Consider the following 111,579-nt stretch of genomic DNA (forward strand, 5'->3'; position numbering starts at 1 on the left):
AGTCCGGGTCGGACTCGGCGTACCACTGGATCGCGCCGATCACCCGGCCGTCGTGCTCGATGGCGTACAGCGTCAGGTCGTCGTCATCGAGGTCGGCGTGGACCGCGGCGGTCAGGTCGTCGCCGCCGCGCCACCACCGGCGTACCTCCGGGTGCTCCCGGATGGCCGCGAGGGCCGGCACGTCCGTGACCGTCGCCGGTCGCAGGGTCACCGCACGCCCGCGCAGCACCGGCTCAGCCTCGGCTCTCGCCGTGCTCGACGCAGACCGCCGACCAGCCGACCGGCAACACCTGCACCTTCATCCGGCGACGGCAGGCCGGGCAGTAGCGCGGCGGCTCCAGCGTCCGGGCCGCCGCGCACGACTCGTGCCCGGCGGCCGACGCGTCCTCGCCGCAGCGGTCACACCAGCGTTGCGCTGCCACCAGCTCGGTCACGTCGTCCTCACCGATCAGCTCAGAGGGTCGCGGAGAGGGCCTTGACCGGCATCTTCAGCTCGTCGAGCAGGTCGAGGTCGGCGGTCGCCGGCCGGCCCAGGGTGGTCAGGTAGTTGCCGACGATCACGGCGTTGATGCCGCCGAGCAGACCGTCGCGGGTGCCGAGGTCACCGAGGGTGATCTCCCGGCCGCCCGCGTACCGCAGGATGGTGCGCGGCATGGCCAGCCGGAACGCGGCGATGGCCCGCAGCGCGTCCTTGCCCTCGACCACCGGGCGGTCGCCGAGCGGGGTGCCGGGGCGCGGGTTGAGGAAGTTCAGCGGCACCTCGTGCGGGTCGAGCTCGGCGAGCTGCGCGGCGAACTCCGCCCGCTGCTCGACGGTCTCGCCGAGGCCGAGGATGCCACCGCAGCACACCTCCATGCCGGAGTCGCGGACCATCCGCAGCGTCTCCCACCGCTCCTCCCACGAGTGGGTGGTGACCACGTTCGGGAAGTACGACCGGCAGGTCTCCAGGTTGTGGTTGTAGCGGTGCACGCCCATGTCGACCAGGTCGTCGACCTGCTCCTGGCTGAGCATGCCCAGCGACGCGGCGACCTGGATGTCGACCTCGGCCTTGATGGCGGCGACGCCCTCGCGCATCTGCTTCATCAGCCGCGCGTCCGGGCCGCGCACGGCGGCCACGATGCAGAACTCCGTGGCACCGGTCTTCGCGGTCTGCTTGGCGGCCTCGACCAGCGACGGGATGTCCAGCCAGACCGAGCGCACCGGGGAGGTGAACAGGCCCGACTGGGAGCAGAAGTGGCAGTCCTCCGGGCAGCCGCCGGTCTTCAGCGACACGATGCCCTCGACCTCGACCTCGGGGCCGCACCACCGCATCCGCACCTCGTGGGCGAGTTGCAGGGCGGCGGGGAGGTGCTCGTCGGGCAGGTTCAGCACGGCGAGGACGCCGGCCTGGTCGAGGCCGACGCCGTCACCCAGGACCTGGGTGCGGGCCTGGTCGAGGATCTCTGGCATGGCTCGTACCCTACAAGGCCCCGGGTCCGCCGGGTACGACCCGCCGTCGGCGCGGACCGACGGCGGCCAGGCCACGCCACCCGCGCGGCGACCGCGAGTGACAAACTGTTGACCGTACGTGGCGGTAACTGTCTCTTGGCCGGCGTTCGCCCCGCGTACCGAGTGGATTCGTCTGCGCGACGGAGCCGGGTGGTAATTTCGCCCGGCGGACGTCGGCGTGACCGGCGCGGACGGCGGTGAAGGGGTGACGGTGGCGGACTGGCTGGCGGCGCTCGATCGTCGCGCGCAGTTGCGGGCGAAGGCCGGCTTGACCAGGCGGCTGCACCCGCGTCCCGCCGACGACCGGCTGACCGACCTCGCCGGCAACGACTACCTCGGCCTGGCCACCCACCCCGAGGTCACGGCCGCGGCCACGGCGGCACTGTCGGCGTACGGGCTGGGCGCGACCGGCTCACGGCTGGTGCGCGGCTCGACCGACGCGCACCACGCCCTGGAGGACGAGCTGGCGCAGTGGCTGGGCACCGACCGGGCGCTCGTCTTCTCCTCCGGCTACCTGGCGAACCTGGGCGCGTTGCGGGCGCTCGTGCAGCCCCGGACCCTGCTCGTCTCGGACGCGCACAACCACGCCTCGCTGATCGACGGCTGCCGGATCTCCGGCGCCGAGACGGTGGTCAGCGCGCACGCCGACGTGACGGCGGTGGCCGCGGCCCTGGCCGTGGCGCCGGGACGCCCGGCGGTGGTGGTCACCGAGTCGGTCTTCTCGGTCGACGGCGATCTCGCGCCGCTGGCCGAGCTGCACAGGGTGGCCCGCCGCTACGGCGCGCTGCTGCTGGTCGACGACGCGCACGCGCTCGGCCTGACCGGCCCGTCCGGAGCGGGGGCGGTGGCCGCCGCCGGTCTGGCCGGTGAGCCGGACGTGGTGGTCACCGCCACCCTGTCCAAGGCGCTCGGCGGGGCGGGTGGGGTGGTCGCCGGTCCGGCCGAGTTCGTCCGGCACCTGGTCGAGACGGGCCGTACGTTCATCTTCGACACCGCGCTGCCGCCGGCCGTGGCGGCCGGGGTGCACGCCGCGCTGCGGCTGGCCCGGGCCGGTGACGACCTGCGCGCCGAGGTCGCCGACCGGGTGGCGCTGGCGGTCGGTCGTCTGCGCGCGGCCGGGCTGGCCGTCTCCGCGCCGGACGCGGCGGTGATCTCGGTGACCGCGCCCGGTCCGGAGGCCGCGACGGCGTGGGCGGCCGACTGCCGGGACCGGGGCGTCGCGGTCGGCTGCTTCCGGCCCCCGTCGACCCCGGACACCCGCTCCCGGTTGCGCCTCACGGTCAGCGCGGGGGTGCCCCGGGCGGACTTCGAGCGGGCCCTGGACGTCATCGTGGACTGTGCCCCATGAGTGATACGGCGTGGGCGGGGCCGGTGTTGGTCACCGGCACCGACACCGAGGTGGGCAAGACGGTGGTCACCGCGGCGATCGCGGCGGCCGCGCAGGCCGCCGGTCTGCGCGTGGCGGTGGTCAAACCTGGTCAGACCGGCACGGCCGGTGGTGAGCCGGGTGACGTGGACGCGGTCAACCGGCTGGCGGCCCCGCTGACCGGCCGTACCCTGGCGAGCTTCCCGGACCCCCTCGCGCCGCTGGCCGCGGCCCGGGTCGCGGACCTGCCGCCGTTGGAGCTGTACACGGCGGTGGACGCCGTCCGCGAGGAGGCGGACAAGCACGACCTGGTCCTCGTCGAGGGGGCCGGTGGCCTGCTGGTGCCGATGGGGCTGCGGCCGTCCGGCGAGCCGTGGACGATGGCCGACCTGGCGGTGTCGCTCGGCGCGCCCGCGGTGGTGGTCGCCCGGGCCGGGCTGGGCACGCTCAACCACACGGCGCTGACCCTGGAGGCGCTGGACCGTCGGGCGGTACCGGCCGGAGTCGTGATCGGCGCCTGGCCGGCGTCGCCGGAGCTGGTGCACTGGACGAACCTGACCGACCTCGTGCCGAACCTGCTGGGCGCGGTGCCGGCCGGCGCGGGCGCGATCGACCCGGGGGTGTTCCGGCGGTCAGCGCCGGGCTGGCTCACCCCGGCGCTGCACGGGGTGCTCGACGACTGGCGCGTCTGGGCCGAGGAGAGCAGCTGAACACCTGACTTTCGTCGGTGTCCGCGCAGGTCGGACGTGGGTAGCCTGGCCGCCGTGAGGATCCTGGAGCCGTCGGCGTCCGGGCCGCCCCGGTGGCGGCGTCCCGTGCTGGACGTGTCGCTCTGGGCGGTGGTGGCCGCGCCGGTCGTGGCCGCGCGGGTGACTCCGCCGTACCCACGGTTCGGTGTGGCGCTGCTGCTCGGCGCGCTGGTGCTGCTCGCGGCCGCCGTGGCGTCGGCACGACGGTGGCCGCTGGTGGGTCTGCTGCTGGTGGTGCTCGGTTCGCTGGTGGACGGCAACTTCGTGTTCGCCATCCCGGTGTTCAGCTATCTGACCGGCCGACGCAGCGCGACCGCGACGCCGGCCGCCGTGCTGTTCGGCGTGATCGCCCTGGGCGGCACGGTGCTGAACCTCGGGCTGCTCGGCACCGGGGCGGCGACCTGGTTCCTGCTGGCATCGGTGCTGCTGTTCGGCGGGGTGTTCCCGTGGCTGGTGGGTCGGTACCGGCGGCAGCAGCAGGCACTGGCCGACGCCGGCCGTCGACACGTCGAGGCGGTGGCGCGCGAGCGCCGTGGCGTCGCGGAACGGATCCGGCTTCGCGAGCGGGCGCGGATCGCCGAGGAGATGCACGACTCACTCGGTCACGATCTCAGCCTGATCGCGGTGCGGGCCGCCGCGTTGGAACTCGCCGCCGACCTCGCGCCGGCCCACCGGGCGGCCGTGGGGGAGCTGCGGGCCAGCGTCGCGGCGGCGACCGAACGGCTGCACGACATCATCGGGGTGCTGCGGGAGGAGGGCGGCCCGGCCGGCGTCGGGCCGGTGGGGGAGACCGTCGTGGACCTGGTGACCGGGGCCCGTGAGGCCGGGATGGCGGTACGGCTCGACGCGGCGCCCGACGCCCTGCGACTGCCCGGCATGACCGGCTCCGCCGCCCACCAGGTGGTGCGGGAGGCGCTCACCAACGCGGCCCGGTACGCCCCGGGCGCCCCGGTGACGGTGACCCTGACGACCGAGGCGGACGGGGTGCGGGTGCGGGTGCGCAACGCGCCGCCGCCGGCCGGTCCGCTGCCCCGACCGGCGTCCTCGGGAAGTGGTCTGGTCGCCCTGACCGAGCGGGTACGGCTGGCCGGCGGCGTGCTGGACGCCGGTCCGTGCCCCGACGGCGGATTCGCGCTGTGTGCCCGGCTGCCGCTCGCCGCTGAACCGGGGCTGCCAGCGGTGGCCGCCGCCGGTGGGACGGTTGACGACGTCCCCACGCCCCGGGGCGTCCCGGAACGGCCGGCCGACGCCGAACGGCGGCTGCGTGAGGCCCGCCGCCGGGCGCGCCGGAGCCTGCTGACGGCGCTCGCCGCGCCGGCCGGTTTCGCGTTGGCCCTGTCGCTCGTCTACTACCCGTTCGCCACGGCCGGCACGGTGCTCGACGAGTCGACGTACGACCGGATGCGGCCCGGTACCGCGCGGGCCGACCTGCCCGGGCTGCCCCGCCGGCAGCTCGCCCCGCCGCTCGGGGTGTCGACGCCGGGCTGCGAGTACTACACCGACGGCAACTTCCCCCTCGCCGAGGCGACGTGGCGGCTCTGCTTCACCGACGGCCGACTGGTCAGCAAGGAGCGCATCACATAGTGGACACCGACATGGCCCCGGCCGCGCCCGTCCGGGTGGTCCTGGCCGACGACGAGGCGATGATCCGGGCCGGGGTGCGGGCCATCCTCGCGGCCGATCCGGGTATCGAGGTGGTCGCCGAGGCCGGCGACGGGCGGGCGGCGGTGGAGTTGGTCCGCGCGCACCGACCGCAGGTGGCGTTGCTGGACATCCGGATGCCCCGGCTGGACGGCCTGGCCGCGGCGGCCGAGATCCACCGGTTGGCGCCGGCCACGGCGACGGTCATGTTGACCACCTTCGGAGAGGACGACCACGTGGCCCGGGCGCTCGGGCACGGCGCGAGCGGGTTCCTGCTCAAGGCCGGTGACCCGCGGGAGCTGATCGCCGGGGTGCACGCGGTCGCCGACGGCGGGGCGTACCTGTCGCCACGGGTGGCGCGTCGGGTGATCGAGCTGGGCGCCGGCCGGTTGGCGCGCCGTCCCGCCGCGCGGGATCGGACGGCCGGGCTGACCGAGCGGGAACGCGAGGTGCTGGCGCTGGTCGGCGCGGGTCTGTCCAACGCGGAGATCGCTCGCCGGCTGCACCTGGTGGAGGGCACCGTGAAGAGCTACCTGACGAGCATCTTCACCCGACTGGCGGTGCGCAACCGGGTGCAGGCGGCGATCCTCGCCTACGAGGCGGGTCTGGTCGAGCGGTGAGCGGGGGCCGGCGGGCCCCCGCTCACCGTGTCAGGCGTCCCGGCGGCGCAGCATGGCGCGGCCGAGCAGCAGCGCGGCGCCCGCCCAGCCGGCGAGCAGCAGCAACCCGACCACACTCGGGTACGGGTCGGTGTCCCCGGCGAGGAAGTGCCCGCCGGCCACGCCGGGAAACACGTCGGCGATCCGGTTCAGGACGGTGATGTCCGGCTCCTGGAGCGACAGCGGCACGATCATCAGGGTGGCGAAGAGCACGATGATCGTGAGTACGGCGCTGCGCAGTGCCGCACCGAGGCCGAGCGCGAGGACGCCGACCAGGGCCAGGTAGGTCGCCACCGCCACGATGTCGCCGATCGTGTCGGCGGTCGGCGCGCTGCCCCAGTCGCCGAGCACCGGGCGGGCGACGAGGACGCCGACAACGCCGAGCAGCAGCCCGAGGGCGAAGGTGACGGCGCCGGCCACCACGGCCTTGGCCAGCAGCACCCGACCGCGGGCCGGGGTGCACTGCAGGGTCGTGGAGATGGTGCCGCTGGTGAACTCGGTGGTGATGGCGAGCAGGCCCACCGCCAGCACGGCGTACTGGGTCAGCTCGATCGCGTCGATCAGCACGGTGCCGGCGGTGACGACGCCGAGGTCGTCGGCCGGGTCGTCGTTGGTGTTGGCGTTCGCCGCGTAGATGGCCAACTGTCCGGCGCTCGCGGCCATCACGAGCAGCCCGGCCAGCAGCGTCCACCAGGTGCTGCGGACCGAGAACAGCTTGCTCCACTCGGCGGCCAGCGCACCGCGGAAGGGACGGGTGGGCGTGGCGGCCTGCGTGCTCATGCGGCACCCCCGGCGTACTCGACACTGTCGGCGGTCAACTCCATGAACGCCTGCTCCAGCGAGGCGCCGTGCGGGCTCAGCTCGTGCAACCGCACCCCCAGCTCGTACGCGAGGTCGCCGATCCGGTCCACCGTGGCGCCGGTGACGGTCAGCTCGTCCGGTCCGGCCTCCTCGACGACGCCGCCGGTCGCGGTGAGCCGCGCGGCGAGGGTGGCGAGCCCTTCGCGGTGCGGGCTACGGACCCGTACGGCGACCCCGCTGCCCGCGATGACGTCGCCGACCGGGGCGTCGGCGAGCAGTCGTCCCCGACCGATCACCACGAGTTGGTCGGCGGTGAGCTGCATCTCGCTCATCAGGTGGCTGGACACGAAGACCGTCCGGCCCTGCCCGGCGAGGGAGCGCATGAGCTGCCGTACCCAGCGCACCCCGTCCGGGTCGAGGCCGTTCACCGGCTCGTCGAACATCAGCACCGGCGGGTCGCCGAGCAGCGCTCCGGCGATGCCGAGCCGCTGCGCCATGCCCAGGGAGAGGGCGCGGCCCGGCTTGCCGGCCGCCCGCCCGTCCAGCCCCACGGTGTCGAGCACCTCGTCGACCCGGCGGGCGGGGATGCCGTTGCTGCGAGCCATGGCCAGCAGGTGCGCCCGCCCGGACCGGGTCGGGTGCAGGGCCCGAGCGTCGAGGAGGGCACCCACCTCGTGCAACGGTCGCCGCAGCTCCCGGTACGACCGGCCGGCGACGAGCGCCTGCCCGGCGGTGGGCCGGTCCAGGCCGAGGATCATCCGCATGGTGGTGGACTTGCCGGCGCCGTTGGGGCCGAGGAAGCCGGTGACCCGGCCGGGCGCGACGTCGACGGTCAGGGCGTCGACCGCGACGGTCGCCCCGAACCGTTTCGTCAACCCACGTAATGTGATCATGCGTTGACGCTAGGCGTCGGTCGGCGCGGCCCGCCGCGCCCGAACGGCACCGACCGGCACTGACTTTCGTCAGCCCTTGCGGGTCAGCGGATGTAGTCCTCCAGCAGCGCCGGGGTGAGTCCGGCCCGGTGGATGGCCTTCAACGCGGCCAGCAGGTCGTCCATCAGCGCCGGCCGGAAGTGCATCAGCAGCACGTCGCCGGGTTGGACCACCTTCTCCGGGGTCTGGTAGCGCACCTTGCCCTCGTGGACCGTCTCGGACCAGTGCAGGACCGCCTTCGCGCCGCAGTCCCGGGCGGCCGCCAGCGTGGTGCTGTCGTACTCGCCGAACGGCGGGCGGAACAGGGTCGCCCGCTTGCCGAACAGTGTCTCGAGCTTGTCCGCCGCGCCGCAGATCTCCTGCTTCTGGTAGTCGTACGACCGGCCGGCGAGGGAGTTGTGCCGGATGGTGTGGTTCTCGACGACCCCGCCGGCGACCTGGATCTGGCGGAAGTATTCGTCGTGCTCCTCGGCGGCCGGCGAGTTCAGGAACATCGTGACCGGGATGTGCGCGCGCCAGATGAAGTCGGCCACCGCGGGCGGTCGGGCCAGCCCGCCGTCGTCGATGGTGATGAAGGCGACCTTCTGGTCGGTCGGCAGGCGGTGCCAGAACGGGATCGGGCCGGTCACCGGCAGCGGCACCGGTTGCGGCGGCGGCGCCTCGGGGAAGGTCGGTGCCTGCGACACGTACCAGTCGAGGCTTCCGGGCGTGGGCCGGGCGGTCGGCGACGGTGACGCGGAGGGCGACGGTGACGCGGACGGCGAGGCGGACGGGCTCGGTTGCGCCGCGACCTGCCGGGCGTGGAACGCGGGTCCGGCTGCGCAGGCACTCAGCGCCAGCAGGGCCAGAAGCGTTGTGGCGGCGATGATCCGACGGGTGGGGGTGGCGGACACGCCCGGAAACATACCGGCCGAATGTCAGGATCCGGTCAGCCCGGTTCGCCCGATGGTCGGCGCACCACGAAGGCGTCCGGCATCCGGAAGGTGAGGTTGTCCGGGCACCACGGCGGCCGGACCACCGTCACCCCGTCGAGCAGCGGCGTCGCCTCGGCCACCACCACGGCCGCCTCCATCCGGGCCAGCACGTCGCCGACGCACCGGTGCGCACCCGCCCCGAACGCCAGGTGCCGCCGCGACCCGCGCTGCCCGGGGACGAACTCGTCCGGCGCGCCGACGACCGCCGGATCGCGCCCGGCGCGGGCCAGCCACAGCACGATGCTGGTGCCCGCCGGCACGTCGGTGCCGCCGAGGGTGCCGTCCGCCGCCGCGACGCGCCGCCAGGTGACGATGGGGGGTTCGAGGCGCAGGCCCTCCTCCACGACATCGGCCACCGCGACGTCGCCGGCGCGCAGCGCGGCGCGTACCGCCGGTTCGCCGGCCAGCCGGTGCAGCAGCAGGGTGAGGAACTGCGAGGTGGTCTCCTGGCCGGCGACCAGCAGGAAGAAGAGCGCGCCGACCACCACGTCGGGCGGGTGCCCGGCGGCGCGCAGCTCGGCGGCCAGTCCACCGCCGGTGGCCGCGAACTCCCGCAGCACGCGGTGGAAGCGGCCCACCTCGGCGGCGAGCGCCACCTGCCGGTCGTCGTCCAGCGGCGCCCAGAACAGCTCCAGTGCCGCCCGGGCGAACTCCTTGACCGCGCCGACCGGGGCGTCCGGCAGGTCGACCAGCCGGGCCAGCACCAGCAGGGGCAGGTCGGCGGCGAGGTCCGCGTACAGGTCCACCGACGCGCCGGCGTCGAGGCCGGCGCGGAGCCGGGTGACCCGCTCCCGGACCAGGGCGGTGAGCCAGGGGCGCTGGGCGGCCACCTTCGCGGGGTGCAGCGCGTCCGCCACGATGCCCCGGATCTGCGGATGGCTGTGGCCGGAGTTGTTCGCCAGGGTCGGCGGCAGCCGGAACCGGTGCCCGGCGAGCACCCGCAGCGCGGTCACCGGCATTGGGGTCACCGCGTCCAGGGCGTTGTCCGGCCGGTAGCGCCGCGGGTCGGCGAGGACCTGGCGGACCAGCGCGTGCCGGGTGACGACGAGGTGGCGTACGCCGACGTGGTCGGTCACCTCGGCGACGTCCGGCCAGGGTGCCTCGACCGCGGACGCCCAGCCGGAGAAGAGCACGCCGCCACGCTAGCTGGCGGCCCCCGGCAGGCCGGGACGCAACCGCCAGACGGTGGTGCGCTTCACCCGCACGCTCTCCAGCGCCTCCGGCACCGGTACGTCGTAGCTGGCCAGCTCGTCGAAGCGGTCCCGGGGCAGGAACGCCCGGCCCGGGTCACCGACCAGCGCCGGCGCCCCGGCCCGGGTGGCGCGCAGCAGGAACCGCAGCACCCGTCGGGCCATCGCGTCGCTGTAGAAGACGTCTCCGGCGAGCACCACCTCGGCGTCGCCCGCGTCGCCGTCGAGGATGTCTCCGAGCTCGGCGTCGACGCGTACCCCGTTGGCCTCGGCATTGAGCGCGACGGCCGCGACCGCCAGTTCGTCCACCTCGACGGCCCGCACGGACGCCGCGCCGGCCCGGGCGGCGGCGATGGCCACCAGGCCGGAGCCGGAGGCGAGGTCGAGCACCCGCCGGCCGGCGACCAGCTCCGGATGGTCGGTGACGTAGCGGGCCAGCGCCTGCCCGCCGGCCCAGGCGAACGCCCAGAACGGCGGCGGCCGGTCGCTGGAGAACTGCCCCTCGGTCAGCTCCCAGAGCCCGATCGGCTCGTCCGCCTGGTGCAGGTGCACCTCGGGGACGAAGGCGACCGGGGTCAGCCGGGCGTGCAGCCGGACGAACGTGCTGGAGAGCTCGGACACCTGGTGATTCTCCCAGTGGCCCGACACGCGGCGTGTCGTGGGGGAGTGGTGACCGGTTCACCACTGTCGGTGAAATGACCCCTCGCGCTTGGCGTCCGGTGCGAAGACACCCGTCTGTGTGATCCGTCCGCTTCCTCCTAGCGTTTCCTTACGGGGACGAGAAGGAGTGAGGTGGTGGTGATCGTGTGGCGGTACGCGCTGCGGCTCGGGGCGTTGGTTGCCGGCGTGGCCGGGGTGGTGCTCACCCTGGCGGCACCGGCGCAGGCGGCGTTCGCCACCGAGATGAGCGGCCTGCCGGCCCGGTTCACCGCCGGCGAGGCGGTGCGCACGATCTCCGCGGTGGTCTCGCAGACGGACCGGCGCGGTGGGTGCGTGAAGGTGCGCTGGTCGATGGTGCTGCGGGTGCAGGGCATCCGCCTCGACCAGGTGAAGATGGACCGGGTGGAGGAGAACGGCGACTTCCCGGTGGAGATCCGGACCGAGGGTGATGTGGCCCGGTTGACCGACCGGCAACTCGACCCGGGCACCCTCTGCCCGGGCCGTACGGTGACCGCCCGCTACCGGGTGGCCTTCGCCGAGGACGTCAGCCAGGGGCGGGTCACCCTCGCCGCCGAGGCGTACGACGCCAACCTGCGCCTGCTGGCCCGCCAGACGGCCACCCGGTCGGTGCTGGGAGCGGGTGGCACCGGAACCCGTACGCCGACGCCGACGCCGAGCCCGACTCCGGCGCTGCCGAGCGACCCGCCGAGCGAGCCGGCGTCGGAGGAGAGCGCACCGACCGAGGAGGCGATCGCGGACCAGCCGGTCGACGCGGCGCCACCGCCGGCCGGCCGTCCGGTCGCGCAGACCGGGGGGTTCGGTGTGGTGCAGGCGGCGTTCCTGCTCGGCGGGTTGCTGCTCTCGCTCGGGGTGGGCCTGCTGCTGCGACTGCGCCACCTGACCCGCGCCGCGAAGGACGAGGACGAGGCCGAGGCCGAGGACCCGCCGGTGGACCGGCTCTGGGAGCGGCCCGCGCCGACCGGGCGCTGGCACCCGGCACGCCGCTGATCGGGGGTTGTCGGGGCCGGCGGTCGCCCGCCGGCCCCGACGGATCTACTTCGCGAACGCCTGGAACTCGGCGATCCTGACCTGTGCCCGGGCCGGGCTGGCCGTGGCGCAGTCGGTCGTCGTGGCCGGGTCGTCGTCCTGCTCACCGGCGTACTGCGGGCCGCCGGTGCACTGGCTGGTCAGCACCTCCAGCCGCAGGTGGGTGGCGAGGGTGGTGGGCACCGCGAACGTGCGCAGGTTGATGTCGCGGCTGTACGCCCGGTACGCCCCGCCGGGGAACGCGTCGGCCGCGCTGGTGTAGATGCGCCGCCAGCGCGCCGGGTCGGCGCAGTCGGTGGTGGTCGCGTCGCAGGCGGACACGGCGAACGAGCGCAGCGCGCTGAGCGCGTTCTGACTGCCGGTGTCGGCGTCCCCGACGATCGCGGGTCGCAGCATCGCGCTGACGTTCACCCGCTTGACCACCTGCGGGGCGTCCCCGGCCAGCGCCACGGTGAGCTGCTTGCCGGCCACCCCGTCCAGCGCGGCCCAGTTCGTCGCCTCGGTGTCGTCGGCGACCCGGTCCAGGTTGACCCCGTCGCCGCTGATCGTCGCGCCGGAGGCCGTGGACGCGAGGTTGCGGCTCAGCCGCAGGTCCACGTAGCCGTTCTTGCCGGCGTCGGCGACCACGCTGAGCCGCTGGTGCCCGAAGCCGGGCGCGACGGCCAGCAGGTCGTACGCGCCGGCGACCAGCTCCACCGTGTCCGGGATCGGCGTCGCCGGGTCGGTGTCGGCGATCGGGACCGCCCGCGCCTCGTAGTGCCCGACGTAGACCCGGATCGGGGCGTCGGCGCTGTCCCCGCGCGGGCGCAGGGTCAACGTCGCGTTGCCGCCCCGGGGCGAGGCGAAGCTCGGCGTCGGGTCGGTGTCCGCGGCGCCGTTGGTGGCGGCGTCCCGACCCATCCCGGAGCGGGCGAACTCGGCCCAGATCAGGTCCTGGTTCGCGCCGCCGAAGCGCAGCAGGTCGGCGGTGAGCATGTTGTCCCGCATGTCGAGCATGCTGACCTGGCTGGCCGCCTGGAGCAGGAACGAGTCGAAGACCAGTTGGGACCAGCGCCGGTTGCCCGGGCACCTGTCGGCCGGCACGGCGCCCTGCGCGCACTCCCGCTGTCGCTGCGGGGTGCCCAGGCCGTACCGCTTGACCAGCGCGGCGCGTACCCGGTAGTTGGTGGCCCCCCAGATCTCCCCGTCGGCGTGCACCGCCGGACCGGCGGTGTTGTAGCCGATGTCCGAGTAGTTCAGCGGGCTACGGCTCAGGTCGTAGTTGCGGATGCCGCTGACCAGGTTGCCGGTGACGTAGCCGCCGGTGACGAACGGCGACTCGCCGGGGGCGCGCAGCCCGTTCTGGAAGAGGTACTCGGCGGCCATCAGGTCGCCCCACGACTCGCCCATCGCCCCGCCCTGGTGGCCGCTGATCCCGCTGTCCGGGCCGGCGATCATCCGGTTGGTGATGGCGTGGGTGTACTCGTGGCCGATCACCGTCATGTCGTAGTCGCCGTCGACGCACGGCGGGTACGGGCCACCGGCCTGCGGCTGCCACAGGTACATGTTGGTGGTCGGCGGCAGACCGTCGCGCGGGGTGCCCTGGTTGGCGTTGTTGCGGTTGCCGGTCAGCGCGCCCTGCTGGGCGCGGCCCTGCTCGGCGTCGCCGCCCAGGCCGGACGGGGTGAGGTTGACCGCCTGGAGGTTCCACGCCGACTCGGTGAAGCCGAGCTGGTACGCCCAGTCGTGCATCCGGTTGTGCATGGCGAAGAGGTTGGCGATCGCCGGGTCCGCGTCGTTGCGCTGTGCGGACGTGAACACCTCCGGGTTGCACCTCGCCTGGTGCCACTGGTCGGTGAACGGGTACTCGTAGCGGCGGTCCGCGCTGGGGGTCGCCGGCACCACCGGGGTGTTGTTGCCCCAGGAGAGCACGGTGTTCGCCGAGTTGCCGCGCGAGGTGAAGGTGGGTGTGCCGGTGGCCGCGTCGACGTCCCACGGCTGCCCGGTGGCCGGGTCGCGGAACGCCGCCTGGCAGTCCGGGGCCGGATCGCCGCACCAGCGCACCCGGGGGTCCTGGCCGGCGGCGAGGTCCCGGGGCGGGGTGGCCGGGAAGACCGCCCAGCTCGGGTTGTCCGAGTCGAAGTCGACCAGGTCCTCGCGGATCAGCACCTTCCCGGTGCTGCCGTCCACGTAGCTGGTGAACGCCGCCGGGTGGTCGGTGTCCGCGCCGATCAGGGTCACCTCGTAGGCGGCCCGGGGCCCGTCGAGCGGGGTGGGCACGGCCACGGCCCGCACGGAGTGGCTGGCCACCGCTGCCGGGCTCAGCCCGGCGTCGGCGAGCGCGTCGGCGTACGCCTGCTCGGCGGTGCGGGTCGCCGGCGCGGGCGCGCGGGTGTCCCGGGCCAGCGAGGAGTTGACCGCGAGCACCGAGCCGCCGCTGACCGCGAGCGTGACCAGGCCGTCGTGACCGGCCGGCAGGTCGCCGAAGCGCTGCCGCAGGGTCACCACCGTGCCGCTGCCGATCGGCCGGACCAGCACCCGGTCCAGGCGGGCGACCGTCGCGGCGTCCATGCCGTACAGGTCGCGGTTCGCGGCCAGGTAGGCGCGCGCGGCGGCCTCCGGGTCGGTGGGCAGCCCGGTGGCGAGCGGGGTACGACCGGGGCCGAGCGCCTGCGGCGTGCCGAGCCGGTTCCACCGCGCGTCCGGGTCGGCGGCGCGGGCCAGGCCGCGCTGGCGGGCGTCGGGTGCCGCCGTACCGGTGCGGTTGTCGAGGTCGGCGGGCTGGTGCCCCTCGGCGAACGGCCCGGACGAGCGCTCGGCGGCGGCGGTGGCGGGTGCGGCGTTGCTCGTGCCGGTGGGTAACAGCGCGGCGAGGGTCGCGGTCGTCGCCAGGACGGCGATGAGCCGGCGTCGACGCCGGCTCATCGAGGGTGACCACTCCGGTTGTGGCACGGAACCTCCTCGTGGGAGCGGGATGGTCGGCGGCTGCCGACCGGCGATGCGCGGTGACGCATGCGCATATGTGGATATCAGCCGATCGAGGAAGCGGCAAGGTCCCGATCGAGATCCGTCGACTTTACAAAATGCTTCCTCTTGTAAAAGGCGGTGACGGGTGTCACAGTCGATCCATGGCCGTCGACATCGATCCGACCGTCCAGCCCGTCGCCTGGCGGGATGGGCGCAAACCCCTCTGGCCGCTCGCGCTGCTGGTGCCGGCGCTACCCTTCGCCGGTCTCGCGCTCTGGCGGACCACCGGCGGTGCCTGGGCGTGGTGGCTCACCCCGGTCGTCGTGTTCGGCCTGATCCCGGTGATCGACCTGCTCATCGGTGACGACCGGCGCAACCCGCCCGAGGAGGCGGTGCCCCGGCTCGCCGCGGACGGCTACTACCGCTGGCTGACCTACCTCTACCTGCCGGCGCAGTACGCGGCCCTGGTGGCCTGCTGCGCGGTGTGGACCCAGGGCGGCCTCTCGGTCGTCGGTGCCGCCGGCCTGGTGGCCACCGTCGGAGTGGTCAACGGCATCGCCATCAACACCGCACACGAGCTGGGCCACAAGCGCGAGCGGGTGGAGCGGTGGCTGTCCAAGGTGGCCCTCGCGCCGGCCGGGTACGGACACTTCTACGTCGAGCACAACCGCGGCCACCACGTCCGGGTCGCCACGCCGGAGGATCCGGCCAGCTCGCGGCTGGGGGAGAGCTTCTGGGCGTTCTGGCCGCGTACCGTCCTCGGCAGCCTCCGCTCGGCCTGGCGGCTGGAGACCGCCCGGTTCCGCCTCCGGGGCCGGACCCCCTGGACGTACCGCAACGACGTGCTCAACGCCTGGGCGATGACCGTGGCGCTCTACGCGGCGCTGGCCGTGCTCTTCGGCCCGGCGGTGCTGCCCTTCCTGGTGCTGCAGGCGGTGGTCGGGTTCTCCCTGCTGGAGGTCGTCAACTACCTGGAGCACTACGGGCTGGCCCGGCAGCGCACCGCCACCGGACGCTACGAGAAGGTCGACGCCCGGCACAGTTGGAACAGCGACCGCACGGTCACCAACGTCTTCCTCTTCCAACTCCAGCGGCACAGCGACCATCACGCGAACCCGCTGCGCCGGTACCAGACGCTGCGCAGCTTCGACAGCTCACCGCAGTTGCCCGCCGGGTACGCGACGATGGTGGTGGTGGCGCTGCTCCCACCGCTGTGGCGGCGGGTGATGGACCACCGGGTGCTCGCCCACTACGGCGGCGACCGAGGGTTGGCCAACACCCGACCCCGGCGCTGACGGCTCGGTCGCCGGGCGCAGTTCCCGGCGGTGGCGGCTCGGTCGCCGGATGCTCAGTCCGGGTCGCGGCTCACTCGCCGGGCGCCCAGTCCGGGTCGCGGCCGAAGGCGGCCAGCAGGTGGTCCTGCTCGTCGGCGTCGGCGGGCACCCGCGCCTCGTCCCGGACCAGCTTGTCGCGCCGATAGTCGTCGACCCGGCCGGCGAACCACCGGGCGCACACGTGCACCGCGTCCGGGTCGAACCGTGGGTCGGCGCCGATCGCCACCGCCAGGTCCCAGCCGTGTATCAGGTGTTCGGCGAGGAGCTGGCTGACGTACTCGGCGGCCGGGGTCTCACCGGCCGACAGGTGCACGGTGCGGTCGATCGTGCCGGGGTGGGTGACGGCGATCTCGGCCTGCGCGGCCGCCTCCCGGGTCGTCGTGACCGGGTCGTCGCCGAGCTGGTCACCCTCGAAGCGGTCGCCGACCTCGTCGATGGTGCGGCCGGCGAGCAGCGGAACGCTCCACCGGTCCTCGCCGACCACGTGGTTGACCAGGGTGCGGACGTCCCAGCCGGGACAGGGTGTCTCCGCGGACCACTGGCCGGGCCCGATCTGGTCCACCCGGTCGACGAACTCGGCCAGGCTCCGGCGGTACGCCTCCAGCAGATCCATGCCGTCGATTGTTCACTTCGGCGCGCCTGCCGGAGCCGTTTTGCCCGGCCCGGTGTCCGGCGCGGTCGGTTGCCCGGGGGTGTTCAAAGTCCTGGCCCCCGGCGGCCGGCCAGGGGCTTTTTGACGCCGGCCCTAGTCCAGGTCGGCCGGATCCAGGCCCAGCTCGCGGGCGGTGACCAGGCGTACCCACTCCCCGAACTGTCGCCGGGAGATGACCCGGTCGTGCACCGCGAGCTGCACGGCGAGGCCGTCCATCACGGCGCTGATCCGCCAGGCGGCCCCGTCCGGGTCGGCGCACTGGAAGGTGCCGTCGGCGACCCCGGTGGAGATCACCGCGGCGAGGTCCTGCCGCCACCGCAGGTCGAGCCGGCGGGACACCTTCTCCAGTTCGGGAGTACGCAGCGACTCGGACCAGCCGTCGATCCACATCGACCAGGAGGTGGCCCGACCGGCCGGGGTGTAGAGCTTGAGGATCCGGCGGAGCTTCGTCAGCGGCGGCGCCGAGGAGCGGGTGACCGCGTCCAGGCGGGCCAGATCCTGCTCGACGGCGTACGCGAAGGCCTGCGCGAGCAACCGCTCCTTCGTGGCGAAGTGGTAGAACACCAGTGCCTGGCTCACCCCGGCCGCCTGCGCCACGTCGGCCGTCCGGGTGTTGGCCAGACCGCGCTCCACGATCACGTCGCAGGCGGTGCGCAGCAGGGCATCCAGGCGGATCTCGGCCGCACGTCTCGTCACGACCGTTACCGTAGCCCATCGATCCGAACACGAACAGTTACCGCTACCGTCCGATTCGTGGGGTAAGAGTCGGAAGATGGACACTTTCCGGGGATGCGGTGGCTCGTTCACCTGATGCCGGAGTGTGACCGTCGGACGTCAATTGAGACACCAGGTCAGCTGACTAGGAAGCCCGCCCCGGGTGGTGCCGACCTCCCCGTACCGGGCGGTTCTGCGACCTCTGCCGCGAGCGCTTCCTCGGCACCGGATCGGGCAGGAGGGACGCGCCGACACGGACCCCGATTTGGCAGTCGTTCCCCGGCTCGGCTAAAGTTCTCATCCGTCACCCGGGAAAGCCGGGGGCGTGCGGACGTAGCGCAGCTGGTAGCGCATCACCTTGCCAAGGTGAGGGTCGCGGGTTCGAATCCCGTCGTCCGCTCGGAGCTGCCGCCACGCGTGACGGGGGCAACCTCGGTGGGGTGGCCGAGAGGCGAGGCAACGGCCTGCAAAGCCGTCCACGCGGGTTCAAATCCCGTCCCCACCTCGGCAACAAGCACGGGCGATTGGCGCAGTGGGAGCGCGCTTCCTTGACACGGAAGAGGTCACTGGTTCAAACCCAGTATCGCCCACCAGCTGGACAAGTGTTGAGGCCCGCCACCGGATCCGGTGGCGGGCCTCAACGCTTACCACTACTCACCGGCGCGGAGCACCTCGCTCAACCGGTCGCGTCGTCGCAGCGTCGATTCGACGGGTACGACGGTGGCGGCGGCCGCCAGCAGCGCCACCCCCACCATCGCGAGCAGCCACCACGGCAGGACCGCCCCCGGGTCGCCGGCCTGACCGGTGAGCAGCCGCAGGTCGAGTGGGCCGAGCGTTAGGCGTGCCAGCAGGGCACCGAGGAGTGGACCGCACACCGCGACGACCACCACCGGCGGCAGCAGCTCTCCGGCGGCCACCCAGCGCGCGTCGCGTGGCCGCAGGCCGAGGGTCCGCAGCCGGGTCAGGGTCTGCCACCGTTCCCCCGCCCCCGCTGCGGCGGCGAGCGCGAGGCCGAGCAGCCCCAGCGCCAGCAGCACCGCGGCGGCGGCCCACGCCAGCCGGAGGAGCCCTGCGGTCAGCGGAGCCACCCGCTGCGCCCGCAGCACGTCCGCCCGCACCACGACGTCGGAGGCGACACCGCTGTTGGTGACCGCCCGCGCCGCGCCGGGACCGGTCACCCAGACCGTGTTCGGAACGGCGGGCAGCCCGGCGTCGGCGAGCGCCCCGGCGTCCACGATGACGACGTCACCGGCACCGTCGACCGAGGGCGCGGCACCGACCGCGACGAGGTGGATCGTCGGGGCGTCGTCCCGGGGTAGCTGCAACCTCGTGCCGGTCCGCAGTTCGCCGTCGCCCGACCGGACCAGCGCGGGGACCTCCCCGGGACGGGGACCGGGGGTGGTGAGCCGGGCCAGGGCCGGCGCGTCGGGCAGCGGGGTGCTGGCCAACAGGCGCTGGAACGCGGCGGCGTCCACGATGACCAGGCGGGGCGTGAGCGGCGTCGAGTCGGTGAAGATCCGCGCCGAGTCGGTGACCTGCGCGACCACGACCTGCCGTACCCCGGGCGCGGCGGCGATGTGCGCGGCGACGGTGGGCGTGGCGGTCTCGGCGTCCCCGGCGACGTCGAGGCGGGCGTCGGCGCCGACGGCACCCCACGCGCCGTCGGCCAGGCCCCGGTTGACCGTGGCGCCCAGGATGAGCGCGAACGACGCGAGCGCCGTGGCGCACACCAGCACCAGCAGCGGCAGTGCGCGCCCGGCCGTCGTGGCCGCCCGGGCGGCGCCGAACACGGCCAGCGGGCGGCGCGAGCGCAGGGCCTGCCGGAGCGCGAGCCGTGCCCCGAGGGGCAGCAGTCGGATCAGGACGAGCGCGCCCACCAGCGCGCCCAGCGCGACGGCGCTGACCGGCAGGATCACGTCGCCGGTCGGCTCAGCCATGTCGCCGTCGGAGGTGGTCGGCAGGAGTCCGCGCTGGTGCAGCGTGACGAGGGCGGCGACCGCGGCGATCAGGACAGCGGCCTCCACGACGACCCGGCGCAGCTGGCCGGTGGTCCGGATCCAGCGTCGGGCGGACCGGTTGGCGGGCTGCCGGCGGTCGCGGCTGGCGCGAGCGGCGGCGAGGATGCCGAACGCCGGCCCGGCGGCGGCGCCGGCCAGGACCACCGGGACGGTCCAGGTCCAGGAGACGCCCGGAGCCACCGTCCGGGCGAGCACGAGTCCGACGACAGCGCCGGACAGCGACACCACTGTGGACTCGACGGCCAGTTCCGTACCGAGGTCGCCCAGCGCCGCCCCGCGTTGCCGGGCGGCGCTCAACGCCGGGGTACGGCGGCGGACCAGCAGGTCGGCGGCGAGCAGCAGCACCAGGACCGCGGCGGTCAGCACACCCGTGAGCAGCACGGCCGCCTGCGCGGCGACGGCGTTGACCCGGGTACGGGTCGCGCGCAGGGTGGCGTCGAGCTGCGACTCCCACTTCAGAGAGTCGTCGCGCGCGCCGGACGAGCCGGACGCCGCCTTCAGCGTGACCACCCGGTCGACCAGGGTCGCGCTGCTGCCCCAGGTGAGTGCGTCGGGGTCGGGGGCGAAGTGGACCGCGCGCCGCAGTTGGTCCTCGTCGACGGCGAGCCGGGCGTCCGGCAACGAACCGCGCGACAGCAGGCCGGCGAATCGGGTGATCCCCACGCCGTCGGCGCCGGGCAGGGGGCGCAGCAGCGCCGGGGCGAGTCGCCAGGCGGGATCGGACGCGTCCGTGGGTCGCCAGATCCCGCTGATCCGCAGGTCCTTGCCGCGCCCCCGGCTGTCCTTGGCCGGGATCCGATCGCCGGGACCGAGGCCGAGCGCGGCGGCGTCCGTCTCGGAGATGCCGACCTGCACCGGCCAGGGCGGCCCCTGGTAGGGGGCCTCGACGTACTCGTCCGGGACGGCGGCGGCGGGGGCGTTCCCGGCGATCCAGGTGACCTCCGGGCCGCCGGCGTCGTCGGCCAGGTAGCTGAACTGGAAGGTACGCGGGGCATTGCCCTCGGTGACGGTCAGGACCGGGCCGTCGACGACGGCGATGGGCGCGAGCAGCGCGTCGTCCAGGTCGGGCCCGAGCGCGTACGTCGCCCGGACACGGAAGTCGTCGACGCCCTTGGCGAGGTCGGCCATGCGCACCCGCCCGCCGGTCGGACCGTCGTCGCGTTCCCAGTCGGCGTGGGCGATGACGTTCGCGTCGTGGCCGGCGTGGCGGACGGTGTCCTGGACGGTCTGGTCGGCGGCGGCGCGGAGCAGCACCGGTACGGCCCCGGCGAGCAGCGCGACGGCGGCGATGACGGCCGCGGTGAGCAGCAGGGGTCCGGCGTCGGCCCGGCCGCGGCCCCGGACGCTGGGCCAGTGCGGTGCGGGTAACCGGCGGGTCATCTGCGTCACGGCGCCACCCGCAGGTGCGCGGCGTCGGCCCGGCGGGCCTGGATGCCGACCACGATGGTGACCGCCAGCAGACATCCGGCCAGCAGTACCGCGAGCAGTGCGGCCTCGGCCGGCCACGGCCAGTGGGGCTGGGCGGCGGGGACGGGCGCGGCGCCGGTGTCGGAGCGTACGAGCAGGGGAGCGACGAGAAGGGTGGCGAGCGCGCCGACGGCCGCACCCGCCGCGAGCAGCGGCAGCAGAACGCCGACGTGCTGGCCGAGCAGCACCGCCCGAATGTCGCGCCGGGACATCCCGAGGCCGCGCAGCCGGGCCACCTCGACGGCGCGGAGCTGGAGGTCGCAGGTGACGTGCAGGACGACACCGACGAGCAGCAGCAGGGCCGCGGCCGGTACGACGAGTCGGAGCGCGCCGGGCAGGGCGGCGCGCAGCGGGCCGCCGACGAGGCGGGTGGTCTCCGCCTCGCGGGTCGTGATGCTGCCCAGGTGCAGGTCGGCGGCACGCTCGGCGGCGTCGGGGCCGGCCGGGTGGCCGACCCACCAGGCGTCGACCGGGAACGTCAGGTCCCCGGTGACGACCCGCGCCCGGGACAGCACGTCCAGGTCGGCCAGGACGGCGACGGCCCCGGGTGCGGAGGGTACGGCCGGCACGACCTGGGTGACGACGATCGGGACGGGCGTGGTGCCGACCGTGACGCTGAGCTCGCTGCCGCGGTGCACACCGACCTCGCCGGCGAAGCGCTCGGAGACGGCGACCGGCACCGGACCGGGGTCCGGGAAGGCGCTGACGACCAGGGTCCGGGCGGCGTCGTCGGCGCCGCCGAGTTCGACGTTCGCGGCCATCCGCAGCGCGGTCCCGGTCGGTGTGGCGGACAACCGGACGTCCAGGTCGCTCAGCTTGGTCGGCACCGGCGGCGCGGAGGTGGCGGTCCAGTCCGATCCGTCGGTGGACGGCGCCGCCGGCACGGTGAGCGTCACGGCTACGGCCACCGGCCCGGCTGCGGCCACGGGTTCGTCGTCGGTGTCGGCGGTGACGGGCAGGGCGACTGCGACGAGGCGCAGCCCGTCGGCGGTCGCGCAGGCGGGCAGCCGCACCTCCCGGCCGTCGAGCGGTACGGCGGGACCGGTGCAGGACGTACGCAGGCCGGTGCCGTCCTGCAGCAGCAGCCGGGGCGTCACGGCGAGCGGGACGTCGCCGGCCGCGGTGCCGCTGAGCACGAGCGGGGCATTGGCCGGCACGTCGAGGCCGGTGACCCGGGTGCGTGGGGCCAGTGCGGTGCCCACGTCCGCCCAGCCGCGGTCACCGTCCAGCCGCCCGCGCAGCAGCGCGTCGGCACGGGTGGTGTCGACGGCGACCAGGCGCGGCGCTTCGCCGGACGTCCCGAGCCACTGACCGACGGCGGTGCCACGGTCGAGGACCGGACTCACCGCCCCCGCGGTGGCCGCGCTGACGACCGCGCCCTCGCCGGTGACGGGCGACGTGCCGAGGGTGAGCGCCAGGTCGGTGCCGACGGCGAGCGCTGCCTGGTCGCGTTGCGACTGGTGCCAGGTGGTGTCGAAGGCCAGGCCGAAGGTTCCGGCCGCGCAGGCCAGCCCGACGAGCAGACCGGCGGCGACCGCCTGGGGTCGGCGGGCGCTCTCGGCGACCGCCAGCGAAAGCGCCAGCCCACGGGCGCGGTACGCCAGTCGGTCGGCGGCGCGTAGGGCGGGCAGTACCACCCGGAGCGCCAACGCGGCACCGGCGGTGAGCAGCAGCGCCGGAGCGAGCACCCGGACCGCGTCGGCGCGTGGGCTCGCGGTGGTGGGCTGCGCGTACAACTGCCACCACCCGACGGCGGCGAACGCCGCGAGCAGCAGGTCGACGCCGGATCGGGCCAGTAGCTCGCGGCGGGTGCGCCGCTCGCCGGCCGCCGGGGCCGGACGGATCGCCAGGACGGTGAGAACGGTGGCGAGCACCAGCGCGGCCCCGGCGACCGCGAGGACCTGGGTGCCGGTGATGGTCGCCCGGACGGTCAGGCCGGCGTCGTCCAGCGGCGGCAGGTGGGTCAGCGCGGCGTGCAGGGCCGACGAGGCCGGTATCGCGATGGCGACGGCGACGGCGGCGACGAGCCCGGCCTCGAGTGTCGCGGTGCCGGCGAGTTGTCGACGGCTGGCACCCAGCGCGGACCGCAGGGCGGTCTCGTCGGCGCGGATGCCGGCGGTCAGGCGGCCGGCGAGGACGAGCGCCGTCGCGGCCAGGACACCGCCGAGGACGGCGATCGCGAGCACGACGGCGGCGGTCACGCGCCGTTGCTCGTCGGCCGACCGCAGGGTCAGCGACAGGTCGGTGGCGACCCGGGCCGCCTGGACGCGGTCGCCGAGGGTGCCCGCCAACCGGCGGTCCGCGTCGCGGATGCCCCCGGCCACGGTGTCCAGGTCCCGGCGACTGGCGTGGGTCAGGTCCGGGTGGGCGGTGACCTCCAGACGGTCCACGGTGGCGCCGGTGGTGACCAGGTCGGCGAGGTCGACGAGGAACGGGCCGTACGCGTTGACCGGCTGCATGTAGCGACCGTCCCGGTAGCCGGTGGCGGAACCGGCCGCTGCCAGCGGGTCGCGGTCCCAACCGCGCCCGGCCAGCGGGCGTACGACACCGACGACGGTCACGTCGATGGCCGGGACGGGCGGGTGGGCCAGTTCGGCGCCGAGGCGTACCCGGCTACCGGGGATGAGGCCGAGCAGTTGGGCGGTGGACTCCAGGAGCACCGCGTCTCCGGGGCGCTCCGGCCAGTGTCCGGTGACCAGCTCGGTCCGGGTCGGCAGGTCGTCGAGGCCGGACAGGTACGCCTGGGCGCCGACCGTGGTGCCCGGGGCGAGCGTCGGCGGCAGGGCCCGCAGCACCGTCGACGCCCGCGCGGTGGTGGTCACCGGGAACGGCGCGAGCGCGGAGGTCAGGCCGGCGCGGGTGTCGGTGACGACGGACGACGTGTCGGGGCCCTCGACGGTGCCGGCGTAGACGGTCGCGTCGACGGCGGCGGGTTCGGCGCGGGCCAGCGCCACCTCCAGCGCCCGCTCGGCGCTGCGGGTGACCAGCAGGGTGCAGGTTCCCAGCAGGGTCGCGCCGACCGTGACGACCCCGAGCAGGGCGGCCAGCAACGGCCACTGCGCGCGGGCACGTCGGCGTACGAGCCTCAGCATCGTCGCGTCACCCGACGTCCCGCACCGGCTCGGTCGGCTGTTCGTCGAGGTGTCCGTCGTGGATGCGGATCACCCGGTCGGCCAGGGCCATCATCACCGCGTCGTGTGTCGACACCAGGACGGTGACGCCTTCGGACTCCGCCACCCCGCGCAGGAGTGCCATCACCGACAGGCCCGTCTCGGCGTCCAGTTGGCCGGTGGGTTCGTCGGCGAGCAGCAGCCGGGGCGAGGCGGCCAGCGCGCGGGCGATCGCCACCCGCTGCTGCTGGCCGCCGGACAGTTCGGTCGGCCGCTGCTGGGCGTGGTCGGCCAGGCCGACGAGTTCCAGCAGCAACTCGACCCGCTGCTCGCGCTCGGTCGGGGCGACGCGGGCCAGCCGCAGCGGCGCGGCGACGTTCTCGGCGGCCGACAGCACCGGGATCAGCCCGAAGCTCTGGAAGACGTACGACACCTTCTCGCGCCGCAGCCGGGACAGGCCGTCCTCGTCGAGCGCGGTGACGTCGGTGCCGTCGACGTGCACGGTCCCGCCGTCCGGGCGGTCCAGGCCGCCGATCACGTTGAGCAGGGTGGTCTTGCCCGAGCCGGACCGGCCGACGAGCGCCACCATGGAGCCGGAGGCGACCTCGAACGACACGCCGCGCAGGGCGTGCACGACGGTCGGTCCGGTGCGGAAGCTGCGGTGCACGTCCCGCACGCGCAGCAGTGGCGCGCTCATTCGCCGCTGCGCGAGTCGGAGCGGATCGTGATGTGGTCGGGTTCCAGGGCCAGCCGGACCCGGCGGGTCAGCGCCAGCGCCTCGCGGAACTCGCGGGGCACCTGGACCCGTCCGGCCCGGTCCATCACGGCGTACTCCTCCGCGATCATGTGGGTGTCGCCCTCCGCGTCGGTGGTGGCCCGGCGCAGCACCTCGCTGCTGGTGCGACCGTCCCGGATCGCGACGGTTCGCTCGACCTGGCCGCTGACCTCCGGGTCGTGGGTGACCACGACGATGGTGACGCCGTACCGCCGGTTGACGTCCCGCAGCACCCCGAAGACCTCGGCGGAGGTGGCCGCGTCCAACTCGCCGGTCGGCTCGTCGGCGAGCAGGACCCGGGGCTGGTTGGCCAGCGCCACCGCGATCGCCACCCGCATCTGCTGCCCGCCGGAGAGTTGCCCGGGCCGTCGATCGGCGCAGTCGGCGACGCCGAGGCTGTCCAGTAGTTCGGCCGCGCGCTCCCGCCGCTCCTTCTTCGCGGTCCGGGCCGCCGTCATCGGCAGGTCCACCATCTCCCGTGCGGTCAGGTACGGGATCAGGTTGCTCGCCGTCTGCTGGCGGACGAACCCGACGGTGTGCCGGCGGTAGTCCACCCGGTCCGCGCGGGACATCGACAGCAGGTTCCACCTGTCGACCCGGACCCGCCCGGCGGTCGGGGCGTCGATGCCGGCCAGGATGGAGAGCAGCGTCGACTTTCCCGACCCGGAGGCGCCGACGACGGCGACCAACTCGCCGCTCTCCACCGCCAGGTCCAGCCCTTGAAGTGCCTGCACCTCGATCGAACCGGTCTGGTAGATCCGGACCAGGTTCTCGCAGACGATGAGCGCGTCCCGGCCGAACTCGGGCGCCCGCGCGGATTGCTGCGGCAGGGACAGCGGGGTGGTGGACATTCCCAGCAGTCTCGCAACCGGCGGCCTCGTTGACCATGCCCCCGGGCGGCTTTTCTGGCTCGGACCGACTGAGTGGTCAGAAGGTCAGCAGCCGGAACTCGCCGACCGGCCGGAAGCCGAGCCGGCGGTAGATCGCCTCGGCCATGGGGGAGGAGGTGAGGGCGGCCGTGTGGGCGCCCCGCTCCCGGGCCAGGTCGAGCGCGGCCCGGGTGATGGCCGCGCCGATGCCCTGTCGGCGCTGCTCGGGCTGCGTACCCACGAAGTAGAGCGTGACCAGACCGTGGCTGAGCCAGGCGACGGCGGTGCCGACGATCCGGCCGTCGGCGCGGCGACCGGCCAGCCGGATCACCGTGCCGTCGCCATCGAACGCCTTCTCCCGTTCGACCGTCGCCGGGACACCCGCCGGAGGGATGCCGGACACCCGGGCGTAGGCCGCGACGAAGGCGTCCAGATCGTCGGTCTCGCTGATCCGCACACCGGCGGGCGTCGGGGTCCCGGCCGTCGCGGCGAGCGCCATCGTCATGATCGGCATGCGGGCGACCTCGGTCGCCCCGAGGGCGACCAGGCCGTCGGCGGTGCCGGCGTCGCTGTCCGGTCCGACCCACCAGATTCGGGGTACGCCCCGCAGCCGTCGCCGGGCCTCGGCCAGCGCCTCGGCGGGCGTGGGCCCGGCCACCCGCAGCACGCCGTTGAGGGTGGCGTGCGGCACCTCACTGCGGTAGGTCGGCAGGCTCGGGTCACCGTCCGCGCCGATGTTCCAACCGAACAGGTACGACCGGTGGGCGGCCAGCACCGTGTCGAGCGACTCCATGGGCTGGATCGTAACGCGGGCTCGGGTACGGCCTCACCAGCGCAAACGGGACGGGCCGGCATCCTTCCAGGAGATCGCCGGCCCGTCCATCCGAGCGCGTCACAGCGGCGGGGCGATGTCCCGCCGCTCCTCGACCCGGCGGTACTCCACCGGCTCCTCGACCCGGCGGTACTCCACCGGCTGCTCGGTGGCGACGGGAGCCGCCTGGCGGCGGCGACCCCAGATCAGCGTGGTCATGATCAGACCGAGGACGCCGGCGCCCATCAGGATCCAGCCGACCACGTCGAGGTTGATGCCGCCGACGCTCGCGTCGAGGGCGAAGGTGAGAATCGCGCCGAGCGCGATCAGGAAAATGCTGGTGCCGATACCCACGACAGCCTCCTTAGGGGTGTGGTGCGCTGTCGAGGTTCCTCAGTACCCCGCCGTCGAGCAGCGCAATCGCGGTCGCCCGAGGGTGCCGCGCCGGCCGATCTTGGCATCGGGTAGAGTCTGGTCCGTCGCCGGCGGTAGCCGGGGACGTGCGGACGTAGCGCAGCTGGTAGCGCATCACCTTGCCAAGGTGAGGGTCGCGGGTTCGAATCCCGTCGTCCGCTCGCGATCCGTCTCGACGGGCCTGGTTGCCGGGTCGAGCGGCCACCACGGGCGATTGGCGCAGTGGGAGCGCGCTTCCTTGACACGGAAGAGGTCACTGGTTCAAACCCAGTATCGCCCACCAGTTCGTTGACGGCTCGTCACCGCTCCACCGGTGACGAGCCGTTTCGCGTCGGAGCGCCCGAGCGGGCCCGACGCCGGGAATCCGGTGGCGGGGTGGACCAACCGTTGCGAGACTCGGTCCCGTGCTCGAGCCGGACCGCTTTCGCGCCGCCGTACACCTGTGGGCGGCCGGCGGTCCGGATGCCGCGACGGCCGCCGACACGGCCCGGGAGGCGGCGGCCGGCCTGCGTACCGTCGTCCTCGTCGAAGGGGTCAGCGACCAGCGCGCGGTGGAGGCCCTCGCGGACCGACGGCACCGCGATCTCGCCGGTGAGGGGGTCTGCGTGGTGCCGCTCGGCGGTGCGATGAGCGTCGGCCGGTACCTCCGTCTGTTCGGGGCGCAGGGCCTCGACGTGCCGGTACGGGGGCTGTGCGACGAGGCCGAGGAGGGCTTCTTCCGCCGTGGCCTGGAGCAGGCGGGTTTCGGTGCCGCCCTGGACCGGCCGGCGCTGGAGGCGCTCGGGTTCGGTGTGTGCGTGACCGACCTGGAGGACGAGCTGATCCGTGCGCTGGGCAGCGACGGCGTGCAGCGGGTCATCGCGGAACAGGGGGACCTGACCCGGTGGCGGGTCTTCCAGAACCAGCCGGCCCAACGTGAACGGTCGGTCGAACGGCAACTGCGCCGATTCCTGGGCACGATGAGTGGGCGCAAGGCCCGCTACGCCGAGACGTTGGTGCGGGCGCTCGGCCCGGACCGCGTGCCCCGTCCGCTGGACCGACTGCTCGCCTGCTGATCCGCCGCCGCGGGTCTCAGGCCGGCACGACCGGCAGGTCCAGCACCTCGTCGACCTCCCGGCGCGGGGTGGGTCGGCCCGGCTGGCCGTATCCGATGCGCAGCACGATCTGCGGCGTGCCGAACCGCCCCAGCGACACCCGTAGCTGCTCCCGCGCGGTCGGCACCTCGATCGGCTGGGACAGCAGCGACACCGCCAACCCGACGTCGGTGGCGGTGAGCAGCACGCGTTGCAGGGCCTGACCGGCGACCACCTGGTCGATGGCGGTGTTGCCGACCGAGCCGAGCACTCCGACCAGCGGCTCGGGCTCGAAGTCCCGTCCCGGCGCGCGGTCGCGCCCGCCGAAGCCACGCCCCGGCAGGACGTCCTGCGGCTCGTGCTGCGGGCCGCCGGCCGAGGCGGGTACGCCGTCCGGCGCGGGCTCGTGACGCAGCCACTGCTCCCGCTCGGCGCGGTACGCCGGGTCGCGTTCCAGCACCCGGTGCGCGCTGCGGGCGATCTCGCCGAACGCGTTCACCGCGCTCACCCCGATCAGCAGTTCCAGCCAGCACCCCTCGGCGCGGGCCGCGTCGCCGAGCCGCCAGCGCGCGTCGGACGGCACCGGGTCCGGCCAGAACGGCAGCCGGTTGCTGAACCGACGGGGGATCGCCAGGTGCAGGCTCTGCTCGGTGGGGCTGGGCCGGCGCGGGATGTCCGGCACCAGCCGGGCCAGCAGGTCCGGCTCGGCCGGGTCCGGACGCAGCCGTACCCGGGCGGGGACGCCGGCCACGGCCAACGCGATCCGCAGGTTGAACAGGGCCGCGCCGCAGGCGACCCGTACGCCCCAGCCGCTGGGATCGGTCGCCGGCAGCCGCCGCGACGGGTCGGCCAGCACCTCGATGCCGCCGTCCCGCAGCCGGAACCGCCACGGCTGCGTGTTGTGCAGCGACGGCGCCCGGACCGCGGTGGCGGCGGCGGTCCGCAGGTGGTCCGCGGTGTAGCCGATGTCCATGGCGGTGCTCCTTGCCTGGGTGGGTCGTCGAGCCGGGACGGCTGGCGCACTTCCACCCTGCGCCGGCCGGGCGGCACCCAGCAGGGCCGGACGTCCCGACCCACCGGGCCGACCGCCCGGCCCGGGACCGCTTCGAGGCCGGGGGGCTGCCCGCCGTCCATCGCCGGACGGGCCGAGCCGGAGTCCGGCCGAGGTCGGGACCTTCGGCCCGTGCACCCGCCGGGCGCCGCATGTAGAAACGAGGGATGATCCGCGTCTTCCTCCTCGACGACCACGAGGTCGTCCGCCGTGGCCTGGCCGACCTGCTGCAGAGCAGCGGTGACATCGAGGTGGTCGGCGAGTCCGGCTCCGCGCAGGAGGCGTCGCGTCGTATTCCGGCGCTGCGGCCCGACGTGGCGATCCTCGACGCCCGGCTGCCCGACGGCAACGGCATCGACGTGTGCCGCGACATCCGGGCCGTCGACTCCGCCATCAAGGGTCTGATCCTCACCTCGTACGAGGATGACGAGGCGCTGTTCGCCGCGATCATGGCGGGTGCCGCCGGGTACGTGCTGAAGCAGATCCGCGGCACCGACCTGGTCGACGCGGTGCGCCGGGTGGCGGCCGGACAGTCCCTGCTCGACCCGGCGATCACCACCCGGGTGCTGGAACGCATCCGTAACGGCGTCGAGCAGCCGCGTGAGTTGAAGTCGCTCACCGAGCAGGAGCGGCGGATCCTGGAGTACGTGGCCGAAGGGCTCACCAACCGGGAGATCGCCGGGAAGATGTTCCTGGCCGAGAAGACCGTGAAGAACTACGTTTCCAGCGTGCTGGCCAAGCTGGGCCTGGAGCGCCGTACCCAGGCGGCGGTCCTGGCGACCCGCCTGCTCGGCAAGACCCCCTGAGCACCCCGGTTCCCCCGCGATCTTGCACTTTCTGTGCCGACAAAACCGACCTTGCACCTCATATCGTCAACCGAAACTGCAAGATCGGCGCGCGCAAGGGTGCCGGCGTGGTGTGGTCAGTCGCGCAGGGGGACTGACCAGTGCAGCTCGGTGCCTTGGGGATCGACCGGGTTGATCGTGAAGGCGCCGGTTAGGCGGTCGGCGCGTTCGCGTAGGTTGATCAGGCCGCCTCGGGCCGCACTCGGGTCGCAGCCCACCCCGTTGTCGGTGACCGTCACGCTCACCTGATCGCCCTCGACGCGTACGGCCACGTCGACGCGGGTGGCCTGCGCGTGGCGGACCGTGTTGGACAGCGCCTCGCGCAGCACGGCGGTCAGTTCCGGTCGGATGGTGTCGGGGACGGCGCTGTCCACCGGGCCGGTCAGCTCCAGGTGCGGCTTGAAGCCCAGGGACTCGGCGGCCAGCTCGATCGCCTCACGGATCTCGGTGCGCAGCGCGGCGGTCATCGGTGTCCGCAGCTCGAAGATGGTGCGCCGGATGTCGCGGATGGTGTCGTCGAGGTCGTCAACGGCGGCGTTGATCCGCTTGGCGACCTCGGGGCGGGCCATCATCGGCGCGGCGCTCTGCAACTGCAGGCCGGTGGCGAAGAGCCGCTGGATCACCACGTCGTGCAGGTCCCGGGCGATCCGCTCCCGGTCCTCCAGCACCACCAACAGCTCGCGCTCCTCCTGACCGCGCGCCCGCTCCATGGCCAGCGCCGCCTGGCCGGCGAAGCTGCCCAGCAGCGCCACGTCCTCGTCGCTGGCGCCGCCGCCCCGCTCCGGCCGGTGCGCCACGATCAGTACGCCGTGCAGCGTCTCCGCGGTGGCCAGCGGTGAGACGATCGCGGGCCCGGTGTGCAGCAGCGCCGGCCACGGCGCGGCGTGCGCCAGGTCGTCCACCTGGTCGTGCCGTCCCTGCGCCACGGCCGCCCCGAAGCTGGTGTCGGCGGTCGGCAGGACCGCGCCGACCAGCGCCCGGGCCCGCTCGTCGACGCCGTCGACGACCTCCACGGTGAACTGCGCGGTGTCGGCGTCGTGCAGCAGCACCAGCGCCAACTCCGCCTCGGCGACCTCCCGGGCGCGGCGGGCCACGAGCGCGAGCGCGTCGGTGCGCCGCACCTCGCCGAGCAGCACCGTGGTGATCTCGGCGGTGGCCGCGAGCCAGCGTTCCCGCCGGTGGGCGAGGGCGTACAGGCGGGCGTTCTCGATGGCTACGCCGGCGGCGGCGGCCAGCGCGACGACGATCTCCTCGTCGTCCTCGGTGAACTGGGCCCCGCCCTGCTTCTCGGCCAGGTAGAGGTTGCCGAACACCTGCTCCCGGATGAGCACCGGCACGCCCAGGAAGCTGTGCATGGGCGGGTGGTTGGCCGGGAAGCCGTAGGAACGCGGGTGCTGGGTGATGTCCGGCATGCGCAGCGGCCGGGGATCGTCGATGAGCAGGCCGAGCACGCCCCGCCCGTGCGGCAGGTCGCCGATCAGCGCGTGCTGCTCGGGCGTGACACCGTGCACGATGAAGTCGTGCAGCAGCCGGTCCGGGCCGACCACGCCGAGCGCGCCGTACTGGGCGCCGACCAGCTCGCAGGCCGCCTGCACGATGCGCCGCAGGGTGGTGCGCAGGTCCAGGTTGGTGCCGATGCCGACGACCGCGTCGAGCAGCGCGCGCAGCCGCTCCCGGCTGGTCATCACCTCGCCGACCCGGTCCAGCATCTCCTGGAGCAGTTCGTCGAGGCGGACCCGGGACAGCGGGCTCAGGCCGAGCGACGGCGTGACCGGGGTTTCCGGGCGGGGCTGCGGGACGCTGCTGGTCACCGCGCGATCGTAGCGCCGACGAATGGCGACGATCGACCCGTCAGGGCCGGCCGCCGCGGACGGCGGAGGTGTCGACCACCTGCTCGCCGGCCAGTCGCGGGGTGTGCGGCGGCCCCGCGTGCGCCGGGTCCGCGATCCCCAGGCGCAGCACGAGGTACGGGAAGCCGATGCCGGCGAGCACCTGACGCAGTGTCTGCCGCGTGCCCTCGACCTCGACCACCGCGCTCAGCGGCACCGCCGACACGCCGAGTCGGGTGGCGGTCAGCCAGGCGGCGGAGAGGGCCTCACCGGCGCGTAGCCAGCTGTCCCGCTCGTCCTCGTCGCCGTGCAGCAGCGCGTACACCGCCGCGTGGTCGTGGCCGGGGCCGACGGGCAGGCTGCCGGGGCGGCCGAAGTCCCGGCTCGGAACGGTCGTCTGGGTGGGTTCCGCGGGCAGCACGTTCGCGGGTAGGCCGGTGCCGGTGTCGGCGCGGCTGGTCCAGTACGCCAGCTCGGCGCGCAGCTCCGGGTCCTCGGCCTCGACCGAGCCGGCGTGCCCGGCCGCGGCGGCCAGCTCCAGCACCTGGTCGCGGTCGAGGATCTGTAGCCGGCTGCCCTCGGCGGTGACCGCCCGGGTGATCTCCCCGATCGCGTCGGTGGGCACCGGCTCGTCGCTGACCGGCCGTCGGTCGGTGTGCCGCACCGACATGCACTGCACCAGGCGCATGGCATCGGGGTCGGGCTCGGTCGGGGTCAGGTCGGACAGGCGGGCCAGCAGGCCGGGGTCGCCCGGGTCGGGAAGGCGTCGCACGACCGTGCGCCAGCCCTCGGCGGCGAGCGCCACCCGGGCGTGGTGCAGGGCCGCGCCGCAGCTGATCGCCAGCAGTCGTCCCTCCGGGTCGCCGGCCAGGAGCTGCCGGTCGGTTGCCGTGTGCAGCTCCAGCGCGTCGGGGAGGACCCGCCAACGCCAGGGCTGCGTGTTGTGCACCGAGGGGGCGTGGCCGGCGGTGGTGGCGGCCTCCGCCAGCGCGGTGGTCAGCTGGCTTTCCTGACTCATCGTCACGACCTTTCCGTCTCTGCCCATCGTGCCTCACCGGAGGATGTCCTGCGGGTGCGTTGCCGTTCCATCCTGGGGCACCGGACGGGGTACCACAGGGGCCGTAGGTCCCGGCCGCACCGGGCCGTCCCGCCCGCCGGGCCGGTCCTCGGCCCGGCTTGCCGACCGGCCCGCCGGCCGCCCGAATCGCGCGGTGTGGGGGCGGCACGCGCCGCTGGGCTGCGACGATGCGCAAGTGACAGGGGAGTCGTCCGAGTGCGTCGACGAGCAGCCGGCGCGCAGCCGCATCCGACGCTGGTGGGCGTGGGCGCCGCTGATCGGGCTCGGTGTCGCGGTGCTGGTGGGCGCGGTGCTGTGGATCGCCGGCCGACCCGGCGCGGCCCAGGTGATCTGGGCGGCCGTCACGGTCGCCGCACTGGCACCGGCCCTGTGGTCGATGCTGCGCCAGTTGTGGCGCCGGCAGTTCGGCGTGGACGTGATCGCCGTCCTGGCCCTGGCCGGCGCGCTCGTCGTCGGCGAGTACCTGGCCGGGGCGGTGATCGCGGTGATGGTGGCGACCGGACGGTCGTTGGAAGCGTACGCGCAGCGTCGGGCGACCCGGGACCTGCGGGCCCTGCTGGAGCGCGCCCCGCGCACGGCACGCCGGCGGAGCGCCGACGGCACCATCGAGGTGGTGCCGCTGGACCGGGTGGCGGTGGCGGATCAGCTGCTGGTGGGGCCCGGTGACGTGGTGCCGGTCGACGGGACCGTCGACGAGGCGGCCACCCTGGACGAGTCGGTGGTGACCGGGGAGTCACGGCTGGTGCAGCGGGCCGCCGGGGAGGCGGTGGCCAGCGGCGTGGTCAACGCGGGCGCGGGGTTCGGCATGCGGGCGACCAGGAGCGCGGCGCAGAGCACGTACGCCGGCATCGTCCGGCTGGCCGAGGAGGCCAGCGCGCACAAGGCCCCGATGGTGCGGCTGGCGGACCGGTACGCCACCGCCTTCGTCCCGTTCACGCTGGTGCTGGCGGGGTTGGCGTGGCTGTTCTCCGGCGACGTGGTCCGCGCGGTGGCGGTGCTCGTGGTGGCCACCCCCTGCCCGCTGCTGCTGGCCACCCCGATCGCGATCGTGTCCGGGCTGTCACGGGTGGCCCGACGTGGCGTGCTGGTGCGCGACGGCGGCGCGCTGGAACTGCTCGGCCGGGCCCGTACCCTGCTGGTGGACAAGACCGGCACGCTCACCGCCGGCCGCCCGCGTACGGCCGAGACGGTCGTCGCCCCCGGCGGCGACCGGGACGAGGTGCTGCGGCTGGCGGCGTCGGTGGAGCAGCTCTCCCCGCACGTGTTGGCCGCCGCGCTGGTGCGGCAGGCCCGGGCGCGGGGGCTGGCGTTGACCGAGCCCGCCGACGTGACCGAGGAGCCCGGTCGGGGGGTCACCGGTCGGGTGGACGGGCGGTTGGTCCGGGTCGGGCAGCTCGGCGGTGAGCTGCCCGAGTGGGCGGACCGGGCGCGGGCCCGTACCGAGTTGGCCGGTTGGTCCGCCGTGTGGGTGAGCGACGACGGCGGCCCGCTCGGCGTGATCCTGCTGGAGGATCCGGTACGCCCCGACGCCCGCCGGACCGTGCGCCGGCTGCGCGCCGCGGGACTGCGGCGCATCGTCATGGTCACCGGTGACCGGCCGGCCACCGCCGCCCAGGTCGCCGAGGCGGTCGGCGTGGACGACGTGGTGGCCCGCTGCACGCCACAGGAGAAGGTGGACCGGGTCCGGCAGGAGGCCGAGCGGGCCGTCACCGTGATGGTCGGTGACGGCGTGAACGACGCCCCCGCCCTGGCCCAGGCGCAGGTCGGCGTGGCGATGGGCGCGACCGGCGCGAACGCCTCGGCGGACGTGGCGGACGCGGTGCTCACCGTGGACCGGCTGGACCGCCTGGCCGACGCCGTGGAGATCGCCCGGTACGCCCGTCGTATCGCCGTGCAGAGCGCCACCGTCGGGATGGGACTGGCCGTGCTGGCGATGCTCGCGGCTGCCGTCGGCCGGCTGCCGCCGGTCGCCGGCGCATTCCTCCAGGAGGGCATCGACGTCCTGGTGATCCTCAACGCCTTGCGGGCCCTGCGGGGTGGACTGCGCCACCGCGACGTCCCGCCGCGCACCCGGGAGCTGCTGGCCCGCGCGGCCGAGGAACACGCGGCGGTCCGGGACGTGCTGGCCGGGGTACGCGACGCCGCCGACCTGGCCGCCACCGATCCGGCGTCGCCGAGGTGCCTGCCGGCGGTGCGCGAGGCGCACCGCCGGCTGACCGAGCGGGTGTTGCCGCACGAGGCGGCCGAGGAGCGGCAGCTCTATCCCGCTCTGGCCGACCCGCTGGGCAGCGGCGAGGCGACGGCGACGATGAGCCGCGCCCACGTGGAGATCCGTCGTCAGGTCGACCTGCTCGGCGCGCAGCTGGCCCAGGTCGACGGCCGGCTGCGCCCGGACCAGGTGCCCGACCTGCTGGCCACCCTCTACGGGCTGGACGCCGTCCTGCGCCTGCACCTGGCGCAGGAAGAGGAGGAGTTCTTCACCCTCGACCCGGCTCCCGAGCGGCGGTGAGGCCGGGTCGGCGTCAGCGTTCCCGGACCACGGCGACCGGGCAGCCGGCGTGCTGGATGACCTGCTGGCTGACCGAGCCGAGCAGCATCCCGGCCAGCCCACCCCGGCCTCGGCTGCCGACCACCACCAACTGGGCAGACCGGCTCGCCTCGATCAGCGTCGCCGCCGGGTTTCCGCCGACCAGCTCGACCGTGAGGTCCAGCTCGGGGAACGTCCGCCGCCACGGCTCGACCGCCTCGTCGACGGCCGCCTGCTCGTCGGGCGTCCCGGCCGCCCCACCGGGGCCCGGCGTCCAGGCGTGCAGCACGCGCAGCGGTACCCGGCGCTGGGCCGCCCGTTCGGCCGCGAAGCCGAGCGCCACCAGCGACGGCTGCGAGGTGTCCACACCGACCGTCACCGGGTCGGCCGGGCCGTGGGCGGTGCCGTCGCGGACCACGATGACGGGACAGTGCGCGTGCGCGGCGACCGACACCGCGGTCGACCCGGCCAGCAGCCCGGCGAACCCGCCGTGCCCCCGGCTGCCGAGCACCAGCATCCCCGCCTCGGTGGAGCGTTCCTGCAACACCAGGGCGGGCGGTCCGTCGTACACCTCGCCGCTGACCGTCAGGCCGGGATGCGCGGCGGCGGCGTCCGCGGCGGCCTTGCGGACGAGGTCGTCCACCTGCTGCCGGGCGGCGTCGTCCGGCCAGACGCCGGGCGCGACGCCGGGACCGATCCAACCGGCCACGGTCAACCATTCGAAGACGTACGCCAGCCGCACCGGCTGACCGCTGCGCTCGGCCTCGTCCAGCGCCCAGGTCAGGGCCACCGACGCGTCGGTCGAGCCGTCGTAGCCGACCAGGATCTCCGCGTCCCGCACGTCGTCCTCCTTCTTCAGGGGTTGGTCGGGTCGGTCTCGCGGACCCACCGCCACTCGGCGACCTGCGGGTCGTCCTCGCCGTACCGGCGGGTGTAGTCACGGGCCGCCTGCCGGGCGTCGACCATCTGCTGGCGCAGGTGCGCGGCGCGCGCGCCCAGCCCCGGCACCCGGTCGATCACGTCGATGACCAGGTGAAACCGGTCCAGGTCGTTGAGCATCACCATGTCGAACGGGGTGGTGGTGGTGCCCTCCTCCTTGTAGCCGCGTACGTGCAGGTTCTCGTGGTTGGTGCGGCGGTAGGTGAGCCGGTGGATCAGCCACGGGTAGCCGTGGTACGCGAAGATGACCGGTCGGTCCGGGGTGAAGATGGTGTCAAACTCCTTGTCCGGCAGCCCGTGCGGGTGTTCGGTGTCGGGTTGCAGGCGCATCAGGTCGACGACGTTGACCAACCGCACCTTCAGCTCCGGCAGGTGCCGCCGCAGCAGGTCGGCGGCGGCCAGCGTCTCCAGGGTGGGCACGTCGCCGCAGCAGGCGAGGACGACGTCCGGCTCGCTGTCGCCGTCGGTGCTGGCCCACTCCCAGATGCCGAGGCCGCGTCGGGTGTGCTGGATCGCCTCGTCCATGGTGAGCCAGTTCGGCGCCGGCTGCTTCCCGGCCACCACCACGTTGATGTAGTGCCGGCTGCGCAGGCAGTGGTCCATCGTGGAGAGCAGCGTGTTCGCGTCCGGCGGCAGATAGACCCGTACCACCTCGGCCTTCTTGTTGACCACGTGGTCGATGAAGCCCGGGTCCTGGTGGGAGAAGCCGTTGTGGTCCTGCCGCCAGACGTGGCTGGACAGCAGGTAGTTCAGCGAGGCGAGCGGCTGCCGCCACGGGATGGCCCGGGTCACCTTCAGCCACTTGGCGTGCTGGTTGAGCATCGAGTCGACGATGTGGATGAACGCCTCGTAGCTGGTGAACACGCCGTGCCGGCCGGTCAGCAGGTAGCCCTCCAACCAGCCCTGGCACAGGTGCTCGGAGAGCACCTCCATCACCCGGCCGTCCGGCGAGAGGTGGTCGTCGCCGGGGACGGTGGCGGCCATCCAGGCCCGGTCGGTCACCTCGAACGCGGCACCCAACCGGTTCGACGCGACCTCGTCCGGGCCGAACAGCCGGAACGCCTGCGGGTTGGCGGCGATCACGTCGCGGATCCACGGCCCGAGCACCCCGGTCGCCCCGGCCATCGGCTGACCCGGCTCGGGGACGTCCACGCCGTAGTCGCGGAAGTCGGGCAGGACCAGGTCGCGCAGGACCACTCCGCCGTTGGTGACCGGGTTGGCGCTCATCCGCCGGTCGCCGGTCGGCGGCAGCGTCCGTAGCTCGTCCACGGGTGCGCCGGTGGCGTCGAACAGCTCCTCGGGTCGGTAGCTGCGCAGCCAGCGCTCCAGCTCGGCCAGGTGCGCCGGGTTGTCGCGCACGCCGGCCAGCGGCACCTGGTGTGCGCGGTAGGTGCCCTCCACCTCCGTGCCGTCGACCTCGCGCGGTCCGGTCCAGCCCTTCGGCGTCCGCAGGACGATCATCGGCCAGCGGGGACGCTCGACGACGCCGCCGGAGCGGGCCCGGCGCTGGATCGCGGCGATCTCGTCCAGCGCCCGGTCCATGGTGGCCGCCAGGGTGCGGTGCACCACGTTCGGGTCGTCGCCGGCCACCACGTACGGTTCGTAACCCGAGCCCCGCATCAGGTCCAGCAGGTCCGTCTCGGGGATCCGGGACAGCACGGTGGGATTGGCGATCTTGTAGCCGTTGAGGTGCAGGATGGGCAGCACCGCGCCGTCCCGCGCGGGGTTGAGGAAGACATTGGAGAGCCAACTGCCGGCCAGCGGGCCGGTCTCGGCCTCTCCGTCGCCCACCACGCAGGCGACCACGAGATCCGGGTGGTCGAAGGCGGCGCCGTAGGCGTGGCTCAGGGCGTACCCCAGCTCGCCGCCCTCGTGGATCGAACCCGGCACGTCCGCCGCGACGTGGCTGGGGATGCCGCCGGGGAAGGAGAACTGCCGGAACAACCGGGCCATCCCGGCCTCGTCGCGGGCGAGGTCGTGGTAGCGCTCGGACCAGGTGCCCTCGAGCCAGGTGTTGGCCACGATGGCCGGGCCGCCGTGCCCGGGGCCGGTGACCAGCATGGCGTTCAGGTCGCGGGCGACGATCACCCGGTTGAGGTGGGCGTAGATCAGGTTGAGTCCGGGGCTGGTGCCCCAGTGCCCGAGCAGCCGCGGCTTGATGTCCTCGGGGGTCAGCGGCTCGCGCAGCAGGGGGTTGCCCAGCAGGTAGATCTGCCCGACGGTGAGGTAGTTCGCGGCGCGCCAGTAGGCGTCCAGCCGGCGCAGCTCGTCGTCGGTGAGTGCGCGCTGTACGTCTTCAGCGGTGTCCATGATGCTGCCTCTCGCGGGTAGGGGGTGGGTCCGGCGTCCAGCCTCGCCGCTGCGGACGCGCTCGGTCAGGGTCGTTGGTCCCTCCTCGGGTGGGCGTCGGACCCGGCGAGCGGCATCTCGGCGAGGCCGCGGACGACGACCACCGGGGCGGGGGAGTGGTAGAGCAGGGACTGCGCGACCGCGCCGAGCATGGCCCGTCCGGGTTCGTCGCCGCGGGCCGCGACCAGCGCCACCTGGGCCGACCGGGACGTGTCCACGAGCACCTGCGCGGGGTCGCCGCGCACGACCCGGCACTCGGTGGGTACCCCGGTGTGCCGGTCGGCGTGCCGGGCCAGCGCCTCGCCGAGCTGCTCGGTGACCGCGTCGGTGTCCTCGTCGCTCTCCACCACCCGCAGGGCCACCAGGCGCGCGTCGCGGCGGGCGGCGCACTCGACGGCCCACCGCAGCGCGAGGTGCGAGCTGGGTGAGCCGTCCACCCCGACCAGGACCGGGCCCTGCGGCGGTGGTTCGCGGCGGACCGTCAGCAGCGGACAGTTGGCCCGCGCCGCCAACTGCACGGCGGGCGTGTCGGCCGGGACGCACTGACCGCTGCCGGCCATCCCGCTGTCGCCGACCGCCAGCAGGAAGGCGGTCTCGGACCGGCGGATGAGGGTGGGCAGCATGGCGCTCTCGACGATCTCGCCGCGTACGGTCAGGCCGGGTTCGACCTGGTGGGCGAGCTGGGCGGCCCGGGTGATCAGAGCCTCGGCCTGGTCGCGGGGCGCGGCCACGGTGTCCGCCGCGAAGGCGGCGTGCCAGTCGAAGGTGTGCACCAGGTGCAGCGGCCGGTCATGTCCGGCGGCCTCCTGGGCGGCCTGCTCCACCACCGGGAGGTCACCGTCCGAACCGAGGCCGACCAGCACCGCCGCGTCGGCCGATGCCGCCATCCGATACCACCTCCCGGGCGTCGCGCCCGGCACGACCGCGTGTCCCTGCACCGAGGGTAGTCGGGCGGTTGCGGTGTGCGGGTGGGATCGGACCATGGGGTACGCGATCCCGAGCGCGCCGTGTCAACGAAAGTTGACGACGGGCATGCTGTCAACGTATGTTGACAGCATGAGTCAGGCGACGGAACTCGCGGCGGAAGCCGGCAGCACCGACCCCCGGGTCGGGCTCCGCGCCGTCCGCGCGCTGCGCCGGCTGCTCGAGCGACTCGAGGTCGTCCAGGTGGACAACGCCCGCCGACAGGGCTGGTCCTGGCAGGAGATCGCCGACGCGCTCGAGGTCAGCCGGCAGGCGGTGCACAAGAAGCACGCCGGGCGACCGGCGGTCAACACATCCTGGGAGGCGTGATGTTCGAACGGTTCACCGACCGGGCACGGGACGTGGTCCGGCGGGCCCTGGAGGAGGCGCGCGCCGAGGGCCGACGGCCGATCGGCACCGAGCACCTGCTGCTCGCCCTGCTCGCCGACGAGGACGGCCTGGCCGGGCGCGTACTGGCCGAGGCCGGGGTGCGCGCCGACGATCTGCGCGAGCGGGTCCGGCGGCACACCACCAGCGGGGGCGCCGGGCTCGGCGACGCGGACGCGGCGGCGCTGCGCGAGATCGGCATCGACCTGGCCGCGATCGTGGCCCGCATCGAGCAGTCCTTCGGCCCGGACGCGCTGCGCGAGGCGGTGCCGGCGCCTCGTCGCCGCTGGGGGCGTCGCCGCTACCTGGGCGGCCCGTTCTCGCCCCGGTCGAAGAAGGCCCTGGAGCTGTCGCTGCGCGAGGCGCTGCGGCTGCGACACAAGCACATCGGCACCGAACACATCCTGCTCGGGGTGCTGCGTGAGGGCCAGGGACTGGGCGCGCTGGTGCTCACCGAGGCCGGGGTCGACCTCGACGATCTTCGTCGTCGGGTGGAGGCGGCGCTGCGTACGGCGGCATGACGGTCCTTCGCGCGTTGAAACCTGTCTGTGGCACTTCCGACGCCGGCGGTTCGCCGGGTCGCTGACGGCGGCCCGGTGCTGCACACTGGCGCCGTGGATGCTGGACAGGACAGGCGCCCCTCAGGTGGCGACGGCGGGCTGCGCTCCGCCGTGGTGGTCAATCCGGCGAAGGTCGCCGACCTCGACGAGCTGCGCCGCACCGTGAACGACGCGCTGGCCGCCGCCGGCTGGCCCGAGCCGCAGTGGTTCGAGACGACCGTCGACGACCCGGGCCGGGGCCAGACCGAGCAGGCCGTCAAGGCCGGGGTCGACCTGGTGTTCGCCTGCGGCGGCGACGGCACCGTGATGTCCTGCGTCAGCGGGCTGGTCGGCACCGACGTGGCGCTCGCCGTGCTGCCGCAGGGCACCGGCAACCTGCTCGCCGCGAACCTCGGCCTCTCCACCGACCTCGCGGCGGGGCTCCAGGTCGCCGTCGAACGCGGTCGGCGGCTGCTCGACGTCGGCGCGGTGGAGGACCAGTACTTCACCGTGATGGCCGGCATGGGTTTCGACGCCCAGATGCTCGACGCCACCAACGAGACCACCAAGGCCCGTATCGGCTGGCCGGCGTACGTGATGGGTGCCGTGAAGCACCTGCGGGACCGGCCGATGCGGGTGCAGATCCGCATCGACGACCGCCCGCCGGTGCGCCGCCGGGCCCGCTCTGTGCTGATCGCCAACGTCGGCCGGCTCCAGGGCGGCGTGACCCTGCTGACCGAGGCCGAGCCGGACGACGGCTGGCTCGACGTCGCCGTCCTCACCCCGCGCAACCTGCGGCACTGGCTGGCGCTCGGCTGGGCCGTGGTCCGCCGCAGCGGTCAGGTGCCGCAGCTGGAGGTCTTCCGGGGCCGCAAGGTGGTGGTCAGCAGCAACCGCCCGCAGCCACGGGAGCTCGACGGCGACCTCATCGCCCCCGGTCGGCGGCTGCACGCCGAGATCCGACCGCAGGCGCTGTGGCTCTGCGTCCCGCAGCCCGAGGACGCCCCCGACCTGTCCGTCGACGCGCAGGCCGCCGGGGAGCGGGGCGAGCAGCTGATCGAGGAAGCGCGCCGTGAGTAGCACCCGGATCGTGCCGGAGACCCGGCTGATGGCCGACGAGGAGCTGTCGGCCGACGACGCCTGGCACACACTGCGCCGCAAGGGCGGCTGGCACCTGCTGCGCGACGCGTTCATCCGGTTCCGCTACGGCGACGGGTTCAGCCACTCGCGCGCCTTCGCGCTGCAACTCTGCCTGGCCGTGGTGCCGTTCCTCATCGCGCTCACCGGTCTGATCAGCGAGCTGGGCGTGGAGGAGGGCGGCCGGGTGGTCGCCGACACCGTGCTGGCGCTCACCCCCGGTCAGAGCGCCGAGGTCGTCGGTGAACTGCTCGGCGAGGGCGAACGCATCGAGGACGCGGGGGAGTTGGCGCTCACCCTCGGTCTGCTCACCGGCCTGGTCGCGCTGACCACCACGATGGCCCAGATCGAGCGGGGGGCCAACCGCATCTACGGCGTCGAACGGGACCGCCCGGCGCTCTGGAAGTACCTGCGGGCGGCCGTGCTGGCCGTCACCGCCGGCCTGCCCGCGCTGGCCGGCTTCCTGATCCTCGTCGGCGGCGGGGCGATGGGCGACTCGGTACGCGAGCACTACGAGTGGGGCGAGACCGCCAACATCATCTGGAACGTGATCCGGTTCCCGTTGAGCCTCGGCCTGACCGTGGTCGCCGTGGCGGTGCTGTTCCGGCACGCGCCGCGCCGCAACCAGCCGGGCCTGTCCTGGCTGTTCTTCGGCGCCGGCATCGCCACGGCCCTGTGGTGGCTGGCCAGCCTGCTGCTCGCCGCGTACGTCAAGTTCAGCGACGGCTTCGGGCAGACCTACGGCGCGCTCACCGGCATGATGGCGCTGCTGCTCTGGGCCAACCTGACCGGCATGGCGCTCTTCGGCGGGCTGGCCTTCGCCGCCCAGTTGGAGGCGCTGCGGATCGGTGTGCAGGAGCCCGCGCAGCCCGACCTGTGGGAACCAGAGGCCGACCGCGCCGAGTTGTTCGACACCGGGGACATGACCGCGCTCTGAGCGCGCCGGGTGTACGCCGGACGCGGATCGGGTACCTCGCCTCGCCAGGTACGACAAGGGAGGTGCGGGGTGACCGCGGTCAAAGAGGTGGCTCGGCGTCCGATCGGTCATTTCGCCGAACGGAGCATCGCCGGTCTGGTCGCCGTCATCGGCGCGGGCGCGGCGTTCGGGCTGCTGCTGTTGCTCGTCCGCTTCAGGTGGAGCCCGTTGCAGGACGCCGACCACTCCCTCGCCGAGTGGTTCAACTCGCTCGTCGCGCCACACCACCCGCTGGTCACCGTGCTCCAGGCGGTGACCGACCTGGGTGGCCGACCGATCCTCATCTGGCTGGTCGCGATCCCGGCGATCGGCCTGCTGATCCGGCGGCAGCCCCGGCTGGCCGTCTACCTGATCGTCACGGGGGTCGGCGGGCTGATCCTCGACCCGTCGCTCAAGAACCTCGTCGGTCGACTCCGCCCGGTGGTGGACGTCCCGGTCGCCAGCGCTCCCGGCAACAGTTTCCCGAGTGGGCACGCGCTCGGCTCGATCGTCGCGTACGGGGCGCTGCTGCTGGTGTTCCTGCCGGCGATGGCGCCCCGCTGGCGCAAGCCCGCGATCGTCGGCGTCGGCGTGCTGGTGGCGCTGATCGGGCTGACCCGGATCGCACTGGGCGTGCACTTCGTCTCCGACGTGCTGGGCGCCTGGCTGCTCGGGGCCGCCTGGCTGGGCGTCACCGCGTACGCCTTCCGGCTGTGGCGGCGCGAGCGCGGCAAGCCGGTACCGCCGCTGACCGAGGGACTGGAGCCGGAGGCGGGGCACGACATCGCCATCGCCCCGGCCGAGGAGCGGGTGCTGGCGCATCCCCGCTCGGCGGTGGCCGAGCTGCTGGTCGGCTGGGTGCTCGTGTTCGGCGCGTTGTACGGCTTCGGCACGTACGTCAGCTACCACGCCAAGGGCACCTTCTTCGCCACCCTGGACACCGAGGTCCCGCGCTGGTTCGCCGACCGGCACACCGACCTGCTCACCGACGTGAGCTGGTGGTGGAGCAAGTTCGGGGACACCCACGCGATCCTGCTCATCTCGCTGGTGTTCTGCCCGCTGGTGCTCGCCGTGTGGCGGCGGTGGCGGCCCGTGCTGTTCGTGGTGCTGGCGATGGTCGGCGAGCTGACCCTCTTCCTCGCCTCCGCGCGCGTGGTCGACCGGCCGCGACCGCCGGTGGAGAACCTGGACGGGCAGATGCCCACCTCCTCGTTCCCGTCCGGGCACATCGCGGCCACGATCTGCGTCTGGCTGGCGATCACGCTGATCGTGTTCCCGCGTACCGATCGCTGGTGGCGGTGGATCTTCGTGGCGTTGGCCGTGATCATGCCGGCCGGGGTGGCGACCTCCCGGATGTACCGGGGGATGCACCACCCGACCGACTTCATGGGCGCGATCCTGCTCTCCGCGCTCTGGATCGGCCTGCTCTACCTCGTGATCCGCCCCAACGCCGACCTGGCGGAGGGCAACCAGCCGGCCATCGAGTCGGAGGACGTGGACACCCTCGACGACGAGCTGGCGCGCGCCGGCCGGGCCGACTGAGCACCACGATGCTGCGGGTGATGACCTGGAACATCCGCACCGGCGGTCGGGACGGTGACAGCATCGACCGGCTCGATCGGGTGGTCCAGGTCGTCGACCGACAGTCGCCGGACGTGTTGGCGTTGCAGGAGCTGCGCGGCTTCGACCAGGCCAGGCTGACGGCCGCCGTGGCGGACCGGGTCGGAATGACGGCCCACCTGGCCCGGTCCTGCTTCGGGCAGCCGGTCGCGGTGCTGGTCCGACCGCCGTACCGGGTGCTCGCCGCGGGGCCGCTGCGTCGGCCGTTCCACCACGCCGCCGCCCGCGTCGTGGTGTCCACCCCGGCCGGGCCGCTCACCGTGCTCGGCACCCACCTCTGGCCGTACTCGGGGGGCCGTCGACGGATGGAGGTCGACTGGCTGGTCGCTGCCCTGCGCCGCGCCCCCGGGCCGCTGACCCTGCTCGCCGGTGACCTCAACTCGCTCGACCCGACGGTCGACCACACCGCCCGCCTCGCCGGTCTGCCCGCCCTCTACCGGCGGCGGCACCTGCGCCGGCGCGGAGGCGCGGTGGACACCCGAGCGATCGCCCGACTGCTCGACGCCGGTCTGGTCGACCTGTGGCCGTCCGCCAACGTGGGGGCCCCGGAGGCCGCCGGCCTGACCGTCCCCACCCGATTCGGGGGCGCGGAGTTCGCCGGGATGCGGCTGGACTACCTGCTGGGCAGCCACGCGGTGGCCGAGCGGGTGCGCGACTGCCGGGTGATCCGTGACGCGACGACGGACACCGCCTCCGACCACTATCCACTGCTGGCCACCATCGATCTGTGACCCGCACGGGGCCGCGCCGGATGGCGTCGCCGGGCTACCGTGCCCACCGTGACCGACCGCCCCACCCTCCGCCCGCCGCTGCCCGGTCCGCCGACCGCTCATCCGGCCGCGCCGACGGTGACGCTCGCGGGCCGAGCGCCGTCGACCGTCCACACGGTCGAGCCGGCCACCGACGCGCTTCCGCTCGTCGCGGCCGTCGCGCGCGGTGTCGCGCTGGTCTTCGTGCTGCCGGTACGCCTGCTCTGGGAGCTGATCGCGGCTGCCGGCCGGCTGCTGCGCCGGTACCTGCTCACCCCGGTCGGACGGTTCCTGCGCGACTGGCTGGTGGCGCCGCTGGTCTGGGCCCTGGACCGGCTGCTGTGGCGTCCGCTGCTCTGGTGCGCCGACCATCTGGTCTGGCGTCCGCTGCGCTGGGTGGCCCGCAACCTCGTGTGGGTGCCGCTGGTGTGGCTGGGGCGTGGCCTGGCGTGGGCCGCGCGGACTCTCGTGTGGGTGCCGTTGGTGTGGCTGGGGCGTGGCCTGGCCTGGGCGGCTCGCACACTCGTGTGGCTGCCGTTGGTGTGGCTGGGATGCGGCCTGGCCTGGGTGGCTCGCACGCTCGTGTGGGTGCCGTTGGTGTGGCTGGGGCGTGGCCTGGCGTGGGTGGCCCGCACGCTCGTGTGGCTGCCGCTGGTGTGGCTGGCCCGCCACGGGCTGCGCCCGCCGCTGGTGGCTCTCGGTCGCGTGCTGGCCTGGCTCGCCGAGCACCTCGTCGTGCGGCCGCTGCGCTGGCTGGGCGCGACGCTCGCCCCCGCCGGACGGCTGCTGTGGCGCGGCGTCGCCCTGCTCGCCGGGGCGGTGGCCGCCGCGCTCGTCGCGCTGGCGCAGGGAGTCCGGTGGGTCGTGGTCGGCCTGGCGCGCGGCATCTGGTGGCTCGTCGTCGGGTTCGGCCGGCTGGTCGTCGCCGCGCTGGTCGGAGCGTGGCGGATCGCCGGCTGGCTGCTGCGGTGGGGCTACCGACTGCTGCTGCGCCCGATCGGGCTGGGGCTGCGCTGGCTGTGGCGGCACACCGTACGTCCGCTGCTGTCGGGCGTCCGCTGGGTCTGGTCGGTGACGGTCGTGCCGGTGGCGCGCGGCCTGCGCGCGGTGTGGCGGGCCACCGTCCCGCCGGCGGCCCGGTGGACCCGACGCGCGGTGCTCGACCCCGCCCGGGTGGCGTCCCGCGAGGTGCTCAGCGCACTGGGCCTGCGCCGCTGACCGTGCGGCGCAGACCCGTCACAGCACCAGGTTGAGCAGTACGGTCAGCACCACCGAGGCCAGGATCGAGAAGAGGATCATCAGGAGGCAGCCGAGGCCACCACCGAGCGGGCGGATCTCCGTGTTACCGAAACGCACGACGGTCCCCTGACGGTGGGTGGTGGCTCACAGCTCGCGGAGCCGGGGCAGTAGCTGCTCCTGCGCCCAGTCCAGGAACATCGGCTGGGTCTCCCCGCCGACCTGGATGATCGCGACGTGGGTGAACCCGGCGTCGACGAACTTGCGGAACGCCTCGACGTGGGCCTCCACGTCCGGACCGCAGGAGATGCCCTCGGCGACGTCCTCCTCCCGGACGAACTGGGTGGCGGCCGCGAAGGACTCCGGCCCCGGCAGGTCGGCGTTGACCTTCCAGCCCATGCCGAACCAGCGGAACTGGTCGTGCACGATCTTGCGGCACTCGGCCTCGTCGGGGCCGTAGCAGATCGCCACCTGCCCGTAGCGGGGCTGGCCGGCGCCGCCCGCGTCGTCGTACATCTCGATGATGTGCCGGTCGGGCTCGGTGGAGACCAGGCCGTTGCCGTACTCGGCGGCGAGGGTGGCCGACTGCCGGCCGGAGGCGGCGATCGCCATCGGCACCGGCCGCTCGGGTCGGTCCCAGACGTACGCGTCGGGTACGTCGAAGTGGTTCCCGGAGAAGGTCAACGTCTCGCCGTTGAGCAGCGGACGGATGATCTGCAACGCCTCCTCGAACATCTCGTGGCGTTGCTGTACGTGCGGCCAGCCGCCGACCACATGTTCGTTCAGGTTCTCCCCGGCGCCCAGGCCGAGGGTGAACCGCCCGTCCGACAGCGCGCCGATGGTGCTGGCCTTCTGGGCCACCACGGCCGGGTGGTAGCGGCGGATCGGGCAGGTCACGAACGACATCAGCTCCGCGCGGGAGGTGGCGTGCGCGACCGCGCCGAGCACCGACCAGGCGTACGGGGAGTGTCCCTGGGAGTCCAGCCACGGGTAGTAGTGGTCGGACATCACCAGTTGGTCGAAGCCGGCCGCCTCGGCCCGCACCGCGTGGTCCACCAGTTGCTTCGGACCGGCCTGCTCGCACATCAGGGTGTATCCAACGCTCACCATCCCGGTATCTCCTTCTCGCCGACGGTTCGTCCCGGGATACCCAGGTCAGCCATGGTCAACCCTCCCGTCCGGTTCGGTCGCACGACGCTTGACGGATGCTGCGGACCCGCCTACGGTTTTCTTAACCGGTTAAGACCCTCGGTGTGGCGTACATCCTGTGGTGGGGATGACCGCCCCGTGACGGCCCGCGTCCGCGCGGGCCGTCACGGCTGCCCGCCCCCGAGAGCGTGCTACTGAACCGGTTGCGAGGTCTGATCCATCGCCCTAGGCTGATGCGCGCCGCCGGGAGCCGGGCGGCGGCTGTCGGGCTGCAGCCGCCTTCCCCTGTCGCACCCCACCCCTGTCGGGCATCGGGGGTCCTCCCTGAGGAAGGCCATGAAGAGTCGACTCTCCGCCGCCGGCGCCGCCCTGCTGGCGCTGCTGCTCGCCGTGCTGGCGTTCGGTCAACCGGCGCACGCCGCGGCCGGCTTCTCCGTCGCGGGCGGCAAGCTGTACGACGCCAACGGCGCCGAATTCGTCATGCGTGGCGTCAACCACGCGCACACCTGGTATCCGCAGCAGACCAGCTCGTTCGCGAACGTCAAGGCGCTCGGCGCGAACACCGTGCGGGTGGTGCTCTCCAGCGGTGACCGCTGGACCCGGAACACCAACGCCGACGTCGCCAACGTCATCTCGCTGTGCAAGGCCAACCGGCTGATCTGTGTGCTGGAGGTGCACGACACCACCGGCTACGGCGAGCAGAGCGGTGCGATCACCCTGGACCGTGCCGTGGACTACTGGCTCAGCCTGAAGGACGTGCTGGTCGGCCAGGAGCGGTACGTCATCGTCAACATCGGCAACGAGCCGTACGGCAACTACAACTACGGCTCGTGGGCCACCGACAGCGCCAACGCGATCAAGCGGCTGCGGGCCGGCGGCCTGACCCACACCATCATGGTGGACGCGCCGAACTGGGGCCAGGACTGGGGGTTCCTCATGCGCGACAACGCCGCGTCGGTCTTCTCCGCCGACCCGGCCCGCAACACGCTCTTCTCCATCCACATGTACGGCGTCTTCGACACCGCCGCCGAGATCAGCGACTACCTGGGCCGGTTCCGTTCGGCGGGCCTGCCCATCGTGGTCGGTGAGTTCGGCTTCAACCACTCCGACGGCGACCCGGACGAGGACTCCATCCTCGCGTACAGCCAGGCCAACGGGATCGGCTGGCTCGGCTGGTCGTGGAGCGGCAACGGGGGTGGCGTCGAGTATCTCGACATGGCCACCGCCTTCAACCCGGCCAGCCTGACCACCTGGGGGCAGCGGGTCTTCAACGGCGTCAACGGCATCCGGCAGACCGCCCGTGAGGCCACCGTCTTCGGCGGCACCCCGCCGCCGACGACCCCGCCGCCCACCACGCCACCTCCCACCACCCCGCCGCCGACGACCACCCCACCTCCCACGACGGCGCCGCCGACCACGCCGCCGCCCGCCGGTGGCTGCACGGCCAGCTACACCGTCACCAACCAGTGGCAGGGCGGCTTCCAGGCTGAGGTACGCGTGACAGCCGGCGTGTCGGCGATCACCGGGTGGACCACCCGGTGGACCCTCGCCAACGGCCAGAGCGTCATGCAGTCCTGGAACGCGACGGTCACCAGCAGCGGCTCCACGGTGACCGCGCGGAACGCGGACTACAACGGCCGGCTGGCCGCCGGGGCCAGCGCCACCTTCGGCTTCCTCGGCGGTTGGAGCGGCACCAACCCGACACCACAGGTGAGCTGCATCGCCGGCTGAGTGACGTACGGCGACCAACGCCAGGTGGCCGGGCCCGCAGCGGGTCCGGCCATCGCGTCCTCCGGGAGCCCGCGCGCGGTCAGTGCTGCTCGCCGGTCAGGTTCACGATGACCACGCCCGCGATGATCAGTGCGATGCCGGTGAGCTTGACCGGCCCGACCGACTCGCCCAGGAACACCGCGCCGATCGCCACGATGGCCGCGGTGCCCAGACCCGACCACAGGGCGTACGCGACACCGACCGGTATCTCCTTGACGGCCTGCGCCAGCAGCAGGAAGGCCAGCGCGTAGCCGACCAGGCAGCCCAGTGTCGGCAGGAGCCGGCTGAACCCGGCAGTGCTCTTGATCAGGCTGGTCGCTACCACCTCGGCGAGGATCGCGATCCCCAACAGCACGTACGCCATACGCCCTCGGCCCCTCAGTCTTCAGCCCACGGTCCTGGTCGGCCGTCCGGTCAGGCCGTCACGGCTGAGCCCAGCATCCGTCATGCGGGTCCTTTGGAGCTGATGCCACGAACGAATCGGATTGACCTGCGGCCCGGTCCAGCCACCCGAGCCGATGCCCGAGCCGGCGGCCGATGCCCGAGCCGGCCGGCCGATTCGTTTACGGCATCAGCTCCAAAGGCAGCACGCATCGCACCCGGTCCCGGGTCAGCCGGCCGGGGCCGGACGGCTCACCCGGTCCCGGCCGGCCGGGGCCGGACGGGCTTGGGCCGGGCCAGCCCCGGCCGGTCGACGGATCTCTCCCGTGCGTCGTGGACGGGGCTGGGCGGACCGGCTAGCCGACCTCGTCGACCTCCAGGATCAGGCTCTGCTCCGGGTGCAGCGCCGGTAGCTGCACGCCCACCCGGGCCAGCGCCGCGCCGCTGAGCGTCACACCGGACGCCAGCCAGGTCGGCGCGGACAGGTCGATCGTCGCCGGTGGCGGCACGTCCGCTACCGGCCGTACCCGGTAACGCCGCGCCGGGTCGAGACCGGGCAGCCGTACCGCGCCGGGCGTCTGCGCCACCGAGGTGGCCAGCCGGGCAATGGCGTACACCGCTCGGGTGCGGTCCTGCGCGACCACGCCGTGCGCCCAGACGGCCGGGTCCGGGTGGTCGACCCGGACCACCCGCCCGGCGTGCAGCAGCGGGCGCAGCCGCTTGTGCAGCGCCACCCAGGCGGTCAGCTCGGCCTGCTCGCCGGCGCTGATCGAGGTGACGTCCCACTCGATGCCGTGGTGACCGAAGAGCGCGGTGGCCGCCCGGAAACCCAGGTCGTGTACGCGGTGGGTGGTGTGCGAGCGCTGCGGACCGATGTGCGTGCCGACGAGCTCCGGTGGCAGCAGCAGTCCGGTCCAACGCTGGATGCCGAGCCGTTCCAGGGCGTCGTTGCAGTCGCTTGCCCAGACCCGGTCGGTGCGGGCCAGGATGGCCAGGTCGACCCGGGCGCCACCGGACGAGCAGCTCTCGATCTCCACGCCGGGGTGGCGTCGGCGCAGCTCGTCGAGGAGGCGGTAGACCGCGAGGGTCTGCCCGTGCACCCCGGGCCGGCCGTGGTGCCCCGCCTCGGTGAGGTCCCGGTTGTGGTCCCACTTCAGGTAGCTGATGCCGGGATGCTCGGTGAGCAGCGCGTCGAGGCGTTCCAGCACATGGTCGTACGCCTCGGGGCGGCCCAGGTCGAGCACCTGTTGGCGGCGCCAGGCGGGTGGAAGCCGCCCCGGCACGGCCAGCAGCCAGTCGGCGTGCGCGCGGAACAGGTCCGAGTCGGGGTTGACCATCTCCGGCTCCACCCACAGGCCGAACTGAAGGCCCTGGCCGGTCACGTGGTCGATGAGCGGGTGCAGGCCCTGCGGGTACACCCTCTCGTCGACGTACCAGTCGCCCAGCCCGGCCGTGTCGTCACGGCGGCCCCGGAACCAGCCGTCGTCGAGCACGAACCGCTCCACGCCGAGCTGTGCGGCGCGGTCGGCGAGGGCCCGCAGCCGGTCCAGGTCGTGGTCGAAGTAGACCGCCTCCCAGACGTTGAGGGTCACCGGGCGCGGCGAGCGCGGATGTCCGGGCCGCGCCCGCACATGCGAATGGAGTACGTCGCTGAGCCCGTCCAATCCTTCGTCGGACCAGACGGCGTACAGCAACGGACTCTCGTACGTCTCGCCGGCCGCGAGCCGGACCTCGCCGGGGGCCAGCAGTTCGCCGCCGCCGAGGGTGGACTCGCCGGTGGGCCGGCGTTCGGCGACGGTGACGTGGTCGCCGCTCCACGCGGTGTGCACCGCCCAGACCTCACCGTGGCCGAAGCCGAACCCGGCGGTGCCGGCCACCAGCAGCAGCGTCGCGTCGTGCCCGGTGCGGCCGTGCCGCCCCTCGCGGACCCACGCGCCGTGCTGCCACGGGTGCCGCTGCGGCGAGCGTTCGCGGCACCAGCGGCCGGTCAGGTCGAGCAGTTCGGTGGCGACCGCCGGCACCGGCAGCACCGGGGTCAGCTCCCGTACCTCGTACCCGCCGGCACCGTCGTTGCGCAGCCGGTGGCGGATGGTCACCAGGCCGTACGGGTCGAGGGTGACCTCGATGGTCAGAGACAGCCCGGCGGCCTGGTCCGAGGCCCGTACGGTGACGAGCGCCGGGCCGTCGGTGCGGTCGTCGACGTCGAGGCCGTCGAGCCGGAACGCGGTGGACCAGTCCCGACCGTCGCGGTGTCCGGCGAGCCCCGGTCGGCCGCTCCAACCGGCGCTCGCCTCGGGCAGCAGCGACAGCACGGGCGGCTCGTCGAAGCTGCTCGGCACCACCGGTGGCACGGTGGCGTCCACCAGGTGACGCAGGCCGTCGTCGTCCAGGTCGCCGATGTCGCCACCCCAGTGCGCCACCCGGGGCAGCCCCGGGCCGCGCGCGTCGAGCACCAGGTGGGTCCGTGCGCGGCGCAGGTGCAGGATCGTCATCCTTTGGAGGCTCCCAAGGTCAGGCCCCGGACGAAGTGCCGCTGGAGCATAAAGAAGATCACCAGGGTGGGGATCGCGACGAGCACGCTGCCCGCCGAGACCAGGTTGTTGTCGGTGAAGAACTCGCCGCGCAGGTTGTTGAGCGAACTGGTCACCGGGAACTTGTCGCCGGTCCGCATCAGGACGGTGGCCCAGAAGAACTCGTTGTAGATCCAGGTCACCTCCAGGGTGGCCAGCGCGGCCAGGGCCGGGCGGCACAGCGGCATGGTGATCTGCCAGTACTGCCGCCAGACGCTGGCACCGTCGACCATCGCCGCCTCGTACAGGTCGTGCGGGAGCGCCTTCATGTAGTTGCTGAGCACGAAGACGCAGAACCCGCACTGGAAGGCCACGTTGATCAGGATCAGGCCCCAGTAGCTGTCGTAGAGCAGCTCCGAATCGCTCATGAACTCCGGCAGCGGCACCTCGGTGAACAGCCGGAACAGCGGGATGAGCAGCGCCTGCTGCGGTAGCAGGTTGGCGGCGGTGAAGATCCCGAGCAGCACGAGGTTGATCTTCCAGCTGAACCGGGCGATGACGAACGCCACGCAGGAGGCGAGGAAGAGCGTCAGCAGCACCGCCGGCACCGTGATGTAGACGGAGTTGAGGAAGTGCTTGCCGAACTCGGCCGTACGCCAGGCGGTGACGTAGTTGTCGATGGTCCAGCCGCCGAACGAGACGTAGCCGTTGGTGGCGGTGTACTCGTACGAGCGGAAGGACGTCAGCACCGCCCAGCCGATCGGAAAGAGCCAGGCCAGCGAGACGACGATGAGGAAGCCGTGCAGCAGCGCCCGCAGCGGGGTCAACCTGCGCCGGCGGATCGGGCTGTCGACGCTCATTCCCGGTTCTCCCTCATCACGGTCGCCAGGTAGATGGTGATGAAGACCAGCGAGACGATCAGCATGATCGTCGCCAGTGCCGAGCCGAAGCCGATCCGGCTCGCCTCGCCCACCACGTTCTGGGTGACCAGCGCGGAGATCAGCTCGAGGCCGTTGCGTCCCTTGTTGACGACCCAGACGAGGTCGAACGCGCGCAGCGACTCGATCACGGTCACCACCAGCACGATGATGTTGATCGGCCGCAGCACCGGGAACACCACCCGGAAGAACGTGCGGCTCTCCGACGCGCCGTCGACCGCCGCGGCCTCGCGCAGCGACGGGTCGACGCCCTTCAGGCCGGCCAGGTAGAGCAGCATGATGTAGCCGAGGTGGCGCCAACCGGAGGCGACCATGACCGCCCAGATGTTGACGTTCGAGTCGCCGTACCAGTCGACGCTGGTGCCGAAGACGGCATTGATCAGGCCCTGGTCGCGGGAGTAGAGCAGTTGCCAGACGAAGCCGATCAGCGCCAACGAGAGCACCACCGGCAGGTACAGCGCCGTCTGGTAGAAGCGGCTGCCGCGCAGTTCCTTGTCGAGCAGGACGGCCAGGAACATGCCGAACGGTGTGGCGACCACGAACAGCACGGCCAGCCAGAGCAGGTTGTGCTGGATCGCCGGCACGAACGGCGGGTAGATGTTCACCACGTCGCTGTAGTTGCGCGCGCCCACGAAGTCGATCTCGTTGAGGGGACCGATGCCGTCCCAGTCGGTGCCGGAGAGCACCACGGTCGCCAGCGCGGGCAGCCAGACGAACGCGGTGACGATCAGCAGCGGGACGAGCACCATCAGCGTGATGACCACGCGGTCGGTGGGGGACAGGAGCCGTAGCCGCCGGCGACGGCCACCCGTGGAGGTGGTCGTCGCCGACGGCGGCACGGCGCGATCCGCTTGGATCAGGGGCAGGTCGGACACGATGTCCTCCCCCTTCCGCCGTCAGTCAGTGAAGATTGACTTCTTCTGGTTCTCGATGGACGACGTCAGCCCGTCGATGTCCTTCGGGTTCTTGATGAACTGCTGGATCGCCGGGATCATCACGGTCGAGGCGAAGTCCGGCCGGGTGTCCCGGTCGAGGAACTGGGCGATCTCGGTGGCCGAGCCGACCAGTTCGGCGGCCTTCTTCTGCAACGCGGTGTAGCCGCCGACGTCCGCGCCACTGTTGGCGACGAGGACGGCCGGGTCGTTCTTGAGGTTGATGTCCGCGGCGGCCTTGCCACCGAAGTACTCCAGCAGCTTGCGCGCGTTGTCCTCGTTCTTCGGCTTGCGGGCCATCATGTAGCCGTCGATCGGGGCGTCCAGGGCCTTCGCGCCGATGGCGGGGTCGATCTCGGGGAAGGTGAAGAAGTCGAGGTCGTCCTGCTCGTCGTTGCTGAACTGCTGGCCGACGAAGAGGCCCAGCAGGTACATGCCGCTCTTCTTCTGCTGCAACGACTGCGCGGCCTCCTGCCAGGTGCGCCCGAGGCTGTCCGGCTGGTGCAGGGGGAGCAGACCGGCCCAGGTGTCGAAGACCTTCTTGACCTTGTCAGAGGTCCAGGCCTCCTTGCCGGCCATCAGGTCGATGTGGAACTGGTAGCCGTTGATCCGCAGGTTGAGGATGTCGAACGTCCCCATCGCCGGCCAGCCGTCCTTGTCGGCGAAGGCGATCGGGGTGAGCCCGTCCTTCTTCATCTGCGCGCCGAGCGTGGTGAACTGGTCCAGGGTGGTGGGAATCTGGTAGCCGTACTGCTTCCAGACCGACTTGCGGTAGAAGACCGCCCACGGGTAGTACGTCGCCGGGACGAAGTACTGCTTGCCGTCGTCGCCGGTGGACGCCTTCTTGAACGCGTCGGAGAAGCCGGAGAGCTTGCCCCACACGTCGCTGATGTCGCTGGCCAGGCCCTTCTGGGCGAAGAAGCGCATCCGGTAGCCGGCGAACCAGGTGAAGACGTCGTCCGGCTTGCCCTGCAGGTAGTTGTTGATGTTCTCCTGGAACGTGTTGTGGTCGACCGTGTTGGTCGCGACCTGCACGCCGGACGAGGTCTTGAACGCGTCGGTGATCTTGGCGAGGACATCCTTGGGCTTCGGGTCGGACTGGTTCGATCCGAGCGTGACGTCCTTACTGGATTCGCCGGAGCCGGAGTCGTCGCCGCAGCCGGCGAGCAGACCGGTGCTGAGCAGCGCGCCCGTGCCGGCCGCGCCGGCCAGCAGCGACCGTCGGTTGATACCGGCGACGGAGGGCGGTACGAGCCGAGCCAGGTATTCGGCTTGCGATCGGGGACGGGACATCTGTGCCTCCTGCGGATGAAGAGGTGCTACGCCCAAGGGTCAACTGTGGTGAGGAGCGGTCCGGCCTGACGCATACGCATCGTGATCCACCGAGAATCCACATTGGCGAACACGATCGGCCAGTTGGGGCCTCAAGCTACCCGTCCATAGGCCGCTGTCAAGAGGGCTGTTCGCCTCTGATAACCCAGTCGTGATATGGATGTTACGAGGTAAACGTTGGAAAGATAGTCGATGTTGGAACCTGTTGACTTCGGTCGGCGGCGGGTGCACCCTCACCTGTCATGCGGCGATGGCAGGGCGACGGCATCTACTTCGGCGGCGACTACAACCCTGAGCAGTGGCCCGAACAGACCTGGTCGGAGGATGTCGAGCTGATGCGCCGGGCCGGGGTCAACCTGGTCTCCGTCGGCATCTTCTCCTGGGCTCTCCTGGAACCCCACCCCGGTCGGTTCGAGTTCGACTGGCTGGACCGGGTGCTCGACCTCCTGCACGACGGAGGCATCCAGGTCGACCTGGCCGCCGCCACCGCCAGTCCACCGCCCTGGCTGGCCCGGGCACACCCGGAGACGCTGCCCCGCCGGGCCGACGGCGCGATCCTCTGGCCGGGCGGGCGGCAGGCGTACTGCCCCAGCTCGCCGGTCTTCCGCGAGCGGTCCCTGGAGCTGGTGCGCGCGGTCGCCGGCCGGTACGCCGAGCATCCCGCCGTCGTCATGTGGCATATCTCCAACGAGCTGGGCTGCCACAACGTGCACTGCTACTGCGACGTCAGCGCCGAGGCGTTCCGCGGGTGGCTGCGCGAGCGATACGGCGACCTGGACCGGCTCAACGACGCATGGGGCACCGCCTTCTGGAGCCAACGTTACGGCGACTGGGCGGAAATCAACCCGCCGCGCACCGCGCCGACGTTCGCCAACCCCACCCAGCAGCTCGACTTCCTGCGCTTCTCCTCGGACGAGCAGCGCGCCCAGCTCCGCGCCGAACGCGAGGTGCTGACAACGCTGGTCCGCCAGCCGGTCACCACCAACTTCATGGTCGGCATGGCCAAGCACATGGACTACCACTCCTGGGCCGGCGACGTGGACCTCGTCTCCAACGACCACTACCTGACCGCCGCCGACCCGCAGGCCCACCTCGGGCTGGCGCTCGCCGCCGACCACACCCGGGGCGTCGCCGGTGGCGAGCCCTGGTTGCTGATGGAGCACTCCACCAGCGCGGTCAACTGGCAGCCGCGCAACGTGGCGAAGCTCCCCGGCCAGCTCCGCCGCAACAGCCTGGCCCACGTCGCCCGGGGCGCCGACGGCGTGCTGTTCTTCCAGTGGCGGGCCTCCCGGGCCGGCGCCGAGAAGTTCCACTCCGCGCTGGTGCCGCACGCCGGCCCGGACACGAAGGTGTTCCGCGAGGTCTGCCAGCTCGGCGCGGACCTGAAGGCCCTCGCCGAGGTACGCGGCAGCCGGGTCGACGCCGACGTGGCGATCCTGTTCGACTACGAGGCGTGGTGGGCGGTCGAGCTGGACTCCCACCCGAGCGCCGACGTCACGTACGCCGACCGCCTCAACGCCCTGTACGGCGCGCTGTGGCGGGCCGGCGTGACCGCCGACATCGTCCACCCGTCGACCGACCTCAGCGGTTACCGACTGGTCCTCGCGCCCACCCTCTACCTCGTCCGCGATCCCGACGTCGAGGCGCTGCGCCGATTCGTCGAGGCCGGCGGCACGGCGGCGATCAGCTACTTCAGCGGCATCGTCGACGAGAACGACCACATCCGCCTCGGCGGCTACCCCGGCGCGTTCCGGGACCTGCTCGGCGTCCGCACGGAGGAGTTCTTCCCCCTGCGCGAGGGCGAGCGGGTGGGGCTCGACGACGGCAGCACCGCCGACGTGTGGACCGAGTGGCTGCACGCCGACGACGCCGAGGTGCTGGCGTCGTACACCGATGGGCCCTTGCCGGGCGTGCCGGCGCTGACCCGGCGGCCGGTCGGCGCGGGCGCCGCCTGGTACGTCGGCGCCCGGCTCGACGAGCCGGGCACCGACCGGCTGGTCGCCCGGCTGCTCGACGAGGCCGGCGTCCGTCCGGCGGCGCAGGCGCCGAGCGGGGTGGAGGTGGTCCGCCGCCGCGACGGCGAGCGGACCTGGCTGTTCGCGATCAACCACACCGACACCGAGGTACGCGTCACCGCGAGCGGCACCGAGCTGTTGACCGGAACGCGGTGTACCGGTGAGCTGACAGTGCCGGCCGGCGAGGTGGCCGTGGTCCGCGAGGATCGCTCTTGACGTGCGCGACGGCCACGGTGCGAAGGAGGTCCCCCAGATGCTGGCCCAGCAGCGGCAGAGCGCCATCCTCGACCTGATCCGCCAGCGCGGCGGGGTACGGGTGAGCCACCTGGTCAGCCGGTTCGGCGTGTCCGACATGACGATCCGGCGCGACCTGGAGGTGCTGGCCGAGCGTGGCCTGGTCGACAAGGTCCACGGCGGCGCGACGCTGGCCGGGCCCGGTTCGGCCGATGAGCCCGGCTTCGCCGCGAAGTCGATCCGCCAGCAGGCCGAGAAGCGGGCCATCGCCGAGCGGGCCGCCACGATGGTGGAGCCGGGGATGGCCATCGCGCTCTCCGCCGGTACGACCACCGCCGCGCTGGCCACCCTGCTGTCCGACGTGCACGGGCTGACCGTGGTGACCAACTCGATCCCGGTGGCCGACGCGCTCTACCAGAACCCGCGCGCCGACCAGACCGTCGTGTTGACCGGTGGCATCCGTACCCCGTCGGACGCGCTGACCGGCCCGGTGGCCGAGGCGGCGATCAGCGCGCTCAACGTCGACCTGCTCTTCCTGGGCGTGCACGGGCTGAGCCCCCGTACCGGCTTCACCACGCCGAACCTGCTGGAGGCGGGCGTCAACCGCTGCCTCATCGGGGCGGCCCGCCGGCTGGTGGTGCTCGCCGACCACACCAAGTGGGAGACGATCGGCATCGCCACCATCGCCCCGATGGAGGCGGCCGACGTCCTCATCACCGACATCGGAATGCCCGCCGAGGCGCGCACCACGATCGGCGAACAGGTCGGCGAACTGGTCGTCGTGGAGCCCGGCTAGGAGCGGCGCCGACAGGTCGGTGATCGACTCGACATCGCCGATATCGGGGTGTCCCGGTCGGGTTGATAGCCCGACTTCGGCGAAGTCGAGTTGATCAGTATTCGGTGGCGGCATCCACCGGCCGGCGGACACCATCGTGGCCGTGGAAGCGCACGAGGTGGCGGACCTGTTCGACCGCGCGGTACAGCGGTTGCGCCGGACCATCGAGCATGGCGACACCGACGACGGATCGGAGCTGCTCCGGCAGGCGGTCGTCGATCATGGACTTGTGGTGCCCGGGTCGGTCACGGACGGGCGTTTGGTCCCCCACCACAACTCCATGATCGACGAGGCGGGGCGGGGGTGGGCGGGGACCGGGTGGGGCGGTTCGGGTGGGCACGCCGTGCGGCTGGCCGTCGGGCGGCTCGACGATCCGGACCCTGTGGTGCGTGCGGCGGCGTGCGACCTGCTCGGCTTCGCGAGCGAGGTGCACGGCGACGACCTGCGCGCGGACGCCGCGACGGCCCTGATCTCGTTGGCCGGCAGCGAGACCGATCCCGAGGTGCACTGGTCGATCGCGCGTGCGTTGGGCGCCACCGGCGATCCTCGCGCCCTGCCGACCCTGGTCACCCTCGCGCGTAGCTCCGACAGCGACGTACGGTTCCAGGTCGCCGTCGCGGTGCCGATGGTGCTCGACGATCCGCCGGCCGAGGCCGGCGAGGCGGTGCTGATCGACCTCTGCGCCGATCCCGACGCGCGGGTGCGGGAGTGTGCCACGTTCGGGCTCGGCTGGCTGAGCACCGCGGACGGGAACGCCGTCCGGCGGGCGCTGTGGGACCGTACCCGCGACGTCGACCCGGAGGTACGCGCGGAGGGCGCCCGGGGGTTGGCCCGGCGGCGGGACGCCCGGGCGCTTCCCCTGGTACGTGAGCTGCTCGCCCAGGACGAGGTCCACACGTTCACCGTCCAGGCCGCCGCCTACCTGGCGAATCCGTCGTTGCTGCCGCTGCTGGCCGGCTTCGATCCCGACGAGGACCACGTCGCCGAGGCCCTGCGCGAGTGCGATCCGCTGCGACGCGACCGGCGGAACGACCTGGCGTGGCGGCTGCTGCTCGCCGTGCACCGGCGTCGGCCCGACTGGGCGGTCACCATCGCGGGCGAGCGGTGCGATCTCGACCTGAACCTCGACATCACCGACGGCGTCGACCGCTCGGCGTACTGGTGTGTCGACGGGTTGCTCCGGCGGGCCGGCGACGATCCCGAGCGCGCGGCCGAGCTGGCGATCGCGGACCTGGGCCCGGCCCGAGCCGCGGCCGAGCGCTGATCAACTCCACATCGCCGACAACGGGGTGTCCGCGTCGGGTTGATAGCCCAACTTCGGCGATGTCGAGTCGATCACGCGCGAGCGGCGCGCGATCGAGCGCGGTCGGCGCGCTCACAGCCATCTCACAGGGGGTCTGGATAGGGTGCGCGGTGAGTCAACGTCCGACTCCATGGTGGAGCGGTCGGCTGTCGCACAGGAGTTCCGATGGTCTTCAAGAAGATGTTGAGCGCGTTCGGTGTGGGTGGTCCCAGCGTGGACACCGTGCTGGCCAACCCCAACACCCGGCCCGGCCTGACCCTCGACGGTGAGGTCAGAATCGTCGGCGGTGACAACCCGGCAGCCATCGAGCAGGTGGTGATCGGCCTGGTCACCCGGGTCGAGGTCGAGGGCCACGACACGGAGTACGCCGGCACGATGGAGTTCCACCGGATGGCCGTGAGTGGGGCGTTCCAGCTCGCGCCCAAGCAGGAGCTGTCGATCCCGTTCCAGCTTCCGGTGCCGTGGGAGACCCCGATCACCGACGTGTACGGCCAGCGTCTGCACGGCATGACGATGGGCCTGCGGACCGAGCTGTCGGTGGCCCGCGCGGTCGACAAGGGCGACCTGGACCATGTGGCGGTGCACCCGTTGCCGGTGCACGAGCGGATCCTGGAGGCGTTCCAGCGCCTCGGTTTCCGGTTCAAGTCCGCTGACCTGGAGCGCGGCCACATCCGGGGTGTGCAGCAGACGCTGCCGTTCTACCAGGAGATCGAGTTCTTCGCGTCCCCGCAGTACGCGAGCACGATCAACGAGGTCGAGCTGACCTTCGTGACCAACCAGTACGGCGTCGACGTGATCCTGGAGTGCGACAAGCGCGGCGGCTTCCTCAGCGCCGGGCACGACGCGTTCGGCCGCTACCAGGTGTCGCACGCCGACGTCGATCGGGTCGACTGGGCGCAGATCGTCGACGGTTGGCTGCGCGAGACCACGTCCCGCTACGGCAGCCTGCGGTCCCAGTACGGCCACGGTCACGGCTACGGGCCGGGTCACGGTCACGGCCGGGGCGGCATGGGTGTGGGCGGGATGGTCGCCGGCGCGGCGCTCGGCGTCGCCGGCGGCATGATCGCCGGCGAGCTGATCGAGGACGCCTTCGAGGGCGACTTCGGCGACTTCGGCGGCGACGAGTAACACCTCGGCTGACGACAGTGGCCTCCGGGAGAGTTCTCCCGGAGGCCACTGTTACGGACGGGGTGTCAGCGCCCGCGCATGCTCCGCTCCCGGCCGGACCGGCGCTCGGAGCCGGCCTTCGACAGACCCCGGCTGACCAGGTATCCACCGGTCAGGATGCTCAGGAACAGCCACGTCTGGCTCGGGTTGTTGATGTTCAACCCGTTGGCGGTGGTGCCCTTCCAGAACGCGGCGATCACCAGCAGGGCGACGGCGGCGGCGTAGACCCAGAATTCCGTGGTCAGGAACGCCTGCTTGGTCTCCGTACCCGGCGCCGGCACGGGTTCACGGTGTCCGTCGCGCATTGCCGGCATCTGCTGCGTGTCCCGCATCATGGCGGGGTTCTGCGGGTCGTTCATGGGCCGGTTCATCGGCCTGGTGGAAGCAGCCTGCGTGCTCATCTGGTCCTCCTCAGGATGCGATGAGTCGTACCTGCCTTCCCTCGCCCCGCTACCGCGTTTCGGCCACGGCACGGTTCGCTTGCACGGCGGGGACGCCCCCCGACTACCCGACTGCCCTGAGCAGGTAACACCCCCACCTCGGAAAATGCATCGACGGGGCGCGGCCGTGCCCGCAACACGACCGATCGGGGCGGATGTCCGGTTCCGGGTCGTCGCACGGGCGCTGCGGGTTTGGCCGGCGGGTGGCCGGGCACGCAGTCGGTTCCACAGTTTCTGCGAGGTGATGGACGTGCGTGAGGACGACATGCGGCAGGACGCCGCCCGCCGGGCCGAGAACCGGATCGCCGGCGGCGTGTACGGCGAGGGCGCCCTCGACGAGGTGACAGTGCCCCGCACCGATGTGGAGACCCAACTCCAACGAGACGACCCGCTCGACCCGGCGCAGGAACGGGTCGACCCGCGGGTACTGCACGACGGCGGCCCGGTCGGCGGTCAGGGCGCGGTGACCACCACCGGCGGCACCGCCGGGCCGGCGAGCGTACGCCGGGTGGCCCGCCAGCCCGAGCGACACCCGGGCAAGGTGGCGCCGACGACCACCGGCGACGCCACCACCGGTGGCATGAGCACCCCGACGGGCGGCGGCACCAGCGACCAGTCCACGTCGGCAACGGGCCCAGCCAAGTCCATCCAGGACCGTTCCACCGATCGGCGGTGAGTCCGCCGCGCCCCCGCCGGCCGACCGGTCGGCGGGGGCGACGTGGGCGGGTCAGCGGCAGGGGCGCAGGATGCCCAGACGCTGGGTGGCCCGGGTGAGCGCGACGTACAGGTCGCTGCGTCCGCGCGGCGACTCGGCCACCATCCGGTCCGGGTCGACGACCAGGACCGAGTCGAACTCCAACCCCTTGGCCTGGGCCACCGTCAGCACCACCACCCGGCTCTCCAGCTCCGGGTTCTCGCCCACGGTGGCCTCCGGCAGCGCGGCGGTCAGCGCCGCGCCGAGCGCGTCGACCCGGCTGGCCGGCACGATGACGCCGACCCGGCCCTCGGTCAGCCCGGCGGCCTCGCGGGTCACCGCCGCCACCAGCTCGGCGGGTAGCTGCTCGTCGGGCACCGCCCGGTCCCACGGGGGTACGCAGCTCTCCCGCACCGAGCGGGGTGGCTGCAGCGCCGGGTCGATCTCGGTGAGGACCTCGGCGGCGACCGCCATGATCTCGGCCGGCGTGCGGTAGCTGACGGTCAGCTCGGTCAGCCGCCACCGCTGCGCCACGTACGGGGCGAGGGCGTCGGCCCAGGAGGGCGTCCCGGCGAGCGCGCCGGTCTGCGCCACGTCCCCGACGATCGTCATCGACCGGCTCGGGCAGCGGCGCATCAGCAGCCGCCACGCCATCGGCGACAACTCCTGCGCCTCGTCCACGATGACGTGACCGAAGGCCCAGGTGCGGTCGGCGGCGGCGCGCTGCGCGGTGGTCAGCCGGTCGGCCTCCTCCTGCCGTTCCAGCAGCCGGTCCGCGTCGATGAGGTCGGTGACGCCGAGGATCTCGCCGCCCTCGGCCTCGTCCTCCACGTCGATCGAGCGGGAACCGCGGGCGATCTCCAGCACGCCCTCGGCGTACTCCCGCTCCATCAGGCGGATGCGCTCGCGTCGGGCGGCGGCGGCCCGCTCGTCCTCGCCGAGCAGTTCGGCCGCCTCGTCGAGCAGCGGCACGTCGGCGGGCGTCCAGCCGCCCGGCTCGCGGCGCAGCAGCGCCCGCTCGTCGTCGGTGAGCATGGGCGCGGCGGCGGCGATCCGGTCCGGGTCCGCGTACAGGTCGGCGAGCAGGCGCTGCGGGGTGAGCACCGGCCACAACCGATCGAGTACGGCCCGTACCTCCGGCTCGTCCCGCAGCTCCCGGCGGATCTCGGCGCGGTCGGCCTCGTCGAGCAGGTTGTCCCCGCCCAGCGGGTCGGCGCCGATCCGCTCGGCCACCTGGTCGGCGAGCGCGTGCACGATCTCCACGTCGAACAGCGCCCGGGCCAGGTTGTGCGGCCGGTCGGTGCGGCGTACCCGGTCCCGCGCGGCACGCACGGTCTCCGGGTCGAGGGTCAGCACCTCGCGCTCCACCTCGATCTCCAGCGGCTCGTCCGGCACCCACTGCCGGTCCCGCACGGCGAGGGCCAGCACCTCGGCGAGCACAGCGCGACCCTTGAGCGCCGCGGCCTCGGCCGGCTCGGCGCGCTGGGCGCTCACCCCGGGGAACAGATCACCCTGGGTACGCAGCAGCACGCCCGTCTCGGCCAGGGTGGGCAGCACCTGGGAGATGTAGCGCAGGAACGTCGCGTTCGGCCCGACCAGCAGCACGCCCCGGCTCGACAGCTCCCGCCGGTGCGTGTAGAGCAGGTACGCCGCCCGGTGCAGCGCGACGGCCGTCTTGCCGGTGCCGGGGCCACCCTGGACCACCAGCACGCCGGGCAGGTCGGCGCGGATGATCCGGTCCTGCTCGGCCTGGATGGTCTCCACGATGTCGCGCATCCGGCCGGTACGACCGGCGTTGAGGGCGGCCAGCAGCGACGCCTCACCGGTCAGTTCCTCGTGCCCGCCGGGGGAGGCGCTGTCGATGTCCAGCACCTCGTCGTTGAGCCCGGTCACCTTGCGCTGGCGGGTCCGCAGGTGCCGCCGGCGGCGTACGCCCTGCGGGTTGGCGGCGGTGGCGAGGTAGAACGGCCGGGCGGCCGGGGCACGCCAGTCCATCAGCAGCGGGTCGTAGTCGCCACTGGTGTCGAAGATCCCGATCCGGCCGATGTAGCGGCGGGAGTCGTCGTCGCCGTCGAGCCGCCCGAAGCAGAGGCCATTCTCCACGGCGGAGAACTGCTCGACCTGGTCGGCGTACATGGCCACGGAGCTGTCCCGCTGGGAGCGGTCCTGCAGGGTGCCGCCGGTGTTGCGCAGCTCGGCGGTGAGCCGGTGGGCGGCCTGCTCACGCAGCCCGTCCAGCCGGTCGTAGAGCATCGAGACGTACTCCTGCTCGCGGCCGATCTCGTCGTCGACCGGCAATTCACCGGTACCGCCGGAGTGCCTTGACAAGCCGTCTCCCTAAACGTTAGTATCCAATGCTAGAACGGCATTTAATGCCGTTCTTTTTTGTGCCCTCGAATTGTCGAAGATAGCGCGTCGCGTCCGCTGTCACCAAGCCGACCGGGCCGACGCACATCACACGAGTACGCCGGGCCGACCGTGTGGTCGACCCGGCGTACGAGTGTCCGAAGATCAGCCGCGTGCCGCCTGGTACAGCCGCTCGGGAGTGACCGCCCCGGCGAGCACCCGTCCGTCGTCGGTGAGCAGGATGCTGAACAGCTTGCCGGTGAGCAGCCGTCCGCTGCCCCAGTCGCCGTTGACCGCCGGCAGCCCGCCGAGCAGCTTCGAGACGTCGGCATCCGCCGCGCCGGCGGCCGGCTTTGCGGCCGGGGCCGCGTCGAGGCGGGCGACCAGCACGGTGGTCCAGCCCTCGCCGACCGTCCGTACCTGCGGGTCCCGGCCCGGTACGGCGGACGCCGGCCGGCCCGGGTGCGGCCGTTCGGTGGTCTCCTCGGTGACTGTCCCGCCCGGCGGCGGGTTGAAGGCGAACTGGTCGGCGTCGGGGCGGCGGTAGTCGATCTGGGTGAAGGCCATCTCGAAGGCCGGCTGGTCACTGCCGGCGGCGAGCACCTCGAACCGCAGCGGTACGTGCTTCCTGGCGTCGATGGCGATCCGGAGTTGGTGTACCAGCGAGCCACGGTCACGCGGCGCGAGCACCAGTTCGTAGGCGTCCCGACCGGCGACGGTGGCCGAGCGGCCGACGCTGACCTCGGTGCTCGGGTCGATCGCGCTCAACGCCAGGTCGGCGGCCTCCCGGGGGGTGGCCGGGAGACTCGGCGTCGCCTCCGGCGCGGGCTTCGCGGTGGCCGTCGCCCCGCCCAGGGTGCGGTGCCGGGCGGTGTTGCCGCGGCTCTCCCAGGTCCACAGGTCCCGACCGTTGCGGATGATGTCCCGCTGGCCGAGGGTGTCCACCAGCGCGACCCGCTGCCGGTCCGGGCCGGAGTACCAGACGCGCAGGGTGTGTGTGCCGGTCAACAGGGCCGTCAGGTCGTTGCCGGGCACCAGCCCGACGAGCGGCGGCAGGCCGAGGTCGGCACGTTGCACGACCGTCCCGGACATGCCCTGGAGCGAGGAGGTCTGCAGGTCCACCAGAAGTTGGGCGGCGGTACGCGGTGGCAGGCTCGGCTCGGCCTCGGCGGCGAACGTGCCGACGGCGGCGCCACCACCGATGACGGCGACGCCCGCGGCCACCGGGACCAGCCAGCGCAGGACGGGACGGCTTCTCAGGATCGACATGGTGCACACCTCCTGCCCGACATCCTGCCTCCTCGGCGCTGTGAGGGCGCTGAGGACGCCGAAGCTGCGGCATTGACCCAGGTGGCACCCTTGAGCCGTGCGGTTGTTGGTGGTGGAGGACGAGGCCCGGCTCGCGGCGGCCCTGCAACGCGGCCTACAGGCGGAGGGGTTCGTGGTCGACGTGGCACCGACCGGTCCCGCCGGCCTGGACGCGGCCCGCCACGGCGGGTACGACGCGATGATCCTCGACGTCATGCTGCCCGGGCTCTCCGGCTACGAGGTGGTGCGCCGGCTGCGGGCCGAGCAGCACTGGTTGCCGGTGCTGATGCTGTCGGCCAAGGACGGCGAGTACGACCAGGCCGACGGCCTGGACTGCGGTGCCGACGACTACCTGACCAAGCCCTTCTCGTACGTGGTGCTGCTGGCCCGCCTGCGGGCGCTGCTGCGCCGGGGAGCGCCGGAGCGCCCCACCGTGCTGGCGGTCGGCGACCTGCGGCTCGATCCGGCCCGTCGGCGGGTCACCCGGGCCGACGCCGAGGTGACGTTGACCGCACGCGAGTACGCCCTGCTGGACTATCTGATGCGCCGACCCGGCCAGGTGATCTCCAAGATCGAGCTGCTGGACCACGTCTGGGACGCCAGCCTGGAGACCGCGCCCAACGTGGTCGAGGTGTACGTCGGCTACCTGCGTCGCAAGCTCGGCCGGGATCGGCTGGAGACCATCCGGGGCGCCGGCTACCGGCTGGCGACGTGACGTCGACCGACCCGCCGCGCGGCTGGTCGCCCCGTCGCGGCCTGCACGGCCTCGGCCTGCGGGGCCGCCTCCTGGCGCTCGGCGTGTTCGGGCTCACCGTCGGTCTCGCCCTCGGTGGGGTGGTGCTGCTCGGCGCGCTGCGCTTCGTGCTCCAGCGCAACGTGGACACCGAGGCGTTCCGGACCGCCGACGCGGTCGCCCTGCTCGCCGCCGAGGACGCGCTGCCCGACCCGCTGCCGGTGGCCGGCGGGCAGGTCCGGGTCCAGGTGATCGACGCGCAGGGGCGGGTCCGGGCCGCCTCGATCGACGCGGACCGGCTCGTCCCGATGGCCCGCCCCGAGTGGCTGCACGCCGGTCAGCGGCAACGTCTGGACGTCCCCGCCGAGCGGGTCGGGCTCCGCGGGCCGGTCCGGGTGGTCGCCGTACCCGCCGGCACGGCGGCCGACCCGCTCACCGTGCTGGTCGCCCGTTCGATGTCCGACGTGCGGCAGAGCACGCACGTGGTGCGGACCATCCTGCTGGTGGCGTTCCCGTTGCTGGTGGTGGTCCTGGCCGGGGTGGCGTGGCGGGTGGTCGGCGCGACGTTGCGACCCGTGGAGGCGCTGCGCCGGGGCGCCGAGGAGATCACCGGTCGGGCCGGCGCCGGTCGACTTCCGGTGCCCGCCTCCGCCGACGAGATCCACCGGCTGGCGGTGACCCTGAACGGGATGCTGGACCGGTTGGAGTCGGCCCGGGCCCGGCAGCGGGCCTTCGTCTCGGACGCCGCGCACGAGCTGCGCAGCCCGCTGGCGAACATTCGTACCGAGTTGGAGGTGGCCCAGCGGCTCGCGGACCGGACGGACTGGACGGCGGTGACCGCCAACCTGCTCGCCGACGCCGAGCGGTTGAGCCGGCTGGTCGACGACCTGCTGCTGCTGGCCCGCCTGGACGAGATGCCGGCGGCGCGGGGGACCGGCCCGGTGGACCTGGCGGTGCTGGTGACCGAGGTCGCGGCCCGGTATCCGACGCCGCCGGTGCGGGTGGTGTCGTCGTCCGGGCCGCTGTGGACGGCCGGTAACGAGGCCGAGCTGCGGCGGGTGCTGGCCAATCTCGTCGACAACGGGGTCCGGCACGCGCGGGGCAGTGTCGTCCTCGCGGCCGAGCCGCACGACGCCGCGTACCACCTGGTGACGGTGACCGACGACGGCCCGGGGATCCCGACGGCCGACCGGGGCCGGGTCTTCGACCGGTTCACCAGGCTGGACGACGGTCGGGGCCGCGAGGACGGCGGCGCCGGCCTCGGCCTCGCCATCGTCCGGGAGCTGGTCCGCCGGGCGGGCGGCACCATCACCCTCGCCGATGCCGACGGCCCATCCGGTCTGCGGGTACGTCTGCTGCTCCCGGCGACGCCGACCGGACCCGAGCCACCGGCGGAGGTTGCCCGAGGGTGAGCACGGCCGACGTCAGCGGCGGCGGGTGCAGACCTGGTCGGCGCTCGCCACGGTGTCGGTGGACCAGACGACGGCGACGGTGAAGCAGTAGTCGTTGGTGCGGTTCAGCGCGTACACGATGTAGCTGTCGGTGCCGGCGGGCAGCGTGGCGATGGCGGTCTTCTCCTGCCCGGCGCGGCCGGCGGAGACGACCACCGGTCCCTCGCCGCCGGCCGGGTACGTCCAGCGCAGGGCGATGTTGTCCCGGTTGTCGCGCAGCGACACGGTGCCGGGCGGGGTGCCCGGTGCGGCTGCCGGCGGGGCCGTGCCGGCGGCCGGGGTGCCGGCGGTCGGCGGTGCGGTCGTGCCACTCGGGTCGGCGCTCGGTGCGGGCCCGGACTTCGGGTCGTCGCCGTCGCCGACGCGTGCCACGCCGGCGATCACCGCCGCCGTGCCCAGCAACACCACCACCACGCCGGCCACCAGCACCGGCACCAGCTTGTTGCGGGCCGGCGTCGGCGCCCGGTGCACGGGCACCGGCAGCAGCCGCGACGGCGTGTACGGCGTCAGCGGCGCGGACGGTCGGTCCGGTTCGGACGACGCGCCGGGGCGGTACAGCCGGTACACGCCGGACGACTCCTCGGTGCCGCCGGTGAACCCGGCGACCGACGGGGGCACCGGCGCGGTGGTGGGGTGCGGGACGGGCTCGTCCGCCGGGTCCGGCGGCCAGCGGAAGTCCGGTTCGTCGGCCGGCGGCCAGCGGACCTCCGACGCACCCGCCGCGTCGTCGGCGGGCGGCCAGCGGACGTCCGGTTCGTCGGCGTCGTCGGTCGGCGGCCAGCGGAAGTCCGGGGAGCCGTCCGGCTCGTCGGCCGGTACCCGTGGATTCGGCACCGCGCCGCCGCCGGCGACCCCGGTGCCGGCCAGGCCCTCGTCGGTACGGCCGGCGGGACCGGCCGGCTCCGGGTCCGCCGGGGCCGGCGGGTGGTAGGCGGCCCTGAGCGGCGGGTCGGGCTGCGGTGGGGTACGCGCGGCCGGCACCACCGGGGCGTCCCGGACGGCGGACGCGTCGTCGTCGGCGCAGACGTGGTCGGGGTTGGCCGCCGCCCGGGCCAGCGCCGCCACCTGGAGGGCGAGGGGGTCGTCGGCGCTCAGATGCTGCCGGCACAGCTCACGGGCCAGCGCGAGGTTGTCGTGCGCCTCGGCGAACTGCCCGCAGTCACGTTGCATGGAGCCGAGCCGGGCCAGCATCTTGATGCCGCTGGGGTGGCCGTCGCCGTACACCTCGCGGTGCAGCTCCCAGGCGTCCTGGAGGCGGTCGCGGGCCACCGTGCACTGGCCGCGGGCGTACTCGACGGTGGCCAGGTCGGCGTGGGCGGCCAGCACCCGCAACGACTCCGGGCCGTCCTGCGCGGTCAGCTCGATGATCACGTCCTGGTAGAGCCGGGCGGCCCGGGAGTGGCTGCCCACCCGGTGCAGCACGGCGGCCAGGGTCGCGGCGGCGGCCACCGTGCGGGGGTCGGAGCGACCGTGCAACCGGGTGGTGGCCGCGTACGCGAAGGCGGCCCAGCCGCGGGCGGAGTGCGGCTCGCCGAGGGCCACGAGCACCCGCGCCTGCAGGCTGGCTGCCTCGGCCAACTCCGGCGTGGCGTTGGCCGGGCGGGGGTCGGCGTCGGTGAGCGCGTCGGAGAGCAGCCGTTGCGCACCCGCCATGTCGCCAGCGGACACGAGGTGGTGCGCCTGGTCAGTCAACTCGTCGAAGCCGGAGGACACGCCCCATCGTGCTCATCCGACGACGGTAAGTACAAGACCCGCGCCGGTGTCGATCGGTCAGGATCTGCTCAGGTGCTCGGCCAACGTCTCGCTGATCCGGCGTAACTGGTCGACCTGGGCAGGGCTCAACGCGTCGAACAGGTGCCGGCGTACCCCTTCGACGTGGCCGGGCGCGGCGGCGGCGAGGGTGGCGAAACCGTCGTCGGTGAGCACCGCGATCTGCCCGCGCCGGTCGGTGGGGCAGTCCTCGCGGCGCACCCAGCCGGCCTGCTCGAGGCGGGCCACCGCGTGCGAGAGCCGGCTGCGCGACGACCCGGCGGCGTCGGCCAGTTCGCTCATCCGCAGTTGTCGGCCCGGAGCCTCGGAGAGCCGGACCAGGATCTCGTAGTAGGCGTGCGGCATGCCGGCATCGCGTTGCAGCTCGCGGTCGAGCGTGTCCATCAGCGCCCGGGAGGAGGCGAGGAACGCGCGCCAGGTGCGCTGCTCGTCGGGGTTCAACCAGCGGGTCATGACGACCATCATACTCCCGATGGTTGAACGCTCAACAAATTGACGCTACGGTGGGGTCATGGGTATTCATCGGCTCAACCACGCGGTTCTCTACGTCAGTGACCTCACCCGCAGCGTCGCCTTCTACCGCGACGTGCTGGGCTTCACCCCGGTCGAGATGACCCCGGACGGCTTCCGGGGCGCGACCTTCCTCCAGGCCCCCGACTCCACCAACGACCACGACCTCGGCCTGTTCGAGGTCGGCGCGGCCGCCGGGCGCTCGACCGCCGGCCGGACCACCGTCGGGCTCTACCACCTGGCGTGGGAGGTCGACACGCTCGACGAGCTGGCGGCCACGGCCCAGCGGCTCGCCGCCGCCGACGCCCTGGTCGGCACGTCCGACCACGGCACCACCAAGAGCCTCTACGGCAGGGACCCGGACGGTCTGGAGTTCGAGGTGGTGTGGCTGGTCCCGGCCGACCTGCTCGACGACACCGCGCTGGCGGCCCGCAAGCAGATCTCGCGGCTCGACCTGAACGCCGAACGGCAGCGCTACGGCGGGCAGACGCGCGGCGGTGTGGGGATCTCCGTCCCGGCCTGAACGGCCATAGGGTAGAACGGACCGGTGCCAACCGACCGGACCGCCGACTTCCTCCGCGAGCTGCTGGTCCGCCACCTGGCGACCTGGCTGCCCGCCGCCCTGCACCGCTCCCGGCGGGTGACCGTCGCGCTGGCCTGGGCCGGCGCGGACGGGGGTGGCGCGGAGGCGGCGCTGCGGGCGGTCGCCGGTCACGCCGCACAGGTACGCGGTCGGCAGGTGACCATCCTCGTGCTGGCGGACGAGGACGCCGACCTGCCGGCCCGGCTGGGCCCGGTCGAGGCGGAGTTACCTCCCGAGGTGACCGTGCACCTGCTTCCCGGCGGTCCGGCCCGGCTGCCGGTCGCGCTGAAGGCGGCCTCGGCGGCCGGGGCGCCGTCGTTCTGTTTCCTCGAGCTGTCCGGCCCGGCGCACGCCGAGGTGCTCCGGGCCTGCGCCAACGGCCGCAACGGCGAAGTGCTGCTGCACGCCGCCACCAGCGCCCGCTCGGCCCTCGGCCTGGCCGGCTTCCCCCTGGTCGCCGAGGTGACGCCGGTGCTGCCGGCGGACGGGGGAGCGGTCGGCGTGGTCGCGTTCGGGAGCCGGTCGGACCGGAGTCTGGAGGCGGTCCGGGACGCGCTCTGGGCGGTCGGCGGAGATCTCGGGGTGCGTTACCGCGACCCCGCCGACCCGGCGGGCCCACCCGTCGACGTGGCCGGTGAGCCGGACCGGGAACCGCTGGCCCGCGAGTTGCTGGCCGAGCTGCGCCGAGGTGGGCCGCGCCCGGTCACCGAGCTGCGGCGGCACACCGTCACCGCCACCGTCTACCGCGCCACCGACGCCAACCAGGCCCTGATGACCCTGCTAAACGAGGGCAAAGCAACCCGCGAACGCGAGTCCGGCCGCCTAGCCGGCGACGAGCTCATCACCCCGACCCCCTGACACCCCCGCGATCTTGCACTTTCTGCGGCGACACAAGGGACATTCCCGCGCGTAACGACAACCGAAAGTGCAAGATCGACGCGGTATGGGGGCAGACGCCGAGCGGGGCGCCGGTGCATCACCGGCGCCCCGCTCGACTCCCGGGTCGTTACGACCGGGCCTTGTCCTGCTTCCAGGACAGTGGCCCCGGCAGGTCGACGCGGTGTGCGCGGGCCTTCGAGTTCCAGGACCAGCGGCCGATCTTGATGCTCCACGAGGAGAAGCCGTTCTCGGTGAAGTTCAGGATGATCGGACCGTACTTCTTGCGCTTGCGAAACATGAGGCCCATCGGAGCTCTCCCCTCGTCACCGTTCCCTGCCGTGTCGAGATCGAACATTCCCGAACGGGCGAATTCCGAAACCCCCTCGTCGTCCCCGGTGGACGGTGTGCCGCCACGACGCGCAAACCCCTATCCATCAGGTAGGTGTTGCGCTGCGATAAACGCAGCTAGAGCGGCTCCGTAACATCGTCAGCGATGCAAGTCTCATCTTTTGGAAGACCGTTGACCGGTCGCTTGCGCCGTCGGCAGCATGGGTTCATGTTGCCGCCGGACGAGAACCTCCTCATCGCTCACGCCGCGCCGGCCCGGGTGCCGGCATGACCACCGTGGAGCGACCGGCGACGGACGCCACCGCGCTGCGACCCGTGGACCGGGACCTGTTCCGCGCGCTGCTGCGCCGGCAGGCCACCAGCGTCACGGTGGTGACCGCGGTGGCCCGGTCCACCGGCCGGGCCCGACCGGGCGCGATCGGCCAACCGGTCCGGGCCGGCTTCACCGCCACCTCGTTCACCTCCGTCTCTCTCGATCCGCCGCTCGTCTCGTTCTGCCTCGGCACGGCGTCGTCGAGCTGGCCGGTGCTGGCCCGCGCCGAACACGTCGCGGTCCACCTGCTGGCCGCCGGGCAGCGGGAGGCGGCCACGGTCTTCGCCACCAGCGGCATCGACCGGTTCGCCGCCTACCCGGACTGGACGACCGGCCCGTTCGGGGTGCCACTGTTGACCGGAGTGCTGGGCCGGCTGCTCTGCCGGGTGGTGCATCGCATCCCGGTCGGCGACCACACCCTGGTGATCGCCGAACCGCTCGCCCTGGGCGACGGCGACGACGGTCCGCCGCTGGTGCACCACCGGGGCGGCTACACCACCCCGGCCCGGACGTGAGGCGTCAGCGCGGCTCCCACGCGTCCGGCAGCGCGGTGAGCTTGCGGACGTGCGCGGGCAGCCGACCGCTGACGATCTCGGCGAGGCTCACCTCGTCGACCACCCGCCGCACGGCGGCCCGCACCGCCACCCACAGGCCGGGCAGATTTTCCGCCGAGCCCTCGTAGCGGGTCTCCTCCGGGCGTAGGCCGCGTACGCCCGCGAGCGGACCCTCCACCGCGCGCAGCACCGCGCCGACGGTCACCTCGCGCGGCGGCCGGGCCAGGGTGTAACCGCCCTCGGCACCCCGCTGGGCGCGGACGATCCCGGCCCGGCGCAGATCCGCCAGGACCGCCTCCAGGAATTTGCGCGGCATGTCCTGCTCCGCGGCGATGGCCTGGGTGGACAGCAGCGAGGGGTACGCGGTCGCGAGGCTCAGCGCCGCCCGTACCGCGTAGTCGCCGCGCGCGGAGATCTGCACCCCGTCATCATGCCCGTCCGCTCGGGCCGCCCGGGCCACCGGGTTCAGCGGTGGCGCGGAACCGTCCGCCGTTGGCGCCGGTCGGCTCGACCGGTGGTCGGGGCCGGACCACCCGACCGGCGGCCGGCTGGTCGCGGGCGGCCCGGAACGCGCCCGGGCTGACCCCGGTCTCCCGGGTGAAGAACCGGCCGAAGTTGGTCGGCTCGGAGAAGCCGAGCCCACGGCCGATCTGCGCGATCGGCTCGTCGCTCGCGGCGAGCAGCCGGGCGGCCTGCAACGCCACCCGCTCGTCGATGACCTGCTTGGCGCTGCGGCCGGTGACGGCCAGGCAGGCCCGGGTCAGGGTACGCACCGAGCACCCGAGCGCGGCGGCGTAGTCCTCGACCCGCCGGGACACCTGGTAGCCGTGCTCCACCTCCCGGCAGAACCGCTGGAACGTCTCGGCCTCGTTCCGCTGCCCGGGTCGGTTCGCGTCGGGCAGCGCCAACCGCAGCAGCAGCACGGCGAGCTGGTGCCGCAGCAGCGCGCGGCCGGCCGGACCGTCCCCGTGCCGGTGGCAGTCGACGGCCAGCTGGCTCACCTCGTTGATCACCGCGTCCTCGTCCTCGCCGGCCAACTGCCGCCAGGTCGGCGCCGCGTCCTCGTCGACGGCCAGGCCGTCCAGGGCGTCGGGGGTCCAGCCGACCACCGTGGCGTCGAACCGGGGGCCGGCGCAGCGCAGCACCTGACCGGCGTGCACCCGCAGCAGCGTGCCGGGCCGGCACGGCAGCAGGTGGAAGTCCAGCTCGGCGTCGCCGTGGCCGCGAGTGGTGAGGATCAACAGCTCCCGTTCGACGAGCACCGGCCGCCGCCAGCCGGGGTCACCGGCCAGGTCGGCCAGCGCGAACGTGGAGATCTCGTCGGGTACGGGTGATGCCGTTCCGATCGATGGCGCGGGGGAGGGATCGGTGGAGACCATCGCCTGCGACGGTAGCCCGAACCGCAGGTCACCGCATCCCGACCTGGCTACGCGATGACGCCGAGGCTTGTCGCGGTCCGCACGACCGGGCTACGTTACCCGGCGGTAGCGCCGGCCGGCCCCCGGTCCGCCCGGCACCCCGTCGGCCGTCCCCCGGACCGGCGGACCACGCCAACTCGCGATGGGATTCCAATGACGGAGCTGTTCTCGGTCGAAGGCAAGACGGTCCTGGTCACCGGCGGGTCGCGGGGGATCGGACTGATGATCGCCCAGGGCTTCGTCCGGGCCGGCGCCCGCGTGATCATCTCGTCCCGCAAGGCGGACGTCTGCGAGAAGGTCGCCGCGGAACTCTCCACCGAGGGTCGGTGCGAGGCCATCCCCGCCGACCTGAGCGCCGACGACGGCGCGAACGCCCTCGCCGCCGCCGTGCGTGAGCGCGTCGACCACCTCGACGTGCTGGTCAACAACGCCGGCGCCACCTGGGGCGCGCCCTTGGAGAGCTACCCGGAGGCCGCGTTCGACAAGCTCTGGGCGGTCAACGTCAAGGCCGTCTTCCGGCTCACCACCGCGCTGCTGCCGGCGCTGCGCGCCGCCGCCAGCGCCGACGACCCGGCCCGCGTGATCAACATCGGGTCCATCGACGGCATCCGGGTGCCGTTCATGGAGGTGTACGCGTACTCGGCCACCAAGGCCGCCGTGCACATGCTCACCCGCAGCCTCGCCCACCAGCTCGCCGGTGAGCAGATCACCGTCAACGCGATCGCGCCCGGCCCGTTCGAGAGCAAGATGATGGCGTTCGCCCTCGACGACCCGGCCAGCCGCGCCGCCATCGAGCAGCAGGTGCCGCTGGGTCGCATCGGCCGCCCCGAGGACATGGCCGGCACCGCCATCTACCTGTCGTCGCGGGCCGGCGCGTACCTCACCGGCGCGGTCATCCCCGTCGACGGCGGCATCACCACGCACGGCTGAGCACCGGCCAACCCGGGTCGGGCTGTGGTCGTACCCCCTGGGTGTGCCGGGGCCGCGCGGACTCGGCAGATCCGCGCGGCCCCGGGTTGCTCTCTGCTCAGCGGCCGGCGAGCAGCCGGTTCACCGCCGTGTCGACGTCCAGGTGCTCGGCCTCGCGGCCGCGCGGGACGACGACGTACGTCCGTCGAAGGAATCGCACCAGGACGCTGCGCGGCACCTCGAAGAGGGCGTTGCCGTCCGGTGACGAGAGGGCCAGCGCGACGAAGTCGCCGCGCGGGGTGGCCCAGGGCCAGACCCGTACGTCCCCGATGCCGGCCGGCTCGTCCAGGCCGGTGACCAGCAGTTCGCGGGCGAACGACCAGCTCACCGCCTCACCACCGGCCGATTCGGCGTGGAACAGGACATGGACCGCATACGGGTCAGCAGGGTCGTAACGCAGACTGGCACGCACCGGCAAGGCGGTGGCGTCAGGCGCGACGAGCCTTAGCGACGTCTCGACCTCTACGGTCGTCGGTCGGATGACACTCATGGACGTTCTCCCCCCGGCACCGCTGCGGAACGCGCGTGTCCCGCTTTTCCCATACTCAGGTGCTACTCCTGGCTACGCTCCGCCATACGCTGACTTCACCCAGTGGTGGGAAGGGGGACGGAAGCGCCTCGTGAATGTGAACATTCATGTAGGATTTCCGGTTCTGCCCAGTGCGTGATTCCGCCCGGCGTCGGGTGGCTCAGTCGTCGACTTACTCCGGTAACGTCCAGTCGGCCGTTGCAGTGACGGGCCCGAGCGACACTGGGGGGTGAAATGGTCACGAACCGATCCTCAGTGGATCCGGTGACCGCGCCCGGCCCGCCGAACGTCGCGGTCCGAGCAGCCGAAAAGCGGGGGTACGACGTGCCGATGGAGCAACCCGAGCGACCCGGACGGTCGACGCCCGACGCGGGCCGCCACGGTGGCGTCCTCGTCGTCGGCGAACCACCGCGTCGCCCGCACTGGCGGCAGCGGATCTCGACCACCCTCGACCTGATCCGCGCCAACCCCACCGGCCGGATCGCCCTCAAGATCTTCATCGCGATCGCCGGTGCGCTTGTGGTCACCATCGGCATCGCGCTCATCCCACTGCCCGGGCCCGGCTGGCTGCTCGTCATCGCCGGCCTCGGCATCTGGGCCGTCGAATTCCACTGGGCCCGCCGACTGCTCGGCTTCACCCGCCGACACGTCCACGGCTGGACACGCTGGGTGAGACAACAGTCACTGCCACTGCGCTTCGTCCTCGGCGCCGTCGGCCTGGTCTTCGTCGGCGCGGTGGTCTGGCTCTCCCTCAAGCTCAGCCTCGGCATCGACGTGGTGGCCGAGGCGAGGCAGTACCTCGCGGCGCGCTGACCCCGGATTTTTGGTCTGGTTCCACGATCGGGTAGAGTCAACGGCGCTGAGGGCGATTAGCTCAGTGGGAGAGCGCTTCGTTCACACCGAAGAGGTCGCTGGTTCGATACCAGCATCGCCCACTCTCAGTTGCGCAGGTCAAAGGCCGCTTCCCGGATTCGGGAGGTGGCCTTTCCGCTGTCGTAGAGCAGCTGAGTACCGCAGTTCCGTCACTGGCCGAGAGAGTCACCGAGGCGTGGGGTGCGGCTCTGGTCGCCTCGTTGAATACCTGCGTCTAGATCTCCATCGTCACGGCGAAGCGGGCGTGCCTTCGCGCAAGGCGACTGCGGCGGTGCTTGCCGTCCTTGGTGGAGCGCGGCTCGCCGATGGCGATCTTCATCTTGACCTTGGAAATCCCGAAGTTGAGCAGGACGGCGACCGCGGCGGGGGAGTGGCAGCGCGGGGTGAGGTCTCGGCTCATGCGGCCACCTCCAGCCACGCCTCGTGGGCCATTTCTTCCCGGTCGACGGGTCTGCTGTTATGGCAGGGGTCGTTGCGTCCGTCGGGTTGGCAGATGGGTTACCGCCGCGTGTGTCATGACGCCGAGCCAGCCTCCGGCGAGAAGGCCGATCACGGCCCCCCAGTCCGCCCCGACACCAGACCGGAGCAGCGTGTCGATCCCGAATCCGGCCAGCACCCCTGCGATTGCGCCGGCGCCGAGAGCCCACCATCGATGCCGTACTCCCTCGACGTGCACGTGGAGGTAGGGCGACACAGTCAGCAGGAGCACGATGACCGGCGGGTTCGAAGGCTCCAGCAGTACCAGGAGCGTACCGATAATCGCCCCGGCGATGAGACACGCCAAGCCGAGACCAAACGCGTAATTCAGGTCGACCGGCGCGTAGCTCATGTTCGGCTGACGTCGCCAGATCCGCCTCCAACTCCCGGTCAATGTGCGCCCGGGTGCCAGGCCGACACTTGACGCGACCCGGCTGATCGATGGAGAAACATCGCTGGGGTGCGTCGTCTCGTCTGGAGCGGAAGACGGCTCCGATGTCGCCATGGAGTCAATCCTTGCCCACCACGGTTCGCCGTGGGAAGGCCACCGGTAGTGGCCGGGGCCCCAGGGTGACGCAGGTGCGAGGGGTGTGCCCGTTGTAGAGCACCCGATCAACGTGGGAACGGGCCGAGAGGTGACGTGTCGCCCACGGACCAGTGGTGACCGAACGGGTCCACGAATCCACCTTGGCGGTGTGTTCCCCAGGGCACGCGGTGATCCTCGATGGTCGCTCCGGCGACTGCGCCGGCCGCGACGGCGCGCTCGATGAAGGTGTCGGGGTCATCGATGAACACCTCGATGCGGGTGCTCGTGATTCCTACTCGGTCGGGGCTGGTCTCGGTAGGGTTCTCGGGATTGACCTGGTGGAGGAGGAAGGGAGCGCCGCCGATCTCGAGGCCGGCCACGCCACCAAGGTTCCACAGCTCCGTCGCGCCAAGTGCCGTCCGGTACCAGGCGACTGCGGCGTCCGCGTCGGGGACGATCACCATCACAGAGATCACTGGCGATGCAGCGGCCACCCTGTCGCTGGATGGGGCGGAACGATCTTCCGGTTCCTCGGTCATGCCCACAGCATGCCGGACATCGCCAGCAGCATCTTCCACCTACAACGGTTCGAGTGCCGGGCTGCCCGTACGCTGGGGTGGTGATCGACTTTCGGGTGGCGGTTGAAGTGGGCGACCTCGATGCCGTTGCGGCGACCCTGGCCGACGATGTGGTGTTCTGCAGCCCGGTGGCGTTCAAGCCCTATGTGGGCAAGGCGATCACGGCGGCGATCCTGCGGGGTGTGTTGCGGGTGTTCGAGGACTTCCGGTACGTCCGCGAGTTGAGCGGCGAGGGCGGTCGCGATCACGCGCTGGTGTTCCAGGCGCGAATAGGTGACGTCACTGTCGAGGGCTGTGACTTCCTGCATCTGAACGCCAGCGGCTTGATTGATGAGTTCACGGTCATGGTTCGTCCGCTGTCTGCCGCGCAGGCCCTGGCCGCCGCGATGGCCGCTGAATTCGCGCAGATCCAGCGCGAGGCGATCACTGGCTAGCGCCCGACGAGCGGCAGTGCGAAAGACGACGGATACTCGCCTGATGACTGGACCGGATCTCGACCCCGAAGAGTACCCGCCCATCGACCCGGGTGAGCCGGTGCCCGACGACCCGGGCGTCCTTCTGCCTGACACGCCGGACGAACTGCCGGAAGCCCCGATCGAACCGTCGCCGGACGATGGAGGCAACGCCGGCGGCGTGCGCGAGCCGGCATAGCTCCGTCTGCGCAGCGTGGCGGCTGACCGTGCGCCTGCACCGCCCACGAGCCGGTTTCCGGGAGCGGCCTACGCCTTTTGGCTGGTTGGCGAGCCCACGATTCTGTCCCGAGCCCGATGGCAGGTCCCTGCGGGCTTCCTACGCTTCCTCATTATGTCGATCACCCGACGGGTCTCCGTCATCGCACCGGTCGCGGGTCTGCTGCTCGGATTCCTCGACTTCGTCTGGATCAAATTTGTGCCGGCGCCGTTCGGTGACCTCGGCAATTCGATCGCGGTCTGGGCGGTGGCAGCGTACCTGCTCGCGTTCTTTCTCCGACGGCCGGCGGGCCGGGCCATCGCCGCAGCGGTGGTCATGCTGCTCATCGCCGTGCCCAGCTACTACATCGCCGCAGCGCTGATCCAGCACGACGACTGGTCCAACGCCTGGGACGTCAACGCGGGACAGTGGATGGTGTTGGGGGCGGTCGCTGGAATCGTGTTCGGATTCGGGGGTGTGGTGGCTCGCCGACCCGGGCGATTCCGGCGGCCGGCCCTCGGGTTGACGGCGGCGGTCCTGCTCGCCGAAGCGATCCTGCAGGTGGCGAGGATCGGCCAGCCAAGCTACGACACCGCAGACCTCGTCCAGTACGTACTCGTCCTGGTTGTCCTGGCTGTCCTGAGTCCCCTGGCCGTGGCGCGGACCTGGCCGGACCGGGCACTCGCCCTGGCGTATGCGGTGCCGATGTCCGGCGTCGGTTACCTCCTCATGACCGCCACCGCTTTCGGGTCGAAGTAGGGGTACGACCTCGACGGGTCTCCTTCGCATCGGGTCCTGCGCGACGCGGAGCAGCGGGTGCGGAGTGGCTGACCGAAGCCGAGTCAGGCGCCGGTCTGCCGTTCCAGTTGCCGACGAGCATTCCGCCACAGGCGCTCGAACTCTCCGGGGGAGATGTTTTCCAACCCGGGTTCCACCGCGGTGGCGACGGGTAGCGGGAACGGAGCCTCCGGTACCACCCCGTACCGCTGTTCGTACGCGCCTACCGCGCCCACGGTCCCTGAGTCGCGAGCGATGAGCACCTCTGCGAGCGACGCCGCCGCGACGAAGACCCCGTCTGATGCGCGCACCTCAACGTGGCGTAGCGCCCACCCATCGGCGTCCAGTTCCGCATAGTTCCAGCGGTCGCCGTCCGACCAGTACCAGCGGACGTAGGTGAGCATGTGGCGATTGTCGCCCGAGCGCGAAGCGGCGATCGTTCGACCCGCTTTTGGAGGTCTCCGGCCGTTACGCCAGCCGAAGAGGTCGGTGTTGGGGGCTCGGGCAGGATCGAGCGCCCCCCGCGCATCTCGCTGATCTTGTATGTTTCGCCCTGACGATCACAGACGTGAGTGGAAGGAATGAAGAGCTCACATGCGACGAAAGATCTGGGCTGGCGCCCTCCTGGTGTTTGCCCTCCTGGTCCCGGCGACACCGGCGATGGCTCAAACCGGATCGCCGGGGCTCAGCACAACAACCTGCCAAGCGATCATGTACACCGATATTCGTGAGCTTGTCACCATCGACCTCGACACCGCTTCGGACACCGAGGTGCGGGTGCTGGCCAACCAGATCATGGCCGTGGCGGTCGCCGAATCGTTGACCGTGTTGCCCGGTCGGATTCAGGCGCGGTTGGACGGCACTGCGGAGGATCTGCGTGCCTTCCTCAAGACGAGCCTGCAGAGCAACTGGTACCCGGATCTGCGGATCGCGGTGAACCGGACGATGCCGAACGGTGGTGTCAACGTGCGGGAGGCCGCGCAGACGACGCTGGACAACGGGACCATCGACGCTTTCCTGGCCTTCCTGAACCACGGCCTGTACATCGCCCGGGCGCTCGACGCGGGGAACCTCAAGCTGTACACGGATATTCGTCAGCTTGTCACCATCGACCTCGACACCGCTTCGGACACTGAGGTGCGGGTGCTGGCCAACCAGATCATGGCCGTGGCGGTCGCCGAGTCGATGACGGTGTTGCCCGGTCGGATTCAGGCGCGGTTGGACGGCACTGCGGAGGATCTGCGTGCCTTCCTCAAGACGAGCCTGCAGAGCAGCTGGTACCCGGATCTGCGGATCGCGGTGAACCGGACGATGCCGAATGCTGGTGTCAACGTGCGGGAGGCCGCGCAGGCGACGTTGGACAACGGGACCATCGACGCTTTCCTGGCCTTCCTGAACCACGGCCTGTACATCGCGCGGGCGCTCGACTGCGTGTATCAGCCAACGGCGTCGGCCTGACATCCCGGAGGTCGTAGGCTGCCTCGTCCAGAGTGGGCGGAAGCTGTGAGTGGGTCGCACCATGAGGGTGCGGCCCACTCTTCTTGGCGGGTCCGGCAGCTCGGAATTGGCCGACCTGCTGCGCGCCCGCGATGTGCAGCACGTCGAGCGGGAAGCCCTGGTGCCAACCGAAGCTGCCGGTGGGCGAAGGAGAAGCCTCAGCTCAGAAGCTTCTCCGTGAGGTCCATCAACCGCTCGGCGTCGCGGGGGTCGAGGGTCGGGAAGTCGGCCGGAAGTCGCTTGTCCCGGTCCACCGCGGTCACCGGCGCGGTCGGCGGCGTTTCCAGGAACTGGTGAATCGGGGCCACCGCGTCTGCGACAGGTCGGGCCGCCACCGCCGCCACCGCGAGCAGCCCTCGGACCACCAGAGGAAGTGAGCTTCGATCGCCGCTCTTGCTGAATCCGGGATGGTAGAGCACGTATCGGGCGCGGCTGCCGGACCGTTGGCCGAAGCCCACGCCGAGCAGGTCGTTGGCGCGACCGGCCTGCAGTTGCGCGGTGATGGCTGAATAGCCCGACGCCAGCTGCGGGTCGCCCCAGTGCAGCCGGCCTTTGGTGACCCCGACAGCGGCGACGTTCACGATCACCGGTGCGGTAGCCCGGTCCAGGGCCGGACGCAGACCGAAGCTGAGCAGATATCGACTGAGGTAGTAGAGCGCGAACGTGCGCTCCAAACCCTCGGCTGTCACGACGCGTCGCGGCGCCACCGCATTGGCGAACAGTGCCAGCGCGTCGACGACCTCGTACTCGGTGAGGATGTGCTCGATGACGTGCCGCGTCTCGGCCACGCTGGACAGGTCGACACGGCGGAAGGTGATCAGGCCCCCGGCCAGGGCTTCGCCGCGCTCGCGGTTGCGGCCGAGCACCAGGACGTGGTCGCCGCGTTCGGCCCGCTCCAGACTGAACGCGCGACCCATTCCGTTCGTGCCGCCGCTGACGATCACGACGCCCATATCGTCCCCCACTATCGTTGTTCATCGACGTGCTCATCCTGAGCGGCCAGCCGACGGAGGCGAAAGAAGGCATTTTCATGTCCGTTAGTAACATCGGTGTAAGTGGCGCACTGCCTGACCATCGCCTACCGATGCCCGTTCCGGTCGGCGAGTACGAGCGTTGTCCGGTCACCGATGTGCTGCGCCGGGTGAGCGACAAGTGGACGCTGTTACTGGTCACCCTGCTCGGCGGGCAGCCGTACCGCTTCAACGAGTTGCATCGGGCCGTAGAGGGCATCAGCCCGCGCATGCTCACCCGAACATTGCGTTCGCTGGAGAGCGACGGCCTCGTTGAACGAGAAGTGTTTCCGACGTTGCCGCCGAGCGTCGAGTACCGGCTGACGCCGCTCGGCGTCAGCCTTCTGGAACCGCTCTCCGCGGTGGCCGCCTGGGCGGTCGACCACCACGCCGAGATCGCTGCGGTACGTCAGCGACCCAGCTGAAATGCCACGCGCCCTGAGCGTCCGATGCTGCGATGATGCTCGCCGTGAGTCAGACGGTGAATTGGGACCGCACGGTCGAGGGCGCTCATGTCCGCTTCATGCCCGGCGAGAACGACGATCCTGCCACCGCCGACAACATCGATGCTCACGTCTCCCTGGCTGACGGCAGCCAGCACTACGCGACCTTCATGACGGCGGCCGAGATCGGTCGGGTCCTGCACAGGTGGGCGGAGACCGGGGAGGCCGGCGGCGGAAGCTACTTCTGGTGCTCCGACCTGGTCATCATTCCCAGACCCGGCGTCGAGGCGATGGTGGCCGCCCTGGGGAGATGATCCGGTCCGGCGACGTCGGCGTGGTCCTCAGCAAGGTGGAGAACGGCTCGTCGCCATGACGATCAAAGGATCTTGACGCTCCGCCGCGATCCTTGCCATGCTCTCCGGGTGCAGGACCCCAAGCAGGACACCGTCGAAATAACGATTCTCCGCAACCGGCGAGATCTTCGCGGTACCACGCGCACGGTCTATGGTCGCGAAATCCGCTGGGTTGGCATAGGCGGAATGGTCGCGGCGCTTGTAGCCGGGATCGCTTTCTGCGCCGAGCAGTTGGTCGTGGCAGCCATTCTTCTGCTTGGTGTCGTGGTCGCCTGGACCTATCACTGGTGGCGTATAGAACTGATAGTTTGGCGTTTCCCCGACTGGGCGTACGAGCCGGTCACCTTCCGGGTCTCTGCGCAGGGTGTCGAGATCGAGACTGTGGTGAGCCGGCGGAGAGTTCTCTGGAAGGACATGACAGAAGTGCTCGTCGCGCCTGATGCCTACTTCTTCGGGTCGCCGAATCGAAAGGGGATCATCCTGCATCGAAGATGTCTCGCCGAGTCGGACACGGCTGCGATCAACTCGGTGATCGAACGGCGCGGGAAGGATGTGGAAGGGCGGGTGTGGCCGGTGCGGTTGGACTGAACGGTCGACAGCGGCTCTGGTGCGGACGCCGTGCGCGCAGGAACGCCGTGGCCATCGTGCGCTGCGGCGGACGACAGGCGTCACGCCCGGCTCAGACCGAGCGCCTCGTCCACCCGGTCCAGCACCGTCACGTCGTCGTGGCCGACACCGCGCAGCAGGTCGATGGCGGTCGCCCGGATCTGCCCGACGATCATGGTGACCGGCAGCGGCGGATCGGACCGCAGCAGGCCGGCGGCGATCCGGACCGCCTCCAGGGCCGCCGCGTCGGCCCGCTGCGCGTGCCGCTCGGCGTCGGCGCCGCTCAGGTCGCTGGCCAGCGCCTCCCCGGCCGACCGTACGGCGGCGGTCAGCGCGCCGATAGCGGCGGCCAGCTCCGGCGGGGTGGCGGTGTGCCGGCGGGTCAGGGTCACCCCGGCCCGGGCCAGCACCCGGATGTTGCGGGCGGCGTAGTCGAGTTGCCGCACCGTCGCTTCCACGTCGGCGAGCTTGCCCAGGTGCCGGCGGCGCAGTCCCAGCCGCAGCGTCTCACCGGTGGCGAGCACGGCGGTCTGTAGCTGTGCGACACAGTCGTCCACCTGCCGGGCCTGGTCCAGCGCGGCGCGGGCGGCGTCCTCGTCGCAGCCCTGCAACGCCGCGCTCACCTCGTCGAGCAGGTCGGCCAGGTCGGTGTAGCTGCGCCGGGCCTGCGCCACCAGCGGTGCCAGCGGGTCGCGGGCGGCCATCAGCTGGCTGGCGGCCAACGCCACCGCGCCGCCGATGAGCGCGTCGACGAAGCGGAACGGCATCAGCGTGCCGTGCGGCGCGGCGACCACGACCAGGTACATGGCCGAGACGGTGGCCTGCACGACCAGGGCACGACGAGCCCCGATCACCACCAGCGTCGTGGTGGTGAGCAGCAGCACCAGCAGGACCGTGCCGGTGCCCGGGCCCAGCGCGTACACCAGTAGTTCCGCGACGAGCACGGCGGCGGCCACGGCGAGCAGGATCTCGACGGTCTGCCGCAGCCGTCGCCCGCGCGACTCACCGAGCACGACGAGCGCGGCGGTCGGGGCGTAGAACGGGTCCGGGTGACGGATCACCACCGCCGCCACGATCCAGGCGACCACCGCGGCGGTGGTCAGCTCGACCACGGTCATCCCGTCGCCCCGCAACCGTGCGACGGCGTCGCGTCCCCACGTCCGCACCGGTGGTACCCCTTCCGCCCGGCGGGCCGGGGACGGCCGCCGATTGATCTTCTGCGAGGACGGGCACTACCCCGCCCGTGACCTGCTCAATCGCTGGGTGGCGAGGGGCACCCGGGTCGGCAGCCAGGGCGGAAGGCCGCGTCACTGCATGGCGGTGGCCGGGGGGTGGTCGAATGACTCGGGGCAGCGGAAGGTGTACAGCGAGTAGCCGCGCCCGATCTGCACGCCGACGATGTCGGGGGACGCGGCCGGGTCCTCCTCGGACGGGCGCCAGCTGCAATGCATGCCGTTCCAGTCGCCCGAATCCACGGTGAAGATCAACCTCATCGTGGTGCCGCAGGCGGCACAATCCATCGGGTACGGATCGGTCAGTGACCAGTTCGCGTACCCGCCGACCTTCCATCCCGGCGCCAGCGACAGGTCGCTCTGATAGTGGGGACGGCTCTCGTCCTCGTCGTCATCCCACTCGTCGAGCCGGTCGCGTAGGTCATCGGGGAGCAGATCGGCGTACTGGTACTCGCGGACCTGCTCGGGGTGCACGACGCACGGGATCGGCAGATACATGTCGCTGATCACCGGCGGCTCGGGAGGTGCGTCGAGCAGTGGGCCGAGGGTCGAAGTGTCGCGCCAGTGCAGAAAGACGCGAGGGCTGTAGTGCCGGTCCGAGTGGTCCACCGGGCACCACAGCACCTGTAGCAGGTCGGTGCCGTCCGGACCGGCGTAGTCCGGGATGTCTCGTCGGTACAACTGCGCCACCGGGACCAACGGGATGGGAACCTCGATCAGGTCGTCCAGGTCGAGAGCGTCGGCGGCGTCGAGTTCCGCCCGCTCCTCGACGGTCAGGAAGTCCCCACCCGGCAACGGCTCCCGGGTCTCCGCGGTCGCGAGGATCTCCCGCCTGCGGCGCAGGGCGGCCGGGGTCGTGAGGTTCCACGGCTCGTGCGCCCCGACGTCGTCGCAGACCGGCCATGCCTCGTCGGCCGGCCACAGCAGCGGCCCACCGACCGAGCTGTCCCGGACGGTCGGAGCGCCGGGTCGGGGATGCAGACGGGTGGCCGTGGTGGAGTGTTCCCGCAGCTCGGGAAAGACCGCGGTGATGTCCAGGGGACGCGGAGGCGTGGTGCGGACCATGCCGGTGGATCTTATGGCCTGACCGAGTGCTCCGCCGCTGCACTGTGCCGCGCCGAATTCGCTCCACGTAGCGGCCATCCGCATCGAGGTCGGCCTCGAATGCCTCATGACCACAGCAGTGAAGTACAAGCATTTGAGGAGTTCGTATGAAGCGGCGCTTGTTTGCCTCGGTTGGCGTGATCGCTGTGCTGGCCCTGTCCGCCTGCGGCGGTACCGACAGCGGGGACAGTGCCGGCGGCGCGCCGAGCATGTCGGCCAGCGCGCCGATGGCATCGGCTTCGCCGTCGATGATGATGTCGGGCCAGTTCGGCTCGGGATGCGCTGCCGTGCCGACCGATGCGTCCAACCCGGGTAGTTTCGAGGCGATGGCGAAGGTGCCGGTGGCCACCGCCGCGTCCGGCAACCCGCTGCTGTCGACGCTGGTGACGGCCGTGAAGAAGGCCAACCTGGTCGACTCGCTCAACGGCGCGCAGGGCGTCACGGTGTTCGCGCCGACCAACGACGCGTTCGCCAAGATCCCGAAGGCGGACCTGGACAAGGTCCTGGCCGACGACGCCATGCTCAAGAAGGTCCTGACCTACCACGTGGTGCCGACCCAGTTGTCGCTGGACACCCTGGCGGGTACCCACAAGACGATGCAGGGCGACGACCTCGAGGTGACCGGCGGTGGCTCGTCGTTCACCGTCAACGGCACCTCGATGGTCGTCTGCGGGAATGTCTCGACCGCCAACGCCACCGTGTACATCGTCGACACCGTTCTGATGCCCAAGAGCTGATGGCGTCGACCGACATCGAGCCCCGGCCGGCGACCCGCCGGCCGGGGCCGTACCCCAGCATGACCGCCCTCCGTGGGCCCGTCGTCGGCGTCCTGACCGCCGGAGTGACCCTCGCCGTGGCGCGTCTCCTCGCGGCACTGGTCGCCCCCGTCTCCGATCCGGTGCTGGCAGTCGGCGGCGTCGCCATCGACCTGGCCCCGCAGCGCCTCAAAGCGTTCGCCATCCGCACCTTCGGTGCCAACGACAAGATCGCTCTCCTCGTCGGCGTCTACGCGCTGCTGGCCCTGGCAGCGGTTCTGCTCGGCGCGGCGGCGGTTCGACGACGACGCTACGGTCTGGCTGGCCTCGCCGTGTTCGCCGCCGTCGGTGTGGCCGCCGTTCTGTCCCGCCCGGGGGCGACGCCCTCGGACGTCCTGCCGGTGCTGGCAGGGGCGGGTGTCGGGTCGGCCGTGATGCTGATGTTGGCGCGTGCCGCTCGAACGGACCGGGTCGGCGCGTCGGGCCAGCCGCGGCTGCTCGACCGCCGTCAGTTCCTGGTCACGGCCGCGGGGGCTGCGCTGACCGCGGGTGCCGCGGCCGCCGTCGGCCAGGCTGTCGGTCGCGGCAGTACGGTCGGTGCCCGTTCCCGAGCCGCCGTTCGTCTTCCCCCACCGGTGCGACAGGCGCCGCCGCTGCCCGCTGGTATCTCCGTCGACGTGGACGGGGTCTCGGCGTTCCTCACCCGCAATCGGGACTTCTACCGGGTCGACACGGCTCTCACCGTCCCGCAGGTCGACCTGGAGACCTGGCGACTGACCCTCGACGGGGCGGTCGACAGTCCTCGTACCTGGAGATTCGAGGATCTTGTCGCCCGTGGCCTCGTGGAGCGTGACATCACCCTCAACTGCGTCTCGAACGAGGTCGGTGGTCCGTACATCGGCACCGCCCGCTGGACCGGCGTTCCCCTCGCGCCGCTGCTGCGCGAGGCAGGCATCCGCGCCGGGCAGAACCAGCTCGTCAGCCGTTCGGTGGAGGGCATGACCATCGGCACTCCGCTCGAGGCGATCCTCGACGGACGTGACGCGCTGCTGGCCGTGGCCATGAACGGTGAACCCCTGCCCCTGGAACACGGCTTCCCCGTCCGGATGCTCGTGCCCGGCCTCTACGGCTACGTGGGCGCCTGCAAGTGGTTGACGTCGATGAAGGTGACCACCTTCGACGCGTTCGACCCGTACTGGGTCCAGCGCGGATGGGCTGCCGACGCGCCCGTCAAGACCGCATCGCGCATCGACACCCCGAAACCTTTCGCCCAGCGTCGTGCCGGGCCCGTCATGATCGCCGGGGTCGCCTGGGCGCAGCGGCGCGGGATCGCCGCCGTCGAGGTGCAGGTCGACGACGGGCCGTGGCAGCGGGCACGCCTCGCCGACGGTCCGTCGCCGGACCTGTGGCGGCAGTGGACCTACCGCTGGGACGCCACCCCGGGCAGTCACACGCTGCGGGTACGGGCCACCGACGCCACCGGTGCGACCCAGACCGACGCACGGGCCGCACCCTTCCCCGACGGCGCGACCGGCTGGCACAGCACCACCGTCACGATCACCTGACCTGGTGTTTGCGGTCGGGCGGTGGCCGCCAGCGACATGGTCGAAAAGAATCCGGTCCGGCACCAGTCCAGCGACCGCCACGCCACGAATCCCTCATGACCCGACGAGGGTGTCGACGCCGAATTCAGGCCGGAAACGCAGCTGTGGAGGGCGCTGTCGAGACAATGTCATCGTCCACGCGCGCCTCGCTCACGCGCATGCCGGCTAGCAATCGAGTGCGTGGCGACGGATCGCACGGCCGCCAGCACAGGAGAGGACGTACCGAGGATGAGCGGTGACCCGGAACACGCGCGGCGGTTACGTTCGGTGCGGCCGGACACCGTGACGCCGCCCAGCCCCGACGAGTTGCTGTCCCGGGTGGCGCGTGGTGATGAGGCGGCGTTCGCGGCGCTGTACGACGCCATGGCCGGCCGGGTCCTCGGGCTGGCCCGCCGCGTTGTGCGCGACCCGGCACAGGCGGAGGAGGTGACGCAGGAGGTGATGGTCGAGGTGTGGCGCACCGCTGACCGCTTCGAGGCCGGTCGTGGTTCGGCCTCCGCCTGGGTTCTCACCATGGCGCACCGCCGGGCGGTGGATCGCGTGCGCTCCGAGCAGGCCCACACCGACCGCGCACAGCGGGTCGCCGCTACCGAGACGCACGTCCCGTACGACGAGGTCGTTGAGGACGTCACCGCGCGGTTGGAGCGCGAACAGGTTCGTCGCTGTCTGGGCCGACTGACGCCGGTCCAGCGGGAGGCGGTGACCCTGGCCTACTACGGGGGCCACACCTACCGTGAGGTCGCCGAGAAGTTGCAGACCCCACTGCCGACGGTGAAGACACGGATGCGCGACGGACTGATCCGGATGCGCGACTGCCTGGGCATCGAGATGGAAGGACGGGCATGAGCGCCGACATCCACACCCTCGCCGGCGCGTACGCCCTGAACGCGGTCGACGACCTCGAGAGGGCGGCGTTCGAGCGGCACCTGGCCGACTGCGAGTCGTGCCGGCTGGAGGTGACCGAGCTACGGGAGACGGTCGCACGGCTCGCCGACGACACCGTCGTCGAGGCCATGCCCCCGGGTCTGCGTGAGCGCACCCTCGTCCAGGCGGCGCGTACCCCGCAGGTGCGCTCCGCTGCCGCCGGGGACAGCGCCACCCGGCAGGCAGGCAGGTGGCGACGCCTCGCCGTGGCCGCCGCGGCGGCCGTTCTCGTGGCCGGCGGCGCGAGCGCGGCCACCTGGGCCGTGACCAACGATCGGGTCAGCGACGAGCAGGCCAGCAGCGAGCAGGCTCGGCAGATCGCCGCCGTCCTGGACGCCCCGGACACCCGGGTGTTCGAGCGGTCGTTGCCACCCGGCGGCGCCGCGACCGTGGTGGTCTCCCGCGACCGGGACCGTGGGGTGGTGCTGCTGCGCGACCTGCCCGAGCCCGGCCCCGGGCGGATCTACGAGCTGTGGCTCATCCGCGGCAGCGAGCCCCGCAAGGTGGGACGACTGGCCGAGGGAGTCAGGGCGTCGACCACGGTCATCGGCCCGGTTGCCGAGGCGGGATCGTTCGGCGTCTCCAACGAACCCGTGGGCGGCTCCGTCGCCCCCACGCGAATCGTGGGTACGGTCGAGCTGAGCTGAGCTGAGCACGGCGCGGACGCGGTCCGCTCATCCGCCCGGTGAGCTCGTCGACGAGCAGACGTACGAATACCGCGTGGCGGGTGCAGCTACCTCGTGGCGGACATCGTCGACAGGCCGCCGGGAACGGTGCTGGCCACCACTGCGGTGCAGCGAGCCTTGATGTCGAAGGACAACTGCCAGCGACAGTTGCCCGGAAAGGTCGCTGCTCCTTTCACTTCGGCGGCCTGACGCGAAGCGCCGAGGCGTCAGCGGAAGGCGTCGATGTTGCGCTTCGCCCAGGCGATGAAGGGGCGTGGTGATCGGCCCAGGATCTCGGCGACGTCTGGGCTGATCCGCTGTTCGGCTTCGGTGGGCGTGCCGAGGATCGCCAGCGTGCCCTCCACCACCGGTGGCGGCATGAATCGCAGCATCTGCGCACGGGCCTCGTCGGGCGTCTGGTCCACGAAGCCGATCGGCTCGCCGAGCGCGGCGGCGAGGTCGGCGACCCGTTCGCGAGGCGTACTCAGGGTCGGGCCGGTCAGCTCGTAGGTGCGGCCGACGTGCGAGCTGTCGAGCAGGGCCGCGGCCGCCACCTCGGCGATGTCGGCCGGGTCGACCACGGGTAGACCGACGTCGCCGAACGGCGCGGCCACCATCCGGGCGCTCCGCACCGGTTCCGCCCAGGCGAATGCGTTGGAGGCGAAGCCGCCGGGGCGCAGTATCGTCCAGCCGAGGTCGGATCGGCGGACGAGGTCCTCGATGGCGTGCAGGGGCGCGTGTGACGGCGAGTCGGGACGTGTGACGACCGCCTGCGAGGACTGCAGCACGATGCGCCTCACGCCACCGGCTGCGGCGACCCGCAAGATGTCGCGCATGTCGAGATGAGCTCCGGCGCCCTCGACGAGGAGGTACAGCGCGTCGGCGCCGGCGAGCGCCCCGCTCAGGCTCTCCGGCCGTTCGAGGTCCGCGCGGTGGTGGCGAACCCCGTCCGGCAGGGCGATCGGGCGTCGTCCCCGGGATACCGCCGCCACCTCACCGCCCGAGGCCGCGAGGATCGACGTGAGCGTACTGCCGACGTTTCCGGTGGCTCCAACCACGACGAACATGTCTGTGTCTCCAGTTCGACCGCGTCGTTCGCGCGGCTGCCGGAAACGCTAGTAGCGTCGATATAGTAGGTACCTAGAGGATAGTAATGGGTATGTGACGGAGGGCACGTGCAGCGTTCGACAGATCCCGAGCTGGCCTGTCCGGTAGCGCCGGTCGTCGACATCGTGTTCAGCCGGTGGACCACGCCGATCCTGTGGGCTCTGCACGAATACGGCCGGCAGCGCTTCGTGGAGTTGGAGCGCCGACTGACCAGCATCACGCCCAAGGTGCTCACGCAGCGGCTCCGCCAACTCGAACGCGACGGACTCGTGACGCGCACCTACCACGCCGAGGTGCCGCCTCGGGTCGAGTACCAGATCACCGAGTTGGGCGCCAGTCTCGGTCCGCTCTTCGCCCACCTGGCCACATGGGCCGACGCCAGCCTTCCAGAGGTGGAACGAGCCCGGCGCGCCTACGACGCCGGGCGGTGAGGACCATCGGCGATGCCGACGCCGGCACCCGTCCGGCCGGCGTGGGTCAGCACGGCGACAATGCGCCGCAGGTCACCGGATGTCGTTGTCGGGGTGGTCGCTGTCGTAGGCCTGACGGGCCGCGGCGATGGCTTCGCGGTGTGCCAGCGACCAGTCGGTGAGTGCCTTGACGAGGTGGGTGAGGCTGGCGCCGGTCTCGGTGAGGCGGTAGTCGACCTGGGCGGGCACGCTCGGATACACGGTCCGCAGGACGAGACCGTCTCGTTCCAGGCGGCGCACCGTGAGGGTCAGCATGCGCTGAGAGATCCCGTGGATGGCGCGCTGGAGTTGGCGGAAGCGGCGCGGCCCGGCGGCGAGTTCGACGATCACGAGAACGGACCACTTGTCGCCGACCCGGTCAAGAACGTCTCGGATGCCGCAGTCCGGGTGATCGGGCTGTCCGCACGGCTCGAGCTCGGCGGCCTCCGCGGTTACTTCGGTGTGCGTTGGTGACACGAGACTGCCTCCTTGTGGGCCGCCGGGCCTGGGCCCAGGCTTCCCGGTAGTTACCGAAGAGAACCACGGCAGGAGATCGATCCGCAATGATCATGGTGACCGGCGCCACGGGGCAGCTCGCTTCGCTCACCCTCGCAGAACTCGCCGAACGGGGGACGCCCGCCCTGGGCGGGAGCCGCACGCCCACCGGCGCGCAGCGCCACCTCGACTTCGACGATCCCGCAACGCTCGACCTCACCGGCGTTACGACCCTGGTCCTGGTCTCGGCCGGATATGCCGAGGACGACACGGTCATCGCGCGTCACCGGGCCGTCCTCGACGCCGCCTGTCGTGACGGCGTCACCCACGTGACGTACACCAGCCTGACCAGCGCCGGGGATCATCTCGGGTTCGCGCTCGCCCACCGGGTCACCGAGCAGATGATCACGACCAGTGGGCTCGCGTGGACGATCCTGCGGAACGGGCTGTACGCCGAACTCTTCGGCGCCCTGCTCGCGTGGACTCCTGACGGCCTCGAATCGGCGTTCGGGAACGGCGCGCTCGCCGCGGTGGCGCGGGCCGACCTGGCCGCTGCCGCAGCCGTCGTCGCAAGCGCGCCCGCCGCACACGCCGGAAAGGTCTACGACCTGGTCGGAACTCCGATCACCGTTGGCGACATCGCCGACCGTCTCGGCGTCGCACACCGCACCGTCGAACTCGGCGAGTACCGTGCCCGCCTACTCGGCGACGCCGACCTGCTGCCGTTCCAGCCGCCGATGCTCGCCTCGATCGCCACCGGTGTCCGCCACGGATTCCTTCACGCCACCGGTCCTGACCTCGTAAGCCTGCTGGAGCGACCGCTCACGGATCCGCTCGCCGTCGCCGCGGACGTCACGGCCGCAATGCGCTGACCCGGCACGGTGCGTGCCGCGGAATATCAATTGCCCGTCGATCGGTGCAGCGCCTACCTTGAATGCGCGAGGCCGACCCGACAAGCCAAGGAGCTCCCCGTGTTGCAGTACGTCTACACCGAACCCACGTGGCTCATGCCGCGCGGCGGTGTCGTGCTACTGCCCTCGACCGGGCGGGCCGACGATCTGTCCGCGAGTGAGCGGGACGGGAAGCCGGGGTGGCGGCGCGAATAGCGCCAGCGCAAGCTGCGAAGCCGCCCGCCCGGACTGGGACAGGGCGGCTTTCTCGTTGTCGAGCAACTGCCCGGGCGTAGCTCAACTGGTGAAGCACCACTTTCCATGACCGGATCCCGGCTGCGGCCGGCGACGTCGCAGATTGTCAACTCCACAGTGGATGGCACAGGTAAGACCCCGGCCGGCGCTCACCCGGGCGGCCGGGGGCATCACCTCCGGGACGGGGGAGACGGCTGACCCGCTCGCTTTGGGAGCGAGAGATACGGGGTTCGACACCCCGGTCCCGGACCATGGGCGCGCGACCGCGATCTTCGGCGGCGCCACGGGCCGTTGGAGCAAGGTGGCAGCTCACTCGGTTCTCAGCCGAGAGGTTACGGGTTCGAGCCCCGTACGGCCTACGCAAGCACAGTGCCACGCGGCCTTCGACTCGTGTCGAGGGCGTCAGGGCCGAGGTAGCTCAACGGCAGAGCGCCCGGCTCATAACCGGGAGGCACCCGGATCGACACCGGGCGTCGGCACCACGCGCTCGTGGTGGAACTCAGGTAGACACGCACGGCTCAGGTCCGTGTGCCGAGAGGCATGGGGGTTCGACTCCCCCCGAGCGCACGCACGGTTAAGAAACACGATGGATCAGCAACTCATTCGTCCCAAGCTGGCGTAGCTCAGCGGCTTGAGCACCTCGTTGTCAGCGAGGCGGTCGCGGGTTCGAGTCCCGCCGTCAGCGCCATGTCGTCGTGGCCAAGCTGGCAACAACGCAGAGATCGGGGGTTCGATTTTCTCCGACGACACCATGCCTCCGTGGCTCAGCGGACAGAGCACCAGATTACGGATCTGGGGGTCGCGCGTTCGAATCGCGCCGGGGGCACGCACACGCGCGTTCGGTCATGGGTAGGCCCCTAGCCTTTCAAGCTGGTGAAGCGGGTTCGAGTCCCGCACGCGCGACCATTCCAGCGTCGTCCAATCGACACCTTTCGCGGCCGATGAGGGGCGGCAGATCAACGGTTCGGCCGCCGACCCAGGGAGTGCGCCACCGATGGCGAGGTGGGCCGGGCTGTAACCCCGGTGCGTTCGCGCTCAGGGAGTTCGAATCTCTCCACTCTCGCGCAGGACTCGGTCTGTGCCATCCACTGTGGGTTCCGAGCGCTCCTCGGTCTCCCACCGGTGGCACGGGTGATCCGTGCGAGGTATCGACCGACATCGGACGGAAAAGCTAGGCTGCGTCCGAGATCTCATCGACGCAGGGAGATGTCGTGTCGCGCCGTACCGGTAAGCCCTCGTATCAGCTGCCGACTCCGAAGACGGGTGGCGCTCGGCTCGCCGTCGTCATCGTGGCCGTGGGGCTCGCGGCGCTCCTCGTGGGCGGTGCTGCCGGCTACGCCGCCAACGGCCCGGACCGCGTCGAGTCGGCAGCCGCCGACATCCGCGAGGCCGAGGCGCAGCGCGACACTCAGCAGATCATCGAGCTGACGGAGACGGCCCGCCGGCTTCGGGTGGAGGTCGCTCCCGTTCTCACCGCGCTGCGGGCCGAGGCGCCGACCGGCGGGCAGCCCGGCCTCGAGCAGGCCCGCCAGTGGCAACAGACCATGCAGCGCGCCGCGGCTCCGTTCGCCGACCCCCCGTCCGGCACCACCGCGACGAACGTGGCGCGCGGCGGGCTGCGCGGGGCCGTCGAGCAGGCATCCTTGGCTGTCGAGACGTACCTCCTCGCGATCACCGGGCCGCCCGCGCAGCGGGCCGCGTTGACGGCCCTGGCGAAGCGACAGGCAGCCCAGGCGACGGCGGTCTGGTCCGTCGCGGCGACCCAGCTCGACCAGGTGAACATCGATGCCGGCCAGGGCCATCAGCATGTCGAGCTGGACGGTGGCAACGGTGACGGCGCGGAGGAGGGCTCCGGCGGCTGACTCATCCGCCGTGCGGTGCCGGCGATCGGGCGGATCGTCGGTGGCGACCGAGTGACAGGAGCAGGCCGGCGACCGTCAGGACGAGTCCGGCGGCGGCCGTGTACACCGGAAGCCGGGTGGGGATGCCGAGGTAGACGGTGATGCCGAGGATGCGGGACAGCCCCCAGGGCAGCAGCGCGAGCTGGTCGTTCCACACGGTCAGCGCGCGTTCCAGGCCCACCACCGAGACCAGGGCGGACAGCAGGCCGAGGGGCACACCGGCGGCGGCCAGGGTGCACCCGGCGGCGCTTCGGCGGCGCAGGCCGTACCGGTCCCGCAGGACCACGGCGACGACCACGAACAGCCAGCAGAACGCCGCGAACGCGACGGTGACGTACGCCGCGCGCAGGCTCGGCGCGGCCCAGAAGGCGAACCAGTAGCCGCCGGGCCCGCGTACGGCGAGCGCTGCGAGCAGCAGCATGCTGCGCAGCAGTGCGACGCCGCCGAGCGCGGCCCACAGGTGGAACGGGTCCCGGCGGCCGACGACGAGGCGTACGACGAGGGCGAACAGCGCCCACCCGCCGAGAGTGACCAGCAGGTGCGCCGGTGCGGCGAACCAGGTCAACACGAGCCGGCTGGTCACCAGCACCACGGCCGGGATGAGCCATACCAGCACTCGGTCCGCCCGCGTCCGGGGCGTCGGCAGCGCGGCGACCCGCCACGGCCGGAACGCGCCGAGCAGCAACCCGCGCGCGGCGGCCGCACCGAACCCGCGCCCGCGCAGACCGAGCAGCAGCACCAGCAGGATCGACCCGAGCATCGCCCGGGCGGCCCAGGCCATCGCCGGGTCCCGGTCGGCGCGCCGAGCCCCCAGGTCGGCGGCGGTGAAGTTGTACGCCGGCAGGTCCAGGTCGGCGCCGTAGCGCTGCCGGTGCGCGTCGCGGGCGTGGTGGTATGCCGCCGTGGCCTGCCGCCAGGCATGGCGGACGGTCGAGTCACCCGTGTCGAGCCACTGCGCGTGCCGCAACACCATGGCCCGGTACGCGCTGAGCGTCTCGAACAGGTCGACCTGGTAGTCGAGGGTCGCGGTGAAGCGGTCGCGCAGCTCGGCGTCCCGCCACGTCGTCGGGTCGGTCGCGGTGATCAGGTCGCGCATGCGCCGAGCCAGCGTGACGGCCTCGGCGCCCTCCTCGATCGCCTCGTCGACGCGGCCGCCGGTCACCGCGTAGATGCTGTCCAGCGCGGCGGAGTCGCCGGTCGGGATGTCCCACTCGAAGATCCACATCATGGGCGGCGGTTCCAGCCCGAGCGCCCGCACCGACTCATCGGCGTACGGACCGATGTAGAGGCCCTTGGTGACCGCCTGCCGGGACAGGGCCATGGCCTGCCCGATCGCCGCGACGGTGGCCGGGTCGCCGGAGAACGTGCGGTACGCCCAGTCCGCGGTGACCTGCCCCGGGTCGGCCTGCGGATCCCAGGCCAGGCGGCCGACGGCGTACGTGTTGAGGTCGTAGAGCTGCCAGAACCCGGCGCGCAGGTACAGCGACATGGGTCCGGCGCGCAGCGGCCCGCCGTCCTGCGTCCAGTTCCACACCCCCTCGACGTGGGGATTGGCGGCGAGGAACGCGCGTAGCGCCTCGCGGTGCAGCGGACCGAGGTCGTTGGGCAGCGAGCCGAACGCCTCGAACTCGCGGCGGGCCTGGAACTCCACGATGCGGCGGTGCGCGCCGCCCAACAGGGTGGTGTTCAGCGGCAGGTGGCTGTAGAAGTCGCCCAGGGTGTACTTGGTGGACACGATCAGGTGCGGGTCGTCGAGCCCGTCGAGGACCTGCGCGTACGACTGCGGATTGGTGTGCAGGTCGCCGACGGCGCCGACGCCCACCGTCCAGGTCCGGAAAATGATCTCCTTGCCGGCCGGGCCCGCCGTGTCCAGCAGTGCCCGCAGCATCGCGCGCACGGACGTCTGCGTGGTGACCGCCAGCCGTGACGAGTAGTCCCAACCGGTGTCGGCGTACACCTCGCCGCCCTCGCCGATGCGGACCATCAGGCCGTCGACGAACGGCATGCTCTCGAACAGTTCGGCCAGGCCGGCTTGGTAGACCGACCACAGCCGAGGGTCGGCCACGTCGAGGCCGCCGACGGTCCGGGTCAGGTACTCCTCCAGCGGAGGCGACACCGCGAGCATGTCGGTCAGCAGGAAGACCTTCATCCCCATGTCCTCGGCGTACCGGAAGACCGGGCCGAACGCCGCGACCATCGCCCGCACCCGGTCGACGTGCGGGTCGCCGGGCGGATAGACCGCGCGCCCGTCGCCAACCTTGGCGAACGTGACGTACTCCAGGAAGCCGGGTACGACGACCCCGTTGAAGCCCTGCGCCACCGAGTGGTCGACGAACTGCCGGAACTGCGCGTCGATGCGGGCCACCGCGTTCGCGTCCACCCACGGCGCGTCCGGCAGCACCGCCGATGCGACCACGTCGGTGTTCAGGCCGTAGTCGTCGCCCGCGGCGAAGGCGGCCGGGTCGGGCTCGCGCCCCACCGAGCCCAGGTCGGTCAGCCGCAGGCCGAGCCGGGGAACGACCACCCGACCCACGTCCGCCGACGGGAGCACCGCGGCACCGGAGCGGATCCGGTCGGCCAGCCGGTACAGCCCGGCTGCCACGCCGCCGATGTCACCACCGTGCACCCTCAGTTCGGCGCCGCGCACGTCGAGCCGGTACGACTCGGGCGTGCCGCCGAGGTCTGCCAGGACGTCCGCCCGTACCGTGCGCACGGCCGACATGTCCGGGGCCGCGACGCGCGTTGTCCCGGCGCCCGCCCCGGCCGTCGCGGACCCGGCCGGGGCGAGCACCGGCCGGGGCAGGCCGCGCGAGACGACCGCGTCGGCGACGGCGGCCGCGGCCTTGGTGAGGCGCGGATTGTCGGGTACGACGAGGGACGACAACGGCGGGACCGGAGCGGGCGTCCGCGCCGGCGCGGCGACGGCCTCCTCGTGCGGCACGGCGGCGGGAGAGTGGCTGAGCCCCAGCGTGTCGCCGACGCCCCAGGCCGTGGCCGCACCGGTCGCCAGCAGGACCACCGCCGCGATGAGCAGCCGAATCGGCCTGCGGGCCGAGGCAACGTGAGCCACGCTCGCATGGTAGTGGCCGCAGCCGTCTCCGTCGTCGGCCCGCGCGAGCAGGGGCGTCGGACACCGATGGCCGTCGATTGCCGATAGTCTGCTCACCGGCACTGTCCGTGCGTCCCGGAGGGTTGCGCCATGGCCAGAACTAGTCGGCGGATGTCGCGCGGTGTCGCGGTCGCGCTGGTCCTCCTGGCCGGGGTGGCCGTTCCGGTGGTGCCGGCCCAGGCGGCGAAGAAGGGCCCGGATCTCGCGGTCGACGCGTCCGGCACGCGGATCGCGCTGGGGGTGGAGCGGAAAGTCGTCCATCTGAAGATCAGCAACCTGGGCGACGAGACTCCGACTGACGTCGTCGTCAACGTCCGTCAGCCTCCGGAGGGCCCCGATCCCATGTCGGTCGCGCTGCTGTGGCACGCCGGCGGTGGAGTGGGCGAGTGCGACGGCGACTTCGGCGGGTTCTACTGCCGACTGTCGCCGGAGCTGGTCCCCGGCCCGGGCGAGACCGTCGACGTTCCGATCGACGCGATCGTCCATGGGCGGGCCCCCTACGAGGGCGAATTCGAAGTCTCGGTCAGCATCCGACCGGACGAGGACGCGAATCCGGCCGACAACACCAGGTCGTTCCCGCTCATGCTGGTCGACGAGCCCACGGCGGACCTCTCACTGGTGGCCCGCGACGTGAAGCAGTCCGTACGGGTAGGTGCCAACGGCAGGCCCGTGCCCACCGGAACGCTGCACCCGGGTGAGACGGGCGCGGTGTGGTACACCGTCGCCAACCAGGGCCGCACGGCGGTGCGTGGGGTACGAGTCACGCTGCGGCTGCCCGCCGGGGTGACGTTCACCAGGCAGCCGGCCCCGTGCGTGCTGGATGATCGGGGGCGGTCGGCGGTCTGCACCTACCCGAACCTCACCCTGGTTCCGGTCGTCGAGGACACCGACCCGAACGACACGATCTACTCGGCGGTCGAGCTGTACCACCTGGTGACGACTCCCGCATCCGCCGCCGCGCCGGCGACCTTGCGGGGCGGAAGCGTGCGGGTGGAGGGCCTTGCCGAGCAGTCGACGGACAGCCGCTCCGGACCACCGCGCATCGAGCTGCCCACGAATGCCGTCGCGGTACGGGTAGGCGACGTCGACCCGGGCGACAATCAGGACGGGTTCGCCGTGGTGCTGGCCGCGAAGAGCAGCGGCGGCGGCAACGGCGGTGGCGGTAACGGCAACGGCGGCAACAGCGGCGGCGGTGGCAGCGGCGGGGGACTGCCGGTCACCGGACCGGAGGCCGGGTTGTTCGGCGGGATCGGCATGGCCGCGCTGGCCGCCGGAGGCGTGTTGATCCTCGCTGCCCGGCGTCGCCGGATGATCGTGGTGACGCCCGAGGACGAGCGGGCAGCGGCCTGATCTGCCGGCGCGTCCACCCTGCCGGACAACCCGGAAACCGTGCCGCCCCGCGATGTCCACGGCGGCGGCACGGTCACTCAGGTCAACCGCAGCGTTGCCCGTTGAGGGTGAACGCGGTCGGCGCTGGGTTGGTGCCGCTCCAGGTCCCGTTGAAACCGATGCCGGCGGACGCGCCGGGACCGAGTTTGCCGTTCCAGCTCATGCTCTCCGCGGTGACGGTCGTCCCGCTCTGCTTCCAGGTGGCCGACCAGCCCTGGCTGACCTTCTGGCCGGTGGTGGGGAATTCGAAGGCGAGTTTCCAGCCGTCGATCGCGGTGGCGCCGGTGTTCGTGATCGTCACCGTCGCGGTGAAGCCACCCGGCCAACTGTTCGCCGTGTAGCCGACCGTGCAGCGAGCGGTGGGCGCGGTGGGCGCGGTCCGCACGGTCAGGCCGGGCGAGGCCGTCGAGACGTTGCCCGCCGCGTCGCGGGCGGTCACCACGAAGGTGTACGGGGTGTCCGGCGTCAGTCCGGTCACGGTGTACGCGGTGCCGGTGGCGCTGCCGACCTTCACGGTGCCGGCGGTGTCGACCCGGTGCACGTCGTAGCCGGTGACGGCGGTGTCATCGGTGGACGGCGTCCAGGACAGCGCGACGCTGTCGCTGGTGATCGTGCCGGCGGTCGGCTTGCCCGGGGCAGTCGGCGGCGTGGTGTCGCCGGGCGTGGTGGCGCGCGGCAGCACCAGGTGGGTGATCGAGTTGGCCGGGAAGGTGGTCGTGAGGCCACCCGCGGTCACCGGCTGGTCGGCCTCCCGGACGACGCCGGCCAGGTTCGCCCCGCTGTACCGGTAGACCTGGGCGGTGCTCGCGGAGCCGCCGACGAGGCTGACCGGGCTGGTCAGGTCGTCGCCGGTCTTGTTGACCACGACCACGGTGAGCGCCTTGTCGGCGCTGCGCTCGGCGGCGTACACGGCCAGTTTGCCCTGGTCGGCGCTTGTCGCCTGGACGGAGGTCTCACCGAACGCGCCGCCGGCGCCGTCGTAGTTGCGGTAGATGCGGAAGGCGTTCGCCACCGGCTGGTCGGCTGCGGGCGCGGTCCAGAGAGCGGCCATGTCGAGCCCTTCGCGCCCGAAGATGCCGAGTACGTCCGCCTGGGCGAGCGCACCGTTGAGCGAGCCGTGGGCGCCCCAGTTGTACTCGGTCATCGCGATCTTCGTGCCCGGGTAGTGCTGGTCGACCAGCTCGCGCATGCGCGGGATGAACCGGACCGGGCTGTTGATCCAGCTCTCGTCCACGTAGGTCGTGTCCCAGAGTTGGCGGGTCGAGCGCAGTCGCAACGCCTGGGTGGTGGCGTCGCCGGCCGCGTCCCCGAACACACCGGACTGCTGCGGGTAGAGGTGGACGTCGAAGTAGTCGAGGAGTCGGGTGCCGTGCTGCTGCTCGTACTCGCGCATCCGGTCCAGGTACCACGGGCCGAGGTCCTGGCCGCCGTGTGCGGCCTTGTCCGGCGGGTTCGACCAGCAGCCGGTGCGCGAGCAGGTGTCCTGGTCAAGGCCCGAGAAGATGATCGAGTTCAGGCCCCAGCCGACCGGACCGAGCGTCTTCGCGCCGGGGTCGGCGGCCTTGATCGCGGCGGCGTACGCGTAGGTGCGGTCGCGCAGCTCGTCGTAGCCCAGCCCGGCCGGCCGGACGTCGCGGTGGGTGGCGTGCCACAGGTCCGGCTCGTTGTCCAGGTTGTAGAACTGGACCCCGCCGTCGGCGGCGGCGCCGAACTGGCCCTTGAGGTGGTTGACGAAGTCGGTGGCGTATTCCGGACCGACGGCGACACTGGTGTCCTCCGGATCGTTGCCGGTGACCAGCGATCCGTCCGGCTTCTTGCCGTTGCCGCAGTCCGGCGCCCAGGGGTCGGTGGACTCCTGGGGACCGTACTTCGTGACGCTGAAGCCACAGGCCCGCGACCGGTCCTTGGCGATCCAACCGAGCATCGGCATCGTCATGACCGTGGCGGCGCCGGTGGCCTTGTTCTGCTGCACGAACCGGTCGGACTCCGAGCCCTTCGGGAGGTTCTCGGGGTTCGCGTTGTCGTTGGGAATGTTCTCGAAGTACCAGTCTCCGGCGCGGTTGGTGGTGTCGGCACGGAAGTTGTAGCGGGTGGTGGCGTTGCCGCCGTAACGGTGCAGCGGCAGTCGCAGGTCGCGGGCCAGGGCCTCGTCCGCGAAGTTCATGCCGTAGATGTACGGGCTGATCTGGTGCCGGGCGGCGGTGGTGTCCACGGTCAACGCCGGGCCGGTCGCGGCCAGGGCCGGCGCCGGTAGCGCCAGACCGCCGAGGGCCGTGGCGAGCACGACCGGGAGTACAGCTGTGTGGGGACGCACGAGCATTCCTTCCGAATAGGAGCCCGTCGATGGGAGCGCTGCCACAGCGTCGCGTCTTCGCGGCCCCGAGTCAACGCCGTACGGTCACCTCGTCCGGGCGCGGCAGCGCCCCCGCTGGCCGGAGTCGGCGAGGGCGCGACCGTCCGCAGTGGGCTGCGGCTACTGCTCGCCGCCGACGAGGCTGGGCGAGTCACCCTCGCCCGACACCCGCGCGCTCACCAGCGAGGTGAGCACCGACAGCACGGCGGCACCGGACGCGATGCCGCCCGCTGCCGCCCAGTCCGCCTGCCACGCGTTGAACACCACGTCCGCGCCCCAGTAGAGGAGCAGACCCTGCGCCGCGCTCTTCACCGCCCGCTCGGCGGTGGCCTTCCAGAACTTCGTGGTGAACATGTCCGTACCTCCAGAGCCAGGTTCGTGGAATGGTCCATGTGCCAAGAATGCCTGGTCAGGAGGGGTTGATGCGCGTCGAGTTGCCGTCGGTTCGCGGCGGCGTGCTCAGGCGGCGTGCTCAGTCGTCGGCGTCGAGGAACAGCGCGGCCAGCCGGGGCAGTCGACGCCGCATCTCGTCATCGTCGTCGAAGTCGAAGTCCTCGCCCATGTCGGCCTCGCGGGCCGCGTCGACACCGTCGGCACCCTGCTGACGGGCGTTCATCGCCGCGTCGAAGGCGTCGTCGTCACCCGTGACCTGCTCGTAGGCCTCGCTGGCCACGTAGTTCACCGACTCGGCGAACAGAGCGCCCTCGTCGTCCCCGGCTGCCGCTCGCCGTACCAGGGGATGATCGGCCAGGCCGTCGGGGGAGGCCAGGACCCGCTCGTACCACCCGCGCCCCTGGGCGATGACTCCCGCCCGGAAATCCATGAAGCTGTCGTCCGAGCATCCCCCGCCGATCAGGTACGCGGCCGCCCAGACGTCCCACCGGTAGAGCGCGTCCTGGAGGTGGTCGAACAGCTCCTCGAACTCAAGGATGTTCTCCGGTGAGGTGGCCGCCAACCGCCGCACCAGCGCGGCGGCGACGGCCTCGCCGTCGTCGTCGGTCCGACTGCCGACCTCCGCCCCGGCCGACTCCACCAGCGCCCAGAACTCGTCAACGTCCATGGCGCGGGAGTGTGCCACGGCCGACCGACACGAACGCACCGGTCGCGGCGGTGTGGTCAGAGCTCGCCACCGCCCGTGGACGCCATCGGGACGGGGGCGGCCAGTTTGGCCCGGGGCCGGTCGGCGTCCGGATGGCGCAGCTCGTCGAAGATGCTCAGCGCCTCCCGCCACGCCCGGCGCGCGGCGTCGAGGTCACCGGCGGCCCGGAGGCTGTCGCCCAGGTTGTCCAGCACCTCCGCCTCGTCGTACCGGTCGCCCAGTTCCCGGTGCAGCGCCAACGCCCGCCGGTAGCAGTCCGCCGCCTCGTCGTGGTCGCCGAGGCCGTGCCGGACGTACCCGAGGCTGTCCCAGGTCAGCGCCGCGCCGTGCCGGTCGCCGGTCTCCTCGTGCAGCCGCAGCGCGGACTGGCAGCAGTGCAGCGCCGGCCCTGGCTCGCCGAGCCGGGCGTGCATCCACCCCAGATTGTTGAGCGCCTTGGCCTGCCCGACCCGGTAGTCGGCGGCCCGGTACAGGTCCAGGGCCAACCGGGTCTCGTCCAGAGCCGCCCGCAGCCGGCCCTGCCGGGCGAGCACCCAGCTCACCCCGAGGTGCGTGTGCGCCCGTCCGGTATCGTCGCCCAACTCGCGGTACAGCTCCAGGTCGCGTCGGTAGTGCCGGTGCGCCGCCTCGTGCTCGCCGGACCAGGTGCAGGCGATGGCGAGGCCGCGGTGGGCCAGCGCCTGACCGGCCCGGTCACCCCGACGCCGCGCCGCCGCCAGCGCGGTCCGCTGCGCGGCGGCGAGCTCCGGCCAGTGTCCGCTGCGATCGAGGTACGTGGTGAGAGCCGCCGCCAACGTCCACGCGTGCCGGTCCAGGCCGGTGGCCGCCGCCCGCTCCACACAGGCCAGCAGGACGTGGTGTTCGGCGGCGAACCACCCGGTCGCCCACCCGTGCTCCGGACGGTCGCCCACCGTCACTCCCGGCGCGGGCGGCGTCAGCGCGGCCGGTCGCGCCAACCGGTACGGGTCGAGCAGGTGGTCCGCAGCGTGCGAGGCGTGCAGGTAGTGGTCGAACAGGCGGCGTCGGGCGGCCTCCCGCTCGGCCTCGGGGTCGGTGTCGTGGCACAGCTCCGAGGCGTACGCGCGCAGCAGGTCGTGCATCGCGTACCGGCCGACGCTGCGTTCGGTGAGCAGGTTCGCCCGGGTGAGGCCGGCGAGCAGCGGGCCGACCCGGGCCGGCGGCAGGCCGGCGAGGCTGGCCACCGCCGTCCGACCGGCGTCGGGACCGGGGTGCAGCCCGAGCAGCCGGAACAACCGGGCCGAGTCGGCGTCCAGAGCCCGGTACGACCAGGAGAAGACCGCCCGCACGTCGGTCATCGGGTCGCCGGTGGCCAAGGGGCTGAGCCGATCCGGGTCGCTGTCCCGCAGTTCGCCGGCGAGCACCGTCAACGGAGCGTCGGGCTGCCCGACGGCGCGGGCCGCGACGACGGCCAGCGCCAACGGCAGGCCGGCGCAGCATCGGACGATCTCGTCCAACGCCGACGCTTCGCGCCTGGCCCGCCCCCGACCGAGCCGGGCGGTCAGCAGCTCCCGGGCCTCCGCCGCGGCGAGCAGGTCCAATGTCACCGGGTGGGCCCCGGCGTTGACCACCAGGCCGGTGAGCCGGTTACGGCTGGTCACCACGACCAGGGTGCCCGGGGAGCCCGGCAGCAGCGGCCGCACCTGCTCGTCGTCGCGGGCGTTGTCGAGCAGCACCAGGACCCGGCGGTGGGCGAGCAGCGTCCGGAACAGGGCAGCCTGCCCGGGCAGGTCGGTGGGTATCCGCTGGGGCGGTACGTGCAGTGCTTCCAGGAAGCCGCGCAGCGCCTCGCCCGGCGACACGGCCCGGCCGTCCAGGTCGAACCCGCGCAGGTTGACGTAGAGCTGCCCGTCCGGGTACCGGTGCGCCACCCGGTGGGCCCAGTGCACCGCGAGGGTGGTCTTGCCGACCCCGGCGGTGCCGGCGATGGCGGAGATGACCACCGCCCGACCCGGCCCGCCCGCCTCGCCGGCCCGGGCGGCGCCCTCCGGGTCGGTGGGCAGCAGCGCGTCGAGTTGCCGCAGCGCGACCGAGCGACCGGTGAACCAGGCGGGGTCGCCGGGAAGCTGCGCCGGAGGCGGACCGGCGGGTCCCGCAGGCACGGGCTCGGGCGCGACCGGGGTGCGCCCGCGCAGCACCCGCAGGTGGGCCGCGCTCAGCTCGGGGCCGGGCTCGACGCCCAACTCGTCGACGAGACGTCGGCGGGTCTCGACGTAGAGTCGCAGCGCGGCGGCCTGCTGGCCGCAGCCGGCCAACGCGAGCAGGTACCCGGCCACCAGCGGCTCCCGCAGCGGATGCTCTGCGACCAGCGGACGCAGCGCACGCGCGGTCACGGCGAAGCGGCCGAGGTGAAGTTCCACGGCGGCGAGCCGTTCGTACGCGAGCAACCGCTGCTCGTCCAGGCCGGCGGCGGCGGCGTCGACGAAGGCGCCGGCCGCGCCCGCCAGCGCCGGCCCGCGCCACAGCGCCAGGCCGTCACGCAGCAGTCGCGCCGCCTCTGCCGGTCGGCCGGCCGCCTCCTCGACGCGGGCCCGCTCGACCGCCGAGGTGAACTCGGTGAGGTCCAGCTCGGTCCCGCGGACGGTGAGCCGGTATCCGCCGCTCTGCGTCGTCAGCAGGTCGGCCGCGCCCGCCCCGCGCAGGGCCGCCCGGATCCGGGAGACGCAGACCTGGGCCTGGGTCCGGGCGCTGGCCGGCGGTTCGTCGGCCCAGAGCGCCGACACGATCTGCCCGAGAGGCACCAGCCGGTCGGCGTTGAGGAGCAGCAGAGCGAGCACCGCGCATTGCTGGGGGCGGTCGATGGGAAGGACCCGCCCGCCGGCGGTCACCTGGACGGGGCCGAGGACTGACCACCGCATGGCTTTCCTCGTCAGTCGTGATGGGACGACCACAGTCTATGGATGGCGGGACCGGCGCGGCCCGCGCCAAGCGGTCGGATAGCGGACGCCAAGCGGCCCCGCCCAGGCTCTCCTCAGCCGCCGGATCCGCAGGTCCGGGGGGAGGCGGGCCGGCTCGACGCCGGCCACTGTGGATGAGGAGAGCGACATGCGAGTAACCAGGGGGCGGGGCGTGCTGACGGCTGTCGTGTCGACGGCTGCCGTGGTGGCGGGCATGGGCTGGGCGGCACCGGCCTGGGCGGTACCCGGGTTGGAGACCGTCACCCAATCGGCGGCCGAGAGCAGCGCGGACAAGTCGGCGTTCGCGTCCTGCCCGGCGGGCAAGGTGGTCACCGGGGGCGGAGGGTTCCTCCCCGCCGGCTCGTCGGCCGCCGGGCGGGTCGGGCTGGACCGGTTGGAGCCGCTGGCCAACGGCACCGGATTCTTCGTGACCATGCGCGAGGTGGGCCCGGTCAACTTCGTCGGGGACTGGGGGTTGCAGGCCGTCGCCCAGTGCGCCACGACACCGGCCGGCTACCAGGTCGTGGCCACGACCGGGGCGGTCGGGACGGAGTACGTCACGGCGAGCTGCGGGACGAAGAAGGTCATCGGTATGGGTGGGCGGGTCAACAGCGGCCTGGGCGACGTCGTGCTCGACCAGGTGGTGCCGTCGTTCGACCTGACGTCGGTGACCGTCCGGGCGGTCGCCGTGCAGGGCACCGCGCCGGCCGGCTGGAGCGCCACCTCGATCGCGGTCTGCGCCAACGCGCCCGCCGGTCTGGAGCGGGTCGCGTTGACCGGGGCGAGCGCGAGCAATCCGTCGGACCACGCCATCAAGTCGTGCCCGGCCGGCAAGGGCCTCTTCAGCGCGGGCGCCGACATCAACGCCGGCAACGGTCAGGTGCTGCTGACGGCGATCAACATCACCGGGGGGAACACCGTTCGGGTACGGGCGGACGAGGACGCCGACGGGCTCGCCGGCTCGTGGAGCCTCAACGGGTACGGCATCTGCGGGAGCTGAACCTGGGCCGGGGCCGCCGGTGGCGGCCCCGGTCGCCGGCCCTCGTGGGCAATATGATCGTCGTCAGGTGACGACCGGGAGGGCGGATGCCATGAGGTTCCTTCTCACGTCGGGGGGCATCAGCAACCCGAGCATCTCCGACGCGCTCGTCGACCTGCTGGGCAAACCGATCGCCGAGTCCACGGCCCTGTTCATCCCCACCGCTGTCCATCCCTTCCCCGGCGGTGCCGAGCGGGCCTGGAAGGCGGTCCAGGGCCATGCTTCGATCCCGCTGACCCAGCTCGGTTGGAAGTCCGTGGGGTTGTTGGAACTCACCGCGCTGCCGACCATTCGAGAAGAGAACTGGATCCCGGCGGTCCAGGCGGCCGATGCCCTGCTCGTCTGGGGCGGCGACGTGCTGTACCTGACCCACTGGCTGCGCCAGTCGGGCCTGGCCGACCTCCTGCCGTCGCTGAGTCACACGGTCTACGTGGGAGTCAGCGCCGGGAGCATCGCGGTCACGCCGTACAACTGCGACGCGGAGTTCGACCTGGGATTCGTCCCCGAAGGCAGCGACATGGCGCAGGACGCCGACCGGGCGCTGGGCCTGGTGGACTTCACGGTGTACCCCCACCTCGATCATCCGGAGATGGCAGACGCCACGCTGTCCACGATCGAGAAGTGGGCGGCCGGAATCCCGGTCCCGACTTACGCCATCGACGACAACACCGCCATCAAGGTGGTCGATGGCACCGTCGACGTCATCTCCGAAGGCGAGTGGAGACTGATCAACCCCTGACTGGTCTCGCGGGTCCGGCGCCGGTAGATCCCTTCGCGCGGTGACCGCGAGCCGGGGGCGGGCTGGTGGCCCAAGCTGCTTCACTGGTGAGATGGGCACCCGTCTCCTCTCCCGGGTCAATCTGCCGGCCGCGGGCGTGCACTCGGGCTCGGGTCACCCGGGGCCGCGCTGATGGGCATGTCCGCGCACCTGGCCCGACTGCGGGCGGTGATCGGCCCCGAGCTGATCCAGTTGCCGTCGGTGTCGGTCGTCCTCGTCGACGAACACGAGCGGCTTCTGCTGGTACGCCACGCCGGCAGTCCGGACAGGTGGGGTCTGCCGGGCGGCGCGGTGGAGATCGGCGAATCGCCGGCCGAGGCGGCCGTGCGCGAGGTCCGGGAGGAGATCGGCGTCCAGATCGGCGGGCTGCGGCTGCTGGACGTGCTGGGTGGTACGGACTACGAGGTGACCTACTCCAACGGCGACCAGGTCGCGTACGTCACCGCCGTCTACCAGGCAGTGATCGTCGACGGGACACCGGCCCCGGACCAGGAGGAGATCAGCGAGCTGGACTGGTTCACCCCGACACGGCTGCCCGGCGTCGAACTCAACCGGTTCACCCGGGCGCTGCTGACGGCAACCGGTCACCTGGCGAACTGACGGCTGAAAGTGGGCAGCCCTGCCCCACCGGGACAGCGAGCCGCCGGGCCCGTCGCTACGGTCGCCAGGATGAACAGTTCCCATCCGCCGGTGGTCGGCGTCGTGCACCAGACGTCCGACTCGACCGTGCGGCTGCGCCCGGTGGCCGAGGACGACCTGGAGATGCTGCGCCGGTTCGCGGTCGAACCCGGGCTGATCGGGCTCGACTGGGCCGGCTTCCGGGACGCCGCCGCGCCGGCCCGACGCTTCGCCGAGGACGGCTATCTCGGTGAGCGGGTCGGTGGCCTGATCGTGCAGGTGGAGCCGGCGGCCGACCCGCGGGCCGGTTTCCTCAGCTACCTCCAGCGCCAGTTCGAAGGTCGGGCACCCTACTGGGAGATCGGGATCGTGCTGTTGCCCGAGTGGCGCGGCCAGGGCATCGGCTGGCGGGCACAGGCGCTGCTCTGCGACTACCTGTTCAGCCACACCCCGGCGCAGCGCATCCAGGCCGGCACCCATGCCGAGAACGTCGCCGAGCAGCGGTCGCTGGAGAAGGCCGGCTTCCAGTTGGAGGGAGTCCTGCGGGCCTGCGAGTTCCGGGCCGGCGCCTGGCGGGACGGGTGGCTCTACAGCCGGTTGCGCGATGACCCGTCACCCCTGTGACCAGACGGCTCCGGCATCGTTCGAGCCGAGGATGTCGGCGGGCGACCGTAGCCTCGGGCCAGGTAGGGGCAGACCCATTCACCGGGAGGTTACGTGTCGGGCCGTTTCGTGTACTGGATGAACGTCTCTCTCGATCTTCGGATCGAGCATGCCCCGGGTGAGGAGGGTGCCGGGAACTGGCTGCGCATCGGCGAGCCGCTGCACCGGGAGTTCAACGCGCGGGCTCGGGCGCTGACGTCGATGGTCCAGGGGCGCACCATTTACGAGACGATGGAGGGGTACTGGCCGGCCGCGCGGGACGACGAGGAGTTGCCCGACTACGTGCGCGAGTACGGCGAGATCTGGACGACGAAGCCGAAGGTGCTGGTGTCCCGTACCCGCACCGAGGCCGGTTACCGCACCCGGACCATCGGCTCGGACGGCGATGCCGTCGAACTGCTCGCCCGGTACCGCCAGGAGCAGGACGGCGACATCGGTGTCGGTGGCGCGACGGTTGCCACCCAGCTGCTCCGCGCGGGACTGCTGGACGAGTTGCTCCTCTTCACACACCCCGTCATCCTCGGTACGGGCCGGCCGCTCTTCGACGACCTGGCGCGATCGGTGCAGCTGGACCTGCTCGAACAGGGCTCCTTCGCCGAGGGCGTCACCCTGCACCGGTACGCCGTCCGCACACCCTGACCGCGCCCGCTACGTCGAGGACGCGTGGTCCCGCCGTCGTACGCCGTCCTCGGCGGCCTGTGCCTGATCCGCTCGGGCGACGAGGGCCGGACGGCGCGCGTTGGTGAGCCAGCGCAGTGCCCACTCGACCGGTCCGTAGCGGAACCGCCGTAGCCAGAGCGCGCTCGCCGCCAACTGGGCCGCGAACACCGCCAGGACGAAGGCGAGGAGGGCCAGCGGGGAGAACGTTCCGGCGAGACCGAAGCCGATGCCGGTGAAGACGATCAGGCCGACCGCCGACTGGGCGAGGTAGTTGGTGAGGGCCATCCGGCCGGCCGGGGCGAGCGCCGACCGGACCACCGACGTCCGCGGGTTGTGCATGATCCGCAGCAGTGTCGCCACGTAGGCGGCGGCCAGCAGCGGCGCCGTCGAGACGCTGGCCGCGACGCCGAGAGTGTTGCCGTTGCCGCCGCCGGCCGCGTAGACGGCCGCCCCGAGCAGGCCGACCGGAAACCCGATCCACTGGATGCGGCGCAGCACCGGCTCGTTGCCCCAGGCACGGCTCAGCCACTGCCGGCGTCCGGCGACCATGCCGAGCAGGAACAGGGCCAGGGCGGTCGGGCCCTGCAGGGTGACCGCCTGGAGCACCAGCAGGGGCAGGCCGGCGAGGTGCTCGCCGATGTTCGCCGTCCAGCCGCCGAGCAGTGCCCGGGTCGCCTCCTCGCCGTTCGCCAACGCCTCGGCCTCGCCGGGCAGGAACGCCGAGCGGTCCACGAGAAGCGCGCTGGCGACCAGGCTGATCAGCACGAGCGCGTAGAGCGCGGCCGCGATGCGGAGCGCCGTACGGTCGGCCACCCTGCGCAGCAGGAGCAGTGCGAGGCACGCCACCGCGTACGTGGTGAGGACGTCGCCGCCGTACAGGAACACGGTGTGCAGGGCACCGAGGACGAAGAGGCCACCGATCCGGCGGAGCATGCGCGCCGGGAACGCCGCGCCGGCCCTGCTCGCCGCGGTCATCTGGAGGGTGAAGCTGTATCCGAAGAGGAAGGAGAAGAGCACGTAGAACTTCATGTCGACGAAGACCGAGGAGAAGGTACGGACGGCGTCGTCGAGGCCCGACGCGAAGTCGGGGTCCGTCACCAGGTTTCCCGGATAGCCGGAGGCCATGAAGGTGACGTTGACAACGAATATGCCGAGGAGGGCGAAGCCTCGAATCGCGTCGACGTCGTGGAGACGTCCGCCCGGTACCCGCGTGGTCATCACGATCTCCATCTCCGTATGAGCTACAGCGTACGAGATACAGAGTCCCTGAGATCTAGAGTGCAGGCAAGACCCCCGGGTGAAGAGCGAGGAGATTCGGACGTGGCGCAACGGAGGCTTCCGGCAGTGGTGGCCCGGATGTGGGGTCGTGAGACCAGCGCCCGGCACGGCCCCCGGCCCAGCCTCGAACTGGGCAGCATCGTCGACGCCGCGATCCGGATCGCGGACCGTGAGGGTCTGGTGGGGGTGACGATGGGCAGCGTCGCGAGCCAGCTCGGGGTGGCGGCGATGTCCCTGTACCGCTACGTCGGCAGCAAGGACGAACTACTGGTCATGATGGCCGACGCGGCAGCGCCCGAGCCGCCCGCGCTGGACGGGCGCGCCTGGCGCGACTACCTGTCCGAGTGGACGCGCGCCAACCGGGACTTCCTGCTCGCCCGACCGTGGCTGCTGGCGCTCGATCAGCGCACCCCGCCCACCGGGCCCCGGTTGCTGCGCTGGCTGGATCGCGCGCTCGCCGCGCTGGCCGGGACCGGGCTCGCCCACGGCGCACGGATCAACATCGCCACCGTGCTGAGTGGGTACGCCACCCAGCAGGCGGCCCTGGCCCACGCGCTGAGCGCCGGTCCGGCCGCCACCGACGACTCGATCGCCGGGCTGACCGAGTACGGCGAGATCCTCGGGCAGGTGCTCGACGCTGACCGCTACCCGGAGCTGACCAGGGCCGTCGGCGGGGACGCGCTGGGTGCCGCCGAGGAGTGGATCGACGACGCCGACTTCACCTTCGGGCTCGGCCTGCTGCTGGACGGCATCGAAGCGCTCGTCGCACGGCAGGTGCACGACTGAGCGCGGGCGGGCGGCAATCTCGCCAACCGGACCTGCTCGGGTGGCTTTAGCCTGTCGGCCGTCGAGAAGCCGGCGGGTGTGCCACGCCTTGACGAGCTAGGGCAGGGGTGGACACCAGGCCGCGTCGGGCAGGCCCGCCACCGCTGGCGATCCGGCGGCCAGGATCGCCGCCGCGGCGACCAGCCAGGGCCACCAGCGCCGGTTCGTGTGCAACCGCGCCAGCGCCACGCCGAAGCACAGCACGCCGGCGACGCCGGCCGCGCACGCCAGTCCCCAGAGGACCGTCCCGCTGTCGGGGCCGAACCCCCCGGTCTCCTGGCGGCATCCGCCGGGGCTGGTGATCTCGGGGCTGAACCAGAGGAGCGCCATCCCGTACGCCAGCAGCACCGGGCCGGCG

The 111,579-nt window shown here is 72.5% G+C and carries 106 protein-coding genes and 14 tRNA genes (2 of these 120 cut by a window edge); 65 read left to right on the top strand and 55 right to left on the bottom strand.

Features of this window, described 5'->3' with window-relative positions; all coding sequences use genetic code 11:
• The 3 genes in view from ACN263_RS07130 to bioB are tightly spaced (at most 4 nt apart) and all read right to left on the bottom strand, a layout consistent with a single transcriptional unit that may run on beyond the window.
• Positions 1-229, bottom strand: the 5' end (the start) of a protein-coding gene (locus ACN263_RS07130; protein WP_422739023.1) for a GNAT family N-acetyltransferase. 278 nt of this gene lie to the left of the window's left edge; only the first 229 of its 507 coding nucleotides appear in the window; it begins with the start codon at positions 227-229; the stop codon falls past the left edge of the window.
• Between the two features lie 4 nt (positions 230-233).
• The gene (locus ACN263_RS07135; protein ID WP_422740620.1) at positions 234-452 is read right to left on the bottom strand and encodes a hypothetical protein; all 219 of its coding nucleotides are present in this window, start codon (positions 450-452) and stop codon (positions 234-236) included.
• Position 453: 1 nt separating this feature from the next.
• On the bottom strand, positions 454-1,449 hold the full coding sequence (gene bioB / locus ACN263_RS07140) for a biotin synthase BioB (protein WP_355051766.1): 996 nt from the start codon (positions 1,447-1,449) through the stop codon (positions 454-456).
• Positions 1,450-1,699: 250 nt separating this feature from the next.
• On the opposite strand from bioB, the gene ACN263_RS07145 reads away from it, so the two are divergent.
• Genes ACN263_RS07145 through ACN263_RS07160 form a run of 4 tightly spaced genes read left to right on the top strand, consistent with a single transcriptional unit; the run spans position 1,700 to position 5,864 of the window.
• The gene (locus ACN263_RS07145) at positions 1,700-2,836 is read left to right on the top strand and encodes an 8-amino-7-oxononanoate synthase (protein WP_422740621.1); all 1,137 of its coding nucleotides are present in this window, start codon (positions 1,700-1,702) and stop codon (positions 2,834-2,836) included.
• Entirely contained in the window at positions 2,833-3,564 is a 732-nt protein-coding gene (gene bioD, locus ACN263_RS07150; RefSeq protein WP_422739024.1) for a dethiobiotin synthase, read from the top strand. The genes ACN263_RS07145 and bioD overlap by 4 nt, the downstream gene beginning before the upstream one ends.
• A gap of 54 nt (positions 3,565-3,618) precedes the next feature.
• The gene (locus ACN263_RS07155; RefSeq protein WP_422739025.1) at positions 3,619-5,187 is read left to right on the top strand and encodes a sensor histidine kinase; all 1,569 of its coding nucleotides are present in this window, start codon (positions 3,619-3,621) and stop codon (positions 5,185-5,187) included.
• A gap of 11 nt (positions 5,188-5,198) precedes the next feature.
• A complete protein-coding gene (locus ACN263_RS07160) occupies positions 5,199-5,864 on the top strand; it encodes a response regulator (protein WP_422740622.1) in 666 nt (221 codons plus the stop codon).
• A 30-nt stretch (positions 5,865-5,894) separates the two neighbouring features.
• Here the strand turns inward: ACN263_RS07160 and ACN263_RS07165 are convergent, their stop codons facing one another.
• From ACN263_RS07165 to ACN263_RS07185, 5 genes are all read right to left on the bottom strand, one after another.
• Positions 5,895-6,683: an ABC transporter permease gene (locus ACN263_RS07165; RefSeq protein WP_422739026.1), complete on the bottom strand. Its 789-nt coding sequence runs from the start codon at positions 6,681-6,683 to the stop codon at positions 5,895-5,897.
• A complete protein-coding gene (locus tag ACN263_RS07170; protein WP_422739027.1) occupies positions 6,680-7,597 on the bottom strand; it encodes an ABC transporter ATP-binding protein in 918 nt (305 codons plus the stop codon). The genes ACN263_RS07165 and ACN263_RS07170 overlap by 4 nt, the downstream gene beginning before the upstream one ends.
• Positions 7,598-7,680: 83 nt before the next feature.
• Positions 7,681-8,529 carry a polysaccharide deacetylase family protein gene (locus ACN263_RS07175; RefSeq protein WP_422739028.1) on the bottom strand — a complete coding sequence of 283 codons (849 nt, stop codon included), beginning with the start codon at positions 8,527-8,529 and terminating at the stop codon, positions 7,681-7,683.
• A gap of 35 nt (positions 8,530-8,564) precedes the next feature.
• Complete coding sequence (locus ACN263_RS07180; protein ID WP_422739029.1) at positions 8,565-9,743, bottom strand: cytochrome P450; 1,179 nt, start codon at positions 9,741-9,743, stop codon at positions 8,565-8,567.
• A 9-nt stretch (positions 9,744-9,752) separates the two neighbouring features.
• Positions 9,753-10,421 carry a class I SAM-dependent methyltransferase gene (locus ACN263_RS07185; protein ID WP_422739030.1) on the bottom strand — a complete coding sequence of 223 codons (669 nt, stop codon included), beginning with the start codon at positions 10,419-10,421 and terminating at the stop codon, positions 9,753-9,755.
• Between the two features lie 171 nt (positions 10,422-10,592).
• Here ACN263_RS07185 and ACN263_RS07190 point away from each other — a divergent pair, with 171 nt between their 5' ends.
• A complete protein-coding gene (locus ACN263_RS07190) occupies positions 10,593-11,468 on the top strand; it encodes a hypothetical protein (RefSeq protein WP_422739031.1) in 876 nt (291 codons plus the stop codon).
• Between the two features lie 45 nt (positions 11,469-11,513).
• Here ACN263_RS07190 and ACN263_RS07195 read toward each other — a convergent pair whose 3' ends face one another.
• On the bottom strand, positions 11,514-14,438 hold the full coding sequence (locus ACN263_RS07195; protein ID WP_422739032.1) for a M36 family metallopeptidase: 2,925 nt from the start codon (positions 14,436-14,438) through the stop codon (positions 11,514-11,516).
• A 176-nt stretch (positions 14,439-14,614) separates the two neighbouring features.
• Here ACN263_RS07195 and ACN263_RS07200 point away from each other — a divergent pair, with 176 nt between their 5' ends.
• Entirely contained in the window at positions 14,615-15,748 is a 1,134-nt protein-coding gene (locus ACN263_RS07200) for an alkane 1-monooxygenase (RefSeq protein WP_422739033.1), read from the top strand.
• Between the two features lie 70 nt (positions 15,749-15,818).
• Here the strand turns inward: ACN263_RS07200 and ACN263_RS07205 are convergent, their stop codons facing one another.
• Both ACN263_RS07205 and ACN263_RS07210 read right to left on the bottom strand, forming a co-directional pair.
• Positions 15,819-16,400, bottom strand: a complete 582-nt coding sequence (locus tag ACN263_RS07205) for a TIGR03086 family metal-binding protein (RefSeq protein ID WP_422739034.1) — start codon at positions 16,398-16,400, stop codon at positions 15,819-15,821.
• A 132-nt stretch (positions 16,401-16,532) separates the two neighbouring features.
• Positions 16,533-17,135: a TetR/AcrR family transcriptional regulator gene (locus tag ACN263_RS07210; protein WP_422739035.1), complete on the bottom strand. Its 603-nt coding sequence runs from the start codon at positions 17,133-17,135 to the stop codon at positions 16,533-16,535.
• A gap of 345 nt (positions 17,136-17,480) precedes the next feature.
• Here ACN263_RS07210 and ACN263_RS07215 point away from each other — a divergent pair.
• The 3 genes from ACN263_RS07215 (at position 17,481) to ACN263_RS07225 (ending at position 17,746) form a co-directional block, all read left to right on the top strand.
• A tRNA-Gly gene (locus ACN263_RS07215) sits at positions 17,481-17,553 on the top strand.
• 34 nt (positions 17,554-17,587) lie between these two features.
• Positions 17,588-17,658 (top strand) — tRNA-Cys (locus ACN263_RS07220).
• Positions 17,659-17,671: 13 nt separating this feature from the next.
• Positions 17,672-17,746: transfer RNA gene (locus ACN263_RS07225), tRNA-Val, on the top strand.
• A 57-nt stretch (positions 17,747-17,803) separates the two neighbouring features.
• Here the strand turns inward: ACN263_RS07225 and ACN263_RS07230 are convergent.
• From ACN263_RS07230 to ACN263_RS07255, 6 genes are all read right to left on the bottom strand, one after another.
• On the bottom strand, positions 17,804-20,551 hold the full coding sequence (locus tag ACN263_RS07230) for an FtsX-like permease family protein (RefSeq protein WP_422740623.1): 2,748 nt from the start codon (positions 20,549-20,551) through the stop codon (positions 17,804-17,806).
• 5 nt (positions 20,552-20,556) lie between these two features.
• Positions 20,557-23,730 carry an FtsX-like permease family protein gene (locus ACN263_RS07235; protein ID WP_422739036.1) on the bottom strand — a complete coding sequence of 1,058 codons (3,174 nt, stop codon included), beginning with the start codon at positions 23,728-23,730 and terminating at the stop codon, positions 20,557-20,559.
• Between the two features lie 7 nt (positions 23,731-23,737).
• Positions 23,738-24,445, bottom strand: a complete 708-nt coding sequence (locus tag ACN263_RS07240) for an ABC transporter ATP-binding protein (RefSeq protein WP_422739037.1) — start codon at positions 24,443-24,445, stop codon at positions 23,738-23,740.
• Positions 24,442-25,374: an ABC transporter ATP-binding protein gene (locus ACN263_RS07245; RefSeq protein ID WP_422739038.1), complete on the bottom strand. Its 933-nt coding sequence runs from the start codon at positions 25,372-25,374 to the stop codon at positions 24,442-24,444. The genes ACN263_RS07240 and ACN263_RS07245 overlap by 4 nt, the downstream gene beginning before the upstream one ends.
• 76 nt (positions 25,375-25,450) lie before the next feature.
• The gene (locus tag ACN263_RS07250) at positions 25,451-26,185 is read right to left on the bottom strand and encodes a GNAT family N-acetyltransferase (protein WP_422739039.1); all 735 of its coding nucleotides are present in this window, start codon (positions 26,183-26,185) and stop codon (positions 25,451-25,453) included.
• Between the two features lie 99 nt (positions 26,186-26,284).
• Positions 26,285-26,557: a DUF6458 family protein gene (locus tag ACN263_RS07255; protein WP_422739040.1), complete on the bottom strand. Its 273-nt coding sequence runs from the start codon at positions 26,555-26,557 to the stop codon at positions 26,285-26,287.
• Between the two features lie 148 nt (positions 26,558-26,705).
• Between ACN263_RS07255 and ACN263_RS07260 the strand changes: the two genes are divergently transcribed.
• The 3 genes from ACN263_RS07260 to ACN263_RS07270 all read left to right on the top strand — a co-directional run bounded on the left by ACN263_RS07260 (position 26,706) and on the right by ACN263_RS07270 (position 27,672).
• Positions 26,706-26,778 (top strand) — tRNA-Gly (locus tag ACN263_RS07260).
• 47 nt (positions 26,779-26,825) lie between these two features.
• Positions 26,826-26,900: transfer RNA gene (locus ACN263_RS07265), tRNA-Val, on the top strand.
• A 121-nt stretch (positions 26,901-27,021) separates the two neighbouring features.
• Positions 27,022-27,672: a TOPRIM nucleotidyl transferase/hydrolase domain-containing protein gene (locus ACN263_RS07270; protein WP_422739041.1), complete on the top strand. Its 651-nt coding sequence runs from the start codon at positions 27,022-27,024 to the stop codon at positions 27,670-27,672.
• Positions 27,673-27,688: 16 nt separating this feature from the next.
• On the opposite strand, the gene ACN263_RS07275 is transcribed toward ACN263_RS07270, so the two are convergent.
• Entirely contained in the window at positions 27,689-28,663 is a 975-nt protein-coding gene (locus ACN263_RS07275) for an Acg family FMN-binding oxidoreductase (RefSeq protein ID WP_422739042.1), read from the bottom strand.
• A gap of 245 nt (positions 28,664-28,908) precedes the next feature.
• On the opposite strand from ACN263_RS07275, the gene ACN263_RS07280 reads away from it, so the two are divergent.
• Positions 28,909-29,547 carry a response regulator gene (locus ACN263_RS07280; protein WP_422739043.1) on the top strand — a complete coding sequence of 213 codons (639 nt, stop codon included), beginning with the start codon at positions 28,909-28,911 and terminating at the stop codon, positions 29,545-29,547.
• A gap of 116 nt (positions 29,548-29,663) precedes the next feature.
• Here ACN263_RS07280 and ACN263_RS07285 read toward each other — a convergent pair whose 3' ends face one another.
• Entirely contained in the window at positions 29,664-31,340 is a 1,677-nt protein-coding gene (locus ACN263_RS07285) for a GAF domain-containing protein (RefSeq protein ID WP_422740624.1), read from the bottom strand.
• A gap of 97 nt (positions 31,341-31,437) precedes the next feature.
• On the bottom strand, positions 31,438-32,433 hold the full coding sequence (locus ACN263_RS07290; protein ID WP_422739044.1) for an Acg family FMN-binding oxidoreductase: 996 nt from the start codon (positions 32,431-32,433) through the stop codon (positions 31,438-31,440).
• A 235-nt stretch (positions 32,434-32,668) separates the two neighbouring features.
• Between ACN263_RS07290 and ACN263_RS07295 the strand changes: the two genes are divergently transcribed.
• A complete protein-coding gene (locus tag ACN263_RS07295; protein ID WP_422739045.1) occupies positions 32,669-35,002 on the top strand; it encodes a heavy metal translocating P-type ATPase in 2,334 nt (777 codons plus the stop codon).
• Between the two features lie 13 nt (positions 35,003-35,015).
• Here ACN263_RS07295 and ACN263_RS07300 read toward each other — a convergent pair whose 3' ends face one another.
• From ACN263_RS07300 to ACN263_RS07310, 3 genes are all read right to left on the bottom strand, one after another.
• Positions 35,016-35,861, bottom strand: a complete 846-nt coding sequence (locus ACN263_RS07300; RefSeq protein ID WP_422739046.1) for a universal stress protein — start codon at positions 35,859-35,861, stop codon at positions 35,016-35,018.
• A 14-nt stretch (positions 35,862-35,875) separates the two neighbouring features.
• The gene (locus tag ACN263_RS07305; protein WP_422739047.1) at positions 35,876-38,269 is read right to left on the bottom strand and encodes a phosphoketolase family protein; all 2,394 of its coding nucleotides are present in this window, start codon (positions 38,267-38,269) and stop codon (positions 35,876-35,878) included.
• 65 nt (positions 38,270-38,334) lie between these two features.
• Complete coding sequence (locus ACN263_RS07310) at positions 38,335-39,195, bottom strand: universal stress protein (protein ID WP_422739048.1); 861 nt, start codon at positions 39,193-39,195, stop codon at positions 38,335-38,337.
• A 169-nt stretch (positions 39,196-39,364) separates the two neighbouring features.
• Between ACN263_RS07310 and ACN263_RS07315 the strand changes: the two genes are divergently transcribed.
• The 7 genes from ACN263_RS07315 (at position 39,365) to ACN263_RS07345 (ending at position 45,876) form a co-directional block, all read left to right on the top strand.
• Positions 39,365-39,601 (top strand): helix-turn-helix domain-containing protein, encoded by a 237-nt coding sequence (locus ACN263_RS07315; RefSeq protein WP_422739049.1) that lies wholly within the window; start codon positions 39,365-39,367, stop codon positions 39,599-39,601.
• Positions 39,601-40,179: a Clp protease N-terminal domain-containing protein gene (locus tag ACN263_RS07320; protein WP_422740625.1), complete on the top strand. Its 579-nt coding sequence runs from the start codon at positions 39,601-39,603 to the stop codon at positions 40,177-40,179. Before ACN263_RS07315 ends, ACN263_RS07320 begins: the two co-directional genes overlap by 1 nt.
• Before the next feature lie 93 nt (positions 40,180-40,272).
• Positions 40,273-41,277, top strand: a complete 1,005-nt coding sequence (locus tag ACN263_RS07325; protein WP_422739050.1) for a diacylglycerol/lipid kinase family protein — start codon at positions 40,273-40,275, stop codon at positions 41,275-41,277.
• Complete coding sequence (locus tag ACN263_RS07330) at positions 41,270-42,271, top strand: YihY/virulence factor BrkB family protein (RefSeq protein ID WP_422739051.1); 1,002 nt, start codon at positions 41,270-41,272, stop codon at positions 42,269-42,271. The genes ACN263_RS07325 and ACN263_RS07330 overlap by 8 nt, the downstream gene beginning before the upstream one ends.
• 69 nt (positions 42,272-42,340) lie before the next feature.
• Positions 42,341-43,831 carry a phosphatase PAP2 family protein gene (locus ACN263_RS07335; RefSeq protein ID WP_422739052.1) on the top strand — a complete coding sequence of 497 codons (1,491 nt, stop codon included), beginning with the start codon at positions 42,341-42,343 and terminating at the stop codon, positions 43,829-43,831.
• An 8-nt stretch (positions 43,832-43,839) separates the two neighbouring features.
• Positions 43,840-44,640 carry an endonuclease/exonuclease/phosphatase family protein gene (locus ACN263_RS07340; RefSeq protein WP_422739053.1) on the top strand — a complete coding sequence of 267 codons (801 nt, stop codon included), beginning with the start codon at positions 43,840-43,842 and terminating at the stop codon, positions 44,638-44,640.
• 48 nt (positions 44,641-44,688) lie between these two features.
• Positions 44,689-45,876, top strand: a complete 1,188-nt coding sequence (locus ACN263_RS07345; RefSeq protein ID WP_422739054.1) for a hypothetical protein — start codon at positions 44,689-44,691, stop codon at positions 45,874-45,876.
• A 165-nt stretch (positions 45,877-46,041) separates the two neighbouring features.
• Here the strand turns inward: ACN263_RS07345 and ACN263_RS07350 are convergent, their stop codons facing one another.
• Positions 46,042-47,004 carry a TIGR03557 family F420-dependent LLM class oxidoreductase gene (locus ACN263_RS07350; protein WP_422739055.1) on the bottom strand — a complete coding sequence of 321 codons (963 nt, stop codon included), beginning with the start codon at positions 47,002-47,004 and terminating at the stop codon, positions 46,042-46,044.
• A gap of 375 nt (positions 47,005-47,379) precedes the next feature.
• Between ACN263_RS07350 and ACN263_RS07355 the strand changes: the two genes are divergently transcribed.
• A complete protein-coding gene (locus ACN263_RS07355; protein ID WP_422739056.1) occupies positions 47,380-48,774 on the top strand; it encodes a cellulase family glycosylhydrolase in 1,395 nt (464 codons plus the stop codon).
• A 79-nt stretch (positions 48,775-48,853) separates the two neighbouring features.
• On the opposite strand, the gene ACN263_RS07360 is transcribed toward ACN263_RS07355, so the two are convergent.
• The 5 genes from ACN263_RS07360 to ACN263_RS07380 all read right to left on the bottom strand — a co-directional run bounded on the left by ACN263_RS07360 (position 48,854) and on the right by ACN263_RS07380 (position 54,867).
• Positions 48,854-49,177: a DMT family transporter gene (locus ACN263_RS07360; RefSeq protein WP_422739057.1), complete on the bottom strand. Its 324-nt coding sequence runs from the start codon at positions 49,175-49,177 to the stop codon at positions 48,854-48,856.
• 373 nt (positions 49,178-49,550) lie between these two features.
• Positions 49,551-51,686 carry an alpha-galactosidase gene (locus tag ACN263_RS07365; protein WP_422739058.1) on the bottom strand — a complete coding sequence of 712 codons (2,136 nt, stop codon included), beginning with the start codon at positions 51,684-51,686 and terminating at the stop codon, positions 49,551-49,553.
• Entirely contained in the window at positions 51,683-52,564 is an 882-nt protein-coding gene (locus ACN263_RS07370; protein WP_422739059.1) for a carbohydrate ABC transporter permease, read from the bottom strand. Before ACN263_RS07370 ends, ACN263_RS07365 begins: the two co-directional genes overlap by 4 nt.
• Positions 52,561-53,517: a carbohydrate ABC transporter permease gene (locus ACN263_RS07375; RefSeq protein WP_422739060.1), complete on the bottom strand. Its 957-nt coding sequence runs from the start codon at positions 53,515-53,517 to the stop codon at positions 52,561-52,563. The genes ACN263_RS07370 and ACN263_RS07375 overlap by 4 nt, the downstream gene beginning before the upstream one ends.
• A gap of 21 nt (positions 53,518-53,538) precedes the next feature.
• Positions 53,539-54,867 (bottom strand): ABC transporter substrate-binding protein, encoded by a 1,329-nt coding sequence (locus ACN263_RS07380; protein ID WP_422739061.1) that lies wholly within the window; start codon positions 54,865-54,867, stop codon positions 53,539-53,541.
• A gap of 281 nt (positions 54,868-55,148) precedes the next feature.
• On the opposite strand from ACN263_RS07380, the gene ACN263_RS07385 reads away from it, so the two are divergent.
• Both ACN263_RS07385 and ACN263_RS07390 read left to right on the top strand, forming a co-directional pair.
• Positions 55,149-57,137: a beta-galactosidase gene (locus ACN263_RS07385; RefSeq protein ID WP_422739062.1), complete on the top strand. Its 1,989-nt coding sequence runs from the start codon at positions 55,149-55,151 to the stop codon at positions 57,135-57,137.
• A gap of 37 nt (positions 57,138-57,174) precedes the next feature.
• A complete protein-coding gene (locus ACN263_RS07390) occupies positions 57,175-57,951 on the top strand; it encodes a DeoR/GlpR family DNA-binding transcription regulator (protein ID WP_422739063.1) in 777 nt (258 codons plus the stop codon).
• Positions 57,952-58,045: 94 nt separating this feature from the next.
• Here ACN263_RS07390 and ACN263_RS07395 read toward each other — a convergent pair whose 3' ends face one another.
• A complete protein-coding gene (locus ACN263_RS07395; protein WP_422739064.1) occupies positions 58,046-58,213 on the bottom strand; it encodes a hypothetical protein in 168 nt (55 codons plus the stop codon).
• A gap of 57 nt (positions 58,214-58,270) precedes the next feature.
• Here ACN263_RS07395 and ACN263_RS07400 point away from each other — a divergent pair, with 57 nt between their 5' ends.
• The gene (locus tag ACN263_RS07400) at positions 58,271-59,254 is read left to right on the top strand and encodes a HEAT repeat domain-containing protein (RefSeq protein WP_422739065.1); all 984 of its coding nucleotides are present in this window, start codon (positions 58,271-58,273) and stop codon (positions 59,252-59,254) included.
• 204 nt (positions 59,255-59,458) lie between these two features.
• A complete protein-coding gene (locus ACN263_RS07405; RefSeq protein ID WP_422739066.1) occupies positions 59,459-60,421 on the top strand; it encodes a sporulation protein in 963 nt (320 codons plus the stop codon).
• Between the two features lie 65 nt (positions 60,422-60,486).
• Here ACN263_RS07405 and ACN263_RS07410 read toward each other — a convergent pair whose 3' ends face one another.
• A complete protein-coding gene (locus tag ACN263_RS07410; RefSeq protein ID WP_422739067.1) occupies positions 60,487-60,861 on the bottom strand; it encodes a hypothetical protein in 375 nt (124 codons plus the stop codon).
• A 289-nt stretch (positions 60,862-61,150) separates the two neighbouring features.
• On the opposite strand from ACN263_RS07410, the gene ACN263_RS07415 reads away from it, so the two are divergent.
• The gene (locus ACN263_RS07415) at positions 61,151-61,576 is read left to right on the top strand and encodes a hypothetical protein (protein WP_422739068.1); all 426 of its coding nucleotides are present in this window, start codon (positions 61,151-61,153) and stop codon (positions 61,574-61,576) included.
• Between the two features lie 51 nt (positions 61,577-61,627).
• Here ACN263_RS07415 and ACN263_RS07420 read toward each other — a convergent pair whose 3' ends face one another.
• Positions 61,628-63,847, bottom strand: coding sequence for a HelD family protein (locus ACN263_RS07420; protein ID WP_422740626.1), 2,220 nt, complete (start codon positions 63,845-63,847; stop codon positions 61,628-61,630).
• A 258-nt stretch (positions 63,848-64,105) separates the two neighbouring features.
• Positions 64,106-65,209, bottom strand: coding sequence for a LolA family protein (locus ACN263_RS07425; protein ID WP_422739069.1), 1,104 nt, complete (start codon positions 65,207-65,209; stop codon positions 64,106-64,108).
• Positions 65,210-65,306: 97 nt separating this feature from the next.
• On the opposite strand from ACN263_RS07425, the gene ACN263_RS07430 reads away from it, so the two are divergent.
• A complete protein-coding gene (locus tag ACN263_RS07430) occupies positions 65,307-65,963 on the top strand; it encodes a response regulator transcription factor (protein WP_422739070.1) in 657 nt (218 codons plus the stop codon).
• A gap of 71 nt (positions 65,964-66,034) precedes the next feature.
• Positions 66,035-67,393 carry an ATP-binding protein gene (locus tag ACN263_RS07435; protein ID WP_422740627.1) on the top strand — a complete coding sequence of 453 codons (1,359 nt, stop codon included), beginning with the start codon at positions 66,035-66,037 and terminating at the stop codon, positions 67,391-67,393.
• Positions 67,394-67,405: 12 nt separating this feature from the next.
• On the opposite strand, the gene ACN263_RS07440 is transcribed toward ACN263_RS07435, so the two are convergent.
• A complete protein-coding gene (locus tag ACN263_RS07440; protein ID WP_422740628.1) occupies positions 67,406-69,085 on the bottom strand; it encodes a tetratricopeptide repeat protein in 1,680 nt (559 codons plus the stop codon).
• 117 nt (positions 69,086-69,202) lie between these two features.
• Positions 69,203-69,664 (bottom strand): MarR family winged helix-turn-helix transcriptional regulator, encoded by a 462-nt coding sequence (locus ACN263_RS07445; RefSeq protein WP_422740629.1) that lies wholly within the window; start codon positions 69,662-69,664, stop codon positions 69,203-69,205.
• Positions 69,665-69,713: 49 nt separating this feature from the next.
• On the opposite strand from ACN263_RS07445, the gene ACN263_RS07450 reads away from it, so the two are divergent.
• A complete protein-coding gene (locus ACN263_RS07450) occupies positions 69,714-70,235 on the top strand; it encodes a VOC family protein (RefSeq protein WP_422739071.1) in 522 nt (173 codons plus the stop codon).
• Between the two features lie 24 nt (positions 70,236-70,259).
• Positions 70,260-71,153: a hypothetical protein gene (locus tag ACN263_RS07455; RefSeq protein ID WP_422739072.1), complete on the top strand. Its 894-nt coding sequence runs from the start codon at positions 70,260-70,262 to the stop codon at positions 71,151-71,153.
• Positions 71,154-71,301: 148 nt separating this feature from the next.
• Here ACN263_RS07455 and ACN263_RS07460 read toward each other — a convergent pair whose 3' ends face one another.
• Positions 71,302-71,481, bottom strand: coding sequence for a DUF4236 domain-containing protein (locus tag ACN263_RS07460; protein WP_088990736.1), 180 nt, complete (start codon positions 71,479-71,481; stop codon positions 71,302-71,304).
• Between the two features lie 308 nt (positions 71,482-71,789).
• Here ACN263_RS07460 and ACN263_RS07465 point away from each other — a divergent pair, with 308 nt between their 5' ends.
• Positions 71,790-72,350 (top strand): flavin reductase family protein, encoded by a 561-nt coding sequence (locus ACN263_RS07465; RefSeq protein WP_422739073.1) that lies wholly within the window; start codon positions 71,790-71,792, stop codon positions 72,348-72,350.
• A gap of 4 nt (positions 72,351-72,354) precedes the next feature.
• Here the strand turns inward: ACN263_RS07465 and ACN263_RS07470 are convergent, their stop codons facing one another.
• Together ACN263_RS07470 and ACN263_RS07475 are read right to left on the bottom strand one after the other, a co-directional pair.
• Positions 72,355-72,810, bottom strand: a complete 456-nt coding sequence (locus tag ACN263_RS07470; RefSeq protein WP_030333674.1) for an RrF2 family transcriptional regulator — start codon at positions 72,808-72,810, stop codon at positions 72,355-72,357.
• Between the two features lie 7 nt (positions 72,811-72,817).
• Positions 72,818-73,768 (bottom strand): helix-turn-helix domain-containing protein, encoded by a 951-nt coding sequence (locus tag ACN263_RS07475; protein ID WP_422739074.1) that lies wholly within the window; start codon positions 73,766-73,768, stop codon positions 72,818-72,820.
• 192 nt (positions 73,769-73,960) lie between these two features.
• Here ACN263_RS07475 and ACN263_RS07480 point away from each other — a divergent pair, with 192 nt between their 5' ends.
• Positions 73,961-74,737 carry a glucose 1-dehydrogenase gene (locus tag ACN263_RS07480; protein ID WP_422739075.1) on the top strand — a complete coding sequence of 259 codons (777 nt, stop codon included), beginning with the start codon at positions 73,961-73,963 and terminating at the stop codon, positions 74,735-74,737.
• 97 nt (positions 74,738-74,834) lie between these two features.
• Here the strand turns inward: ACN263_RS07480 and ACN263_RS07485 are convergent, their stop codons facing one another.
• Complete coding sequence (locus ACN263_RS07485; RefSeq protein ID WP_007457244.1) at positions 74,835-75,266, bottom strand: SsgA family sporulation/cell division regulator; 432 nt, start codon at positions 75,264-75,266, stop codon at positions 74,835-74,837.
• Positions 75,267-75,560: 294 nt separating this feature from the next.
• Between ACN263_RS07485 and ACN263_RS07490 the strand changes: the two genes are divergently transcribed.
• Both ACN263_RS07490 and ACN263_RS07495 read left to right on the top strand, forming a co-directional pair.
• The gene (locus tag ACN263_RS07490; protein ID WP_422739076.1) at positions 75,561-76,118 is read left to right on the top strand and encodes a TIGR02611 family protein; all 558 of its coding nucleotides are present in this window, start codon (positions 75,561-75,563) and stop codon (positions 76,116-76,118) included.
• Between the two features lie 50 nt (positions 76,119-76,168).
• Positions 76,169-76,240, top strand: a tRNA-Val gene (locus ACN263_RS07495).
• A 152-nt stretch (positions 76,241-76,392) separates the two neighbouring features.
• Here ACN263_RS07495 and ACN263_RS07500 read toward each other — a convergent pair.
• The 3 genes from ACN263_RS07500 to ACN263_RS07510 all read right to left on the bottom strand — a co-directional run bounded on the left by ACN263_RS07500 (position 76,393) and on the right by ACN263_RS07510 (position 77,720).
• A complete protein-coding gene (locus ACN263_RS07500) occupies positions 76,393-76,578 on the bottom strand; it encodes a hypothetical protein (RefSeq protein ID WP_422739078.1) in 186 nt (61 codons plus the stop codon).
• Between the two features lie 57 nt (positions 76,579-76,635).
• Entirely contained in the window at positions 76,636-77,007 is a 372-nt protein-coding gene (locus ACN263_RS07505; RefSeq protein ID WP_422739079.1) for a hypothetical protein, read from the bottom strand.
• A 260-nt stretch (positions 77,008-77,267) separates the two neighbouring features.
• Positions 77,268-77,720 (bottom strand): VOC family protein, encoded by a 453-nt coding sequence (locus ACN263_RS07510; RefSeq protein ID WP_422739080.1) that lies wholly within the window; start codon positions 77,718-77,720, stop codon positions 77,268-77,270.
• Between the two features lie 80 nt (positions 77,721-77,800).
• Between ACN263_RS07510 and ACN263_RS07515 the strand changes: the two genes are divergently transcribed.
• From ACN263_RS07515 to ACN263_RS07525, 3 genes are all read left to right on the top strand, one after another.
• Positions 77,801-78,193 (top strand): nuclear transport factor 2 family protein, encoded by a 393-nt coding sequence (locus ACN263_RS07515; protein WP_422739081.1) that lies wholly within the window; start codon positions 77,801-77,803, stop codon positions 78,191-78,193.
• Between the two features lie 43 nt (positions 78,194-78,236).
• Positions 78,237-78,410, top strand: a complete 174-nt coding sequence (locus tag ACN263_RS07520) for a hypothetical protein (RefSeq protein ID WP_422739082.1) — start codon at positions 78,237-78,239, stop codon at positions 78,408-78,410.
• Positions 78,411-78,563: 153 nt separating this feature from the next.
• Positions 78,564-79,187 carry a DUF6518 family protein gene (locus ACN263_RS07525; protein WP_422739083.1) on the top strand — a complete coding sequence of 208 codons (624 nt, stop codon included), beginning with the start codon at positions 78,564-78,566 and terminating at the stop codon, positions 79,185-79,187.
• Positions 79,188-79,270: 83 nt separating this feature from the next.
• Here the strand turns inward: ACN263_RS07525 and ACN263_RS07530 are convergent, their stop codons facing one another.
• A complete protein-coding gene (locus ACN263_RS07530) occupies positions 79,271-79,609 on the bottom strand; it encodes a hypothetical protein (RefSeq protein ID WP_422739084.1) in 339 nt (112 codons plus the stop codon).
• A gap of 190 nt (positions 79,610-79,799) precedes the next feature.
• Between ACN263_RS07530 and ACN263_RS07535 the strand changes: the two genes are divergently transcribed.
• Positions 79,800-80,663, top strand: coding sequence for an ALF repeat-containing protein (locus tag ACN263_RS07535; RefSeq protein WP_422739085.1), 864 nt, complete (start codon positions 79,800-79,802; stop codon positions 80,661-80,663).
• 197 nt (positions 80,664-80,860) lie between these two features.
• On the opposite strand, the gene ACN263_RS07540 is transcribed toward ACN263_RS07535, so the two are convergent.
• Positions 80,861-81,655: an SDR family NAD(P)-dependent oxidoreductase gene (locus tag ACN263_RS07540; protein WP_422739086.1), complete on the bottom strand. Its 795-nt coding sequence runs from the start codon at positions 81,653-81,655 to the stop codon at positions 80,861-80,863.
• 17 nt (positions 81,656-81,672) lie between these two features.
• Here ACN263_RS07540 and ACN263_RS07545 point away from each other — a divergent pair, with 17 nt between their 5' ends.
• The 3 genes from ACN263_RS07545 to ACN263_RS07555 all read left to right on the top strand — a co-directional run bounded on the left by ACN263_RS07545 (position 81,673) and on the right by ACN263_RS07555 (position 83,096).
• Positions 81,673-82,137, top strand: coding sequence for a winged helix-turn-helix transcriptional regulator (locus ACN263_RS07545; protein ID WP_422739087.1), 465 nt, complete (start codon positions 81,673-81,675; stop codon positions 82,135-82,137).
• Between the two features lie 32 nt (positions 82,138-82,169).
• The gene (locus ACN263_RS07550; protein ID WP_422739088.1) at positions 82,170-82,469 is read left to right on the top strand and encodes a hypothetical protein; all 300 of its coding nucleotides are present in this window, start codon (positions 82,170-82,172) and stop codon (positions 82,467-82,469) included.
• Positions 82,470-82,577: 108 nt separating this feature from the next.
• A complete protein-coding gene (locus ACN263_RS07555) occupies positions 82,578-83,096 on the top strand; it encodes a hypothetical protein (protein WP_422739089.1) in 519 nt (172 codons plus the stop codon).
• A gap of 80 nt (positions 83,097-83,176) precedes the next feature.
• Here ACN263_RS07555 and ACN263_RS07560 read toward each other — a convergent pair whose 3' ends face one another.
• Together ACN263_RS07560 and ACN263_RS07565 are read right to left on the bottom strand one after the other, a co-directional pair.
• Positions 83,177-84,280, bottom strand: a complete 1,104-nt coding sequence (locus ACN263_RS07560; RefSeq protein ID WP_422739090.1) for an FUSC family protein — start codon at positions 84,278-84,280, stop codon at positions 83,177-83,179.
• Positions 84,281-84,421: 141 nt separating this feature from the next.
• Complete coding sequence (locus ACN263_RS07565) at positions 84,422-85,411, bottom strand: hypothetical protein (protein WP_422739091.1); 990 nt, start codon at positions 85,409-85,411, stop codon at positions 84,422-84,424.
• 146 nt (positions 85,412-85,557) lie between these two features.
• Here ACN263_RS07565 and ACN263_RS07570 point away from each other — a divergent pair, with 146 nt between their 5' ends.
• The 4 genes from ACN263_RS07570 to ACN263_RS07585 all read left to right on the top strand — a co-directional run bounded on the left by ACN263_RS07570 (position 85,558) and on the right by ACN263_RS07585 (position 89,380).
• The gene (locus ACN263_RS07570; protein ID WP_422739092.1) at positions 85,558-86,187 is read left to right on the top strand and encodes a fasciclin domain-containing protein; all 630 of its coding nucleotides are present in this window, start codon (positions 85,558-85,560) and stop codon (positions 86,185-86,187) included.
• Entirely contained in the window at positions 86,187-87,770 is a 1,584-nt protein-coding gene (locus ACN263_RS07575; RefSeq protein WP_422739093.1) for a molybdopterin-dependent oxidoreductase, read from the top strand. The genes ACN263_RS07570 and ACN263_RS07575 overlap by 1 nt, the downstream gene beginning before the upstream one ends.
• 267 nt (positions 87,771-88,037) lie before the next feature.
• Positions 88,038-88,655 (top strand): ECF RNA polymerase sigma factor SigK, encoded by a 618-nt coding sequence (sigK, locus tag ACN263_RS07580; RefSeq protein ID WP_422739094.1) that lies wholly within the window; start codon positions 88,038-88,040, stop codon positions 88,653-88,655.
• Positions 88,652-89,380 (top strand): anti-sigma factor, encoded by a 729-nt coding sequence (locus ACN263_RS07585; protein WP_422739095.1) that lies wholly within the window; start codon positions 88,652-88,654, stop codon positions 89,378-89,380. Before sigK ends, ACN263_RS07585 begins: the two co-directional genes overlap by 4 nt.
• Before the next feature lie 245 nt (positions 89,381-89,625).
• On the opposite strand, the gene ACN263_RS07590 is transcribed toward ACN263_RS07585, so the two are convergent.
• On the bottom strand, positions 89,626-90,465 hold the full coding sequence (locus tag ACN263_RS07590) for an NAD(P)H-binding protein (protein ID WP_422739096.1): 840 nt from the start codon (positions 90,463-90,465) through the stop codon (positions 89,626-89,628).
• Positions 90,466-90,573: 108 nt separating this feature from the next.
• On the opposite strand from ACN263_RS07590, the gene ACN263_RS07595 reads away from it, so the two are divergent.
• On the top strand, positions 90,574-90,936 hold the full coding sequence (locus ACN263_RS07595; RefSeq protein ID WP_422739097.1) for a winged helix-turn-helix transcriptional regulator: 363 nt from the start codon (positions 90,574-90,576) through the stop codon (positions 90,934-90,936).
• Between the two features lie 72 nt (positions 90,937-91,008).
• On the opposite strand, the gene ACN263_RS07600 is transcribed toward ACN263_RS07595, so the two are convergent.
• On the bottom strand, positions 91,009-91,305 hold the full coding sequence (locus ACN263_RS07600; protein ID WP_422739098.1) for a winged helix-turn-helix transcriptional regulator: 297 nt from the start codon (positions 91,303-91,305) through the stop codon (positions 91,009-91,011).
• On the opposite strand from ACN263_RS07600, the gene ACN263_RS07605 reads away from it, so the two are divergent.
• From ACN263_RS07605 to ACN263_RS07655, 11 genes are all read left to right on the top strand, one after another.
• On the top strand, positions 91,246-91,428 hold the full coding sequence (locus ACN263_RS07605; protein WP_422740910.1) for a hypothetical protein: 183 nt from the start codon (positions 91,246-91,248) through the stop codon (positions 91,426-91,428). The genes ACN263_RS07600 and ACN263_RS07605 overlap by 60 nt on opposite strands.
• Before the next feature lie 89 nt (positions 91,429-91,517).
• A complete protein-coding gene (locus ACN263_RS07610; protein ID WP_422739099.1) occupies positions 91,518-92,321 on the top strand; it encodes a hypothetical protein in 804 nt (267 codons plus the stop codon).
• A 449-nt stretch (positions 92,322-92,770) separates the two neighbouring features.
• Positions 92,771-92,846 (top strand) — tRNA-Pro (locus ACN263_RS07615).
• Between the two features lie 33 nt (positions 92,847-92,879).
• Positions 92,880-92,953: transfer RNA gene (locus tag ACN263_RS07620), tRNA-Glu, on the top strand.
• A 48-nt stretch (positions 92,954-93,001) separates the two neighbouring features.
• A tRNA-Met gene (locus ACN263_RS07625) sits at positions 93,002-93,076 on the top strand.
• Position 93,077: 1 nt separating this feature from the next.
• Positions 93,078-93,161, top strand: a tRNA-Leu gene (locus tag ACN263_RS07630).
• A gap of 45 nt (positions 93,162-93,206) precedes the next feature.
• Positions 93,207-93,282: transfer RNA gene (locus ACN263_RS07635), tRNA-Asp, on the top strand.
• 65 nt (positions 93,283-93,347) lie between these two features.
• Positions 93,348-93,420: transfer RNA gene (locus ACN263_RS07640), tRNA-Arg, on the top strand.
• 6 nt (positions 93,421-93,426) lie between these two features.
• Positions 93,427-93,500, top strand: a tRNA-Glu gene (locus ACN263_RS07645).
• Between the two features lie 73 nt (positions 93,501-93,573).
• Positions 93,574-93,657, top strand: a tRNA-Tyr gene (locus ACN263_RS07650).
• Positions 93,658-93,805: 148 nt separating this feature from the next.
• Positions 93,806-94,456 (top strand): hypothetical protein, encoded by a 651-nt coding sequence (locus ACN263_RS07655; RefSeq protein ID WP_422739100.1) that lies wholly within the window; start codon positions 93,806-93,808, stop codon positions 94,454-94,456.
• A 1-nt stretch (position 94,457) separates the two neighbouring features.
• Here the strand turns inward: ACN263_RS07655 and ACN263_RS07660 are convergent, their stop codons facing one another.
• Positions 94,458-97,565, bottom strand: a complete 3,108-nt coding sequence (locus ACN263_RS07660) for a hypothetical protein (protein ID WP_422739101.1) — start codon at positions 97,563-97,565, stop codon at positions 94,458-94,460.
• 129 nt (positions 97,566-97,694) lie between these two features.
• On the opposite strand from ACN263_RS07660, the gene ACN263_RS07665 reads away from it, so the two are divergent.
• Positions 97,695-98,954 (top strand): hypothetical protein, encoded by a 1,260-nt coding sequence (locus tag ACN263_RS07665; RefSeq protein ID WP_422739102.1) that lies wholly within the window; start codon positions 97,695-97,697, stop codon positions 98,952-98,954.
• Positions 98,955-99,036: 82 nt separating this feature from the next.
• On the opposite strand, the gene ACN263_RS07670 is transcribed toward ACN263_RS07665, so the two are convergent.
• From ACN263_RS07670 to ACN263_RS07685, 4 genes are all read right to left on the bottom strand, one after another.
• Entirely contained in the window at positions 99,037-101,307 is a 2,271-nt protein-coding gene (locus tag ACN263_RS07670; RefSeq protein WP_422739103.1) for a glycoside hydrolase family 44 protein, read from the bottom strand.
• Between the two features lie 159 nt (positions 101,308-101,466).
• On the bottom strand, positions 101,467-101,700 hold the full coding sequence (locus ACN263_RS07675; RefSeq protein WP_355052950.1) for a holin: 234 nt from the start codon (positions 101,698-101,700) through the stop codon (positions 101,467-101,469).
• 118 nt (positions 101,701-101,818) lie between these two features.
• Positions 101,819-102,406 (bottom strand): DUF4240 domain-containing protein, encoded by a 588-nt coding sequence (locus ACN263_RS07680; protein WP_422739104.1) that lies wholly within the window; start codon positions 102,404-102,406, stop codon positions 101,819-101,821.
• Positions 102,407-102,462: 56 nt separating this feature from the next.
• Positions 102,463-105,321, bottom strand: coding sequence for a BTAD domain-containing putative transcriptional regulator (locus tag ACN263_RS07685; RefSeq protein WP_422739105.1), 2,859 nt, complete (start codon positions 105,319-105,321; stop codon positions 102,463-102,465).
• A gap of 187 nt (positions 105,322-105,508) precedes the next feature.
• On the opposite strand from ACN263_RS07685, the gene ACN263_RS07690 reads away from it, so the two are divergent.
• From ACN263_RS07690 to ACN263_RS07710, 5 genes are all read left to right on the top strand, one after another.
• Positions 105,509-106,360, top strand: a complete 852-nt coding sequence (locus ACN263_RS07690) for a hypothetical protein (RefSeq protein WP_422739106.1) — start codon at positions 105,509-105,511, stop codon at positions 106,358-106,360.
• A 91-nt stretch (positions 106,361-106,451) separates the two neighbouring features.
• Positions 106,452-107,138, top strand: coding sequence for a Type 1 glutamine amidotransferase-like domain-containing protein (locus ACN263_RS07695; protein ID WP_422739107.1), 687 nt, complete (start codon positions 106,452-106,454; stop codon positions 107,136-107,138).
• A gap of 177 nt (positions 107,139-107,315) precedes the next feature.
• The gene (locus tag ACN263_RS07700) at positions 107,316-107,777 is read left to right on the top strand and encodes an NUDIX domain-containing protein (protein ID WP_422739108.1); all 462 of its coding nucleotides are present in this window, start codon (positions 107,316-107,318) and stop codon (positions 107,775-107,777) included.
• A gap of 69 nt (positions 107,778-107,846) precedes the next feature.
• Entirely contained in the window at positions 107,847-108,419 is a 573-nt protein-coding gene (locus ACN263_RS07705) for a GNAT family N-acetyltransferase (protein ID WP_422739109.1), read from the top strand.
• A gap of 117 nt (positions 108,420-108,536) precedes the next feature.
• Positions 108,537-109,097, top strand: coding sequence for a dihydrofolate reductase family protein (locus ACN263_RS07710; RefSeq protein WP_422739110.1), 561 nt, complete (start codon positions 108,537-108,539; stop codon positions 109,095-109,097).
• Positions 109,098-109,106: 9 nt separating this feature from the next.
• On the opposite strand, the gene ACN263_RS07715 is transcribed toward ACN263_RS07710, so the two are convergent.
• Positions 109,107-110,336, bottom strand: a complete 1,230-nt coding sequence (locus ACN263_RS07715) for a DUF418 domain-containing protein (RefSeq protein WP_422739111.1) — start codon at positions 110,334-110,336, stop codon at positions 109,107-109,109.
• Positions 110,337-110,438: 102 nt separating this feature from the next.
• Here ACN263_RS07715 and ACN263_RS07720 point away from each other — a divergent pair, with 102 nt between their 5' ends.
• Entirely contained in the window at positions 110,439-111,182 is a 744-nt protein-coding gene (locus ACN263_RS07720) for a TetR/AcrR family transcriptional regulator (protein ID WP_422739112.1), read from the top strand.
• Positions 111,183-111,278: 96 nt separating this feature from the next.
• Here the strand turns inward: ACN263_RS07720 and ACN263_RS07725 are convergent, their stop codons facing one another.
• Positions 111,279-111,579, bottom strand: partial view of a hypothetical protein gene (locus ACN263_RS07725; protein ID WP_422739113.1) — the 3' portion only. 86 nt of this gene lie beyond the right edge of the window; the window shows 301 of its 387 coding nt (coding positions 87-387); the start codon falls outside the window, past its right edge; the stop codon is at positions 111,279-111,281.

Origin of the sequence: Micromonospora sp. WMMD729, from assembly GCF_049315225.1 — a bacterium.
GTDB lineage: Bacteria > Actinomycetota > Actinomycetes > Mycobacteriales > Micromonosporaceae > Micromonospora.

Excerpts from the sequence above, each read along its gene's own strand:
- bioB (WP_355051766.1), bottom strand. The coding sequence starts at position 1,449 with ATGCCAGAGATCCTCGACCAGGCCCGCACCCAGGTCCTGGGTGACGGC.
- bioD (WP_422739024.1), top strand. The coding sequence starts at position 2,833 with ATGAGTGATACGGCGTGGGCGGGGCCGGTGTTGGTCACCGGCACCGAC.
- ACN263_RS07160 (WP_422740622.1), top strand. The coding sequence starts at position 5,199 with ATGGCCCCGGCCGCGCCCGTCCGGGTGGTCCTGGCCGACGACGAGGCG.
- ACN263_RS07165 (WP_422739026.1), bottom strand. The coding sequence starts at position 6,683 with ATGAGCACGCAGGCCGCCACGCCCACCCGTCCCTTCCGCGGTGCGCTG.
- ACN263_RS07170 (WP_422739027.1), bottom strand. The coding sequence starts at position 7,597 with ATGATCACATTACGTGGGTTGACGAAACGGTTCGGGGCGACCGTCGCG.
- ACN263_RS07200 (WP_422739033.1), top strand. The coding sequence starts at position 14,615 with ATGGCCGTCGACATCGATCCGACCGTCCAGCCCGTCGCCTGGCGGGAT.
- ACN263_RS07205 (WP_422739034.1), bottom strand. The coding sequence starts at position 16,400 with ATGGATCTGCTGGAGGCGTACCGCCGGAGCCTGGCCGAGTTCGTCGAC.
- ACN263_RS07230 (WP_422740623.1), bottom strand. The coding sequence starts at position 20,551 with ATGACCCGCCGGTTACCCGCACCGCACTGGCCCAGCGTCCGGGGCCGC.
- ACN263_RS07235 (WP_422739036.1), bottom strand. The coding sequence starts at position 23,730 with ATGCTGAGGCTCGTACGCCGACGTGCCCGCGCGCAGTGGCCGTTGCTG.
- ACN263_RS07240 (WP_422739037.1), bottom strand. The coding sequence starts at position 24,445 with ATGAGCGCGCCACTGCTGCGCGTGCGGGACGTGCACCGCAGCTTCCGC.
- ACN263_RS07245 (WP_422739038.1), bottom strand. The coding sequence starts at position 25,374 with ATGTCCACCACCCCGCTGTCCCTGCCGCAGCAATCCGCGCGGGCGCCC.
- ACN263_RS07250 (WP_422739039.1), bottom strand. The coding sequence starts at position 26,185 with ATGGAGTCGCTCGACACGGTGCTGGCCGCCCACCGGTCGTACCTGTTC.
- ACN263_RS07275 (WP_422739042.1), bottom strand. The coding sequence starts at position 28,663 with ATGGACATCGGCTACACCGCGGACCACCTGCGGACCGCCGCCGCCACC.
- ACN263_RS07280 (WP_422739043.1), top strand. The coding sequence starts at position 28,909 with ATGATCCGCGTCTTCCTCCTCGACGACCACGAGGTCGTCCGCCGTGGC.
- ACN263_RS07290 (WP_422739044.1), bottom strand. The coding sequence starts at position 32,433 with ATGAGTCAGGAAAGCCAGCTGACCACCGCGCTGGCGGAGGCCGCCACC.
- ACN263_RS07305 (WP_422739047.1), bottom strand. The coding sequence starts at position 38,269 with ATGGACACCGCTGAAGACGTACAGCGCGCACTCACCGACGACGAGCTG.
- ACN263_RS07310 (WP_422739048.1), bottom strand. The coding sequence starts at position 39,195 with ATGGCGGCATCGGCCGACGCGGCGGTGCTGGTCGGCCTCGGTTCGGAC.
- ACN263_RS07315 (WP_422739049.1), top strand. The coding sequence starts at position 39,365 with ATGAGTCAGGCGACGGAACTCGCGGCGGAAGCCGGCAGCACCGACCCC.
- ACN263_RS07320 (WP_422740625.1), top strand. The coding sequence starts at position 39,601 with ATGTTCGAACGGTTCACCGACCGGGCACGGGACGTGGTCCGGCGGGCC.
- ACN263_RS07340 (WP_422739053.1), top strand. The coding sequence starts at position 43,840 with ATGCTGCGGGTGATGACCTGGAACATCCGCACCGGCGGTCGGGACGGT.
- ACN263_RS07350 (WP_422739055.1), bottom strand. The coding sequence starts at position 47,004 with ATGGTGAGCGTTGGATACACCCTGATGTGCGAGCAGGCCGGTCCGAAG.
- ACN263_RS07355 (WP_422739056.1), top strand. The coding sequence starts at position 47,380 with ATGAAGAGTCGACTCTCCGCCGCCGGCGCCGCCCTGCTGGCGCTGCTG.
- ACN263_RS07360 (WP_422739057.1), bottom strand. The coding sequence starts at position 49,177 with ATGGCGTACGTGCTGTTGGGGATCGCGATCCTCGCCGAGGTGGTAGCG.
- ACN263_RS07365 (WP_422739058.1), bottom strand. The coding sequence starts at position 51,686 with ATGACGATCCTGCACCTGCGCCGCGCACGGACCCACCTGGTGCTCGAC.
- ACN263_RS07370 (WP_422739059.1), bottom strand. The coding sequence starts at position 52,564 with ATGAGCGTCGACAGCCCGATCCGCCGGCGCAGGTTGACCCCGCTGCGG.
- ACN263_RS07380 (WP_422739061.1), bottom strand. The coding sequence starts at position 54,867 with ATGTCCCGTCCCCGATCGCAAGCCGAATACCTGGCTCGGCTCGTACCG.
- ACN263_RS07385 (WP_422739062.1), top strand. The coding sequence starts at position 55,149 with ATGCGGCGATGGCAGGGCGACGGCATCTACTTCGGCGGCGACTACAAC.
- ACN263_RS07390 (WP_422739063.1), top strand. The coding sequence starts at position 57,175 with ATGCTGGCCCAGCAGCGGCAGAGCGCCATCCTCGACCTGATCCGCCAG.
- ACN263_RS07395 (WP_422739064.1), bottom strand. The coding sequence starts at position 58,213 with ATGATCGACGACCGCCTGCCGGAGCAGCTCCGATCCGTCGTCGGTGTC.
- ACN263_RS07400 (WP_422739065.1), top strand. The coding sequence starts at position 58,271 with ATGATCGACGAGGCGGGGCGGGGGTGGGCGGGGACCGGGTGGGGCGGT.
- ACN263_RS07405 (WP_422739066.1), top strand. The coding sequence starts at position 59,459 with ATGGTCTTCAAGAAGATGTTGAGCGCGTTCGGTGTGGGTGGTCCCAGC.
- ACN263_RS07410 (WP_422739067.1), bottom strand. The coding sequence starts at position 60,861 with ATGAGCACGCAGGCTGCTTCCACCAGGCCGATGAACCGGCCCATGAAC.
- ACN263_RS07420 (WP_422740626.1), bottom strand. The coding sequence starts at position 63,847 with ATGCTCTACGACCGGCTGGACGGGCTGCGTGAGCAGGCCGCCCACCGG.
- ACN263_RS07425 (WP_422739069.1), bottom strand. The coding sequence starts at position 65,209 with ATGTCGATCCTGAGAAGCCGTCCCGTCCTGCGCTGGCTGGTCCCGGTG.
- ACN263_RS07440 (WP_422740628.1), bottom strand. The coding sequence starts at position 69,085 with ATGGCGGGTGCGCAACGGCTGCTCTCCGACGCGCTCACCGACGCCGAC.
- ACN263_RS07445 (WP_422740629.1), bottom strand. The coding sequence starts at position 69,664 with ATGGTCGTCATGACCCGCTGGTTGAACCCCGACGAGCAGCGCACCTGG.
- ACN263_RS07450 (WP_422739071.1), top strand. The coding sequence starts at position 69,714 with ATGGGTATTCATCGGCTCAACCACGCGGTTCTCTACGTCAGTGACCTC.
- ACN263_RS07460 (WP_088990736.1), bottom strand. The coding sequence starts at position 71,481 with ATGGGCCTCATGTTTCGCAAGCGCAAGAAGTACGGTCCGATCATCCTG.
- ACN263_RS07465 (WP_422739073.1), top strand. The coding sequence starts at position 71,790 with ATGACCACCGTGGAGCGACCGGCGACGGACGCCACCGCGCTGCGACCC.
- ACN263_RS07475 (WP_422739074.1), bottom strand. The coding sequence starts at position 73,768 with ATGGTCTCCACCGATCCCTCCCCCGCGCCATCGATCGGAACGGCATCA.
- ACN263_RS07480 (WP_422739075.1), top strand. The coding sequence starts at position 73,961 with ATGACGGAGCTGTTCTCGGTCGAAGGCAAGACGGTCCTGGTCACCGGC.
- ACN263_RS07485 (WP_007457244.1), bottom strand. The coding sequence starts at position 75,266 with ATGAGTGTCATCCGACCGACGACCGTAGAGGTCGAGACGTCGCTAAGG.
- ACN263_RS07500 (WP_422739078.1), bottom strand. The coding sequence starts at position 76,578 with ATGAGCCGAGACCTCACCCCGCGCTGCCACTCCCCCGCCGCGGTCGCC.
- ACN263_RS07505 (WP_422739079.1), bottom strand. The coding sequence starts at position 77,007 with ATGAGCTACGCGCCGGTCGACCTGAATTACGCGTTTGGTCTCGGCTTG.
- ACN263_RS07510 (WP_422739080.1), bottom strand. The coding sequence starts at position 77,720 with ATGACCGAGGAACCGGAAGATCGTTCCGCCCCATCCAGCGACAGGGTG.
- ACN263_RS07520 (WP_422739082.1), top strand. The coding sequence starts at position 78,237 with ATGACTGGACCGGATCTCGACCCCGAAGAGTACCCGCCCATCGACCCG.
- ACN263_RS07525 (WP_422739083.1), top strand. The coding sequence starts at position 78,564 with ATGTCGATCACCCGACGGGTCTCCGTCATCGCACCGGTCGCGGGTCTG.
- ACN263_RS07530 (WP_422739084.1), bottom strand. The coding sequence starts at position 79,609 with ATGCTCACCTACGTCCGCTGGTACTGGTCGGACGGCGACCGCTGGAAC.
- ACN263_RS07535 (WP_422739085.1), top strand. The coding sequence starts at position 79,800 with ATGCGACGAAAGATCTGGGCTGGCGCCCTCCTGGTGTTTGCCCTCCTG.
- ACN263_RS07540 (WP_422739086.1), bottom strand. The coding sequence starts at position 81,655 with ATGGGCGTCGTGATCGTCAGCGGCGGCACGAACGGAATGGGTCGCGCG.
- ACN263_RS07550 (WP_422739088.1), top strand. The coding sequence starts at position 82,170 with ATGATGCTCGCCGTGAGTCAGACGGTGAATTGGGACCGCACGGTCGAG.
- ACN263_RS07565 (WP_422739091.1), bottom strand. The coding sequence starts at position 85,411 with ATGGTCCGCACCACGCCTCCGCGTCCCCTGGACATCACCGCGGTCTTT.
- ACN263_RS07570 (WP_422739092.1), top strand. The coding sequence starts at position 85,558 with ATGAAGCGGCGCTTGTTTGCCTCGGTTGGCGTGATCGCTGTGCTGGCC.
- ACN263_RS07575 (WP_422739093.1), top strand. The coding sequence starts at position 86,187 with ATGGCGTCGACCGACATCGAGCCCCGGCCGGCGACCCGCCGGCCGGGG.
- sigK (WP_422739094.1), top strand. The coding sequence starts at position 88,038 with ATGAGCGGTGACCCGGAACACGCGCGGCGGTTACGTTCGGTGCGGCCG.
- ACN263_RS07585 (WP_422739095.1), top strand. The coding sequence starts at position 88,652 with ATGAGCGCCGACATCCACACCCTCGCCGGCGCGTACGCCCTGAACGCG.
- ACN263_RS07590 (WP_422739096.1), bottom strand. The coding sequence starts at position 90,465 with ATGTTCGTCGTGGTTGGAGCCACCGGAAACGTCGGCAGTACGCTCACG.
- ACN263_RS07610 (WP_422739099.1), top strand. The coding sequence starts at position 91,518 with ATGATCATGGTGACCGGCGCCACGGGGCAGCTCGCTTCGCTCACCCTC.
- ACN263_RS07665 (WP_422739102.1), top strand. The coding sequence starts at position 97,695 with ATGGCCAGAACTAGTCGGCGGATGTCGCGCGGTGTCGCGGTCGCGCTG.
- ACN263_RS07675 (WP_355052950.1), bottom strand. The coding sequence starts at position 101,700 with ATGTTCACCACGAAGTTCTGGAAGGCCACCGCCGAGCGGGCGGTGAAG.
- ACN263_RS07680 (WP_422739104.1), bottom strand. The coding sequence starts at position 102,406 with ATGGACGTTGACGAGTTCTGGGCGCTGGTGGAGTCGGCCGGGGCGGAG.
- ACN263_RS07685 (WP_422739105.1), bottom strand. The coding sequence starts at position 105,321 with ATGCGGTGGTCAGTCCTCGGCCCCGTCCAGGTGACCGCCGGCGGGCGG.
- ACN263_RS07690 (WP_422739106.1), top strand. The coding sequence starts at position 105,509 with ATGCGAGTAACCAGGGGGCGGGGCGTGCTGACGGCTGTCGTGTCGACG.
- ACN263_RS07695 (WP_422739107.1), top strand. The coding sequence starts at position 106,452 with ATGAGGTTCCTTCTCACGTCGGGGGGCATCAGCAACCCGAGCATCTCC.
- ACN263_RS07700 (WP_422739108.1), top strand. The coding sequence starts at position 107,316 with ATGTCCGCGCACCTGGCCCGACTGCGGGCGGTGATCGGCCCCGAGCTG.
- ACN263_RS07705 (WP_422739109.1), top strand. The coding sequence starts at position 107,847 with ATGAACAGTTCCCATCCGCCGGTGGTCGGCGTCGTGCACCAGACGTCC.
- ACN263_RS07710 (WP_422739110.1), top strand. The coding sequence starts at position 108,537 with ATGAACGTCTCTCTCGATCTTCGGATCGAGCATGCCCCGGGTGAGGAG.
- ACN263_RS07715 (WP_422739111.1), bottom strand. The coding sequence starts at position 110,336 with ATGACCACGCGGGTACCGGGCGGACGTCTCCACGACGTCGACGCGATT.